The 114,619-nt window shown below is 71.2% G+C and carries 98 protein-coding genes and 5 pseudogenes (1 of these 103 cut by a window edge); 62 read left to right on the top strand and 41 right to left on the bottom strand.

What is annotated here, in order from left to right:
• The 7 genes and pseudogenes from ABZZ74_RS14220 to ABZZ74_RS14250 form a co-directional block, all read right to left on the bottom strand.
• Positions 1-122: pseudogene (locus ABZZ74_RS14220) on the bottom strand (sugar ABC transporter ATP-binding protein); the annotation flags it as partial.
• A 4-nt stretch (positions 123-126) separates the two neighbouring features.
• Positions 127-1,203, bottom strand: a complete 1,077-nt coding sequence (locus ABZZ74_RS14225; RefSeq protein WP_356764520.1) for an ABC transporter permease — start codon at positions 1,201-1,203, stop codon at positions 127-129.
• Positions 1,203-2,207: a sugar ABC transporter substrate-binding protein gene (locus tag ABZZ74_RS14230; RefSeq protein ID WP_356764522.1), complete on the bottom strand. Its 1,005-nt coding sequence runs from the start codon at positions 2,205-2,207 to the stop codon at positions 1,203-1,205. The genes ABZZ74_RS14225 and ABZZ74_RS14230 overlap by 1 nt, the downstream gene beginning before the upstream one ends.
• Before the next feature lie 347 nt (positions 2,208-2,554).
• A complete protein-coding gene (locus ABZZ74_RS14235; protein ID WP_356764524.1) occupies positions 2,555-4,789 on the bottom strand; it encodes a GH92 family glycosyl hydrolase in 2,235 nt (744 codons plus the stop codon).
• A 163-nt stretch (positions 4,790-4,952) separates the two neighbouring features.
• On the bottom strand, positions 4,953-5,633 hold the full coding sequence (locus tag ABZZ74_RS14240) for a polysaccharide deacetylase family protein (protein WP_356764526.1): 681 nt from the start codon (positions 5,631-5,633) through the stop codon (positions 4,953-4,955).
• Positions 5,630-6,304, bottom strand: a complete 675-nt coding sequence (locus ABZZ74_RS14245; protein ID WP_356764528.1) for a glycoside hydrolase family 11 protein — start codon at positions 6,302-6,304, stop codon at positions 5,630-5,632. The genes ABZZ74_RS14240 and ABZZ74_RS14245 overlap by 4 nt, the downstream gene beginning before the upstream one ends.
• Positions 6,305-6,817: 513 nt before the next feature.
• Complete coding sequence (locus tag ABZZ74_RS14250; protein ID WP_356764530.1) at positions 6,818-7,990, bottom strand: MFS transporter; 1,173 nt, start codon at positions 7,988-7,990, stop codon at positions 6,818-6,820.
• A 1,483-nt stretch (positions 7,991-9,473) separates the two neighbouring features.
• Between ABZZ74_RS14250 and ABZZ74_RS14255 the strand changes: the two genes are divergently transcribed.
• Both ABZZ74_RS14255 and ABZZ74_RS14260 read left to right on the top strand, forming a co-directional pair.
• Entirely contained in the window at positions 9,474-11,270 is a 1,797-nt protein-coding gene (locus ABZZ74_RS14255; protein ID WP_356764532.1) for a protein kinase, read from the top strand.
• Positions 11,271-11,352: 82 nt separating this feature from the next.
• Complete coding sequence (locus ABZZ74_RS14260) at positions 11,353-12,282, top strand: expansin EXLX1 family cellulose-binding protein (protein WP_356764534.1); 930 nt, start codon at positions 11,353-11,355, stop codon at positions 12,280-12,282.
• 6 nt (positions 12,283-12,288) lie between these two features.
• Here ABZZ74_RS14260 and ABZZ74_RS14265 read toward each other — a convergent pair whose 3' ends face one another.
• Positions 12,289-14,091 (bottom strand): helix-turn-helix domain-containing protein, encoded by a 1,803-nt coding sequence (locus ABZZ74_RS14265; RefSeq protein ID WP_356764536.1) that lies wholly within the window; start codon positions 14,089-14,091, stop codon positions 12,289-12,291.
• A gap of 105 nt (positions 14,092-14,196) precedes the next feature.
• Between ABZZ74_RS14265 and ABZZ74_RS14270 the strand changes: the two genes are divergently transcribed.
• The 9 genes from ABZZ74_RS14270 (at position 14,197) to ABZZ74_RS14310 (ending at position 23,622) form a co-directional block, all read left to right on the top strand.
• A complete protein-coding gene (locus ABZZ74_RS14270) occupies positions 14,197-15,954 on the top strand; it encodes an FAD-dependent monooxygenase (protein WP_356764538.1) in 1,758 nt (585 codons plus the stop codon).
• A 32-nt stretch (positions 15,955-15,986) separates the two neighbouring features.
• Positions 15,987-16,898 (top strand): YceI family protein, encoded by a 912-nt coding sequence (locus ABZZ74_RS14275; protein ID WP_356764540.1) that lies wholly within the window; start codon positions 15,987-15,989, stop codon positions 16,896-16,898.
• A gap of 63 nt (positions 16,899-16,961) precedes the next feature.
• Positions 16,962-17,720 (top strand): IclR family transcriptional regulator, encoded by a 759-nt coding sequence (locus ABZZ74_RS14280; protein WP_356764542.1) that lies wholly within the window; start codon positions 16,962-16,964, stop codon positions 17,718-17,720.
• 108 nt (positions 17,721-17,828) lie between these two features.
• Positions 17,829-18,908 carry a PP2C family protein-serine/threonine phosphatase gene (locus tag ABZZ74_RS14285; RefSeq protein WP_356764544.1) on the top strand — a complete coding sequence of 360 codons (1,080 nt, stop codon included), beginning with the start codon at positions 17,829-17,831 and terminating at the stop codon, positions 18,906-18,908.
• Positions 18,909-19,018: 110 nt separating this feature from the next.
• The gene (locus ABZZ74_RS14290; protein WP_356764546.1) at positions 19,019-20,104 is read left to right on the top strand and encodes an S-(hydroxymethyl)mycothiol dehydrogenase; all 1,086 of its coding nucleotides are present in this window, start codon (positions 19,019-19,021) and stop codon (positions 20,102-20,104) included.
• Positions 20,104-20,736: an MBL fold metallo-hydrolase gene (locus ABZZ74_RS14295; protein ID WP_356764548.1), complete on the top strand. Its 633-nt coding sequence runs from the start codon at positions 20,104-20,106 to the stop codon at positions 20,734-20,736. The genes ABZZ74_RS14290 and ABZZ74_RS14295 overlap by 1 nt, the downstream gene beginning before the upstream one ends.
• A 200-nt stretch (positions 20,737-20,936) precedes the next feature.
• Entirely contained in the window at positions 20,937-21,299 is a 363-nt protein-coding gene (locus tag ABZZ74_RS14300; RefSeq protein WP_133045065.1) for a bifunctional 3-phenylpropionate/cinnamic acid dioxygenase ferredoxin subunit, read from the top strand.
• Positions 21,296-22,450: an FAD-dependent oxidoreductase gene (locus tag ABZZ74_RS14305; protein WP_356764551.1), complete on the top strand. Its 1,155-nt coding sequence runs from the start codon at positions 21,296-21,298 to the stop codon at positions 22,448-22,450. The genes ABZZ74_RS14300 and ABZZ74_RS14305 overlap by 4 nt, the downstream gene beginning before the upstream one ends.
• Before the next feature lie 35 nt (positions 22,451-22,485).
• A complete protein-coding gene (locus ABZZ74_RS14310) occupies positions 22,486-23,622 on the top strand; it encodes an aromatic ring-hydroxylating dioxygenase subunit alpha (RefSeq protein WP_356764553.1) in 1,137 nt (378 codons plus the stop codon).
• On the opposite strand, the gene ABZZ74_RS14315 is transcribed toward ABZZ74_RS14310, so the two are convergent.
• The gene (locus ABZZ74_RS14315) at positions 23,610-24,356 is read right to left on the bottom strand and encodes an IclR family transcriptional regulator (RefSeq protein WP_208781884.1); all 747 of its coding nucleotides are present in this window, start codon (positions 24,354-24,356) and stop codon (positions 23,610-23,612) included. The genes ABZZ74_RS14310 and ABZZ74_RS14315 overlap by 13 nt on opposite strands.
• A gap of 422 nt (positions 24,357-24,778) precedes the next feature.
• Between ABZZ74_RS14315 and ABZZ74_RS14320 the strand changes: the two are divergent.
• From ABZZ74_RS14320 to ABZZ74_RS14330, 3 genes and pseudogenes are all read left to right on the top strand, one after another.
• A pseudogene (locus ABZZ74_RS14320) lies at positions 24,779-24,877 on the top strand (DNA-binding response regulator); the annotation flags it as partial.
• 119 nt (positions 24,878-24,996) lie between these two features.
• A complete protein-coding gene (betA, locus tag ABZZ74_RS14325; RefSeq protein ID WP_356764555.1) occupies positions 24,997-26,667 on the top strand; it encodes a choline dehydrogenase in 1,671 nt (556 codons plus the stop codon).
• 3 nt (positions 26,668-26,670) lie between these two features.
• Complete coding sequence (locus ABZZ74_RS14330) at positions 26,671-27,507, top strand: 5,10-methylenetetrahydrofolate reductase (protein WP_356764557.1); 837 nt, start codon at positions 26,671-26,673, stop codon at positions 27,505-27,507.
• A gap of 70 nt (positions 27,508-27,577) precedes the next feature.
• Here ABZZ74_RS14330 and purU read toward each other — a convergent pair whose 3' ends face one another.
• A complete protein-coding gene (purU, locus tag ABZZ74_RS14335; RefSeq protein WP_356764559.1) occupies positions 27,578-28,450 on the bottom strand; it encodes a formyltetrahydrofolate deformylase in 873 nt (290 codons plus the stop codon).
• A 217-nt stretch (positions 28,451-28,667) separates the two neighbouring features.
• Between purU and ABZZ74_RS14340 the strand changes: the two genes are divergently transcribed.
• The 11 genes from ABZZ74_RS14340 to ABZZ74_RS14390 all read left to right on the top strand — a co-directional run bounded on the left by ABZZ74_RS14340 (position 28,668) and on the right by ABZZ74_RS14390 (position 44,641).
• The gene (locus ABZZ74_RS14340; RefSeq protein ID WP_356764561.1) at positions 28,668-30,137 is read left to right on the top strand and encodes an aldehyde dehydrogenase family protein; all 1,470 of its coding nucleotides are present in this window, start codon (positions 28,668-28,670) and stop codon (positions 30,135-30,137) included.
• A gap of 20 nt (positions 30,138-30,157) precedes the next feature.
• Positions 30,158-31,246, top strand: coding sequence for a glycine betaine/L-proline ABC transporter ATP-binding protein (locus tag ABZZ74_RS14345; protein ID WP_356764563.1), 1,089 nt, complete (start codon positions 30,158-30,160; stop codon positions 31,244-31,246).
• Complete coding sequence (locus tag ABZZ74_RS14350; RefSeq protein WP_356764905.1) at positions 31,246-33,246, top strand: ABC transporter permease subunit; 2,001 nt, start codon at positions 31,246-31,248, stop codon at positions 33,244-33,246. Before ABZZ74_RS14345 ends, ABZZ74_RS14350 begins: the two co-directional genes overlap by 1 nt.
• A gap of 14 nt (positions 33,247-33,260) precedes the next feature.
• The gene (locus tag ABZZ74_RS14355; protein WP_208781873.1) at positions 33,261-34,232 is read left to right on the top strand and encodes an ABC transporter substrate-binding protein; all 972 of its coding nucleotides are present in this window, start codon (positions 33,261-33,263) and stop codon (positions 34,230-34,232) included.
• Positions 34,233-34,448: 216 nt separating this feature from the next.
• Positions 34,449-36,887 (top strand): FAD-dependent oxidoreductase, encoded by a 2,439-nt coding sequence (locus ABZZ74_RS14360; RefSeq protein ID WP_356764566.1) that lies wholly within the window; start codon positions 34,449-34,451, stop codon positions 36,885-36,887.
• A gap of 25 nt (positions 36,888-36,912) precedes the next feature.
• Positions 36,913-37,773, top strand: coding sequence for a bifunctional methylenetetrahydrofolate dehydrogenase/methenyltetrahydrofolate cyclohydrolase (locus ABZZ74_RS14365; RefSeq protein ID WP_356764568.1), 861 nt, complete (start codon positions 36,913-36,915; stop codon positions 37,771-37,773).
• A complete protein-coding gene (gene glyA, locus ABZZ74_RS14370) occupies positions 37,770-39,053 on the top strand; it encodes a serine hydroxymethyltransferase (protein ID WP_356764570.1) in 1,284 nt (427 codons plus the stop codon). Before ABZZ74_RS14365 ends, glyA begins: the two co-directional genes overlap by 4 nt.
• Entirely contained in the window at positions 39,050-40,282 is a 1,233-nt protein-coding gene (locus tag ABZZ74_RS14375; RefSeq protein WP_356764572.1) for a sarcosine oxidase subunit beta family protein, read from the top strand. Before glyA ends, ABZZ74_RS14375 begins: the two co-directional genes overlap by 4 nt.
• A gap of 24 nt (positions 40,283-40,306) precedes the next feature.
• Positions 40,307-43,483: a sarcosine oxidase subunit delta family protein gene (locus ABZZ74_RS14380; protein ID WP_356764574.1), complete on the top strand. Its 3,177-nt coding sequence runs from the start codon at positions 40,307-40,309 to the stop codon at positions 43,481-43,483.
• A complete protein-coding gene (locus tag ABZZ74_RS14385) occupies positions 43,476-44,096 on the top strand; it encodes a sarcosine oxidase subunit gamma family protein (protein ID WP_356764576.1) in 621 nt (206 codons plus the stop codon). The genes ABZZ74_RS14380 and ABZZ74_RS14385 overlap by 8 nt, the downstream gene beginning before the upstream one ends.
• 44 nt (positions 44,097-44,140) lie before the next feature.
• The gene (locus ABZZ74_RS14390) at positions 44,141-44,641 is read left to right on the top strand and encodes a cupin domain-containing protein (RefSeq protein ID WP_356764578.1); all 501 of its coding nucleotides are present in this window, start codon (positions 44,141-44,143) and stop codon (positions 44,639-44,641) included.
• A gap of 22 nt (positions 44,642-44,663) precedes the next feature.
• Here the strand turns inward: ABZZ74_RS14390 and ABZZ74_RS14395 are convergent, their stop codons facing one another.
• Both ABZZ74_RS14395 and ABZZ74_RS14400 read right to left on the bottom strand, forming a co-directional pair.
• On the bottom strand, positions 44,664-45,815 hold the full coding sequence (locus ABZZ74_RS14395; protein WP_356764580.1) for a S1 family peptidase: 1,152 nt from the start codon (positions 45,813-45,815) through the stop codon (positions 44,664-44,666).
• A gap of 150 nt (positions 45,816-45,965) precedes the next feature.
• On the bottom strand, positions 45,966-46,304 hold the full coding sequence (locus tag ABZZ74_RS14400) for a cupin domain-containing protein (RefSeq protein ID WP_356764582.1): 339 nt from the start codon (positions 46,302-46,304) through the stop codon (positions 45,966-45,968).
• Positions 46,305-46,416: 112 nt separating this feature from the next.
• Here ABZZ74_RS14400 and ABZZ74_RS14405 point away from each other — a divergent pair, with 112 nt between their 5' ends.
• On the top strand, positions 46,417-47,895 hold the full coding sequence (locus tag ABZZ74_RS14405) for a glutamate-cysteine ligase family protein (RefSeq protein WP_356764584.1): 1,479 nt from the start codon (positions 46,417-46,419) through the stop codon (positions 47,893-47,895).
• A 135-nt stretch (positions 47,896-48,030) separates the two neighbouring features.
• On the opposite strand, the pseudogene ABZZ74_RS14410 reads toward ABZZ74_RS14405, so the two are convergent.
• Positions 48,031-49,001 (bottom strand): annotated as a pseudogene (locus tag ABZZ74_RS14410) (aminoglycoside phosphotransferase family protein).
• Positions 49,002-49,133: 132 nt separating this feature from the next.
• On the opposite strand from ABZZ74_RS14410, the gene ABZZ74_RS14415 reads away from it, so the two are divergent.
• Complete coding sequence (locus ABZZ74_RS14415; protein WP_356764586.1) at positions 49,134-50,444, top strand: aminotransferase class V-fold PLP-dependent enzyme; 1,311 nt, start codon at positions 49,134-49,136, stop codon at positions 50,442-50,444.
• Here the strand turns inward: ABZZ74_RS14415 and ABZZ74_RS14420 are convergent.
• Positions 50,344-50,664, bottom strand: coding sequence for a DUF6191 domain-containing protein (locus ABZZ74_RS14420; protein WP_356764588.1), 321 nt, complete (start codon positions 50,662-50,664; stop codon positions 50,344-50,346). The two genes, ABZZ74_RS14415 and ABZZ74_RS14420, sit on opposite strands and share 101 nt — an antisense overlap.
• A 42-nt stretch (positions 50,665-50,706) precedes the next feature.
• Between ABZZ74_RS14420 and ABZZ74_RS14425 the strand changes: the two are divergent.
• From ABZZ74_RS14425 to ABZZ74_RS14450, 6 genes and pseudogenes are all read left to right on the top strand, one after another.
• Positions 50,707-51,072, top strand: a pseudogene (locus ABZZ74_RS14425) (hypothetical protein); the annotation flags it as partial.
• A 225-nt stretch (positions 51,073-51,297) separates the two neighbouring features.
• A complete protein-coding gene (locus ABZZ74_RS14430; protein WP_356764590.1) occupies positions 51,298-53,361 on the top strand; it encodes a discoidin domain-containing protein in 2,064 nt (687 codons plus the stop codon).
• A 15-nt stretch (positions 53,362-53,376) separates the two neighbouring features.
• Positions 53,377-53,973, top strand: a complete 597-nt coding sequence (locus ABZZ74_RS14435; protein WP_133045092.1) for a TetR/AcrR family transcriptional regulator — start codon at positions 53,377-53,379, stop codon at positions 53,971-53,973.
• A 71-nt stretch (positions 53,974-54,044) separates the two neighbouring features.
• Positions 54,045-54,407, top strand: coding sequence for a metalloregulator ArsR/SmtB family transcription factor (locus ABZZ74_RS14440; protein WP_356764592.1), 363 nt, complete (start codon positions 54,045-54,047; stop codon positions 54,405-54,407).
• Positions 54,391-54,912 (top strand): SRPBCC family protein, encoded by a 522-nt coding sequence (locus ABZZ74_RS14445; RefSeq protein WP_356764594.1) that lies wholly within the window; start codon positions 54,391-54,393, stop codon positions 54,910-54,912. Before ABZZ74_RS14440 ends, ABZZ74_RS14445 begins: the two co-directional genes overlap by 17 nt.
• A complete protein-coding gene (locus ABZZ74_RS14450; RefSeq protein WP_356764596.1) occupies positions 54,912-55,577 on the top strand; it encodes a dihydrofolate reductase family protein in 666 nt (221 codons plus the stop codon). The genes ABZZ74_RS14445 and ABZZ74_RS14450 overlap by 1 nt, the downstream gene beginning before the upstream one ends.
• Before the next feature lie 96 nt (positions 55,578-55,673).
• Here ABZZ74_RS14450 and ABZZ74_RS14455 read toward each other — a convergent pair whose 3' ends face one another.
• Positions 55,674-56,864: a sugar diacid recognition domain-containing protein gene (locus tag ABZZ74_RS14455; RefSeq protein WP_356764598.1), complete on the bottom strand. Its 1,191-nt coding sequence runs from the start codon at positions 56,862-56,864 to the stop codon at positions 55,674-55,676.
• Positions 56,865-57,064: 200 nt separating this feature from the next.
• On the opposite strand from ABZZ74_RS14455, the gene ABZZ74_RS14460 reads away from it, so the two are divergent.
• From ABZZ74_RS14460 to ABZZ74_RS14500, 9 genes are all read left to right on the top strand, one after another.
• Positions 57,065-57,997, top strand: a complete 933-nt coding sequence (locus tag ABZZ74_RS14460; RefSeq protein ID WP_356764600.1) for a transporter substrate-binding domain-containing protein — start codon at positions 57,065-57,067, stop codon at positions 57,995-57,997.
• Between the two features lie 10 nt (positions 57,998-58,007).
• Positions 58,008-58,775 carry an amino acid ABC transporter permease gene (locus tag ABZZ74_RS14465; protein WP_356764602.1) on the top strand — a complete coding sequence of 256 codons (768 nt, stop codon included), beginning with the start codon at positions 58,008-58,010 and terminating at the stop codon, positions 58,773-58,775.
• On the top strand, positions 58,772-59,566 hold the full coding sequence (locus tag ABZZ74_RS14470; protein ID WP_356764604.1) for an amino acid ABC transporter ATP-binding protein: 795 nt from the start codon (positions 58,772-58,774) through the stop codon (positions 59,564-59,566). Before ABZZ74_RS14465 ends, ABZZ74_RS14470 begins: the two co-directional genes overlap by 4 nt.
• Entirely contained in the window at positions 59,563-60,843 is a 1,281-nt protein-coding gene (locus ABZZ74_RS14475; protein WP_356764606.1) for an FAD-dependent oxidoreductase, read from the top strand. The genes ABZZ74_RS14470 and ABZZ74_RS14475 overlap by 4 nt, the downstream gene beginning before the upstream one ends.
• A 90-nt stretch (positions 60,844-60,933) precedes the next feature.
• Complete coding sequence (locus ABZZ74_RS14480) at positions 60,934-61,854, top strand: PmoA family protein (RefSeq protein ID WP_356764608.1); 921 nt, start codon at positions 60,934-60,936, stop codon at positions 61,852-61,854.
• Between the two features lie 150 nt (positions 61,855-62,004).
• On the top strand, positions 62,005-63,288 hold the full coding sequence (locus ABZZ74_RS14485) for an ABC transporter substrate-binding protein (protein ID WP_356764610.1): 1,284 nt from the start codon (positions 62,005-62,007) through the stop codon (positions 63,286-63,288).
• Entirely contained in the window at positions 63,285-64,229 is a 945-nt protein-coding gene (locus ABZZ74_RS14490) for a sugar ABC transporter permease (protein WP_356764612.1), read from the top strand. The genes ABZZ74_RS14485 and ABZZ74_RS14490 overlap by 4 nt, the downstream gene beginning before the upstream one ends.
• A complete protein-coding gene (locus ABZZ74_RS14495; RefSeq protein ID WP_356764614.1) occupies positions 64,226-65,092 on the top strand; it encodes a carbohydrate ABC transporter permease in 867 nt (288 codons plus the stop codon). The genes ABZZ74_RS14490 and ABZZ74_RS14495 overlap by 4 nt, the downstream gene beginning before the upstream one ends.
• Positions 65,089-65,721, top strand: coding sequence for a hypothetical protein (locus ABZZ74_RS14500; RefSeq protein ID WP_356764616.1), 633 nt, complete (start codon positions 65,089-65,091; stop codon positions 65,719-65,721). Before ABZZ74_RS14495 ends, ABZZ74_RS14500 begins: the two co-directional genes overlap by 4 nt.
• On the opposite strand, the gene ABZZ74_RS14505 is transcribed toward ABZZ74_RS14500, so the two are convergent.
• The 4 genes from ABZZ74_RS14505 to ABZZ74_RS14520 form a co-directional block, all read right to left on the bottom strand.
• Positions 65,687-67,969 (bottom strand): Tat pathway signal sequence domain protein, encoded by a 2,283-nt coding sequence (locus ABZZ74_RS14505; RefSeq protein ID WP_356764618.1) that lies wholly within the window; start codon positions 67,967-67,969, stop codon positions 65,687-65,689. The genes ABZZ74_RS14500 and ABZZ74_RS14505 overlap by 35 nt on opposite strands.
• 197 nt (positions 67,970-68,166) lie before the next feature.
• Positions 68,167-68,973: an SAM-dependent methyltransferase gene (locus tag ABZZ74_RS14510; protein ID WP_356764620.1), complete on the bottom strand. Its 807-nt coding sequence runs from the start codon at positions 68,971-68,973 to the stop codon at positions 68,167-68,169.
• Between the two features lie 33 nt (positions 68,974-69,006).
• A complete protein-coding gene (locus ABZZ74_RS14515; protein ID WP_356764622.1) occupies positions 69,007-69,267 on the bottom strand; it encodes a DUF397 domain-containing protein in 261 nt (86 codons plus the stop codon).
• Positions 69,264-70,142: a helix-turn-helix transcriptional regulator gene (locus tag ABZZ74_RS14520; protein ID WP_356764624.1), complete on the bottom strand. Its 879-nt coding sequence runs from the start codon at positions 70,140-70,142 to the stop codon at positions 69,264-69,266. Before ABZZ74_RS14520 ends, ABZZ74_RS14515 begins: the two co-directional genes overlap by 4 nt.
• 245 nt (positions 70,143-70,387) lie before the next feature.
• Here ABZZ74_RS14520 and ABZZ74_RS14525 point away from each other — a divergent pair, with 245 nt between their 5' ends.
• A complete protein-coding gene (locus tag ABZZ74_RS14525; protein ID WP_356764626.1) occupies positions 70,388-70,816 on the top strand; it encodes an ATP-binding protein in 429 nt (142 codons plus the stop codon).
• 66 nt (positions 70,817-70,882) lie between these two features.
• Here the strand turns inward: ABZZ74_RS14525 and ABZZ74_RS14530 are convergent, their stop codons facing one another.
• The gene (locus ABZZ74_RS14530; protein WP_356764628.1) at positions 70,883-72,169 is read right to left on the bottom strand and encodes a GAF domain-containing SpoIIE family protein phosphatase; all 1,287 of its coding nucleotides are present in this window, start codon (positions 72,167-72,169) and stop codon (positions 70,883-70,885) included.
• Between the two features lie 199 nt (positions 72,170-72,368).
• On the opposite strand from ABZZ74_RS14530, the gene ABZZ74_RS14535 reads away from it, so the two are divergent.
• Positions 72,369-73,181 (top strand): SAM-dependent methyltransferase, encoded by an 813-nt coding sequence (locus tag ABZZ74_RS14535; RefSeq protein WP_356764630.1) that lies wholly within the window; start codon positions 72,369-72,371, stop codon positions 73,179-73,181.
• Positions 73,182-73,193: 12 nt separating this feature from the next.
• Here the strand turns inward: ABZZ74_RS14535 and ABZZ74_RS14540 are convergent, their stop codons facing one another.
• On the bottom strand, positions 73,194-74,240 hold the full coding sequence (locus ABZZ74_RS14540; protein ID WP_356764632.1) for a LacI family DNA-binding transcriptional regulator: 1,047 nt from the start codon (positions 74,238-74,240) through the stop codon (positions 73,194-73,196).
• A gap of 193 nt (positions 74,241-74,433) precedes the next feature.
• Here ABZZ74_RS14540 and ABZZ74_RS14545 point away from each other — a divergent pair, with 193 nt between their 5' ends.
• On the top strand, positions 74,434-75,489 hold the full coding sequence (locus ABZZ74_RS14545) for a cellulase family glycosylhydrolase (protein ID WP_356764634.1): 1,056 nt from the start codon (positions 74,434-74,436) through the stop codon (positions 75,487-75,489).
• 138 nt (positions 75,490-75,627) lie between these two features.
• On the opposite strand, the gene ABZZ74_RS14550 is transcribed toward ABZZ74_RS14545, so the two are convergent.
• Complete coding sequence (locus ABZZ74_RS14550) at positions 75,628-76,299, bottom strand: response regulator transcription factor (protein WP_356764636.1); 672 nt, start codon at positions 76,297-76,299, stop codon at positions 75,628-75,630.
• A 104-nt stretch (positions 76,300-76,403) separates the two neighbouring features.
• Positions 76,404-78,227 carry a serine/threonine-protein kinase gene (locus ABZZ74_RS14555; RefSeq protein WP_356764638.1) on the bottom strand — a complete coding sequence of 608 codons (1,824 nt, stop codon included), beginning with the start codon at positions 78,225-78,227 and terminating at the stop codon, positions 76,404-76,406.
• A gap of 209 nt (positions 78,228-78,436) precedes the next feature.
• Here ABZZ74_RS14555 and ABZZ74_RS14560 point away from each other — a divergent pair, with 209 nt between their 5' ends.
• Positions 78,437-78,937, top strand: a complete 501-nt coding sequence (locus ABZZ74_RS14560) for a hypothetical protein (protein WP_356764640.1) — start codon at positions 78,437-78,439, stop codon at positions 78,935-78,937.
• 4 nt (positions 78,938-78,941) lie between these two features.
• Here ABZZ74_RS14560 and ABZZ74_RS14565 read toward each other — a convergent pair whose 3' ends face one another.
• The 6 genes from ABZZ74_RS14565 to ABZZ74_RS14590 are packed head-to-tail and all read right to left on the bottom strand — an operon-like array spanning position 78,942 to position 85,667.
• On the bottom strand, positions 78,942-79,979 hold the full coding sequence (locus tag ABZZ74_RS14565) for an oligopeptide/dipeptide ABC transporter ATP-binding protein (RefSeq protein WP_356764642.1): 1,038 nt from the start codon (positions 79,977-79,979) through the stop codon (positions 78,942-78,944).
• Positions 79,976-81,019: an ABC transporter ATP-binding protein gene (locus ABZZ74_RS14570; RefSeq protein ID WP_356764644.1), complete on the bottom strand. Its 1,044-nt coding sequence runs from the start codon at positions 81,017-81,019 to the stop codon at positions 79,976-79,978. The genes ABZZ74_RS14565 and ABZZ74_RS14570 overlap by 4 nt, the downstream gene beginning before the upstream one ends.
• Complete coding sequence (locus tag ABZZ74_RS14575; protein ID WP_356764646.1) at positions 81,012-81,989, bottom strand: ABC transporter permease; 978 nt, start codon at positions 81,987-81,989, stop codon at positions 81,012-81,014. Before ABZZ74_RS14575 ends, ABZZ74_RS14570 begins: the two co-directional genes overlap by 8 nt.
• The gene (locus tag ABZZ74_RS14580; protein ID WP_356764648.1) at positions 81,986-83,011 is read right to left on the bottom strand and encodes an ABC transporter permease; all 1,026 of its coding nucleotides are present in this window, start codon (positions 83,009-83,011) and stop codon (positions 81,986-81,988) included. The genes ABZZ74_RS14575 and ABZZ74_RS14580 overlap by 4 nt, the downstream gene beginning before the upstream one ends.
• Complete coding sequence (locus ABZZ74_RS14585) at positions 83,008-84,738, bottom strand: ABC transporter substrate-binding protein (protein ID WP_356764650.1); 1,731 nt, start codon at positions 84,736-84,738, stop codon at positions 83,008-83,010. The genes ABZZ74_RS14580 and ABZZ74_RS14585 overlap by 4 nt, the downstream gene beginning before the upstream one ends.
• Before the next feature lie 32 nt (positions 84,739-84,770).
• Complete coding sequence (locus ABZZ74_RS14590) at positions 84,771-85,667, bottom strand: proline iminopeptidase-family hydrolase (RefSeq protein WP_356764652.1); 897 nt, start codon at positions 85,665-85,667, stop codon at positions 84,771-84,773.
• Between the two features lie 308 nt (positions 85,668-85,975).
• Between ABZZ74_RS14590 and ABZZ74_RS14595 the strand changes: the two genes are divergently transcribed.
• The gene (locus ABZZ74_RS14595) at positions 85,976-86,674 is read left to right on the top strand and encodes an FCD domain-containing protein (RefSeq protein ID WP_356764654.1); all 699 of its coding nucleotides are present in this window, start codon (positions 85,976-85,978) and stop codon (positions 86,672-86,674) included.
• Positions 86,675-86,753: 79 nt separating this feature from the next.
• Positions 86,754-87,578 (top strand): SMP-30/gluconolactonase/LRE family protein, encoded by an 825-nt coding sequence (locus ABZZ74_RS14600; protein ID WP_356764656.1) that lies wholly within the window; start codon positions 86,754-86,756, stop codon positions 87,576-87,578.
• A gap of 3 nt (positions 87,579-87,581) precedes the next feature.
• On the opposite strand, the gene ABZZ74_RS14605 is transcribed toward ABZZ74_RS14600, so the two are convergent.
• On the bottom strand, positions 87,582-88,754 hold the full coding sequence (locus tag ABZZ74_RS14605; RefSeq protein WP_356764658.1) for an acyl-CoA dehydrogenase family protein: 1,173 nt from the start codon (positions 88,752-88,754) through the stop codon (positions 87,582-87,584).
• A gap of 368 nt (positions 88,755-89,122) precedes the next feature.
• Between ABZZ74_RS14605 and ABZZ74_RS14610 the strand changes: the two genes are divergently transcribed.
• The 4 genes from ABZZ74_RS14610 (at position 89,123) to ABZZ74_RS14625 (ending at position 93,017) form a co-directional block, all read left to right on the top strand.
• Positions 89,123-90,232: a GNAT family N-acetyltransferase gene (locus ABZZ74_RS14610; protein WP_356764660.1), complete on the top strand. Its 1,110-nt coding sequence runs from the start codon at positions 89,123-89,125 to the stop codon at positions 90,230-90,232.
• Between the two features lie 284 nt (positions 90,233-90,516).
• Positions 90,517-91,500, top strand: a complete 984-nt coding sequence (locus tag ABZZ74_RS14615; RefSeq protein WP_356764662.1) for a trypsin-like peptidase domain-containing protein — start codon at positions 90,517-90,519, stop codon at positions 91,498-91,500.
• Positions 91,501-91,628: 128 nt separating this feature from the next.
• Positions 91,629-92,615: an alpha/beta hydrolase gene (locus ABZZ74_RS14620; RefSeq protein WP_356764664.1), complete on the top strand. Its 987-nt coding sequence runs from the start codon at positions 91,629-91,631 to the stop codon at positions 92,613-92,615.
• Between the two features lie 105 nt (positions 92,616-92,720).
• Positions 92,721-93,017, top strand: a complete 297-nt coding sequence (locus ABZZ74_RS14625) for a hypothetical protein (protein ID WP_356764666.1) — start codon at positions 92,721-92,723, stop codon at positions 93,015-93,017.
• Between the two features lie 19 nt (positions 93,018-93,036).
• Here ABZZ74_RS14625 and ABZZ74_RS14630 read toward each other — a convergent pair whose 3' ends face one another.
• From ABZZ74_RS14630 to ABZZ74_RS14640, 3 genes and pseudogenes are all read right to left on the bottom strand, one after another.
• Positions 93,037-94,521: an amidohydrolase gene (locus ABZZ74_RS14630; protein WP_356764907.1), complete on the bottom strand. Its 1,485-nt coding sequence runs from the start codon at positions 94,519-94,521 to the stop codon at positions 93,037-93,039.
• Between the two features lie 41 nt (positions 94,522-94,562).
• Positions 94,563-96,401, bottom strand: a complete 1,839-nt coding sequence (locus ABZZ74_RS14635; RefSeq protein WP_356764668.1) for a glycoside hydrolase family 15 protein — start codon at positions 96,399-96,401, stop codon at positions 94,563-94,565.
• Positions 96,402-96,515: 114 nt separating this feature from the next.
• Positions 96,516-96,714: pseudogene (locus ABZZ74_RS14640) on the bottom strand (alkaline phosphatase); the annotation flags it as partial.
• A 124-nt stretch (positions 96,715-96,838) separates the two neighbouring features.
• Here ABZZ74_RS14640 and ABZZ74_RS14645 point away from each other — a divergent pair.
• Positions 96,839-97,720 carry an SIS domain-containing protein gene (locus ABZZ74_RS14645; protein ID WP_356764670.1) on the top strand — a complete coding sequence of 294 codons (882 nt, stop codon included), beginning with the start codon at positions 96,839-96,841 and terminating at the stop codon, positions 97,718-97,720.
• 56 nt (positions 97,721-97,776) lie between these two features.
• A complete protein-coding gene (locus ABZZ74_RS14650; RefSeq protein WP_356764672.1) occupies positions 97,777-98,625 on the top strand; it encodes a class II fructose-bisphosphate aldolase in 849 nt (282 codons plus the stop codon).
• Between the two features lie 17 nt (positions 98,626-98,642).
• Here the strand turns inward: ABZZ74_RS14650 and ABZZ74_RS14655 are convergent, their stop codons facing one another.
• A complete protein-coding gene (locus ABZZ74_RS14655; protein WP_356764674.1) occupies positions 98,643-99,776 on the bottom strand; it encodes a methyltransferase in 1,134 nt (377 codons plus the stop codon).
• 157 nt (positions 99,777-99,933) lie between these two features.
• Between ABZZ74_RS14655 and ABZZ74_RS14660 the strand changes: the two genes are divergently transcribed.
• The 3 genes from ABZZ74_RS14660 (at position 99,934) to ABZZ74_RS14670 (ending at position 102,281) form a co-directional block, all read left to right on the top strand.
• Entirely contained in the window at positions 99,934-101,175 is a 1,242-nt protein-coding gene (locus ABZZ74_RS14660; RefSeq protein ID WP_356764676.1) for an ROK family protein, read from the top strand.
• A gap of 20 nt (positions 101,176-101,195) precedes the next feature.
• Entirely contained in the window at positions 101,196-101,651 is a 456-nt protein-coding gene (locus tag ABZZ74_RS14665) for an RpiB/LacA/LacB family sugar-phosphate isomerase (protein ID WP_356764678.1), read from the top strand.
• A 102-nt stretch (positions 101,652-101,753) separates the two neighbouring features.
• Positions 101,754-102,281, top strand: coding sequence for an SMI1/KNR4 family protein (locus ABZZ74_RS14670; RefSeq protein ID WP_356764680.1), 528 nt, complete (start codon positions 101,754-101,756; stop codon positions 102,279-102,281).
• 16 nt (positions 102,282-102,297) lie between these two features.
• Here the strand turns inward: ABZZ74_RS14670 and ABZZ74_RS14675 are convergent, their stop codons facing one another.
• Genes ABZZ74_RS14675 through ABZZ74_RS14685 form a run of 3 tightly spaced genes read right to left on the bottom strand, consistent with a single transcriptional unit; the run spans position 102,298 to position 104,359 of the window.
• The gene (locus ABZZ74_RS14675; protein WP_356764682.1) at positions 102,298-103,206 is read right to left on the bottom strand and encodes a phosphotriesterase; all 909 of its coding nucleotides are present in this window, start codon (positions 103,204-103,206) and stop codon (positions 102,298-102,300) included.
• The gene (locus tag ABZZ74_RS14680) at positions 103,203-103,787 is read right to left on the bottom strand and encodes a DUF4865 family protein (protein WP_356764684.1); all 585 of its coding nucleotides are present in this window, start codon (positions 103,785-103,787) and stop codon (positions 103,203-103,205) included. The genes ABZZ74_RS14675 and ABZZ74_RS14680 overlap by 4 nt, the downstream gene beginning before the upstream one ends.
• An 11-nt stretch (positions 103,788-103,798) precedes the next feature.
• Positions 103,799-104,359 carry a TetR/AcrR family transcriptional regulator gene (locus ABZZ74_RS14685; protein ID WP_356764686.1) on the bottom strand — a complete coding sequence of 187 codons (561 nt, stop codon included), beginning with the start codon at positions 104,357-104,359 and terminating at the stop codon, positions 103,799-103,801.
• A gap of 178 nt (positions 104,360-104,537) precedes the next feature.
• Here ABZZ74_RS14685 and ABZZ74_RS14690 point away from each other — a divergent pair, with 178 nt between their 5' ends.
• The 3 genes from ABZZ74_RS14690 to ABZZ74_RS14700 are packed head-to-tail and all read left to right on the top strand — an operon-like array spanning position 104,538 to position 108,123.
• The gene (locus tag ABZZ74_RS14690; RefSeq protein WP_356764688.1) at positions 104,538-104,819 is read left to right on the top strand and encodes an SHOCT domain-containing protein; all 282 of its coding nucleotides are present in this window, start codon (positions 104,538-104,540) and stop codon (positions 104,817-104,819) included.
• Positions 104,816-105,565 (top strand): ABC transporter ATP-binding protein, encoded by a 750-nt coding sequence (locus ABZZ74_RS14695; RefSeq protein ID WP_356764690.1) that lies wholly within the window; start codon positions 104,816-104,818, stop codon positions 105,563-105,565. The genes ABZZ74_RS14690 and ABZZ74_RS14695 overlap by 4 nt, the downstream gene beginning before the upstream one ends.
• Entirely contained in the window at positions 105,562-108,123 is a 2,562-nt protein-coding gene (locus tag ABZZ74_RS14700; protein WP_356764692.1) for an FtsX-like permease family protein, read from the top strand. Before ABZZ74_RS14695 ends, ABZZ74_RS14700 begins: the two co-directional genes overlap by 4 nt.
• Positions 108,124-108,164: 41 nt before the next feature.
• Here ABZZ74_RS14700 and ABZZ74_RS14705 read toward each other — a convergent pair whose 3' ends face one another.
• Together ABZZ74_RS14705 and ABZZ74_RS14710 are read right to left on the bottom strand one after the other, a co-directional pair.
• On the bottom strand, positions 108,165-108,695 hold the full coding sequence (locus ABZZ74_RS14705; protein WP_356764694.1) for an ATP-binding protein: 531 nt from the start codon (positions 108,693-108,695) through the stop codon (positions 108,165-108,167).
• Positions 108,696-108,909: 214 nt separating this feature from the next.
• Entirely contained in the window at positions 108,910-109,233 is a 324-nt protein-coding gene (locus ABZZ74_RS14710) for a hypothetical protein (protein ID WP_133045141.1), read from the bottom strand.
• A 328-nt stretch (positions 109,234-109,561) separates the two neighbouring features.
• Here ABZZ74_RS14710 and ABZZ74_RS14715 point away from each other — a divergent pair, with 328 nt between their 5' ends.
• The gene (locus ABZZ74_RS14715) at positions 109,562-110,686 is read left to right on the top strand and encodes a PLP-dependent cysteine synthase family protein (RefSeq protein ID WP_356764696.1); all 1,125 of its coding nucleotides are present in this window, start codon (positions 109,562-109,564) and stop codon (positions 110,684-110,686) included.
• Between the two features lie 103 nt (positions 110,687-110,789).
• On the opposite strand, the gene ABZZ74_RS14720 is transcribed toward ABZZ74_RS14715, so the two are convergent.
• Both ABZZ74_RS14720 and ABZZ74_RS14725 read right to left on the bottom strand, forming a co-directional pair.
• Entirely contained in the window at positions 110,790-111,260 is a 471-nt protein-coding gene (locus tag ABZZ74_RS14720) for an SRPBCC family protein (RefSeq protein WP_356764698.1), read from the bottom strand.
• 92 nt (positions 111,261-111,352) lie between these two features.
• On the bottom strand, positions 111,353-112,171 hold the full coding sequence (locus ABZZ74_RS14725; protein ID WP_356764700.1) for a DeoR/GlpR family DNA-binding transcription regulator: 819 nt from the start codon (positions 112,169-112,171) through the stop codon (positions 111,353-111,355).
• Between the two features lie 397 nt (positions 112,172-112,568).
• Here ABZZ74_RS14725 and ABZZ74_RS14730 point away from each other — a divergent pair, with 397 nt between their 5' ends.
• Positions 112,569-114,619: the 5' portion of a hypothetical protein gene (locus ABZZ74_RS14730; RefSeq protein WP_356764909.1), read on the top strand. 628 nt of this gene lie beyond the right edge of the window; the window shows 2,051 of its 2,679 coding nt (coding positions 1-2,051); the start codon lies at positions 112,569-112,571; its stop codon lies off the right edge, out of view.

Here is a 114,619-nt window from a genome sequence, read left to right on the forward strand (position 1 = left end):
GCGCGGATGTTGCCGTAGGACTTGCCGGCGTTGCGGAGTTCGACGATCGGGGTGTCCCCGCCCTCCGGCGGGGTGTCCGCGAGGATCGCTCCGTGCGGGGCGGTTCCGTTGCTGGATGTCATGAGCTCACCTCCTGGTCGCCGACTGGCGGACCCACAGATTGATCATCACGGCGCCGAGCAGCATGACGCCGAGGAAGGCCTTGAACCAGTCGGGGTTCCAGCCGGCGAAGACGATGCCCTGGTTGACCATGCCGAACATGAACGCGCCGAAGACCGGGCCGATGGCGGAGCCGTAGCCGCCGGTCAGCAGACAGCCGCCGATCACCGCGGCCGCGATGTAGATGAGTTCCTGGCCGACGCCCTCGCCGGACTGGACGGTGTTGAAGGTGAAGAGCTGGTGCATGCCGACGAACCAGGCGCCGAAGCCGACCAGCATGAACAGGGAGATCTTGGTGAAGGTGACGGGCACACCGACGGCCCGTGCGGAGTCCTTGTTGCCGCCGACCGCGAAGATCCAGTTGCCGTACCTGGTCCGCAGCAGCACCCAGGTGGCCAGGGCGGCGAAGACCAGCCAGTACACGACCGTGATCTTGACCTGGACGCCTCCGACGTCGAAGGACGAGGCGAAGACCTTCCTGGCCTGGCCGAAGCCGTCCATGTCGCTGATGTCGTCGGTGGCGACGTTCCCGGTGATCAGCTTGGTGGCGGCGAGATTGACGCCCTGGAGGATCAGGAAGGTGCCCAGGGTGACCAGGAAGCTGGGCAGGCCCGTCTTCACGACCAGCCAGCCGTTGAGGAAGCCGATCGCCAGCGACACCAGAAGGGCGACGATCACACCGACCCACACGTTCATGGTCAGTTGGAAGCTGAGCATGCTCGCGGTGAGCGCGGAGGTGATCACCGCGACACCGGACGACAGGTCGAACTCGCCGCCGATCATCAGCAGGGCGACCGGCAGCGTCATGATGCCGATGGTCGACGACTGGTACAGGACGGTCGCCATGGAACCGCCGTCGCGCACCGGCGGGGCGGCGATCAGGAAGAAGACGTACACCGCGGCGGCACCGAGGAAGACACCGACCTCGGGCCGGGCCAACAGGCGTACGGCCAGGGGACGTTCGGCCGTGCGGCCGTCGGTCTCCCGGCGACCGGGGGCCGGCGGTGAGGTCACCGCCGGCTCGGCATGCTGGGTCATGCGCATCACCTGGTGCCCTTCGCGGCGAACTGGGCGACCTGGTCGATGTTGGTCTTGTCGATGAAGGCGGGGCCGGTCAGGACGGGGGCCGTGGAGCCGCCGCTGAAGTTGCCGTTGGTCTTGTACAGCCACAGGGCGTCGACGGCGAGGTAGCCCTGGAGGTAGGGCTGCTGGTCGACGGCGAACTCGACGCTGCCGTTCTGGACGGCCTTGACCAGGTCCTTGTTGAGGTCGAAGGTCGCGATCTTGGCCTTGGAGCCGGCGTCGGACAGGGACTGCACGGCGGTCAGAGCGATGGGGGCGCCGAGGGTGACAACCTGGTCGATGGAGGAGTCCTGCTTGAGCTTGGCGGTGATGGTCGACTTCACCGAGGGCATGTCGGTGCCGTTGACGTAGAGGACGTCGGTCTTGCCGGAGAAGCCCTTCTTCAGACCGGCGCAGCGGGCCTCGAGGGCGACCTGGCCCTGTTCCTGGATGACGCACAGGGCGTGCTTGGCGCCGAGTTGGTTGAGCCGCTGCCCGAAGGCCTGGCCGGCGATGTTCTCGTCCTGGCCGAAGTACTCGAGCATGCCGAGCTGCTTCCAGTCCGAGACGCCGGAGTTGAAGCCGACGACGGGGATGCCCGCGGCCTTCGCCTTGGCGACGACGTCCTTCATGGCGTCGGGCTTGGCGGCCGTCAACGCGATGCCGTCCACCTTCTGGTCGATCGCGTTCTGCACCAGGTTGGCCTGATTGCCGGCGTTGGGGTCGGAGGAGTAGACGAGCTTGATGTTGTCCTTGGCGGCGGCTGCCTGGGCGCCCTTGCGGATGAGGTCCCAGAAGGTGTCGCCGGGGGAGGCGTGGGTGACCATGGCGACGGTCATCCGCGGGGTGGTGGCCTTGCCCGCGGCGGCGGCGCCTCCTCCTTCCTCGGACTTCTTGCCGCCGGAGCTGCTGGAGCAGGCGGTGACGAGCAGGGTGGCGGCCAGGGCGGTCGCGGTCAGGGTGATGGCTCGGTGACGTGTGTGCATGTCCCTTGCACCTCGCTGTACTGATCAGGGGAAACGGGATATCGGCTCAAACGGGGCGCTCCACCCGTTCCGGCGGCGGGCGAGCGGCTTGGGAGCGCCTGGTGCGGCGGCGGGGCGTCGTGTGCGGCAGGCGTGGATGGTGCTCCGCTCATCGATGTGACTAGCGCGCGTTACTAGCGCGCGCTAGGTGCTCGTACTATGGAGCGCCCCCCAGGTGATGTCAATAGATTTGTCAGGACGTATCGACAAGGTGTCCTGTACAGACGTCGGCCCGCCCGCGTCGCGCGGGCGGGCCGGAGTGGTTCCTGCCGTCGCCGGGGGCGAGCCCGGCGCTTCTGTGATCGCGTTCAGTCCTTGGAGCCGGCCACGGACGGATCCTCCAGCTTGTAGCGGAGCACGCCACCCGTCGCAGCGAAGGTGTCCGGGAGGAAGGCGGTGCCGGCCGGGCGACCGTCGAGGGTCAGGGACCGTACACGCGAAGTTGTCGCGGACGCCCGCGGGGCCAGGACCGTGAAGGTGACCCCGTTGCCGCGGTGGACGGTGACGGCGGGGAACAGCGGGCTGGCGAGGGCGAGTTGGGGGCTTCCCGGGATGTGCGGGTACATGCCGAGGGCGGCCCACACGGCCCAGGACGACATGGCGCCGAGGTCGTCGTTTCCCATGAGGCCGTCGGGGCGGTCGGCGTACAGGCTGGTCAGCACCCGCCGGACGGTGTCCTGGGCCCGATCGGGACGGCCCGCCGAGTCGTAGGCCCACGGGGTGCCGAAGGACGGCTCGTTGCCCAGGTAGGCGTACGGCTCGTCGGGGCCGGCGTTGAGTCGAGTGAAGAAGGCGTCCAGGCGGGCGGTGACGGCGGCGTCGCCGCCCATCGCGGCGAACAGGGCGGGCAGGTCGTGCGGGACCATCCAGGTGTACTGCGCCGCGTTGCCCTCGACGTACTCCGCGCGCTGGGCCGGTGTGAAGGGCGGCCGGCTGCCGTCGGCGGCGCGGGGCTGGAGGTAGTCGCTCGCGGGGTTGAACAGCGAGCGCCAGGTGCCGGCGGCGCGCGTCAGGGCCGCCTCGGTGTCCGTCTCGCCGAGGCGACCCGCGAGACGGGCGAGGGCGCCGTCGGTGACGGCGTACTCGAGAGTGGTGGACGCGCTGCCCCAGACCCCCTTGGTCGCGGTGGGGACGTAACCCAGGCTGTCGTACTGCTGATGGCCCGGTCGCTGCCTGCTGTCGTGCCGGCCCGCCAGTGCGGTCCGCAGCAGGCCCTCGGCGTCGAAGTCGGTGGCGCCGAAGGCGTGGATCGAGGCGGCGATCGCGGGCAGCGGGTCGCCGACCATGACGCCGGTACCGCCGTTGGCCACGGTCCAGCGGTCGAAGTACCCCGCCTGGCGGCCCTGTTCGAGGATCGACTGGGCGATGTCGGAGGCCTCGTGCGGAGCGAGCAGCGCCAGCAACTGGACCTGGGAGCGGTAGACGTCCCAGCCGGAGAAGTCGGCGTACTGCGCATGTCCGGGGCGGGTGCGGTGGACGAGGCCGTCCATTCCCGGGTAGCGGCCGTCGGCGTCGCTGAGGACACTCGGGTGCAGCAGCGAGTGGTACAGCGCGGTGTAGAAGATCCGACGCTGTTCCTCGGTGCCGCCCTGCACGGCGATCCTGCCGAGCCACGTGTTCCACAGGTCGCGGGTCGACCGTCGTACGGCGTAGAAGGAGCGGTTCTCCTGCTCCACCAGGGCGTTGGCGCGCGCGGAGTCGACGCTCACGAAGGAGATGCCCACCCGGGCGGTCACCGTACGGGTACCGGGCGCGAAGGAGACGTACGCCCCGGAGCTCTTGCCGTCCAGTGGCTCGGCGGTGGCGAAGGGCTGGTCGAAGACCGCGTGGAAGTAGAGCCGGTAGCGGTTGGACTTGCCGCAGAAGCCGCCGCTGTCGGTGTGCCCCGACAGGCTGCGGGACCCGATGGCGATCTCTCCGGTGGCGCCGTTGAACGCCCGGGCCGCGTCCACCGTCAGCGCGGCCGGCTCGATGCCGTCGGCCGGGTAGGTGAAGCGGGCAACGCCGGAACGCCGGGTCACGGCGATCTCCGTGTGGATGCCGTTGTCGAGGCGGACCCCGTAACTGCCGGGCGATGCTTGCTCGTTGACGTGGGAGAAGGTGGCGAAGCGGGCGGCCGGGTCCGGATCGGGGCGGCCGGTGAGCGGCATGAAGGGGATGTTGCCGTAGTCGCTGCAGCCCGCGCCCGAGATGTGGGTGAGGCTGAAGCCCCGGATCCGGTTGTCGGGGTACGCGTAGCCGCCGTGCTGGTGCGTGACCGTGTCTGGGCTCCATTGGATCCCGCCCAGCGGCGCCGAGGCGCCGGGGAAGGTGTTGCCCCCGCCGCCGCCGTGACCGAAGTCGACGCCGCCCGGTGCCGTGCCGACGAAGGGGTTGACGTAGCCGGCCGGGTCGTCGGTGAGGCGCGTGGTGAGGGGCGCCGCGTGGACCGGTGGGGCCAGCAGGACGGCCGAGGCCAGGGCGGCCGCGAGGGGGTGCAGGCGCAAGAAGCTCTCCTGGAAGCGGTCGGGCGTCGTGGTGTCGTACGACGACGGTCCGCTCACGGTCGCCTCCGGGAGGCCCGATCGCGTGACGCCTGGCCGCGGCACGCCGATTAATCAGGCTCCCGGCGCAATGCCCAGCCGGGTCGACATGATGGGGGTGCGGCGCGGCAGCTCGTGGCAGCCGCGCCGCAAGTGCGGTGTCCGCGGGGGACGTTGCCGGGCGTCAGCCCGTGGGGGCGACGGCCCGGCCGGTCTGCGGCGAGATCATCCCGGCGCACAGGCCGCGGGCGGCGAGGCCCTGGGCGATGCGGGGGACGGCCGCGACCGTGTTGGCCGGCCAGTCGTGCATCAGGATGATCTGGCCGTTGGCCAGCCGGCCCGCGGCCTGCACGATCGCGTCCGTACTGGCGCCGTTCCAGTCCTGCGAGTCGACGTCCCAGATGATCTCCCGCAGCCCGTACTTGGCCTCGACCGTCCGCACCGTCGCGTTGGTCTCGCCGTACGGCGGCCGGAACAGCTTGGGCGTACCGCCACCGGCGCTCGCGACGGCCTGCTGGGTACGGGAGATCTCCGAGTCGATCTGCGACTGGGCGAGCTGGGTGAGGTGGGGGTGGGTGTAGCTGTGGTTGCCGACCCACATGCCCGCGCTCACCTCGGCGCGGACCTGGGCGGGGTACGCGGCGGCGTACTGGCCCTCGTTGAACATCGTGGCCCGCAGCCCGCTCTGCCGGAGCGCGTTCAGCAGATTCGGCGTGTTGCCGGAGGGGCCGTCGTCGAAGGTGAGTCCGACGTAGCCGTTGCAGGTGGCGGCCCACGCGGGAGCGGTGGCGAGGGTGAGGGAGCCGACGGCGAGGGCGACGGCGGCGGTGGCCGCCAGCAGGGGCCGTAAGGGCGCGGCCCTCATGACGCCACCGTGATGTTCGAACTGCCGCTGCTCTGGTAGCCCTCCGTCGCGAGGATCATGTAGTACTTGAAGCTGCCGAGGGGCATGCCCGCGCGGGCCCAGGCGTCGAAGTGGTTGCCCGTGGTGATGGAGCCGCCGGTCCGCTTGGACTGCCGTACGCTCCAGTACTGGTTGAAGGTCTTGTTGCCCTCGACGGACGGCGCGTTGTACCGGGTCGTCTGGTAGATGTCGTAGGTGCCGCCGTCGCTGGTGACCGTGCCCTTGTACGTGCCCGTGGGCCGGTAGGTGCCCCAGTTGTCGACGATGTAGTACTCCACGAGCGGGTTCGACGTCCAGCCGTACAGCGACAGGTAGCCGTTGCCCGAGGGACTGAAGCTGCCGGAGTACGACACAGTCCTGCGGGAGCCGTTGCTCCAGCCCTTGCCGGCGACGAAGTTGCCGGTGTTCCGCCAGCTGGTGCTGTAGTTGCCGCCGGAGCCCAGGGTCATCGAGACCGTGCCCTGGGCGTCGGTCCAGAAGGAGTAGTAGAAGCCGTTGTCGGTGCCGGTCTGGTTCGTGGTGATGACGGTGGCGGCCCGGGCGGTGCCGGGCAACGCCAGGGCGGCGGTGGCGCCCAGCAGCATCGCGCAGGCGGTCCGGCGGGTCGTCGTGGGTGCGGGTGCGACGTCCATGAGCGGTTTCCTCCGTGTCCTCCAAGGGGGCGGGGTCCGGTCGAACAGTGTTGGCCTGCACCCGTCAAGCGTCAACAGTTTCGGTAGTTATTTCGAAACATTCGTCACGCTGGATGCCTCCTGGATGAGAGAAGGAGCAGCTCGAAGCGGCTAGTGATGTAAATGAGCCGGATGGCTCATATTGTCGAGAAGGTGAGGCAGATTACGGGGCCCGCGATTCTCCGAATCTTTCGAAGCCTTTCCGGACGAAGTCACCCCCATCGGCCGGGTCGCCGCGGCGTACGCGGGCGGCCCGGTACCGGCGGTGTGGGAGTGGTACTGGCCCGCCCGCCTCTCCGTCGCCCTCGACGTCGCCGACGTCTACCGGGACACCGACCTGACGCGCTCGCTCGGGCTGCCCACACCCTCACACCGTTCCTCACCGGCCTCGGCTGACGGCCCAACGCAGGACGGGCGGTGTCGGCGGGGCGTCGCACGCTTCGCCGACACCGGGTCGGTGCACGGCGCTTGGCGCTACGGGACAGGGGAGAGGAGCAGCACGGCGACGGCGACCCCGACGGTCAGGAGGCCGCCGCCGGTGATCGTCCAGGTCGTACCGAAGGCGGCACCGGCCGTGCCGTGGGCGAGGTCGCCCAAGCGTGGTCCGCCCGCGGCGAGCACGGTGTCGATTCCCTGCAGTCGGCCCCGCATGTCGTCCGGCGCGGCGGTCTGCAGCACCGTCTGGCGGAAGACGCTCAGGGTGAGCAGCGCGCCGCCTGCCAGGACCAGCCAGATCGACGCGGTGAGCAGTGATCGGGAGAGCCCGAATCCCGCAACTGCCGTGCCCCATACGGCGATCGAGACGCCGATCGCGAGGCCGTGACGACCGACGCGGGTGAACAGGCCGGAGAACAGGGCCGCAAGCAGACCGCCGGCCGAGAGTGCGGCGTACAGCACGCCGATGTCGGACGGGTGGAAGGCCTCCCGTGTCAGCTGCGGGAAGAGGGCGGTGGGGAGGGCCAGGAAGAGGGCTGCGAAGTCGGACAGGCAGACCACCAGAAGGAGTTGATGCCGGGTCAGGAGGAGCAGACCCTCGGCGATTCGCTGGATTGCCGAGGCTGGACGAAGCGTGTGCGTGGTGATGACGGTCGGGGGGAGGGCGGCCAGTCGCCATACGGCCCAGAGCGTCGCGCAGACCGCCGTCGCGTCCGTGAGGTACAGCGTCTGGGGTCCCACGACCGGGATCAGGGCGCCGGCGAGCAGGGGGCCGGTGATTCCGGCGGAGAGAATCACCGTGGACTGGAGGGCGTTGGCGGCGGGCAATGCTTCGGGCGGCAGTAGGCGGGGCGTCACTGCCCTGCTCACGGCGGTGTTGGCGCCGAAGAGGGCTTGTTGGACGCCGGTCAGGAGGAGAAGGACGCCGGTCGACCGGAGGTCCGCCCACGCCTGCGCCCAGAGCAGGACCGAGGTCGCGCCGATGCCGGTGGTGGTCGCCAGCAGCACGCGCCGGCGGTCGTGCATGTCCGCGAGCGCGCCCGCCCACAGGGCCGCCAGAGCCATGGGGGCGAAGCCGATCAGGCCTGCGAGGCCGACGTACGCCGAGGAGCCGGTGAGGGCGTAGATCTGCAGGGGCACCGCCACGGCCGTCAACTGGGCGCCCAGGGCGGTCACGATGCCGGCCACCCACAGCCGCCGGAACTCGCTCACTCGCAGTGGCCTTGTGTCGACCAGCACCTTTGCCCTCTCGTCGTCCGGACGCCGTTCCTGGGCCGATGGTGCGGGCTCACCCAAGGGCAAGGTCAACTTGGTTCTGTACGTGGGGACTTGGGGCGAGGTTGGCGAGAGTTCGTGATTGACGGGTGGATGGCCGAGGCGAAGAATCCGGTTGTGCGCCGGGTTGGCGTGTCCTCGTCGAGGGGGTCGGGGGAGAGACGTGGAAGGGCGGGAATCGCCGACAGGTGATGTCGGGGCTGACGGCATCGTCGTCGAGACGGGCGCCGAACGCGATGCCGTACGGGACGGGGCGGTGCCGGGGGCTCGGAGCGGAGGGGACGTCGATCCGCGGGCGGTGATACGGCGGTTGACCGAGGCCGGTGACCATCGGCGGGCCGCCGAGGAGGCCGGGGCCCGGGAACAGGAAGCCGTGCGTGCGCACGGTGCCGCGAGCGCCGATGCCGCGGGGTGGGCCGAGATACGGGCCGATGTCGCGCGGGCGGGAGGTGAGTTGGGTGCGGCCACCCGGTGGTGGCTGACGGCGGCGCGAAGGCGTCTGGCCTCACGCCCCTCGGACGGACCGGGGGCGGTGGCGGCGGCACGCAGCGCGCACTGGTGCTGGGAGCGGGTGACCGACGGGGCGGAGGCACTGCGGCTCGGCTCGGAACTCGTCGCGCTGTTGCACCAGGTGCCTGGCCTTGACCCACGTCACATACCTGCTGCTGAGGGCAGGCTCGAGCGGCTGCGGGCGGGGGTTGAGGACGCGGGCGGGTCTACGGCGGGCGGCTCGGGCGCCGATGCCGTGGGGGACGCCGCTTCGGGTCCCGGTGCACTGCCGACGGGCAACTCGGGCAACTCGGGCGCCGGCGGCGGCGCCGCCGCTCGGCCGGGGGCCGGTACGCGGTCGCCTGCCGGGGCGGATGGCCCTGGCGGGGAGACGGTTCGGGTGGATTCTCGGGTTCCGTTGTCCGGCGGCTCGGATGAGCGCGGTGAGTCGGCTGCCGGTCACGGTTCCGGGGCGCGGTGGGCCGGCGGCTCGGGTGAGGGCGGTGAGTCGGCTGCCGGCCCCGATGTCGAGGTGCGGTCCGCTGGTGGCTCCGGTGATCTGGGCGGAACAAGGGCTCGGCAGGGTTTCGGCCCACAGTCGGGCAACGGCTCTGGTGGCGCCGGGTCTCCTGCCGGTCAGGGGTCCCGGCCGGGCTCGGGCGGCGGAGCGCGGTCAGGCGGTTCAGGCGCCGGTGTGCGGGCAATCACCGGCCGGAGTCGGGGCGCGCAGCCGGACTCCGGTTCCGGCATCGGCGCGTTACCGGCAGCGGCTCCTACAGCCGCTCCGGCATCCGCCGCTCCCGCACCCCCTGCCGTCTCCCCTCCCCGCACCCCCACTGTCGTCGACTCCCCGGTTGTCGAGCCCTTGCGCAAGGGAGACCCGGTGAGGGTCGGGGCGTTCAGGTTGGTCGGGCGGCTCGGGGCGGGTGGGATGGGGGAGGTGTTTCTCGCCGAGTCCGGAGGTGGGCGGCCCGTCGCGGTGAAGGTCGTACGGGCCGAGTTCGCCCAGGACCCGGCGTTCCGGCGGAGGTTCGCCGCCGAGGTCGCCACCGTGCGGCGCGTGCAGGGGCCGTACACCCCTGCCGTCGTCGACGCCGACGCGGAGGCGGAGCGGCCCTGGCTGGCCACGACCTATGTCGCCGGCCCCTCCCTCGCGGACGTCGTCCGGGCCTCCGGCCCGCTGCCCGCGCCGGCCGTACGGACGCTCGCCGCCGGTATCGCGGAGGCGCTCGCCGCGATCCACGGCGCGGGTGTCCTGCACCGCGACCTCAAGCCGTCGAACGTCCTGCTGGACCGGGACGGTCCCAGGGTGATCGACTTCGGTATCGCCCGCGCCGCCGACCGCACCCAACTCACCGGCACGGGCGTCGCGTTGGGCACCGTGCCGTACATGTCCCCGGAACAGGTCGAGGGCCGCCCCCTCGACCCGCCGAGCGACGTGTTCTCCCTCGGCGGGCTGCTGGCGTACGCGGCGACCGGCCTGACCCCGTTCGGGGAGGGAGGCGCCGGAGAGGTGGCGTTCCGGATCACCCGTGAGGAACCCGATCCGGACGCCCTCGCCGTAGGTGACGACGAACTGCGGGACCTGATCACACGATGCCTCCACAAGGGCCCCGCGCAACGGCCGACCCCGCGGCAGATCATCGCCGCCGGGACGGTCGGACCTCCCCGCTCCTCCGGTTGGCTCCCGCAGGTCGTCGCGGCCCGGGTCGCCCGCCGGGAGGCCGATCTGACCGACGCGCTGGAGCGGGCCGCGCGGAAACGCTCCGGTGTCCGGGTCAGGGTGGGGGCGGTGTCGCTGGCGGTTCTCCTGGTATGCGCCGTCGTGTTCGCTTTGACCCAGCACGGCGGCCGTTCCACGCAGGGCTCCGGCTCCTCCGCGTCGGCGTCCGAGGCCGCCGCCCAGGGGTATCGCACGGTCTTCCGTGACCGGCCCGTCTCTCTGAAGGACGACGACTTCGAGATCGACCTGATGACCGGGGACCGGGTGCCGGGCGGACGGCTGTGGACGTTGTCCACCGACGCGGGCGGTGACGGCAAGGGCGGTTTCTCGCTGCAGGACGCCACGGACGCCTATGTCGCGGGGTCGGGACCGATCACTCCGGCGCAGTGCGCGGCCGGGGTCGCCCGTCGGCCGGTGGAGGACGAGGTGCACTGGCCGCAGGTGCCGCCGGGCAGTTGGTTCTGTGTTCGGTGGCGGCTGACCGGCGACGTGGCCGTGCTGCGGGTCGTCAGTACCGACACCGGGGGCTGGGGCGCCGACGTCGGCCTGGACTTCTACCGGCACATCCCGGCCCTGTCCACGCCCGGTGCCGTACCGGGCCCGGCCGACGCGCACTACCGGCCGCTCTACAGCGGCCGGCCCCTCACCCTCCCCGACGACGCGCACTCCTTCGACCTGGCGCGGGGACGCGTCGCCACGAACGGCTCCTGGCTGCTGTCGACCGACGCGGGCGGCAACAGCAAGGGCGCCTTCGAACCGCAGAAGTCCAGCGAGGCGTACATCGGCGGACAGTCACCCCTCACCCCCGCCCGCTGCGCCCTCGGCATCGCCCAGCAGCCGGTCTCCGTCGTCCGCTTCCCGCAGGTCCCGGCCGGCACCTGGTTCTGTGTGCGCGACGACCTCACCCGCGACATCGCCGTCATCCAGGTCCTGGACAAGGACGACGGCGACTGGACCACCACCGTCGCCGTCACCGCGTACCGGCCCGTGAGCGGCGGCGGGTAGCGCGAGTCCCGGGGTTTTCCTCCCGCCGCGTTCGTCACCGTGGCAGGATCGTTACTCCTGTCACTCTGGCAACGGAGGTTCGGTGCACAGACGGTGGCTGTTCCTTTCGGCGGCCGTGGTGCTCATCGTCGCGTCCCTGACGGTGGTGTTCCTCTCCGGTCACAAGGCCGACGCCGGGCGGGTCTCGGCCGCGCCGACTCCCGCCACCGGCGCGGAGGTCACTCCCTCGCCGGCCTCACCGACTCCCTCCGCTCACGCGACCGAAGCATCGCCGAGTGCGTCCGCGAGACGCACCGCGGGCAAGAAGTCCCCCTCGGCGACCGCCTCTTCGGCGACCACCCCGTCGGCGAAGCCGTCCGCAGCGGCGGTCGCCCAACCGGCCTCCGGTACGGCCCCGTTGGCGGGACGCATCCGCCCCGGCGTCACCCACCAGGGCGTCGCCACCTTCTACCAGACCGACGGCACCGGGGCGTGTCTGTACGACGCGAGCAGTGACGTACTGACCGGGGCGATGAACACCGCCGACTACGAGGGATCGAAGGCGTGCGGGGCGTACGTGGTCGTGCGGGCCGCGAGCGGTGCCTCCGTCACGGTCCGCATCACCAACGAGTGCCCGGGCGACTGTGCCGTCGGTCAGATCGACCTCAGCGCACAGGCCTTCGCCAAGCTCGCCGCGCCCTCGGCCGGCCGTGTCCCGATCACCTGGGAGCTCGCGAGCCCCGGCGGCGTCGGCACCCTCTCGGTCCGCTACAAGACCGGGTCCTCGCGGTACTGGTGCGGCATCCAGGTCATCGGCCACCGAAACCCCCTCGCTCGGCTGGAGGTTCGCTCCGGCAGTGGCTGGCGGCAGCTGGCGCGCGCCGACTACAACTACTTCCTCGCCGAGGACGGGGGCGGCTGCGGGGGCCCGATCAGGATCACCGACATCTACGGCGAACAGCTCACTGTTGACGGCATCACGATCCGGCCGAACGTCGTGCAGCCGACCCGGGTCCAGTTCGCCCGGCACTGAGCGCCGTCAGCTCCGGTACCCGCGCAGCTTTCGGTACAGGGTGGCGCGGGCGATGCCCAGGGCGGCCGCCGTACGGGCCTTGTTGCCGCCGTGCAGGCGCAGCGCCTCCAGGATGGCGGCGCGCTCGGCGTGTTCCATCGGGGTGAGGGGGCGGGGCGAGGGCCCCTCGCGCACGGGATCCGGCAGTTCGGCGCGCCGGACGGGACCGGTCGCCCGGCGCTGTTCCGCCAACGCCCTTACCAGATGGGCGAGTTCGGTGACGTTGCCGGGCCAGGGGTGCTGCTCCAGGGCGCGCAGCGCCTCCAGTGTCCAGGTCACCGGCGGCCGGCCGGGCACGGGCCTTGGGGTGAGGGCGGACAGCAACTCCCGTACGTCCTCGGGGCGTTCGCGGAGGGCGGGGAGGGTCACGGAGCGTGCCGCGAGGGTGTCCAGGAGCCGTTGGAGGCAGGGTCCGGGCGGTGTGCCCGGGGTGTAGGTGAGCAGAAGAGGCGCGTCGGGGCGTGTGGCGAGCAGTGTGTTGAGGAGGGCCGTGTCGGGTTGGGTGAGACGTTCGGCGTGGCGGATGAGGACAGGGCGGTCCTCGTGCCGCAACGCCCGGACATCGCACGGCAGTTCGCCTTCGGCTGCGTCCACGACCAGGGGGTTCCCGACCAGCTCGCGGGCGAGCGAGGTCTTCCCGGTACCGCGCTCGCCGACGATCAGCAGTGGTTCCGGGGATCCGGCCAACTCCACCGCGCGGTCCACCGCATGGCACCAGGCCACCGAGCGCCCGGCCAGACCGACCGCGTGCCGCGGGGCGGCCGGCACCTTCGCGGGCCCCGCCTGCTCCACCACACCGACCGCCCCGGCCACCGAGCCCAGGTGAAGGACCGGAGCCAGGGTCGCCGTGCAGGCCGGGAGACGGATGCGGTACGAGGTCTCAAGTCCGGTGCCGGAGGCGGCCACCGCCGCGCCGGGCACCGTGCGCGCCCCGCCGCCCCAGTCCCGCAGCAGCGCGACCGCGTACCTCTCCAGCGTGTCCAGCTCCTCGGGTGACAGGAGCCGTGCCGCGGCCTCGCTGACGAGCCTGCTGCGGCCGTCGAGGGCCAGGACCGCGCGTCCCGATGCGCCGGCGGCTCGCAAGTAGGCGTCCAGCAGCGCCCGTTCGGCCGCCCGGGACCGGGACAGCAGCTCGGCCTCGACGGCGAGCGCGGCGGCCTCGGCGAGCGCGGCGCCGGGATGCGGTGCGCTCCCGGCGCACAGGTCGGAGGCCACCGTCACCGTGCCCAGCAGGTGTCCGGTCTCCGGGGCCCGTACCGGCACGCTGACCGCGGAGACGTTCTGCCAGGCGTCGAGGAAGTGCTCGGGGCCGTGCAACTCGGCACGGCCGTGCGTGTGCAGGGCGCGGGCCGCGCTGTTCGGGCCGACGGTCCGCTCGGAGAGGTCGGGGCAGGAACGGCCCGGGCCCAGTCCGCCGGACCACAGCACCCGCAGCCGCTCGTCGGTGAGCACCAGCGAGGTCCGGCCGGTGCCGAGAGTAGGGGCGATCCGGTCGAGGACGGGCCGGGCGGCGGTGAGCAGAGGGGGCTCCAGCGCTCGTACTGAAGGAGGAGGCGGCGCGAGGGCCTTGGTGCCGGGTCGTACGCCGAAGAACCGGGCGCGCTTCCAGGCGGCGACGACGTCCTCGGGCACGCCGTCCGGGACTTGCTCGCCCCGCAGGAACAACTCCCGGGCCCTGCGCAGCGTTGCGAGGGTCGGGCGGACGGTGGGGCGCTCTGCGGTGGTCACGGCGGGGTTCACCCTACCGGGAGCAGTTGAACGCGCAACCATCGGTCCCGGAGGCGCACTGTCTCTTATTGAGACACCCGCGCCGCCGCCCGGGCGTACACGATCTTGAAGAGTCTGCGCCTGTTCTCATTCCCTGGAGCGTTCCCCGTGCACACCGTCGAGCCCGATGTCGTCACCGACGTACTGATCGTCGGCAGTGGCCCCGCCGGCGCCTCCGCCGCGCTCGCCCTGAGCACCTACGGCGTGCCGAACATCGTCGTCACCCGCTACGCGAGCCTCGCCGACACGCCCCGGGCGCACATCACCAACCAGCGCACCATGGAGGTGCTGCGCGACCTCGGTGTCGAGGACGAGGTGATCGCCAAGGCGACCCCGCAGCAGCTGATGGGCAACACGACCTTCTGCACCAGCCTCGCCGGCGAGGAGCTGGGCCGGGTGCGCTCCTGGGGCAACGACCCGCTCGTCCAGGCCGCCCACGAGCTCGCCAGCCCCACCCGGATGTGCGACATGCCCCAGCACCTCATGGAACCGGTGCTCATGGACGCGGCGGTCGCGCGCGGCACGCGGCTGCGCTTCAGCACCGTCTACAAGTCCTTCGTGCAGGACGCCTTCGGCGTGACGGTCACCGTCGAGGACCGGCTGCGCGGCGACGAGTACACCATCCGCGCCAAGTACCTCATCGGCGCCGACGGTGGCCGCAGCAAGGTCGCCGAGGACGCCGGACTGCCGATGGGCGGCCAGATGGGCGTGGCCGGCAGCATCAACATCGTCTTCGACGCCGACCTGACCAAGTACACCGCCCACCGGCCGTCCACCCTGTACTGGGTGCTGGCGCCCGGCGCCACCGTCGGCGGCATCGGCGCGGGCCTGGTGCGCTGTGTGCGGCCGTGGAACGAGTGGCTGATCGTGTGGGGGTACGACGTGACGGCCGGCGCCCCCGACCTGACCACCGAGTACGCCGAGACGATCGTGCGCCAACTGGTCGGCGACGACGAGATCCCGGTGACCATCAAGTCGTCCTCCGCCTGGACCGTCAACGAGATGTACGCCGAGACCTACGCGAGCGGCCGGGTCTTCTGCGCCGGCGACGCCACGCACCGCCACCCGCCGTCCAACGGCCTCGGCTCCAACACCTCCATCCAGGACTCCTACAACCTGGCCTGGAAGCTCAAGCTCGTCCTCGACGGCACCGCGTCCCCGAGGCTCCTGGACACCTACACCGCCGAACGCGCCCCGATCGGCAAGCAGATCGTCACCCGCGCCAACAAGTCCATCGGCGAGACCGCGCCCATCTTCGAGGCACTCGACGGGCTCTCCCCGCAGACCCCCGAGCAGCTGTGGGCCAACATCGCGGCCCGCAAGGGCGACACCGAGGCGGCGCAGAAGCAGCGGGCACGGCTGCGCGAGGCGATCGCGTTCAAGGCGTACGAGTTCAACGCGCACGGTGTCGACCTCAACCAGCGCTACACCTCCACGGCGATCGTCCCGGACGGCACCCCCGACCCCGGCTTCGACCGCGACCCAGAGCTGTACCACCAGCCCACCTCCCGCCCCGGCGCCAAGCTCCCGCACGCCTGGATCACCTCCGGCACCCGCACCCTCTCCACCCTCGACACCGTCGGACGGGGCCGCTTCACGCTGCTCACCGGCATCGGCGGGACCGACTGGCTGCGCGCCGCCGAGGCCCAGGACCTGGAGATCGCCACCGTCGTCATCGGACCCGGTCAGCAGTGCGAGGACCCCTACGGCGACTGGGCGCGGCTGAGCGAGGTCGCCGACGCGGGAGCGCTGCTCGTACGGCCGGACGGTTACGTCGCCTTCCGGCACCCGACCGCGGCCGGCTCCGGCGCCGACGCCGAGCGGCTGCTCGGCGAGGCGGTGCGCCGGATCCTCGGCCACACCTGATTCCCCCCACCGCCGACTGAAAGGTGAACCCCATGCCCCTCGGACTGCTCCGGCGGCGACTGAGGAATGCCCCCGGAAGCGCCGCGGGCCTCACGCTTCCCGTTCCGGCCGGGGCCGGCGTCGTCGTACGCGAGGTCATGGACCCCGTGAACCAGCCGCTCGGCGGCGCCGACGTGACGGTGACGGAACTGCGCGGCCACCAGGTCGCCGCGCGCGGCACCACGGACCCGTACGGCCTGTTCATGGCCGTGCTGCCGCCCGGCAGCTACAGCCTGATGGTCGTCGCGGAGGGGCTGGAACCGCACCGCGAGACCATCGACGTCCTCGCCGACTCCGGCGCGGCCCCGCAGCGGGTATGGCTCCAGCCGGGCCGGCAGGCCGACCTTCCGGTCCCGGGGACCTGGCTCTTCGACCCGCCGCACACGGCGATCCGGTTCATCGCCAAGCATGTCGGCATGGCCCATGTGCACGGCCGCTTCGAACGCTTCGAGGGCGGCATCCAGGTCACCCAGGACATCGCCGACTCGCGCGTCCATGTGCGCATCGACGCCTCCAGCATCACCACGGGCAACAACACCCGGGACACACACCTGCGCTCGGCCGACTTCCTCGACGTCGAGCACTTCCCCTACATCGACTTCCGCAGCACCCGCTTCGCCTACCGGGGCGGCAGCAAGTGGTCCCTGCTCGGCACGCTGACCATGCACGGGGTCAGCCGGTCGGTGTCGCTGGACACCACCTACCTCGGCATGGTCAACGGCGGTTACGGCGAGGAACTGCGCTGCGCGGCCCTGGCCAGGACGGAGCTCCACCGCGAGGACTACACCTTGAACTGGCGGTCGATGCTGGCCCGCGGGATCGCGGTCGTCGGCCCGACGGTCCAGCTGGAACTGGACGTCCAGGCGATGTACCGCACCCACGACACACCGACCCCGCCCGAGTAGACGTCGCGGGCCGCCCGGGTGCTCCCCCTTGCCCCTGGAGGGCGCCCGGCGCACGCTGGTGCCATGGGTGCGCACGACGGCCCCACGCTGATCACGTCCGTCCAACGGGCCTTCCGGCTGCTGGAGGCGGTGAGCGCGCACGAGAACGGCGCGACCGCCAAGCAACTGGCCCGTGAGACCGGGCTGCCGTTGGCCACCGCCTATCACCTGCTGCGCACGTTGGTGCACGACGGGTACGCGCGGAAGGTGGAGGACGGCAGGTTCGTCCTCGGGGACAAGCTGCACACGCTGGGGACGACGGGGCGCGGGCAGGCGCTGCTCAGCCGGGTGCGGCCCACGCTTGCGGCACTGCGCGACGAACTCGCGACCGCTGCCTACCTCACCTTCTACGAGGACGGCGAGATCCGCGTCGCCGAGATCGTCGACGGCCCCCGGGCGCCCCGCGTCGATCTCTGGGTGGGCTTCGAGGACGCCGGACACGCCACCGCGCTGGGCAAGTCCGTCCTGCGGGAGCTGGACGACGAGGCCCGCAGGGACTACCTCTCCCGCCACCACCTCGCCGACCTCACCCCACGGACGATCACCAGTCAGCCGGAACTGCTGCGGCGCCTGGACTCCTCGCCCGTGGCCCCGGCGGTCACCGACCTCGAGGAGTACTGTCTGGGCACGGTGTGCGTCGCCGTGCCCGTCTACTGCGGGGACACGCTCGGCTCGCTCGGCGTCTCCATGCCGGCCGAGCGGCTGTCCCGGCTGCCGGAGGTGCGGGCCCGGCTGATCCCGACCGCGAGCCGTGTGACCAGGGGCCTCTCGCTCACTATCTGAAATTCCTCTCCTTGTGACGTCCGGGACCGATTTCGTTTCCTGAAGGAACAAGCGTTTGAGGCGTGGGCCCGGACCGTGCCCCCGACAGGTGAGGACTGCGGACAGAGCATGAGTCAGGCCCGAGAGCAGCTGGCCCACTGGGTCTCCGCCCTGCCCGTGCTGATCGTCTGCGCCGTCGTGCTCACCGACCTGGCCGGCGGGGCCGGCATGATCTGGCTGCCCCTGCTGGCCGCCGGTCCCGCCCTCGCCGCCACGACCAACGGGCCGCGCGGTGTGCTGTGCGCGGGGTTGCTCGCCGTGGTGCTGGGCGCGTCCCTGGGCACCCGGGACGGGGTTCCGGGCGGGGAACTGGCGGCCGTCCTGTCCGCCCTGGTGACGGTCACGCTGGCGAGCGGCCTGGCCAGCGTGCTGCGCGGTCGCCGGGAACGCGTGCTGGCGGCGGTCCGCTCGGTCGCCGAGACCGCCCAGCACGCGCTGCTCAAGCCGGTGCCGGCGACCGTCGGCCCCTTCCAGGTCGCCGTCCGCTACAGCGCCGCGGCGGCCGAGGCCCGCATCGGCGGCGATCTGTACGCCCTGATCCCGACTCCGTACGGGGTCCGGCTGATCGTCGGCGACGTGCGCGGAAAGGGACTGCCGGCGGTGGGGACCGCGGCGCTGGTGCTCGGGGTCTTCCGGGAGGCCGCCTGGGACGAGCCGGACCTTCTGGCCGTGGTCGAGCGCATCGAACGGAGCCTGGCGCGCAATCTCGGCGCCGACGACTTCGTCACCGCCGTGGTCGCCGGATACCCCGGAGCCGGGCGGCTGGAGATGGTGAACTGCGGGCACGCGCCGCCACTGCTGGCGCGCCGGTCGGGCGGCAGCCTGAGGGTGGAGCCGGTGGAACCCGCCCACCCGGCGCCGCCCCTCGGGCTGCGCGCGCTGACCGGACACGCTCCCGGCCTGCAGGTGCTGCCCTTCGCCGACGGGGACCAGCTGCTTCTCTACACCGACGGGGTCACCGAGGCCCGCGACCGGGGCCGGGCGTTCTATCCGCTGGGCGAGGGGCTGGCGCGCCACGCCTGCGAGGAGCCGTCCCGCACCCTCGACGCACTGCACGCGGAGCTGCTGGCGCATGTGGGCGGCCGGCTCCACGACGACGCGGCGCTGCTCCTGATCCGCAAACCGGCGGTGCCCGTCATCGCCGGGTGAACGCTTCTTGACCCCCAGTCGGGCCTCCATGATGCTGTGTTGCGACACATGCTGTGTGTGCCGCAATGAGCAACATTCGACTCAGGTCTCGTACCAGCCGAGGAGTGGCCATGACTCATCAGGTCCGTGCTGTCGTCGCCCGGAAGAAGGGCGCCCCCGTCAGCCTGGAGACGATCATCGTGCCCGATCCGGGGCCGGGTGAGGCGCTGGTGAAGGTCGAGGCCTGCGGGGTCTGCCACACCGACCTGCACTACCGCGAGGGCGGCATCAACGACGACTTCCCCTTCCTGCTGGGCCATGAGGCCGCGGGTGTGGTGGAGGCGGTGGGGGAGGGCGTCACCGACGTGGCGCCCGGCGACTTCGTGATCCTCAACTGGCGTGCCGTGTGCGGGCAGTGTCGGGCGTGTCTGCGCGGCCGGCCCTGGTACTGCTTCAACACCCACAACGCGAAGCAGAAGATGACCTTGCTGGACGGCACGGAACTGTCGCCTGCCCTGGGTATCGGCGCGTTCGCGGAGAAGACGCTGGTGGCGGCCGGGCAGTGCACCAAGGTGGACCGCGCCGCCTCGGCCGCGGCCGCGGGGTTGCTGGGCTGCGGGGTGATGGCCGGGATCGGTGCGGCGATCAACACCGGGAACGTCGGGCGCGGTGACAGCGTGGCGGTCATCGGCTGTGGCGGGGTCGGGGACGCGGCGATCGCCGGGTCCCGGCTGGCGGGTGCGGCGAAGATCATCGCCGTGGACATCGACGACCGCAAACTGGCCACCGCCCGGAAGCTGGGCGCCACCCACACCGTCAACTCCCGCGAGGGCGATCCCGTCGAGGCGATCCGCGAGCTGACCGGCGGCTTCGGCGCCGACGTCGTCATCGAGGCGGTGGGCCGCCCGGAGACCTACCGCCAGGCCTTCTACGCCCGCGACCTGGCCGGCACGGTGGTGCTGGTCGGCGTTCCCACCCCGGAGATGAAACTGGAGCTGCCGCTGCTGGACGTCTTCGGCCGCGGCGGCGCGCTGAAGTCCTCCTGGTACGGCGACTGCCTGCCCAGCCGCGACTTCCCGATGCTCATCGACCTCTACCTCCAGGGCCGCCTGGACCTGGACGCCTTCGTGACGGAGACGATCGCCCTGGACGAGGTGGAGAAGGCCTTCGAGCGGATGCACGGCGGCGACGTGTTGCGCTCGGTGGTGGTGCTGTGATGGCCGCTGCCCGCATCGAACACCTCGTCACCTCGGGCACCTTCTCCCTGGACGGCGGCACCTGGGAGGTGGACAACAACGTCTGGATCATCGGCGACGACCACGAGGTGATCGTCGTCGACGCCGCGCACGACGCCGACGCCATCGCCGACGCCGTCGGCGGCCGGACGCTGCGGGCGATCGTGTGCACGCACGCCCACAACGACCACATCGACGCAGCCCCCGCCCTCGCCGCCCGCACCGGCGCCCCCATCCTGCTGCACCCCGACGACCTGCCGCTGTGGAAGCAGACCCACCCCGACCAGGCGCCGGACGCGGAGCTGGCCGACGGGCAGGTGCTGTCCGTGGCGGGCGTCGAACTGACCGTGCTGCACACCCCCGGCCACGCCCCCGGCGCGGTCTGCCTGTACGCGCCGGCCCTGGGAGCGCTCTTCAGCGGAGACACCCTCTTCGCGGGCGGACCCGGAGCCACGGGGCGGTCGTACAGCGACTTCCCGACCATCGTCGAGTCGATCCGCGAGCGGCTGCTGACGCTGCCCGGCGCGACCGTCGTGCACACCGGTCACGGGGAGACGACCACCGTCGGTGCGGAGGCCCCGCATCTGCAGGAGTGGATCGCGCGCGGTCACTGACCGTCTGACCTGGCCGGACGTCCCGATCGACAGGTCGACCCCTGCCTTGAAGTTGTTGCCTATTGTGACATCTGTTGCATGAAGAGCAACAAACGGCGGGGGTCGACAAGGCCTCTGAACTCCTTGACAAGGGTTCTGGGGCGACCTCAGACTGATGTTGCGCTTACCGCAATCCGTTTCGCTATACGCACCGAGGTGTCATGATGATTCCCGCGTGCCGTCTCGCGGATCTTCCGCGAGGCGAGGCCTTCCGGCTCGACATCGATCCGCCGGTCTCGGTGTTCCACACCGACGACGGCGAGGTCTTCGCCATCGACGACACCTGCACCCACCAGGACGCCTCGCTCGCCGACGGCTGGCTGGAGGGCTGCGAGGTGGAATGCCCGCTGCACGCCTCGAAGTTCGACCTGCGCACCGGCGCCGTCGACGCCCCGCCGGCCAAGCTCCCGGTGCGTACGCACGAGGTCGTGGTCGAGGACGGGATGATCTACGTGCGGGTGTCCACGGACGCCCCCAACCTGCCGCCCTGCGTCGCCTCGCGGCTGGCCGGAGGTCCCGCGTGAGGACCGTGGCCGTGGTGGGCGCGTCGCTGGCGGGACTGTCGGCGGCGCGCTCGCTGCGGGGGCAGGGCTACGACGGGCGGCTCGTCATCGTCGGCGAGGAGTTCCACCGCCCGTACGACAGGCCCCCGTTGTCCAAGGAGTTCCTGGCCGGCACCCTCGGCGAGGCGGACCTGGTGCTGGAGACCGACGACGAGGACCTGGGGGCCGAATGGCTGCTCGGTGCCCGTGCCGTCGGCCTCGACGCCCGCGACCGTGCCGTGCGCCTCGCCGACGGACGGGAGGTGCGCGCCGACGGCGTCGTCATCGCGACCGGCGCCGCCGCCCGCACCCTGCCCGGCTCCGAGGGGCTGGCCGGGGTGCACACCCTGCGCACCCTGGACGACGCCCGCGCCCTGCGCGCCGAACTCGCCCGCGGCGGACGGCTGGTGGTGATCGGCGGCGGCTTCATCGGCGCCGAGGTCGCCTCCACCGCCCGCGCCCTCGGCCTGGAGGTGACGGTGGTCGAAGCGGCTCCGACACCGCTGGCCGGCCCCCTGGGCGAGACCATGGGCGCCCTCGTCTCCGCCCTCCACGCCGACCACGGTGTACGACTGCTGTGCGGGGTCGGTGTGAAGGGGCTGGGCGGCGAGAAGCGTGTCGACGCGGTCCTGCTGGAGGACGGCCGGACGATCCCCGCCGACATCGTGGTCGTCGGCGTGGGGGCACGCCCCTGCGTCGAGTGGCTGGCGGGATCCGGCGTCGACCTCGACAACGGCGTCAAGTGCGGTGCGGACGGCCGCACCAGCCTGGCCGGTGTGGTCGCGGTCGGGGACTGCGCCAACTGGTACGACCCGCGTGCGGGCCTGCACCGCCGCGTCGAGCACTGGACCGGCGCCCGGGAGCGGCCCGGCGCCGCCATTGCCACGCTGCTCGCGGGCGGCGCGGTGGAACCGGGGGTGCCCCGGCCGCCGTACTTCTGGTCCGACCAGTACGGCATAAAGATCCAGTTCGCCGGTCACGCGGCCGGCGCCGACAGCGTGACCATCGAGGAAGGCGCCGCCGAGGACCGCAACGTCCTCGCCGTCTACCGGCGTTCGGGCCTGCCCGTCGCCGTGCTCGGGATGAACCAGCCGCGCCTGTTCACCCGCCTGCGCAAACAGCTCGCCGCGTGAATGACCCCTCCACGACGTTTCCCGAGGAGTGCACCGTGACCTCGACCAGCCTGCCGGACAGCCTGATCGCCACCCTGCCCGGCTCCTCCTATACGGACCCCGGGATCTTCGCCCAGGAGCAGGAGCGCATCTTCGAGACCATGTGGTTCTGCGTGGCGCGCGCCTCCGAGCTGGCCAAGCCGGGCGCCTTTCGCACCGTCGACGTGGGCCGCGAGAGCATCCTCGTCACCCGCGCCCGGGACAACTCGATCCGCGCGTACTTCAACGTCTGCCGGCACCGCGGGGCCAGGCTCTGCACCGAGGAGACCGGCGAGGTCAAGCGGGCCTTCCAATGCCCGTACCACGCCTGGACGTACGACCTGAACGGCAAGCTCGTCGCCGCTCCCAACCTCACCAAGATGCCCGACGTGGGCCGCACCGAGTACGGCCTGGTGAGCGTCGCCGTGCGCGAATGGCTGGGCTATGTGTGGGTGTGCCTCGCGGAGAACCCGCCCTCCTTCGAGGAGGACGTCATGGGCGCCGTGGTCGAACGGCTCGGCGACGTCGAGTCCATCGACCACTACGACATCGACAACCTCTCGGTCGGCCGGCGCATCGTCTACGACGTGAAGGCGAACTGGAAGCTCATCATCGAGAACTTCATGGAGTGCTACCACTGCGCCACGATCCACCCCGAACTGACCGAGGTGCTGCCCGAGTTCGCCGACGGCTACGCCGCCCAGTACTACGTCGGGCACGGCGCCGAGTTCGGTGAGGAGATCCAGGGCTTCACCGTCGACGGCGGCGAGGGCCTGGAGCGCATACCGGGGGTCGCGGAGGAGCAGGACCGCCGCTACTACGCGATCACCGTCAAGCCGCAGGTCTTCATCAACCTCGTCCCCGACCACGTCATCTTCCACCGCATGTACCCGGTGGCCGTCGACCGCACGATCGTCGAGTGCGACTGGCTCTACCTCCCGCACGTCGTCGACAGCGGCAAGGACGTCAGCCGCTCCGTGGAACTCTTCGACCGGGTCAACCGGCAGGACTTCGAGGCGTGCGAGCGCACCCAGCCGGGCATGCACTCCCGGATGTACGCCAAGGGAGGCGTGCTGGTGCCCAGCGAGCACCACATCGGCGCCTTCCACGACTGGGTCAACGAGCGGCTGGGTACGGTGACTCAGCCCAGGTAGCCCATGCGGTGACTGATCTCCTCGGCGCCCTTGAGCAGCACCGGGGCCAGTTCGTGCAGCCGCTCCTCGGTGAAGCGGTACGACGGCCCCGAGGCGCTGAGTGCCGCGATGACCTCGCCGTCCTGGTTGCGGATCGGGGCGGCCATGGCGTGCAGGCCGATCTCCAACTCCTCCAGGGTGAAGGCGTAGCCGTGCTCCCGCGCGTCGGCGAGGTTCTTCTCCAGCTTCGCCTTCGCGGTGATGGTGTGCGGGGTGACCTTCTTCAGCCCGGCCTCGGCAAGCAGCGCCGCGCGCTCCTTGGTGGGCAGGTGGGCGAGGAGGATCTTGCCGCTGGAGGTGGCGTGCAGCGGGGTCAGCTCGCCGACCCAGTTGTGCGCGGCGACGGCCGCCGGGCCGCGCACCTGGTAGAGGTTGATCGCGAAGTGCTCCTGCATCACCGCGATGTTGATGGTCTCGCCGATCTCCTCGGCGAGACGCTCACAGACCGGGCGGCCCTGCTGGGTGATGTCGAGGCGTCCGGTGACCGCGCCGGCCAGCCGCACGATGCCGAAGCCGAGCCGGTACTTGCCGCGCTCGCCGGCCTGCTCCACCAGACCCCGCGCCTCCAGGGCACCGAGCAGCCGGAACGCGGTGGACTTGTGAACGTCGATCTCGGCGGCCACCTCACTGACGCCGGCCTCCCCACGGTGGGCCAGGATCTCGAGGACGCTGATGGCTCGATCGACCGACTGCACCCCGCCGGCCTGCGAATTTGACGTTTCGGTGTCTTGGCTGTGGTTGCTCACAGCGAAACTATACGCGCAGTACGGTACAGCGTGTCGGGCCTTACGACCCTGACCAGGCCTGATCCGGGCTGTCCGCGCGTACTGCCCTCCGCGGCGAGGCTGAAGGGGCAATCGCGAACGGATGTGGGGTTCCCTGACGTGGCTACAACCCACCTCACGGGCGGTCAGCAGGAACGGCTCGACGGCGTATACGATCGTCAGCTTCAAGGTGGCGTCCGACGAGGTCACCGACGCCAGCCGTACGGTGGTGGAGAAGGCGGCCGACCGGGCGCGCGAGGCGGGCCTGACCGTCGGGACCGGCGGCTCCGCGATGGACGGCGGCGGTGGTCCGGGCGGTGTCGCCGAGATCGCCGGTATCTCGGCGGCGGCCGTCCCTGACCAAGCTCGGCGCCCGCGACCGTGCTCAACTCGTCGTCATCGCCTACCAGACCGGTCTGGTCCGCCCGGAAACGTCGGCATTAAGAGGCTGACCGGGATCCGCGGCCGGTGTGAGCGTGGTCTCAAGTTGCGCGCCACGCAACCTAGTGCGTATAGCGCTACACGTATTAGCATGCCTCGCGTATCGACGGCGCGAGCGAGACGAGGCACCATGGCTCCCCTGCAGTACGACTTCGTCATCGTCGGCGGCGGTTCGGCAGGCAGCGCACTGGCGAACAGGCTCTCCGCGGACCCGGGCAACCGGGTGCTGGTGCTGGAGGCCGGCCGGTCCGACTACCCGTGGGACGTCTTCATCCACATGCCCGCGGCCCTGACCTACCCGATCGGCAGCCGGTTCTACGACTGGAAGTACGAGTCCGAGCCCGAGCCGCACATGGGCGGACGCCGCGTCTACCACGCCCGCGGCAAGGTACTCGGCGGCTCCAGCAGCATCAACGGCATGATCTTCCAGCGCGGCAACCCCATGGACTACGAGCGCTGGGCCGCCGACCCCGGGATGGAGACCTGGGACTACGCGCACTGTCTGCCCTACTTCAAGCGCATGGAGAACTGTCTTGCCGCCGACCCGGACGACGAGTTCCGCGGCCACGACGGTCCCCTCGTCCTGGAGCGCGGTCCCGCCACCAACCCGCTCTTCACCGCCTTCCAGAAGGCCACCGAGGAGGCCGGTTACGCCCCGACCGACGACGTCAACGGCTACCGGCAGGAAGGCTTCGCCAAGTTCGACCGCAACGTCCACCGCGGACGCCGGCTGTCGGCCTCGAAGGCGTACCTCAAACCCGTCCGGAAGCGCCCCAACCTCACCGTCAGGACCCGGACCCTCGTCACCCGCGTCCTGTTCGAGGGCAAGCGCGCCGTCGGCGTCGAGTACCAGCACGGCAGGGGCGCCCTGCAGCAGGTCCGCGCCAAGGAAGTGATCCTGTGCGGCGGCGCGATCAACTCGCCGCAGCTGCTCCAGCTCTCCGGTGTCGGCAACGCGGCGGAACTGAGCGCCCTCGGCATCGACGTCGTCCACGATCTGCCGGGCGTCGGCGAGAACATGCAGGACCACCTCGAGGTCTACGTCCAGTACGCCTGCAAGCAGCCCGTCTCCATGCAGCCGTACATGGCGAAGTGGCGCGCCCCCTTCATCGGGCTGCAGTGGCTGTTCAGGAAGGGACCGGCGGCGACCAACCACTTCGAGGCCGGCGGCTTCGCCCGCAGCAACGAGGACGTCGACTACCCCAACCTGATGTTCCACTTCCTGCCGATCGCCGTCCGCTACGACGGCTCCTCACCGGCCGGCGGTCACGGCTACCAGGTGCACGTCGGGCCCATGTACTCCGACGCCATCGGTTCGGTGAAGATCAAGAGCAGGGACCCGCGCGAGCATCCGGCCCTGCGCTTCAACTACCTCTCCACCGAGCAGGACCGCCGCGAATGGGTCGAGGCGATCCGGGTCGCCCGCCGGATCCTCAACCAGCCCGCGCTCGCCCCCTACAACGGCGGTGAGATCTCGCCGGGACCGAAGGTGGAGTCGGACGAGGAGATCCTCGCCTGGGTCGCCAAGGAGGGCGAGACCGCCCTGCACCCGTCCTGCACCTGCAAGATGGGCACGGACGACATGGCCGTCGTCGACCCGGCCAGCATGCGGGTGCACGGCGTCGAGGGGCTGCGCGTCGTCGACGCCTCCGTGATGCCGTACGTCACCAACGGCAACATCTACGCGCCGGTGATGATGGTCGCCGAGAAGGCCGCCGACCTGATCCTGGGCAAGGAACCGCTGGCTCCGTCGCAGGCCGCGTACTACCGCCACCGCGACGCCCAGAAGCAGGCGGGGTAGGCCTTGGCCGCCACGGGGCTCGGGGCGCTGCTCGGCAGCGTCCGCTACGAGGTGCTGCCCGCCCGGGCGACCGAGGAGAAGGTCCTGGCCCATGTCCCGCGTGACGTCGTCGTCACGGTGACGGCCTCGCCGGTCAAGGGCCTGGAGCCGACCCTCGCCCTCACGGAGAGGCTCGCCGGGCACGGCTACCGTGTCGTCCCGCACGTCCCGGCACGGCTGCTGCGGGACGAGGTGCACCTCAAGGAGGTCGCGGGCCGGCTGCGCGAGGCCGGCGTGGACGACGTGTTCGTGCCGGCCGGCGACGCGGATCCGCCGGCCGGGGTGTACGACGGCGCGCTGCCGGTGCTGCGGGCGCTGAGCGAGCTGGGCAGCCCCTTCGCGCACCGTGGGATCACCGGATACCCGGAGAGCCATCCCCTCATCCACGACGACGTCACCATCCAGTCCATGTGGGACAAGCGCGAGCACGCCACCTACATCGTGAGCAACCTCTGCTTCGACCCGCGGGTGCTGGGGGAGTGGATCGCGCGGGTGCGGCGCCGGGACGTCACCCTGCCCCTGTACGTCGGTGTCGCCGGTCCCGTGCAGCGCGCGAAGCTGCTCGCGATGGCCACGAAGATCGGTGTGGGGGAGTCGACCCGTTTCCTGACCAAGCACGCGTCGTGGTTCCTGCGCTTGGCCGCCCCCGGCGGCTACTCGCCGCAGAGACTGCTGGAGCGCTGCGAGCAGGCCCTGACCGCGCCGTCGGCGGGCGTGGCGGGCCTGCATGTGTTCACCTTCAACCAGATCGCCGAGACGGAGGCCTGGCGCCGGGCCCTGCTGGACCGCCTGGGCCGCTGATCGACGTATACGACGAAGGGGCGGGCCGGTGTCTCCGGCCCGCCCCTCGGCTGTGTCGTCCGTCTCCCGCTCAGCGGAAGACCACCGTGCGGTTGCCGTCGACCATCACGCGGCTCTCGCTGTGCCACTTCACGGCGTGCGCCAGGACCTGTGCCTCGACGTCACGGCCGACCGTGACCAGTTCGCCGGGGTCGAGGGAGTGGTCCACGCGGACCACGTCCTGCTCGATGATCTGGCCCTCGTCCAGGTCCGACGTGACGTAGTGTGCCGTCGCGCCGACCAGCTTCACACCCCGGTCGTAGGCCTGCTCGTAGGGGCGGGCGCCCTTGAAGCTGGGGAGGAAGGAGTGGTGGATGTTGATGGCGCGGCCTTCGAGTTGCTTGCACAGGTCGTCGGAGAGGATCTGCATGTAGCGGGCCAGGACCACGAGGTCCACGTCCAGCTCGCGCACCAGCTCAAGAAGCCGTGCCTCGGCCTCGGGCTTGGTGTCCCTGGTGACCGGGACGTGGTGGAAGGGGACGCCGTAGGTCTCCGCCAGGCTCTCGAAGTCGCGGTGGTTGGAGACGATCGCCGGGATCTCGATGTTCAGGGCGCCGGTGCGCTTGCGGAAGAGCAGGTCGTTCAGGCAGTGCCCGAACTTGGACACCATGATCAGCGTCCGGGTCGGGGTGGCGGCGTCCCGCAGCGTCCAGGAGATGTGGTGGGCCTCGGCGACGGGTCCGAACCGGTAACGCAGATGTTCCAGTCCGACGCTCGGATCGGAAACATCGAAGTGGACCCTCATGAAGAAACGGCCCTGGAGCCGGTCGTCGAACTGCTGGCTCTCCAGGATGTTGCCGGAGTTGCGGACGAGAAACCCGCTCACGGCATGGACCAGGCCCGCGCTGTCGGGACACGAGAGGGTGAGGACGTACTCACGGCCGGGCTGGGGACGAGGGGACATGGGCGGCCTCCGCTGGTGCGTAATGCACAACTTGGTGAGCGATACGCAACATGCTCCAAGCGGAAGGGGCCTTCGGTCAAGAGACAAGGGGCCGGTCGGGCCCGTGCTAAATCGTCATCGGCGAACCTCTTGACGTATGTCTGCACATTCGCCAGGGTGTTCCACCACAAGCAATTGGATGCACAATGCGCAACGATTTCGGTTGAAGGGCTGGCGCGTGGCAGACCTGTATCTGGACGGTGAATGGCGGGAGCCGGTGGCCGGCGGCCGCCGCGAGATCCGATGTCCCGCCGACGGCACGCTCGCCGCGACCGTATCGGAGGGCACCCGTGCCGACACCGAGGCGGCGATCGCCGCGGCCCGCCGCGCCTTCGACGAGGGCCCCTGGCCGCACACCCCCGAGCGCGACCGCGGCGCCCTGCTGCTGCGCACCGCAGACATCATCGAGCGCGACGCCAAGGAGTTCGCCCGCGCCGAGTCGCTGGACACCGGCAAACGCCTGGTGGAGAGCGAGTACGACATCGCCGACGTCGTCTCCTGCTTCCGCTACTACGGCGGCCTCGGCGGCACCGACGCCGGCCGCGTGATCGACACCGGCCGCGGCGACGCCGTGAGCCGCGTCGTCTATGAGCCGGTCGGCGTGTGCGGACTGATCACTCCCTGGAACTACCCGCTGCTGCAGGCCAGTTGGAAGGTCGCCCCGGCTCTGCTGGCCGGCAACACGATCATCCTCAAGCCCAGCGAGCTCACCCCCTCGACCTCCATCCTGCTGATGAAGGCGCTTCAGGAGGCGGGACTGCCCGCGGGCGTCGCCAATCTCGTGCTGGGCGCGGGCCCGGAGGTGGGCGCGCCCCTCTCCGAGCACCCGGCCGTCGACATGGTCTCCTTCACCGGCGGCCTGAACACCGGCCGGCACATCATGGCGACCGCCGCCGCGACCGTGAAGAAGGTCGCTCTCGAACTGGGCGGCAAGAACCCCAACGTCGTCTTCGCCGACGCCGACTTCGACACCGCCGTCGACTTCGCCCTGACCGCGGTCTTCCTGCACTCCGGGCAGGTCTGCTCGGCCGGCGCCCGGCTGATCGTCGAGGACTCGCTGCACGACCGCTTCGTCGACGAGGTCGTCCGCCGGGCCCGGCAGATCCGCCTCGGCGGCCCGTTCGACCCCGACGCCGAGACGGGCGCGCTGATCTCCGCGCAGCACCTGGCGAAGGTCGAGGCGTACGTCGCGGCGGGCCTGGCGGAGGGCGCCGTACTGCGCTGCGGCGGCGCCCGGCCCGACGACCCGGCCCTCGCGGGCGGCCACTACTACCCGCCGACCGTCCTCGACGAGTGCACGCAGGACATGCGGGTGGTGCACGAGGAGTCCTTCGGACCCGTGCTCACGGTGGAACGCTTCACCGACGAGGACGACGCCGTCCGTATCGCCAACGACACCGAGTACGGCCTCGCCGGCGCCGTCTGGACCCAGGACGCCGGCAAGGCCCAGCGCCTGGCCCGGCGGCTGCGCCACGGCACCGTGTGGATCAACGACTACCACCCCTATGTGCCGCAGGCGGAGTGGGGTGGTTTCGGGCATTCGGGCGTGGGCCGGGAGCTGGGACCGACCGGCCTGAACGAGTACCGAGAGCCCAAGCATGTCTGGCAGAACATCCAACCCCGGCCGCAGCACTGGTTCCGCGGCTGAACGCCGAAAAGAGGTCGATCGTGACCCCAACACAGACCGAGGTGCCGCAGCGGCGCGGCACGCCCCAGGACTCGGACGGCACTCCGGTCATATCCGTGCGCAGGCTGTGGAAGGTGTTCGGACCCAAGGCCGAGAAGGTGCCGGAGTCCGAGGAGCTGTGCGGTCTCTCCCGCCGGGAGCTGATGGACCGCACCGGATGCACCGCCGCCGTGCGCGACGTCAGCTTCGACGTGGCGCCCGGCGAGGTCTTCGTCGTCATGGGCCTGTCCGGCTCCGGCAAGTCCACCCTGGTGCGCTGTCTGACCCGGCTGATCGAACCCACCACAGGTGAGGTCGTCTTCGAGGGCCAGGACATCCGGGAGGCGGACGCGGCCCGGCTGCGGGACCTGCGGCGCCGCAAGTTCTCCATGGTCTTCCAGCACTTCGGGCTGCTGCCGCACCGCCGGGTCGTCGACAACGTGGCCTTCGGCCTGGAGATCCGCGGCATGAGCAGGGCAGAGCGCACCAAGCGCGCCCTGGAGGTCGTGGAACTGGTCGGTCTCGCGGGTTACGAGAGGTCGTACCCGGACCAGCTCTCCGGCGGTATGCAACAGCGCGTCGGTCTGGCGCGGGCGTTGGCGGGCGACCCGGACGTCCTCTTCTTCGACGAGCCCTTCTCCGCGCTGGACCCGCTGATCCGGCGCGACATGCAGAACGAGGTCATCCGGCTGCACCACGAGGTCGGCAAGACCATGGTGTTCATCACCCACGACCTCTCCGAGGCGCTCAAGCTGGGCGACCGCATCCTCATCATGCGGGACGGGAAGATGGTCCAGTGCGGCACCGGCGACGAGCTGGTGGGCGCCCCCGCCGACGACTACGTGCGCGAGTTCGTCAAGGACGTGCCGCGCGGAGACGTCCTCACCCTGCGCTGGATCATGCGCGCCCCGGAGGACGGCGACGAACTCGACGGCCCCGAGCTGGGCCCGGACGTCGTGGTCAAGGAGGCCACCCGGGCCGTCCTGGCTGCCGACAAGCCGGTCAAGGTCGTCGAGAACGGCAAGCTGCTCGGCATCGTCGGCGACGAGGAGATCCTGTCGGTCGTCGCCGGGCAGGAAGGCGGCGCGTGATGACCGTCGCCATGGAGAAACCGGAGACGACAGAGGCCGCGCCCCCGGCCGCGCCCGCCAGGAGCGTGCGCAAGGTCGGCCGGCCCGTGGTCATCGCAGCGATCCTCGTCGTCTGGCTGGTGCTCTTCGCCGTCCTGCGCGGCAAGCAGACCCTGTCCCTGGCGGTGGCCGATCTCACCGACCTGCACCGCTGGATCAACGACCTCAACGACTCCATCGGCGCCAACCGCAACTCCAACCCGCTCTTTCTGTACTTCTTCAACGAGATCCGGCTGGTCATCGACAACCTGGCGACCTTCGTCCAGCACCTGATCTCCCAGCCGTCCGGGGCCCGCCCGGTCCCGCAGATCGGCTGGCTCGGTGTCGTCGGCCTCGCCGGATTCGTCTCCTGGGCCCTGGGCAACTGGAAGGTCGCCCTGCTGGCCGTGGCCGGCTTCACCTTCCTCGGGCTGCAGGGCCTGTGGCAGGAGAGCATGGACACGCTGGCGCTCATCCTGTGCGCGGTGTTCGTGGCCCTGCTCTTCGCGATCCCCCTCGGGGTGTGGGCCGGACTCTCGGACCGGTTCAACCGGTTCATCACGCCGTTCCTGGACTTCATGCAGACGATGCCGACCTTCGTCTACCTGGCGCCGCTGACCCTGTTCTTCCTCATCGGCGGTGCGTCGGCCACCATCGCCACCGTTGTCTACGCGGCCCCGCCGACGATCCGCATCACGGCGCACGCCATCCGCAATGTGTCGAAGACGACCGTCGAGGCGGCCGACTCCCTCGGTGCCACGCGACGTCAGTCGCTGCTGAAGGTCCTGCTGCCGATGTCCAAGCGGACCGTGGTGATGGGCGTGAACCAGACCATCATGGCCGCCCTGGCCATGGTCACCATCGCGGCCCTGATCAACGCGCCGGGCCTCGGCGTCAACGTCCTGCAGGCGCTGCAGTCGCTCGACGTCGGCACGGCCTTCAACGCGGGCCTCGCCATCGTGATCCTGGCGATCGTGCTGGACCGGGTCACCACCGCGGCCGCCGGACGCGAGGAGAACGCGCGCAACGCCAGGCACGACTTCACCAAGTGGCGCCCCGCCCTGCTGGGCGCCGGTGCCGTGGTCACGGTGGTCCTGATCTACCTCTCGCACACCTACCTGTGGGCGGCCGACTTCCCCGGCGACGGCACCGTCGGCAGCCACATCGCGAGCGCGACGGACACCGCGGCCACCTGGGTGCAGGACAACCTGTCGGGCCTGACCAACGCCTTCCGTGACGGCATCAGCAACGGCCTGCTCAACCCGTTCCAGACCCTGCTCACCGACTCCCCGTGGTGGCTGGTCGGCGCGGTGCTGGTCGCCCTCGCCGTGGTGCTGGGAGGCTGGAAGTCCGGGATCACCACCGCCGTGTGCGTGGGCCTGCTGGTCGCCACCGGCGTGTGGTCGGACGCTATGACCACGCTCGCGTCGACGATCGTCGCGACGGTACTGGTGATGATCCTCGGCGTCGTCTTCGGCGTGTGGATGGGCCGCAGCACGCTGGTGGACCGGATGATCCGGCCCACCCTGGACGCGGCCCAGGTCATGCCGCCGTTCGTCTACCTGGTGCCGTTCCTCGCACTGTTCGGCGCCACCCGCTTCACGGCCATCGTCGCCGCGATCGTCTACGGCGCCCCGGTGGCCATGAAGATCATCGCGGACGGGATCCGGGCGGTGCCCGAGACCACCGTGGAGGCGGCCACCTCCGCCGGGTGCAACACCTGGCAGATCATCACCAAGGTCCAACTGCCGATGTCACGCAGTGCCCTGACGCTCGCGACCAACCAGGGCCTGATCTACGTGCTGTCGATGGTTGTTGTGGGCGGCCTGGTAGGAGCAGGAGCCCTCGGCTACGACGTTGTGGCCGGATTCTCGCAGGTAGAGCTGTACGGCAAGGGGCTGGCGGCAGGACTCGCCATCGTACTGCTCGGAGTCATGTTCGACCGGATCACTCAGGCCGCGGCGCGACGCGCAGGCGCTTAAAGGAGCAGGACACCATGGCAAGACACTGGCGAGCCGGCGCGGCCGGCCTGGCCGTCCTCGGCCTCACCCTCACCGCGTGCGGAGGTGCGAAGGTCGGCGACACCTCCTCGGGCTCCGGCAGCAGCTCGGGCAGCTCCGGCAAATGCGGCACCTTCAACCTCGCGGTCAACCCCTGGGTGGGTTACGAGGCCGACGCGGCGGTCGTCGCGTACGTCGCCCAGCACAACCTCGGCTGCACGGTGAACAAGAAGAACCTGAAGGAACAGATCGCCTGGCAGGGCTTCGGCACCGGCGAGGTGGACGCCGTGCTGGAGAACTGGGGCCACGCCGACCTGGTGAAGAAGTACATCGACCAGCAGAAGACCGCCGTGGACGCCGGCCAGACCGGCAACAAGGGCATCATCGGCTGGTACGTGCCACCGTGGCTGGCCAAGGCCCACCCCGACATCCTCGACTACAAGAACCTCAACAAGTACGCGGCGAAGTTCAAGACGTCCGAGTCGGGCGGCAAGGGCCAGCTCCTGGACGGCGACCCGTCCTACGTCACCAATGACGCGGCGCTGGTGAAGAACCTGAACCTGAACTTCAAGGTGGTCTACGCGGGCAGTGAGGCCGCCCTCATCACGGCCTTCCGCGACGCCGAGAAGAACAAGAAGTGGGTCATCGGCTACTTCTACGAGCCGCAGTGGTTCCTGTCCGAGGTGCCGCTGAAGAAGGTCAGTCTGCCCGCGTACAAGACGGGCTGTGACGCGGACGCGGCCAAGGTCGCCTGCGACTACCCCGTCTACAACCTCAACAAGATCGTCAGCGCCAAGTTCGCCAAGTCCGGCAGCCCCGCCTACAACCTGGTGAAGAACTTCAACTGGACGAACGACGACCAGAACGAGGTCGCCAAGTACATCGCCCAGGACAAGCTGTCCGACGACGCGGCCGCCAAGAAGTGGGTCGACGCCAACAAGGACAAGGTGGACGCCTGGCTCAAGTAGCCCACGGCACGAACCGGTCGGATCTGCCCGGCGGGCGGTGCGCGCAGCTGCGCGCACCGCCCGCCGGGCATTGCCGTGTTCCGGCCCCGTGACGGGCCGTTTTCCGGCGTCACGGACCCCTTGACACCCCCTCCCGGCGACAGGCACGCTGAGTTGCGCAACCTGAATCGTGTTGCGTAGGCAGCAACTGACCGGTTTGATTTCGGAGGTGCGGCGATGGCGGGACCCCGAGTGGTGATCATCGGAGCGGGCGTCGTGGGTGCGGCCCTCGCGGACGAGATCTCCGCACGAGGCTGGACCGAAGTGACCGTGGTCGACCAGGGCCCCCTCCCGGCCACCGGAGGATCCTCGTCGCACGCTCCCGGCCTGGTCTTCCAGACGAACTCGTCGAAGACCATGACCGAGCTGGCCCGCTACACCGTCGAGAAGTTCTGCTCCCTCGACGTCGACGGCAAGCCCTGTTTCCTGCAGGTCGGCGGCCTCGAAGTGGCCACCACCCCCGAGCGCCTCACGGAACTGCACCGCCGCCACGGCTGGATCACCGCCTGGGGCGTCGAGGCCCGCCTGCTGACCCCCGACGAGTGCGTCGAGCAGCACCCCCTGGTCGACCGTGACAAGGTCCTCGGCGGCCTCCTGGTCCCCACCGACGGCCTGGCCAAGGCCGTCCTCGCGGTCGAGGCCCAGATCCGCCGGGCCACCGAGCGCGGCGTACGCTTCCTCGCCCGCCACGAGGTCCTCGACGTCCTCCAGGCCGACGGCGAGGTCACCGGCGTCCGCACCGACCACGGCGATCTCGACGCCGACATCGTCGTGTGCTGCGCCGGCATCTGGGGCCCGAGGATCGCCCGCATGGCCGGCATGAACCTCCCGCTGACCCCGCTCGCCCACCAGCTCGCCTGGACCGGCCCCGTCCCCGCCCTCGCCGGTCAGACCGAGGAGGCGGTCCGCCCGATCCTGCGCCACCAGGACGCAGACCTCTACTACCGCGACCGCTTCGACGGCATCGGCATCGGCTACTACGGCCACCGCCCCATGCCGATCTCGGCGGACGACATCCTCTCCGTGGACGCGGCCGACCAGATGCCCTCGGTGCTGAAGTTCACCGAGGAGGACTTCGCGCCCGCCTGGACCGAGACCCAGTCCCTGCTCCCCGCGACTCAGGACGCCAAGATCGAGGAGGGCATCAACGGCCTCTTCTCCTTCACCACCGACAACTTCCCGCTGCTCGGCGAGTCCCCGGACGTCAAGGGCTTCTGGGTCGCCGAGGCCGTCTGGGTCACCCACTCCGCGGGCGTCGGCCGGGCGATGGCCGAGTGGCTGGTCGACGGCCACTGCTCGTCCTTCGACCTGCACGAGTGCGACGTCAACCGCTTCGAACCGCACCAGCTGACCCCCGAGTACGTCCTGGCCCGCGACTGCCAGAACTTCGTCGAGGTCTACGACATCCTCCACCCGCTGCAGCCGAGCGGGAAGCCGCGCCCGATCCGCAAGAGCCCCTTCCACACCCGCCAGCAGGAGCACGGAGCGTTCTTCCTGGAGGCGAACGGCTGGGAGCGGCCGCAGTGGTACGAGGCCAACGCCCGCCTGGTGGAAGGCCGTTCGATCCCCACGCCCAACGACTGGGCGGCGCGGTACTGGTCGCCGATCGTCGGCGCCGAGGCCCAGGCCACCCGTGAGACGGTCGCCCTGTACGACATGACCGCCCTCAAGCGCCTGGAGGTCACCGGCCCCGGCGCCGCCGACTTCCTGGAGCGGCTGGTCACCGGCAAGGTCGCCAAGTCGGTCGGCTCGGTGACGTACACGCTGCTCCTCGACCACGACGGCGGCATTCGCAGCGACATCACGGTGGCGAGGCTGGCCCGCGACCTGTTCCAGGTCGGCGCCAACGGCAACCTCGACCTCGACTGGTTCACCCGCCACCTGCCGGCCGACGGCACGGTCCAGGTCCGCGACATCACGCCCGGCACGTGCTGCATCGGCCTGTGGGGCCCGCTGGCCCGCAAGGTCCTGCAGCCGCTGACGGACGAGGACTTCTCCAATGACGGGCTGAAGTACTTCCGCGCCAAGCGCGCCCACATCGGCTCCGTCCCGGTCACCGCCATGCGCCTGTCGTACGTCGGTGAGCTCGGCTGGGAGCTGTACACCACCGCCGACCTGGGCGAGAAGCTCTGGGACACGCTGTGGGCGGCGGCCGAACCGCTGGGCGGCGTCATCGCCGGCCGCGGCGCCTTCAACAGCCTGCGTCTGGAGAAGGGCTACCGGTCCTTCGGCACCGACATGACCTACGAGCACGACTCGTACGAGGCGGGCGTCGACTTCGCCGTCAAGCTCGACAAGCCGGACTTCATCGGCAAGGCGGCGCTGCTGCTCCGCAAGGACAACGTGGGGCGCAGGCTGACCTGCCTCACCGTCGACGACCCGCGGTCGGTCGTCCTCGGCAAGGAGCCGGTGTACGACGGCGAGCGGGCCGTCGGTTACGTCACCAGCGCGGCCTACGGCTACACGATCGGCAAGGGGATCGCGTACGCCTGGCTCCCGACGGAGTTGGCCGCGCCGGGGACGGTGCTGCACATCGGGTATTTCGACCAGCGGGTTGAGGCCGTGGTCGCCGAGGAGCCGTTGTTCGACCCGACGATGTCCCGTCTCCGTGGTTAGCCGTCAAGGACAAGGAGCACCACCGGTGACCGCACAACTCCTCGACGGCAAGGCGACCGCGGCCGAGATCCGTCGTGAACTCGCCGAGCGGGTGGCGAAACTGACCGCCACCGGGAGCCGTCCCCCGGGCCTGGGCACCGTTCTCGTCGGTGACGACCCGGGCAGCCATGCCTACGTCGCCGGCAAGCACCGGGACTGCGCCCAGGTCGGCATCGCCTCCATCCGGCGGGACCTGCCCGCCGACGCCACCCAGCGGCAGGTCGAGGACGTCGTCGACGAGCTCAACGCCGACCCCGCCTGCACCGGCTACATCGTCCAGCTCCCGCTGCCCGCGCACCTGGACGCCAATGCGGTACTCGCCCGGATGGACCCGGCCAAGGACGCCGACGGGCTGCATCCCGTCAACCTGGGGCGGCTGGTGCTGGGGACCGAGGCGCCGTTGCCGTGCACGCCGCGCGGGATCGTCGAACTGCTGCGCCGCCACGACGTCCCGATCGCCGGGGCGCGGGTCTGCGTCATCGGGCGCGGCATCACCGTCGGACGGCCCATCGGCCTGCTCCTGACCCGCCGTTCCGAGAACGCCACCGTCACCCTCTGCCACACCGGAACCAAGGGTCTGGCCTGGCATGTCCGGGAAGCCGACATCGTCATCGCCGCAGCCGGCTCGCCCGGACTGATCACCAAGGACATGCTGCGCCCCGGCGCGGCCGTCCTGGACGTCGGCATCACCCGCACCGAGCACGGGCTGGTCGGCGACGTGCACCCGGAGACCGCCACGGTCGCCGGATGGCTCGCGCCGATGCCCGGGGGCGTGGGCCCCATGACCCGGGCGATGTTGCTCGCCAACGTCGTCGAGGCCGCCGAGAGGAACGCGAACGCCGTATGAACGCGCTGAACACCCCCCTGGCGGAGCTGGACCCCGAGGTCCACGCGGCCCTGAGGGCCGAGCTGCACCGCCAGCAGTCCACCCTCGAGATGATCGCCTCCGAGAACTTCGCACCCACCGCCGTGATGGAGGCCCAGGGCTCGGTCGCCACCAACAAGTACGCCGAGGGCTACCCCGGCCGCCGCTACTACGGCGGCTGCGAACACGTCGACGTCACCGAGCGGTTGGCGATCGAACGGATCAAGTCCCTCTTCGGCGCCGGGTTCGCCAACGTCCAGCCGCACTCCGGCGCCCAGGCCAACACCGCCGTGTTCTTCGCCCTGTTGCAGCCCGGCGACACCGTCCTCGGCCTCGACCTCGCGCACGGCGGCCATCTCACCCACGGCATGCGCATCAACTACAGCGGCAAGATGCTCAACGTCGTGCCCTACCACGTCTCCGAGGCCGACAACCTGATCGACCTGGACGAGGTCGAGCGCCTCGCCAAGGAACACCGCCCCAAGATGATCATCGCGGGCTGGTCGGCGTACCCCCGGCACCTGGACTTCGCGGCCTTCCGCCGGATCGCCGACGAGGTCGGCGCCCTGCTGATGGTCGACATGGCGCACTTCGCCGGCCTGGTCGCGGCGGGCCTGCACCCGAACCCCATACCGCACGCCCACGTCACCACGACCACCACCCACAAGACCCTCGGCGGCCCGCGCGGCGGAGTCATCCTCACCAACGACGCCGACCTCGCCAAGAAGATCAACTCGGCGGTGTTCCCCGGCATGCAGGGCGGCCCGCTGGAGCACGTCATCGCGGCGAAGGCGGTCTCCTTCAAGGTCGCCGCCTCACCGGAGTTCGCCGAGCGGCAGACGAGGACCCTCGCCGGAGCCCGCATCCTCGCCGAGCGTCTGACACGACCGGACGCGACGGCCGCGGGCGTGAAGGTGCTCACCGGCGGCACCGACGTCCACCTGGTCCTCGTCGACCTCCGCGAATCCCCGCTGGACGGCCGCCAGGCCGAGGACCTGCTCCACGAGATCGGCATCACCGTCAACCGCAACGCCGTCCCCTTCGACCCGCGACCGCCCATGGTCACCTCGGGCCTGCGCATCGGCACCCCCGCCCTCGCCACCCGGGGGTTCACCGAGGAGGACTTCGCCGAGGTGGCGGACGTCATCGCCCTCGCGCTCCAGCCGGAACCCGACGTGGCCGCCCTGCGCGCCCGCACCGAGGCGCTGGCCGCCAAACACCCGCTCTACCCGCACCTGTCCGACAACGGAGACGCCCGATGAGCCCCCGCACCCCCGGCGCCGAGCTCCCCGAACACCCCGACTGGCTGTGGCGCACGCCCGAGCCGAAGCGCTCGTACGACGTCGTCATCGTCGGCGGCGGCGGACACGGCCTGGCCACCGCCCACTACCTGGCGAAAAACCACGGCATCACCAACGTCGCCGTGCTGGAGAAGGGCTGGCTGGCCGGCGGCAACATGGCCCGCAACACCACGATCATCCGCTCCAACTATCTGTGGGACGAGAGCGCCGGCATCTACGAGCACGCCCTCAAGCTCTGGGAGGGCCTGGCCGAGGAGCTGGACTACCCGATCCTCTTCTCCCAGCGCGGCGTGCTCAACCTGGCCCACAGCCTCCAGGACGTCCGCGACAGCGTGCGCCGCGTGGAGGCCAACCGCCTCAACGGCGTCGACGCGGAGTGGCTGGACGCGGACGGCGTCAAGGACGTCTGCCCGATCGTCAACACCTCACCCGACGTGCGCTACCCGGTCCTCGGCGGCACGTACCAGCCGCGCGCGGGCATCGCCAAGCACGACCACGTGGCCTGGGGCCTGGCCCGCTCGGCGGACGCGGCCGGCATCGACATCATCCAGAACTGCGAGGTGACGGGCCTGGACGTGGTCGGCGGCCGGGTGGTGGGCGTGCGGACCAGCCTCGGCCCGATCGCCGCGGGCAAGGTGGCGCTCTGCTCGGCGGGGCACACCTCCGTCCTCGCCGCCATGGCCGGCATCGAACTCCCGCTCCAGAGCCACCCGTTGCAGGCGCTGGTGTCGGAACTGCTGGAGCCGGTCCACCCGACCGTCGTCATGTCCAACGCGGTCCACGTGTACGTCAGCCAGGCGCACAAGGGCGAGCTGGTGATGGGCGCGGGCATCGACGCGTACAACTCCTACACGCAGCGCGGCGCGTTCCACATCATCGAGGAGCAGATGTCCGCGGCGCTGGAGCTGTTCCCGGTCTTCGCCCGCGCCCACGTCCTGCGCACCTGGGGCGGCATCGTCGACGTCAGCCCCGACGCCTCACCGATCGTCGGCCTCACCCCGGTGGACAACCTCTACCTCAACTGCGGCTGGGGCACGGGCGGTTTCAAGGCCACCCCGGGCGTCGGCTGGGTGTACGCCCACACCATCGCCCACGACACGCCCCACCCCCTCAACGCCCCCTTCTCGCTCGACCGTTTCACCACCGGCGCGCTCGTCGACGAGCACGGCGCGGCCGCGGTGGCCCACTAGGGATCCTCAAGGGAGCCGAACGACATGCTGCTCATCCCCTGCCCGTGGTGCGGACCGCGCGACGAGGCCGAGTTCCACTACGGCGGCCAGGCCCATGTGCCGTACCCGGAGAACCCGGCGTCCCTCACCGACGAGGAGTGGGCCAGGTACCTCTTCTTCCGTGCCAACCCCAAGGGCCCCTTCGCGGAACGCTGGTCCCACGCGGCGGGCTGCCGCCGCTGGTTCAACGCGGTACGGGACACGTCGACGAACGAGATCCTGGCTGTCTACCGGGCAGGGGAGGAGCGACCGGCGACTTCGGAGGCACGCTCACTCAACCCAGCCCGTCTGGGGGTGCCCCCTCTGGGGGAGTTTGAGGACGAGGCCCCTTCCGCGCCGATCGAGGGTCTGGCGGCGGAGCCCCCGGCACGCACCCGCGCCCAAAAGCGAACCCTCACCTTCACCTTCGACGGCACCGAATACCAGGGCGTGGAAGGAGACACCCTCGCCTCCGCCCTCCTCGCCAACGGAGTCATCCAGGCCGGCACCAGCATCAAGCTCGGCCGCCCCCGAGGCATCTTCTCCGCCGGCCCCGAAGAACCCAACGCGGTCGTCCAGATCGAGGCCCCGTTCCCCGAGCCGATGCTCCCCGCCACGACGGTCGAGCTGTACGACGGCCTGGTGGCGACCAGCCTCCCCGGCCAGGGCCGCCTCGCCACCGAACCGGACCCGGCCCGCTACGACGCCGTACACGACCACTGCGATCTGCTGATCGTCGGCGCCGGCCCGGCCGGCCTCGCGGCAGCCGCGGCAGCCGCGGGTACCGGCGCCCGCGTCATCCTCGCCGACGACCGGCCCGAGCTCGGCGGCAGTCTCCTCGGCACGGGTGAACTCCCCGACTGGCTCGGCGAGACGGCCGCACTCCTCGACGCCGCCCCCGACATCCGTGTCCTGCGGCGCACCACCGTCTTCGGCCACTACGACGACAACCACCTCCTCGCCGTCGAGCGCCGCACCAACCACCTCGGGGCCGACGCCCCGGAGCACGTCTCCCGCGAGCGCGTCCACCGCATCCGCGCCCGTCGCGTCGTCCTCGCCACCGGCGCCCACGAGCGCTCCCTCGCCTTCGCCGACAACGACCGCCCCGGTGTGATGCTGGCCGCCTCCGCGCGCACGTACGTCAACCGTCATGGCGTCCTGCCCGGCCGGCATGCGGTCGTCCTCACCACCAACGACAGCGCGTACGCGGCGGCCCTGGACCTGCACCGGGCCGGTGTGACCGTCGCGGCGGTCGTCGACACGCGCCCGGAGCCGGGGGAGTGGGCGGAGCGTGCCCGCGCGGCCGGCATCGAGGTGCTGCCCGGGCACGCGGTCACCGGCACGGAGGGTGAGGCGCGGCTGACGGCGGTGACCGTCACCCCGTACGGACAGACCACGCAACAGCGGGAGTTCGCCGCCGATCTGCTGCTGGTCTCCGGCGGGTGGAATCCCGTGGCGCACCTGTTCAGCCAGGCGGGCGGCAAGCTCCGCCACGACGAGGCACTCGGGACGTTCGTCCCCGACACCTGCCGTCAGGCCGTCGAGGTCGCGGGCAGCGCGAGCGGTGTCTTCCAGCTGACCGGTGTCCTCGCGCAGGGCGCGGCCGCCGGAGCCCGCGCCGTCGAGGCCGAGGGCCACACGCCCGCGACTCCGCGCCTGCCGCAGGTGCCCGCCGAGCCGCGGCCGACCCCGCCCATGCAGGTCTTCACTGTCCCCGGCCGCGAGGGTGCCCCCCGCTTCGTCGACCTCCAACGGGACGTCACCGTCGACGACTTGGCGCGGGCGACAGGGGCCGGTATGCGCTCGGTCGAGCACACCAAGCGCTACACGACGGCAGGAACCGCGAACGACCAGGGCAAGACCTCCGGGGTCCTGGCCAGCGGCGTGGTCGCCGAACTGCTCGGCGTGGACGTCTCCGCCCTCGGCACGACCACCTTCCGTCCCCCCTACACCCCCGTCTCCTTCGCCGCCCTGGCCGGCCGCGACCGGGGCGCCCTGCACGACCCGATCCGCACAACCGCCTTGCATCAGTGGCATGTTGAGCACGGCGCCCTGTTCGAGAACGTCGGCCAGTGGAAGCGGCCCTGGTACTACCCGCAGGACGGTGAGGACATGGAGGCGGCGGTCTTGCGCGAGTGCGCGGCCGCCCGGGAGGGCGTCGCCTTCATGGACGCCTCCACCCTCGGCAAGATCGACGTCCAGGGCCCGGACGCGGCCGTCTTCCTCGACCGGCTCTACACCAACATGATGAGCACCCTGAAGGTCGGCATGATCCGCTACGGCGTGATGTGCCGCCTGGACGGCATGGTCTTCGACGACGGCACCGTCATCCGCCTCGCCCCGGACCGCTTCCTGGTCACCACGACCACCGGGAACGCGGCCGCCGTACTGGACTGGATGGAGGAGTGGCTGCAGACCGAGTGGCCGGAGCTGCGCGTCCACTGCACGTCCGTCACCGAGCAGTGGGCCACGGTCGCCCTGGTGGGCCCGGAGTCCCGCGCGGTGCTGGGCTCGCTCGCACCCGAACTCGCCGTCTCCAACGACGACTTCCCCTTCATGGCCTGGCGGGAGACGACCGTCGCCGGCATCGAGGCCAGGGTGTGCCGGATCAGCTTCTCCGGTGAACTCGCCTACGAGATCAACGTGTCCCCGTGGGCGGCGGTCGCCCTCTGGGAGGCGCTGTACGAGGCCGGTGCCCCCTACGGCATCACCCCGTACGGCACCGAGACCATGCACGTCCTGCGCGCCGAGAAGGGCTACCCGATCATCGGGCAGGACACCGACGGCACGGTCACCCCGCAGGACCTCGGCATGGGCTGGGCGGTGTCGAAGAAGAAGCCCGACTTCATCGGCAAACGCTCCTTCGCCCGCGCCGACAGCACCCGCCCGGACCGCAAACACCTGGTCGGCCTGCTCCCCGAGGACCCGGCAGCCTTCCTCCCCGAGGGCACCCACCTGGTCGCCGACAGTGTGCTGCCCGCCCCGCCCGTGCCCATGCTGGGCCACGTCACCTCCAGCTACCGCAGCGCCGCCCTGGGCCGCACCTTCGCCCTCGCCCTGATCAAGGGCGGGCGCGAACGCGTCGGCGAACGGCTCTACGCCCCCGTCGGCGACCGGCTGCTCCCGGTGACCGTCGCCGGCCCCGTCCTCTACGACCCCGAGGGAGCCCGTCGAGATGGCTGACACCGCACTCACCGCCCCGCCGCGCAGCCCCCTGTCGCACGCGGCCGACCGGCTGGCCGCCGCGACCCGTGCCTCCGGCGGCGCGGTCCGGCTGGCCGAACTCCCCTTCCTGGCCCAGCTCGACGTCCGGCTGGACGCCAAGGGAGCAGCGGCGGACGCGGTCGGTCTCGCCCTGGGCCTCCAGCTCCCCCTGGAGCCCAACACGGTCGTACGCGCCGGGGAGTCGACCGCGCTGTGGCTGGGGCCCGACGAATGGCTGCTGGTGGGGCCGCCCGGCACCCAACGGGACCTGGAGGCCCGCGTCCGCGAGGCCGCCGGTGACGAGCCGGTGTCCGTCACCGACGTCTCCGCCCAGCGCACGACCCTCCTCGTCGCCGGCCCCCGCGCCCGCGACCTGTTGTCCCACGGCTGCTCCCTCGACCTCCACCCGCGTGCCTTCACTCCGGGCCGCTGCGCCCAGACCACGCTGGCCCGCACCCAGGTCGTCCTGATCGCCCGCGACGAACCCGGAACCGGTTTCTGGGTGCTGGTCCGCTCCTCCTTCGCGGGCTATCTCACGGACTGGCTGCTGGACGCGGCGACGGAGTACGTCCACGGCCTGAGCCCGGAGTGAGCGGCACCCGGCCACAGCCGCCGGGATGCACTAGCGTCCTCGTCATGAGCGAGCCGCTGACAAACCCCGGCGAGGGCTTCCATCCGCACCTCGACGACGCCTCCGCGGCGGCGCCCCCGCGCACCCGTCTGCACCACGTCCGCGCCGACGCCCTCGACGGGGACACCGCGCAGAGCACCGGCATGCGCCGGTTCGCCGCGGTCAGCGGAAGGACCGTCGGCTCGGAGAAACTCTGGATGGGGCAGACCCACGTCGCCCCCGCCACCGCCTCCTCCGACCACCACCACGGGGAGTCCGAGACCGCGATCTACGTGGTCAGCGGCCACCCCGAGTTCGTCTTCCTGGACGACACCGGCGACCGCCCCGAAGAGGTACGGCTGCGTACCTCCCCGGGCGACTACGTCTTCGTACCCCCGTACGTCCCCCACCGCGAGGAGAACCCCGATCCCGCCGAGGAGGCGGTGGTGGTCATCGCCCGCAGCACCCAGGAGGCGATCGTCGTCAACCTCCCGGGGCTGTACGCGCTGCGGGACGAGCGGACCTGAGCGACGGGCCCGGCGTGCCGGGTCAGGCCGTGTGCAGGGTCAGCCCGTAGCGGTTGAGGATCTCGTTGACGGGCTGGTACCAGGTCTCGCCGCCGGAGGTGCAGTCGCCCCAGCCGCCCGAGGTGACGCCCTGCGCCTGGTCGCCGCTGATGAACGAGCCGCCGGAGTCACCGGGTTCGGCGCACACGCTCGTCTTCGTCATCTCGTGCACCGCGCCCTGGCTGTAGTTGACGGTCTCGTTCTTGGCCAGCACCGTGCCGCAGTGCCAGTGCGAGGTGGAGCCGGAACGGCAGATGGAGGCGCCGACCGGGGCCTCGGCCGAGCCGCGGACGAGCTGGTCGGAGACGGTGCCCCAGCCGAGCACCACCGGCACGGTCCACCAGCCGCTGCCGACGCTCACCCAGGCGTAGTCGTTGTCCGGGAACGAGGAGCCCTGGAAATTGCCGACGTACGAGCCGTCCCAGCCGTACACCGCGCCGGTGTGCTGGTCGCAGTGCCCGGCGGTGACGAAGCCGCCGTACACCGAGAAGCCGATGGAACAGCGGACGTTGCCGGTGTAGAAGGGGTCGCCGCCCACGGTTCCGGCGGCGAGAGTGCTCGGGGCGTGGGAGGTCTGCCGTACCGTGACGGGGCCCGCCTTGCGGGCGCGGGCCAGGAAGGTTCGGACATCGTTGTCATCGCGGTGTGCGGAGACGACGTCCACGACGACCGAGCCGGCCTTGGGATCGACGTACCAGTTACTGATCCCGGCGGGCGCGGACAGGGCGTCGATGCGGGTCTTCGCCGCGTCGAGCTGCCGGGCGCTGTACTTGACGAGGCGTACGTCCGCGCCGGTCGCACGGACCGCGTCGGCGTTCGCGCCGCGGGTGACTGCGACGGTGAGGCGGCCGCGGGCTGCGTCGAACCAGGAGCCGCCGTAGGCGGAGCCGGCGACCCGCTTCGCCTTGCGTTCCACGGCGGTTGCCGTCTTCTCCTGGGCCAGCCGCGTCTCGGCCTGACGCTTCGTCAGGCCGAGGTCGCGCTGCATCGCGGAGAGCAGGGCGGTGGAGGCGGGTGCCTGGGTGCGGTGTGCGGGGGAGCCGGCGGCGGAGGCGGGCAGGGTGCTCGCGCCGGCCAGACCGCCGAGGAGGAGAGCCGCGGACAGGGCGGCGCGCAGGGCTGTTGTGCGTCTCAAGGGAGTGCCCCTTCGTTGTTCCAGTGATGTGGGGGTGGAACAGCAGATCGGTGAGAGCGCTCTCAGTGCGTGCGCGGCCGAGCATAACCATGGATCATGAACAGGTCCATGCCAATCACAGATTCACGGCGAGCGGCTCCCCGGGCCGCCTCACCGGCTGCGGATCACCAGCATCACGACACCCTCGGCGCTCGTCCACGGCCCGTGCTCCATGCCCGGATGCCGGTACGCGTACATCCCCGCGGTGAAGGTCTCGCCCAGGCGCAGATCGGTGAGGGAGCCGTCGAGGATGTACACCTCCTCGAAGTAGTCGTGCCGGACGGCGCCCTGCGCGCTCGTGTCCGTACCCGGCTCGTACCGCTGGAGCACGGTGCCGTCACCGGTCCCGGGGTCCTCGGCCAGCACCTGCTCCCAGACGCCCTCGCTCGCCCCTGGCGGTCGCCGCCAAGGTGCCACGGGCCGGTGGAACTCGGACTGCGGTCTGCTCATCGGTGCCGCCCCTCATGGTGTCGACCCAGTTCAGCCCCCGTGCCCCGCCTTGTCCGAGGGCCGCCCGTGGTGGGACGCTGGGGGTATCCGCCGAGGCTACTGGGGAGGTCGCATGGGACGTGATGTGCCGGCCCTGGTGTTCACGCGGGAGGACCGGCGTCGGTACCGGGACAAGATGCACACCTGTCTCGACGTACTGGCGCAGATGCTGCGCGAGTCCGGCTTCGAGAGCGAGCGGCCCCAGGTGGGGCTGGAGATCGAGCTCAACCTGGTGGACTCGCACGGGCTGCCCGCGATGCGCAACACCGAGGTGCTGCAGGCGATCGCCGACCCCGCATGGTCGAGCGAGCTGGGCCGCTTCAACCTGGAGATCAACATCCCGCCCCGGCAGCTGACGACCGGCGGCCCCGGCGCCTGGGAGCAGGCGATCCGTGACGCGCTCAACCACGCCGAGGAACGCGCCGCGGCCGTCGGCGCGCATCTGATCATGATCGGCATCCTGCCGACGCTGGGCGAGACGGACGTCGGCGAGGCCGCCCTGTCCGGCGATCCCCGCTACCGGCTGCTCAACGAGCAGATCTTCGCGGCCCGCGGCGAGGACCTGCGGATCAACGTGGACGGCGTGGAGCGGCTGGCGATGTACGCCGACGCCATCACCCCCGAGGCCGCCTGCACCAGCACCCAGTTCCATCTCCAGGTCGACCCGAAGGAGTTCGCGGACTACTGGAACGCGGCCCAGGCCGTCGCCGGCGTGCAGACCGCGCTCGCCGCCAACTCGCCCTTCCTCTTCGGCAGGGAGCTGTGGCGCGAGACCCGCATCCCGCTGTTCGAACAGGCCACGGACACCCGCCCCGAGGAGATCAAGGCGCAGGGCGTACGGCCCCGGGTGTGGTTCGGCGAGCGCTGGATCACCAGCGTCTTCGACCTCTTCGAGGAGAACGTGCGCTACTACCCGGCCCTCCTGCCGATCTGCGACGAGGAGGACCCGCAGCGCACGTTCGACGCCGGCGGTGTTCCGCAACTGGGCGAACTGACCCTGCACAACGGCACGATCTACCGCTGGAACCGCCCTGTGTACGCCGTCACCGACAGCGGCCCGCATCTGCGCATCGAGAACCGTGTGCTGCCCGCGGGCCCCACCGTGGCGGACATCATCGCCAACGGCGCCTTCTACTACGGCCTCACCCGCGCCCTCGTCGACGACGACCGGCCGGTGTGGACGCGGATGTCCTTCGCGGTCGCCGAGGAGAACCTGCACACCGCGGCGCGCGACGGCATCGACGCCCGCCTCTACTGGCCCGGTGTGGGTGAAGTCCCGGTCACCGAACTGGTGTTGCGGCGCCTGCTGCCGCTGGCCCACCGGGGGCTGGAGCTGGCCGGCATGGACGCGGACTGGCGCGAGCCCCTGCTCGGCGTCATCGAGCAGCGCTGCGTCACCGGTCGCAACGGCGCCCTGTGGCAGGCGGAGATGGTCCACCACCTGGAGAAGAACAGAGGCTTCGACCGGCGCGAGGCACTGCGCCGGATGACCACGACGTACAAGGACTACATGCACCTCAACGCACCGGTTCACACGTGGCCGGTGGAGTGACGGGCCGTCAATCTCTCTGTCAGATGGCCGGAATGGCATGGGCGAGGCGAGGAGCACTGGTCAACCGCCGTTCCTCGTAGCTGGTCATTCGCCGTCCCCCTGGCCCGGGTGACATGCCGTGCGACAGGACGCCGGTCAATCGCCGTCCAGTACCGTCCGGATGACGTGGCGCGCGTTGCCCGCCATCGCGGGGTTCGTCTCGCGGTAGTACGGCAGCGCGATCACCGCCTGTGACAGCGTCCGTGCGCGCCCGCGCCGCCAGGTGGCCGCGTCCACGCCGAGTTCCTCGCGGAAGACCTCCCGGGCTCCGGCGGGCAGCAGATTCCACGCCGGGAACAGGTCGCAGGCCGGATCTCCCATGCCCATGCAGCCGAAATCGATCACAGCGGTCAGTCGGCCGGCGTCCACGAGCAGATTGCCCGGCATCAGATCCGCGTGCAGCCACACCGGCGGCCCGTCCCAGCCCGGGACCCCCAGCGCGTCCTCCCACACGGCGAGGACGGCGTCGCAGTCGACACCCTCGGCCCGTCCCAGCCCGGGACCCCCAGCGCGTCCTCCCACACGGCGAGGACGGCGTCGCAGTCGACACCCTCCTCCGGAATCCCGCGCAGTCGCTCGACCGCCGCCCGCGTCTCCGCGTCCAGTTCGGCGAGCGGCCCTCCACGATGGGCCCGCGGAGCGCCCGGCAACGTGACGCCGCGCATCGCCTGCACGAACGCGGCCAGATCCCCGGCCAGCGCCACGGGCTCCGCCAACGCCCCCGCCTCCGGGTTCCGTCCCGGCAGCCAGCGGTACACCGACCACGGCCACGGATACCCGTGACCCGGCTCCCCGGCCCCGAGCACCTCCGGCACGGCCGTGGGCAGCGAGGAAGCGAGCCGCGGCAGCCACTGCTGCTCCAGCGCGACGTCCTTGGCGCCGCCTTCCACCAGCGGAAGCCGTACGACCATGTCCTGCCCGAGCCGGAACATGGCGTTGACCGTCCCGCCGGAGGGAAACCGCTCGATCGGCAGCTCCGCCCACCGCGGGAACCGGTCGGTGATCAGCCGCCGTACGAGATCGTCGTCGACGGGGTGCAGGCGGGGGTGCATCTGCCCTGTGGTCATCGGTGGTCATACGACCGTGGGACCTCGGCCGGGGTCAACCGCATTTCCCTTGGGGCCGACCCGGGCGTCCTGCCCCGATCACCCCCATGTCAGGATGCCGAGTCACCGTCTGTTCCCCGGAGGCTGTCGTACGTGAGCAAGACTGAGCTGGTCACCGCGCCCGACCCCCTGCTGCTGGCCGACGGCAGGCTCGCCGTCGAGGCGTGGTCGCTGGACCCGGCGCTCAGACATCTGAACCACGGTTCGTTCGGCGCGGTTCCCCTGGTGGCCCAGCGGCGGCAGGAGGCGCTGCGCGCGGAGATGGAGCGCTCGCCGGTGGTGTGGTTCCCCGCGCTGCCCCAGCGCCTCGCCGCCACCCGGGCCGACCTCGCCGCATTCCTGCGTGTCGACGCCGCCGATCTCGCCCTGGTGCCGAACGCCAGCGCCGGTGCCAGCGTGGTGTACGCCGCGCTCGACCGGCGGGGCGGCGGGGAGATCGTCGTCACCGACCACGGCTACGGGGCGGTCACCATGGGTGCCGAGCGGCTGGCGCGCAGGTGGGGCGGACGGGTGCGGACCGCGCATGTGCCGCTCGACGCGGACGAGGACCAGGCGTACGAGGCGGTGGTCGCCGAGATCGGGGAGGCCACGGAGCTGGTGGTCGTCGACCAGATCACCTCGGCGACCGCGCGCCGGCTGCCCGTTGAGCGGATCGGCGCCGAGGCGCGGCGCCGGGGCGTGGCGATGCTGGTCGACGGCGCGCACGCGCCCGGGCTGCTCGCCGCGCCGCTCGCGGACGCCACGTACGACTTCTGGACCGGCAACCTGCACAAATGGGGCTGTGCCCCGCGCGGTACCGCAGTTCTGGTCGCCCGCGGGCCCCTGCGTGAGCGGCTGCACCCGCTCATCGACTCCTGGGGCGCCCCGGATCCGTACCCCGACCGCTTCGACCAGCAGGGCACGCTGGACGCCACCTCCTACCTCGCCGCGCCGACCGCCCTCGCCTTCGTCGAACGCAGCTGGGGCTGGTCCTCCGCCCGCCGCTACATGGACGAGCTCGCCGACTACGGCGCCCAGGTGATCGGCACCGCCATCACCCGGCTCACCGGCGAGGACAGCCACGTCGACGTCGGCATGCCCGTCCCCGGCATGCGCCTCGTACGGCTCCCCGACGGCCTCGGCACCACCCGGGTCGAGGCCGACGCGCTGCGCGACCGGGTCGCCCGCGAACTCGACGTGGAGGCCGCCTTCACCAGCTTCGACGGCATCGGGTATCTGCGCCTGTCCGCCCACGTCTACAACACCGCCGACGACTACGAGCACTTCGCCGAGGAGTGCGTTCCGGTGCTGGGCGACTGGGCCGCTACTGGTCGGCCTGCGGCACCCGGACGACAGCGACCCCTCCGTCCAGGTCCACCGTCGTCCGGTTCGGCGGCGCCCCGTCCTCCTCGTCGTCCCGCATGACCAGGGACGACTGACGCTCCTTCAGCTCGTTCTGCTTGCCGGGCGAGAAGCTCGCGTGGAGCTGCTCGAAACCGGTCGCCGAGATCTGGCCCTGCCGGACGCTGTTGCGCCAGGGCAACAGACCTGCCCGCCCGGCCCGCACAAGCAGCTGATCCACGAAGGCCACGGCGGTCAGCAGGATGACCAGCCCGGGCAAGGTCATGAAGACGGCGAATCCCATGGCCCGAGGATCTACGCCGCGGAGGCGACGGCGCAAGCCCTTCTCGGCGCGGGCAAGATGGTCGAGGCGAAGCAGTCCGGCACGCATCTGATGGTCAGTGACGTCCGCCTGGGCGGCGACTACTTCGGGGCCGTCCGCGTCAACACCGGGGCGGTCACCGGACATGTCTTCCAGACCTGGGGCACCGGCGTCTGGACGAAGACGGCGCCCTCCGTCAGCGCGGACCGTGTCTACGCCTTCCCGGACTCCACCACCATCCGCGTCGAGTGCCAGAAGCACGCGGAGGTCGTCACCTCCGACGGTTACACCAACGACGCCTGGGCCTACCTGCCCGACTACAAGGCGTGGATGACGAACATCTACATCAAGGGCCCGGCCTGGCTGGACGGCGTGCCCACCTGCTCCTGAGAACTCCCGCGCCGGGCTCCCTCACTCGCCGCGATCCGCCGGCGAGCGGGGGAGCCCGGCCGTGCGTGCGCCCGCCGGTCGGGCGCCACCCGCTATCAGGTCAAGCGTCCCGGACTCTTGACTCGGAACGCGGCCGTCGCGATCCTCGTCGCATATCTTGTGCCGATCATGACAAACCCAAGGGTTCGTCAACCGGGCCATCCCGCCGACCGAGGGACGTGGGCAGTGACGCCGACTCCACGCACGTACCGCCGCCGCAGGAACGTCACCCTGGTGTCGCTGCTCCTGCTGGTGCTCACCATCGCGCTCGGGCCGACGCCGAGTTCGGCCGCCGGCGACGAGTGGTGGATCCCCACCGCACGCCCGACGCCGGACTCCCGGATCAACGTCACCGGCGAGCCCTTCACGGGCAGCAACTCGGCGGGCGAGGTACGGGGGTTCATCGACGCGCACGACCACCTCTTCTCCAACGAGGCCTTCGGCGGACGGCTGATCTGCGGCAAGGTCTTCTCCGAGGCGGGCGTCGCCGACGCCCTCAAGGACTGCCCCGAGCACTACCCCGACGGCACGCTCGCGGTCTTCGACTACATCACCCACGGCGGCGACGGCCGGCACGACCCGGTCGGCTGGCCCACCTTCAAGGACTGGCCCGCCTACGACTCGATGACCCACCAGGCCAACTACTACGCCTGGGTCGAGCGGGCCTGGCGCGGCGGACAGCGGGTCCTCGTCAACGACCTCGTCACCAACGGCGTGATCTGCTCGGTGTACTTCTTCAAGGACCGCAGCTGCGACGAGATGACCTCGATCCGGCTCCAGGCGAAGCTGACCTACGAACTCCAGGCGTACGTCGACAAGATGTACGGCGGCCCGGGCAAGGGCTGGTTCCGGATCGTCACCGACAGCGCGCAGGCCCGGCAGGTCATCGAGCAGGGGAAGCTGGCGGTCGTCCTGGGGGTCGAGACATCGGAACCCTTCGGCTGCAAGCAGATCCTGGACATCCCGCAGTGCAGCAAGGCCGACATCGACAAGGGGCTCGACGAGCTGTACTCGCTGGGCGTGCGCTCGATGTTCCTGTGCCACAAGTTCGACAACGCGCTGTGCGGCGTCCGCTTCGACGAGGGAGGTCTCGGAACGGCCATCAACGTCGGGCAGTTCCTGTCGACCGGCACCTTCTGGAAGACCGAGAAGTGCACCGGCCCGCAGCACGACAACCCCATCAACGGCGCCTCCCCCTCGGCCGCAGAGGAGGACCTCCCGGCCGGAGTGAGCGTCCCGTCGTACAGCGGTGACGCCCAGTGCAACACCCGCGGGCTCACCGACCTGGGCGAGTACGCCGTACGCGGCATGATGAAACGCAAGATGATGCTGGAGATCGACCACATGAGCGTCAAGGCCGTCGGCCGCGCGCTCGACATCTTCGAGGCCGACTCCTACCCCGGAGTGCTCTCCTCGCACAGCTGGATGGACCTGAACTGGACCGAACGCGTCTACAGGCTCGGGGGTTTCGCCGCCCAGTACATGCACGGATCGCAGGACTTCGTCGCGGAGGCCGCCCGCACCAAGGCGCTGCGCGACAAGTACGGGGTCGGCTACGGCTACGGCACCGACTTCAACGGCGTCGGCTCACATCCCGCCCCGCGCGGCGCCGACGCCCCGAACAAGGTGACCTACCCCTTCAGGAGCACCGACGGAGGCTCCGTCATCGACCGGCAGGTCACCGGCGAACGCACCTGGGACATCAACACCGACGGCGGCGCCCACGTCGGTCTGATCCCCGACTGGATCGAGGACATCCGCAAGGTCGGCGGCCAGGACGTCGTGAGCGACCTCTTCCGGGGCGCCGAGTCCTACCTCGACACCTGGGGCGCGACCGAGCGGCACGAGGCCTCGGTCAATCTCGCCGACGGAGCCTCCGCGACGGCCAGTTCGGCGGAGTGGAACCCCTTCACCAGCTACGCCCCGGACCGGGCCCTGGACGGCACCCGCGACACCCGCTGGGCCGGCGACTGGAGCGACGACCAGTGGCTGCGCATCGACCTGGGCTCCACCCACCGGGTGGGGCGGGTCACGCTCGACTGGGAGCGGGCCTACGGCAAGGCGTACCGCATCGACCTCTCCACCGACGGCACCAACTGGCAGACGGTGTGGTCCACTTCCTCCGGTGACGGCGGACTGGACACCGCCGTGTTCGCCGGGACACCGGCCCGCTACGTTCGCGTCCAGGGCCTCCAGCGGGGCACCGACTGGGGATACTCACTGTACGAGGTCGGTGTTCACAGCGCCTGAGGCGGGAGTTCACGCATGGCACGGATGCCGTCGGCCGAGCGGCGCCGGCAGCTGACGGAGGCGGCGATCAGGGCGATGGCCCGGGACGGAGTCGCGAAGACGACGACCCGGTCCATCGCCGCCGAGGCCGGCGTGTCGCTGAGCGTCTTCCACTACTGCTTCGACTCCAAGCAGGCCCTGGTGGAGTCCGTCATCACCACGCTCACCGACCACTCGGTGAGCGTGGTGACGCAGGCGCTGCGCCCCCGGGCCACCCTCGAGGACACCGTCCGGGCCGGCTTCCAGGCGTACTGGGACCACGTCCGTGCCCACCCCGACGAGCACATGCTCACCTACGAGCTCACCCAGTACGCCCTGCGCGAGCCGGGGTTCGAGCACCTGGCCCGCCGCCAGTACGAGCTCTACGGCATCGCCTACACCGACCTGATCCAGCGCCTGAGCCAGGGCAGGGACCTCCGGCTCCGCGTCCCCGCCACCGCCCTGGCCCGCTACCTCGCCGCCATGACCGACGGCCTGACCCTCAACTACCTGGTCCTCGGTGACGAGTCGGCCTGGGCGGACATCCTCGACACGGTGATCACCCATGTCGCGGGACTGGTGCGAGCCGACTAGGGACACCCTGCGGGGGCACGGTGCGGCGGTCGCTGCGTTGACGCATGCCGATATAGGCATATGATGGCCTCATGGCACGAGCGGCGACGACCTCGGACGCGTTCAACGCGATCGCCGAACCGCAGCGGCGGGAGATCCTGGTACTGCTGCGGGGCGGCGAGCGGCCCGTGACCGACCTGGCAAGGGACCTGGGCATGACCCAGCCGCAGGCGTCCAAGCACCTGCGGGTCCTCCGGGAGGTCGGGCTCGTACGGGTCCGCGGGATGGGCAAGCAGCGCCTGTACGGGCTGGACGCCCGCGGGCTGCGGCCGGTCCACGAGTGGGTGGGCGGATTCGAGCGGTTCTGGAGCGAGAGCTTCGACCGGCTGGACGAGTACGTGCAGGAGTTGAAGCAGACAAGGCAGGAGGAACCCCACGATGACGACGACCAGTAGCGGCGGCGAGCCCCCGCCCACGACGGCGGACCGCGAGATCGTGATCTCCCGGGTGATCGACGCACCCCGGGAGCTGGTGTTCAAGGCGTTCACGCTGGTACGGCACCTGTCGCGATGGTGGGGGCCGGAGGGCTTCACCACCACGACGCGGAGCTTCGAGTTCCGCGTCGGCGGAGTCTGGGACTTCGTGATGCACGGGCCGGACGGAACCGACTACCAGGAGTGGATCACCTGGCGGGAGATCGCCGCGCCGGAGCGGATCGCGCTGCTGCACGGTGAGTCGCGCGACGATCCGAACGCCTTCGAGTCGGTCCTGACCTTCGCGCCGGCCGGTGAGCGGACCCGGATCGTGATGCGCACGGTCTTCCCCACCAGGGAACTGCGCGACGAGGCCGTGGAGAAGTACCACGCGATCGAGGGCGGCGAGCAGACGCTGAGCAACCTGGCGGCCTACGTCGCCGAACTCACCGGGAACGAGACGGCGCCGAAGGGAGCGGAGGGCTGATGGCCGGGAAGGTGTTCTTCAGTGTGACGATGTCACTGGACGGCTTCATGGCGCCGGAGGCGGTGCCCGTCCAGTACGTGTTCTCGCCCGAGGGCCAGAACGACCCGAGGACCCGGCGCTGGATGGCGAAGTGGTCGGAGCTGCAGGCGTGGCTGTTCCCGCAGCGGTGGTTCAGGGAGAGCCTGAAACTCGGCGAGGGCGGCGAGGAGGGTGTCGACAACGACATCGCCCGGGCGACGTACGAGCGCACCGGCGCGAGCGTCATGGGCAAGCGCATGTTCGACGGCGGCGAGCTGGCATGGCCGGAGGAGGCGCCGTTCCACACTCCGGTGTTCGTCGTCACCCACACCGAGCGTGACCCCTGGGAGCGGCCGGGAGGTACGACCTTCCACTTCGTCAACGACGGTATCGACAGCGCCCTGCGCCAGGCCCGCGAGGCCGCGGGCGACCGGGACGTGCGCATCGCGGGGGGCGCCGAGACGATCCAGCAGTACCTGGACAGCGGCCTGATCGACGAGTTCTCGATCACGCTGGCCCCCGTCCTGTTCGGCACCGGCATCCGCCTGTTCGACCACGTGGACCCCGACCACCTCGGCCTGCGTCAGACCCGCACGGACGCCTCGTCCCGGGTGACCCACCTGACCTACACCGTCGAGAAGCGGTAGCCGGCCTCCCCACGGCGAAGGTGGGGCGGCACCCCCAGGCAGAGCGGCGGAGCGGTGACCGTCTCCACCCGTTGACGGGTCAGGGACGAGGCTCCCTCAGCGGGCCTCCTCGCCGCCCGCCAACTGGTCCGCGAGACAGGCAAGATACAGGGCCATGGTGGTGCGGTGCTCCCGCAGCGGGCGGCCGGTGACCTGCTCGATCTTGTTCATGCGGTAGACGACCGTGTTGCGGTGGATGTGCAGGGCCGCCGAGGCCCGTACGAGGTTGAAGCCGCTCTCGCACCACGCAGTGATCGTGTCCCGCAGCGCCGGCCAGTCCGGCTGGGCGCGCAGTTCGGCCGTGGTCAGGTCGAGCAGACGTCCGCGCGCGGGCTGGCCGACGGCGGCCAGGAGCTGGTGGACGCGCAGGTCGCCGATGGCGTGGACCCGGGAGCCGTCCGCGAGCCGGGAACCCAGGCGCAGCGCGTCACAGGCGTCCTGGTAGGAGTCGTGCAGTCCGCCGACGGAGGCCGCGGGCTCGCCGATGCCGGCGCGGGCGGTCAGCCCGTCCTGGGCGGCGATCACATCGGTGACCCGGCGGCAGGCGGCCAGCAGGTCAGCCGCCGGGTTGCGGTCGGTGAGCCGGTGCAGCACGCCGATCCATCCGGGAGTCGTGGAGGCCACGACGTCCTGCGGGTCGGCGAAGACCTCGCGGACCGTGCGCAGCAGTTCCGAGCGGATCAGCGCCATGTCCTGGGTCGGCGTACGGTGCCGACGGGCCGTCGTGCTGGGCACGCCCACCTCGATGGCCACCGCGACCCGTGGCAGGCGCAGGTCGAAGCCGAGTTCGGCGGCGCGGAACATCAGGAACTCGCCCTCGACGACCTGCGGATCGTACGAGGCGATGTCGGCCAGCAGCTTCTCCGCGGCCCGCTCGGCCAGCAGACGGGAGCGGAGCATCACCGACTCGCGCAGCAGGATCTCCGTCTGGCGCTTGACCAGCAGACCGAAACGGCGCACCTGGGCAGGGGTCCCGGTGATGCCGACCGTGCCCACCGCCCGACCACCGGTGACCAGGGGCAGAGTGCAGCCGGGCCGCACCCCGCGCAGCCGCTGGGCCTCGGCCGCGGTGTGGGTGGCGGGTTCCTGGGTGCGTACGACCTCGACGGACGCCTCGTGGAAGGTGCCCACCCGGCTGGTGTCACCGCTGCCGATGACCATGCCGTCCGAGTCGGTGATCAGCACGTTGAAGCCGATGACGGCGGAGGTGTCCGCGGCGATCTCCTGCGCGAGTGACGGGCTCAGCACGGTGTTCCTCCCGCCGACGGGCCGGTTCCGGTTTGGCCGCACCGTACAGGGGAGGGGGCGATTTCGGCCACAACCTCGTACGGAGTGACCGATGACGCGTGCCTGCGCGATCCCTAGCGTATGGCCCCAATCAGAACCCCGCCGAGGGCACAGCGCGGTGAACGGCGGGTCCCTTCAGCCCAGACGGAAGGCCCGAAGCGATGATCCGTGCGCGTTCCCTCATATCCGCCCTCCTGACCGGGGCGTTGCTCTCGACGGTGGCCGCATGCGGCTCCGGCGGTGGCGACGACCCCAAGAACGTCTCGGCGAAGACCGCCGCCCTCGGCACCCTCACGCCCGGGGTCATCAAGGTCGCCGTCGAGCCCTACGCCCCGTACACCACGGTCCGGGGCGGCAAGATCGTCGGCCTGGACGGCGACATCCTCACGGCCGTCGCCAAGAAGCTGGGTCTGCGGATCAAGCCGCAGGTCACCGACTTCGCCGGGATGCTGGCCGGGGTGCAGTCCCGCCGGGTGGACATCACCGTCGGCGGTGTCGCCTGGTCCGCCGAGCGGCAGAAACAGGGCCTGTTCACCGACCCGCCCTACTACTCGCCCCCGGCGATGGCGGTGCGCGACGGCAAGACGTACAAGACGGTCGACGACCTCAAGGGCCTGAACCTGGGCACCGTCGAGGGCTACGTCTGGGTCAAGTCCATCCAGTCCGTGCCCGGCGCCAAGCTGCACGCCTACCCGGACGCCAACGGTGTCTTCGACGACCTCGGCGCAGGCCGCATCGACGTCGGCTTCCTCGACCCGCTGCTCATCATCGCGGCGCAGAAGCAGCGCCCCGACCTGAAGATCAGCACCGAGTACCTGACCCCGCCGACCGCCGCCGAGGTCAAGGCCAAGCCCGCCTACCAGTACTTCCAGCCCTACCAGACCGGCTTCTACCTCCCCAAGCAGGCGGGGAAGCTGGAGAAGGCGATCTCCGCGCAGATCGACGCGATGTACACCGACGGGGAGATGGCCAAGCTCGTGCAGAAGTACGGCGGTGACCCCGAGCAGTTCCTCAAGCCCGCCGCCGATGTCGCCACCGCACGCCGTGGCGTGGACCGGCCCGCGAACTGGACGCCGCCGTCCATCGGTAAGTGAGGGGATGACCATGTCCGGTCTCTTCCAGGTCCCCTGGTCCGACTACCGTCCCGACCTGCTCGACGCCCTCGGACGGACCGTCTCCTACACGGTGGTCAGCTTCGCCGGCGCGGTGGTGCTCGGCCTGGTGGTGGCACTGCTGCGGCTCAGCAAGGTCTGGCCCGCCCGGGCCGTCGCCGCCGTCTACACCGAGGTGTTCAAGAACGTCCCCCTGCTGGCCATCATCTTCCTCACCTACTTCGGGCTCGCCTCGGCCGGGATCCGGCTGGACGTGTTCACGGCCGGCTGTCTCAGCCTGATCGTCTTCTACGCCGCGTACCTGTCCGAGATCTTCCGGTCCGCCATCAGCGGCGTGCACGAGGGGCAGACGGAGGCCGGCGAGGCGCTGGGTCTCGGCAGGGCGGGCATCTTCGCCCACATCGTCCTGCCGCAGGCGGTACGGCAGGCGCTGCCCGGCACCAACACCATGCTGGTCGACCTGCTGAAGTCCACGTCGCTGCTCGTCACCGTCTCCGCCGCCGAGCTGATGTCGGAGGGGCGGCTGATCACCTCGGAGACCTTCCGCGCGCTGGAGGTCTACCTGGTCATCTCCGCCGTCTACTTCGCCCTGTGCTATCCGCTGTCGCAGCTCCTCCTGCTGCTGGAGCGCAAGGTCCGGGCGGGCGTCCCGCTCTCCCCGCGGCGCCGGCGCCGGGTGCGCGCCGCGCGAGCGCTGCTCGCCGCCGACCTCGACAACGTCAACGACCGCGTCAATGACCGGAAGGAGGCCGTCGTATGACCGAGCCCGTCGCCACGGCGAAGACCGTGGCCGCAGCCCGCGCCGGGGCGGTGGTCCGGATCGAGGGGCTGAGCAAGTCCTTCGACGGGCGTCTCGTCCTCGACGACGTGAGCCTGGAGGTCGACCGCGGACGTATCGTCAGCGTCATCGGGCAGAGCGGCGGCGGCAAGACGACGCTGATGCGCTGCGTCAACCTGTTGGAACGGCCCGACCGGGGCACGGTCGAGGTGGCCGGCGAGGTGGTGCACAGCGGCGGGCGGACCGTCTGCCGGGATCTGCCCGCGCTGCGCCGTACCGTCGGCATGGTCTTCCAGAAGTTCAACCTCTTCCCGCATCTGACGGCCGTGGAGAACATCGTGCTGGCCCAGCGCAAGGCGGGCATCGCCGAGGCGGAGGCCCTGGAGCGGGCCGTCACCCTGCTGCGCCGGGTCGGTGTCGCCCACCGCGGACTCGCCCGGCCCGACCAGCTCTCCGGCGGCGAACAGCAGCGCGTCGCCATCGCCCGGGCACTCGCGCTCCGCCCCGAAGTGCTGCTCTTCGACGAACCGACGTCGTCCCTGGACCCGGAGTCCACCCGCGAGGTTCTCACCGTGATGCGTGAACTGGCGGCGGACGGGATGACGATGCTGCTGGTGACGCATGAACTGCCCTTCGCCCGTGAGGTGTCCGACCATGTCGTCTTCGTCGACGGCGGCCGGATCGTGGAGGAGGGCCGGCCCCAGGACGTCCTCGACCGTCCGGTCGAGCGCCGGACCCGGGAGTTCCTCGCCGCGTACGGGTCCGCGTCATGAGCGCTCCCCTGGTGGTGGTGGGCGGCGGGGTCGTGGGGCTGTGCGCCGCGTACTACCTGGCCCGGGAGGGCATGCCGGTCGAGGTCGTCGAGCGACGCGCCATCGGTTCCGGTGCCTCGCGCGGCAACGCCGGCTGGGTCTGCCTGAGTCACTCGACACCGGTACCCGCTCCGGGCGTTGTGCGGTACGCCCTGCGCTCCCTGGGCCGCCCGGACTCGCCCCTGTATCTGCGGCCGCTGCCCGACCCGGCGTTCGCGCGCTGGCTGTGGCGGTTCTGGCGCAGCAGCACACCGGCCGCCTTCCGGCGCGGTTACGCGGCGATCGCCGAGCTGAACCGCGACACCTTCGATCTCTTCGACGGCCTGCGCGCGGCGGGTGTCGGGACCACCCTGACCCGCCCGGGCATGGTGCACGCGTTCCTCTCAGCGACCGAGGCCCGTCATCACCTCGCGCTCCAGCGGGAGATGGCCGACGGGCGCTATCCGCTGCCGGACGACGTCGTCACCGGCGAGGAGGCCCGGCTGCTGGACGACGCGCTGTCCCCGCAGGTGCGCGCGGCCTACCTGGTGGAGGGGGAGGGCGTGGTCGACCCCGAGGCCTTCGCGCGCGGGCTCGCCGAGGCGCTCGCCGCGCTGGGGGTCAAGGTGCACGAGAACACCGGGGTCACCGGATTCCGTACGGCGGCGGGGCGGGTCACCGCGGTGTCGACCACCACGGGCGAACTTCCCTGCTCCGGCGTCGTCATCGCGGCCGGCATGCGCTCGGCCGGTCTGCTCCGCGCCCTTGGCCGGCCCCTGCCGTTGCAGGCCGGCAAGGGCTACAGCTTCTCGGTCGACCTCGATCCGGCCCCCCGGCACACCCTCTACTTCGGCGAGCGCCGGGCCGTCGCCTCGCCCATCGGCTCGACCACGCGCATCGGCGGCACGATGGAGCTGAGTGGCAACAACAACCGGCTGGACTGGCGCCGTGTGGTCGCCGTCGCCCTCGCCAGCCGGCACTACCTGGGGAAGTGGTTCGAGGACCCCGACGACCTGGTCGGCCAGATCCGCGATCCCTGGGTCGGCGGACGGCCCTTCCTGCCCGACGGGCTGCCCGTCGTCGACCGGCTGCCCGGCTACGACAACGCCTTCGCCGCCACCGGCCACGGCATGCTCGGCATCACCCTGGGCCCGGTCACCGGCCACCGGCTGACCGAGTACATCCGCACCGGCCACCGCCCGGAGGTCCTCGCGCCGTTCCGCTTCGACCGGTCGATCACTGCACAGGGGTTGTCCTGACATTCGCCGCGCGCCTAGGGTCGCCCAGGACACAAGCGCTTTCTGTGCTGCTGCGGAGGCATGCACGGAGACCACCCCACTGGAGCGCGCATGGGCATCCGAGTCAGTCACGCGTACGGCGAGCATCTCGCGGTCGCGGCGGTGGACGGCACCGAGATCCTCCGGTACGTCCACCGCCCCGACCCAGACCCCTTCGAATCCCCCAAACCGTACGCGCACCCCGTGCGCACCCTCGCCGGGCGGACGGTGACCCGCTACCGGCCCAGTGACCACCGCTGGCACAAGGGCCTGCAGATGACGGCCAGTCATCTCTCGGGCCAGAACTTCTGGGGCGGCAACTCCTATGTGCACGGCCGGGGTTACCTGCCGCTACCCGAACGCGTCGGCTCGATGCGCCACGACGGCTTCGCCGAGCTGACGGTCGACGACGACCGCCTCGCCTTCACCGAGGAGCTCACCTGGAGCACGCGCGGCGGTGCGCGGTGGGCGCGCGAGCGGCGCGGGATCGCCGTCCACTCCGTCGACGAGGAAGCCGGCGCCTGGGCGCTGGACTGGTCGATCCATCTGACCAACACCCGTGACGAACCCCTCGTCTTCGGCTCCCCGACCACCGCGGGCCGGGAGTCGGCCGGATATACCGGCCTAGGCTGGCGCGGCCCCCGTGACTTCACCGGCGGCACGGTCTTCGGCCCCGACCTCGACGGCGAGAAGCTGAACGGCTCGCAGGGCCCCTGGCTCGCCTGCACCGCCGAGCACGACGAGGCCGACGCGCACTCCACCCTCGTCTTCGCGCACGCGCCCGAGAACCTGGACCAGAAGTCGGCGATCCACGAGTCGCACTGGTTCACACACATGGAGCCGTTCGCCATGGTCGCCGTCTCCTGGGCGTACTTCGAGGAGTTCACGCTGCCGCCCGGCGAGTCCTTCGCCTACCGCTATCGCGTCCTGGTCGCCGACGGCGCCTGGGACCGCGACCGCGTTGGCGCCCACCTGGCGAGTCTGCCCTGGTGACCGCGCCGATCCTGACCGGCGCGTTGTCGACCGAGCCATCTCCGAACTGAGCATCCGAACTGACTCATCCGAACCGACCCACCCGAACCGACCCACCCGAACCGACCCACCCGAACCGACCCGTCCGAGGAGAGGAGAGGTGATCTCGGCATGCCCGGACACAGGACGAAGGGGTTCTGCGCGTCGGCCGCCGCGCTCGCGTTGTGCGCGGTACTGGCCGGCTGCGGGGGATCCGGAGAGTCGACCGGCGGCGGCAAGGTCGTGCTGCGCTACACCTGGTGGGGCAACCCCGACCGCGCGGCACGCACCGAGCAGGCCGTCGCCCTGTTCGAGAAACAGCATCCGAACGTGCGGGTGCAGACGTCGTTCTCGGGCTACGACGCCTACAAGCAGAAGCTCGCCATCCAGGCCACGGGCGGTGACGCCCCCGACGTGATGCAGTTGGACTACCGGCAGATCGACCAGTACGCCTCCGGACACGTCCTGCTCGACCTGGGCAAGGTCAAGGACACTCTGCGCACCGACGAGATCGACGCGGGTCTGCTCGCCACCGGCCGGGTGAACGGCCGGCAGTACGCCGTCCCGCAGGGCCGTGGCACCGAGACCGTCGTCTACGACGTCAAGGCATGGAAGGCAGCCGGGGTGCCACTCCCGACCAAGGGCTGGACCTGGAGCCAATGGGCCGACGGCATGCGGGAGTTGGCCAAGAAGACGGGCAAGCCCGGCGCCACCGACCCCGGACAGAGCGAGGACGCCTTCGAGGTGTGGCTGCGAGGCCGGGGCAAGGCGCTCTACACCAAGGACAGACAACTCGGCTTCACCGCAGATGATCTGACGGCGTGGTGGACGTTCACCGACAGGCTGCGCCGCGAGGGGGCGGTTTCCCCCGCCGAGCAGACCACCCAGCTCGACGGCTCCGTGGAGAACACGCCACTGGGCCGCGGCAAGGCCACCGCGGACTTCAACTGGGACGCCCCGTCCAGCGGTTACCTCGCCCTCGTGCCCACCGGGGTCGCCCTGGCGCCGATGCCGTCCGGTGAGGACGGCACACCGGGCCAGTACTTCAAGCCGTCGATGTTCCTCGGCATCGGCGCCGACACCGGCCACCCCGAGGAGGCCGCCGCCCTCGTCGACTTCCTGCTCAACGACGGCGGAGCGGCGAAGATCCTCGGCGCGACCCGCGGCATCCCGGTCAACGAGAAGATCCGTACCGAGACCGCCTCGCAGCTCAAGGACTTCGACAGGACCGTCTCCGACTTCCAGACATCCCTGCAGGGCTCGCTGAAGGATCCTCCACAGGCGCCGCCCTCGGGCGACAACGCGCTGCAGACCACCTTCCAGCGCGACTACGACCAGGTGTCGTACCAGCGCATGTCGCCCCGTGAGGCGGCCCGGAACTACGTCACCGAGGCGAAGGCGGAGCTGAGGTCATGACCACCACCGACATCCCCGCACCCGCCCCGGGAAGGGCCCGGCCCGTCGCCACGGCCAAGCGCCGCGCCCAGCGCGAACGGCAGGGCGCCGCCTGGGTGTTCCTCTCCCCGTGGGTGCTCGGCGCCATCGTCCTCACCCTGCTGCCGATGGTCGTCTCGCTGTACCTGTCGTTCACCGACTACGACCTGTTCACCGCGCCGCACTGGGTGGGCCTGCGCAACTACGTCCAGATGTTCACCGAGGACCCGCGGTACTGGCGCTCGGTCCTGACGACCCTGACGTACGTCGTGATCGCCGTACCGCTGCAACTCGCCCTGGCGCTGGTCGTCGCGCTCGCCCTGAAGAACATGCGGCGCGGCAAGGGCTTCTACCGTTCCGCCTTCTACGCCCCCTCGTTGCTCGGCGCCTCGATGTCGGTCGCCCTGGTGTGGCGGGCCCTGTTCAACGACGGCGGCACGGTCGACCATCTCCTCGGCAACGGCGGCTGGATCAACAGGCCCGGCTGGTCGCTGCTGGCCGTCGCCCTGCTGACGGTGTGGCAGTTCGGGGCGCCCATGGTCATCTTCCTCGCCGGACTGCAGCAGATTCCGGGCGAGCTGTACGAGGCCGCCGCCGTCGACGGGGCCGGAAAGTGGCGGCAGTTCGTGTCCGTCACCGTGCCGATGCTGTCCCCAGTGCTCTTCTTCAACCTGGTCCTGCAGACCATCCAGGCCTTCCAGGTGTTCACGCCCGCCTTCGCGGTCAGCGCGGGCAAGGGCGGGCCCGCCGACTCGACCCTCGTCTACACCCTCTACCTCTACGACCGCGGCTTCGTCGCCTCCCACATGGGCTACGCCTCCGCCATGGCCTGGGTGCTGCTGGTGGTGATCGGCGCCGTCACGGCGGTGCTGTTCCGCACCTCGCGCTCCTGGGTCTTCTACGCCTCCGAGGGGGACCGATGACCACCCTGCCAACCACCGCCGCCCGCAAGCCCGTTCGTTGGGGGCGGCTCGCCGTGCACCTCGGCTGCCTGGCCGCGCTGCTGGTCATGCTCTACCCGCTGGCCTGGCTGCTGGCCACCTCACTCAAGCCGGCGAACGAGGTCATCGCGAGCCTCGACCTGCTGCCGGGCCACCTGGAGTGGTCCAACTACAAGACCGCCTTCGAGGGCGTCAACGACGTCTCCATCTGGCGGCTGCTCGGCAACTCCCTGCTGATCGCGGGCGGCGCGGTCGTCGGCAACGTCATCAGCTGCTCGCTCGCCGCCTACGCCTTCGCACGTCTGCGGTTCCGGATGCGCGGGCCGCTGTTCGCCTTCATGATCGCGACGATCATGCTACCGCACCACGCCGTGCTGATCCCGCAGTACATCATCTTCAACAAGCTGGGCCTGGTGAACACCTACTGGCCGCTGATCCTGCCCAAGTTCCTCGCCACGGAGGCGTTCTTCGTCTTCCTCATCGTGCAGTTCATGCGCGGCCTGCCCCGCGAACTGGAGGAGGCGGCCCGTATCGACGGCTGCGGCCCCTTCCGCAGCTTCTACCAGGTGATCCTGCCGCTCACCCGTCCGGCGCTGATCACCACCGCCATCTTCACGTTCATCTGGACGTGGAACGACTTCTTCACCCAGCTCATCTACCTCTTCGACCCGGAGAAGTTCACCCTCACCCTCGCCCTGCGCTCCTTCGTGGACGCCTCCAGCCAGTCGGCGTTCGGCCCGATGTTCGCCATGTCGGTGATCGCGCTGCTGCCGATCGTGCTGTTCTTCCTCGCCTTCCAGCGGTTCCTGGTGGAGGGCATGGCCAGCTCGGGACTGAAGGGATGAGCGGGATGCGGACCCGGGAGGCGGGCGAGGTCTTCGGCCCGCGCATGACCCTGTTCGCCGACGTCCTCAGCGTCGGCCTCGCCACCACGGCCGCCTGTCTGCCCCTGCTGACCGCACCGGCCGCGCTGTCGACGGCGTGCGCGGTGCTGCGGGGCGCGGGGGAGGACCGACCGGCCACGGCAGGACGGTACTTCGCGCTGCTGCGGCGCCGGCTGCGCGCCGGCGATCCGGCGGCCGGCGCGATCGCCCTCGCCGGCGCGCTGCTGTTCGCGGCCGACCTCGCGCTGGCCGGGGCGGGACTGCCGGGAGCGGCGCTCTTCGCGACCGTGGCCGCCGCGATCGGGGCGACGGCCCTGGTGGTGGGGCTGAGGACCTGCGGGCGTCCCGAGTCGCTCACCGACTGGCCGGCCGCCGCGCGCGAGGCCGCCCGGGACGCCGTGCGCGACCCGGGCGGCAGCGCCCTGGTGCTCCTCGCCGTGGCGACCGCCGCCCTGTGCGCCTGGATGCTGGTACCGCTCGCGTTCCTGGCACCGGGACCACTCGCGCTGGCGCTCACGGCGGTGGACGTACGGCTCGCGGGCAGGACGGACGGGGCTACGGCAGCCCCCACGCGGCCCCCGGCTCGGTGACGGCCACCGGGGCGATGGTGAGGTCGGGGCGGGGGCCGGTGTGCAGCAGGACCTCGCGGCCTTTGGGCAGGTCGACGGAGACCGTGCCGGGTGACACGGCAGTGACCCGGGCGGCCCGCCCGTCGTCCAGCACGGCGGTCAGCCGCCCGTCCCCCAGACCGTGCCGTATCACCAGCGGCTCGCCTGCCAGGCTGCGCACCCGCACGAACCGGGTGACCCCGCCCTTGCGCACCGCGCTGACCAGGAACGCCCCCTGGGTGCGGAAGTCGTGCAGGGTGACGTCGGCCCAGGCGGACGGCACGGCCGGGAAGACCCGGATGACACCGCCCCAGCTCTGGCAGAGCATGTCGTGCAGGGACTGCGAGGCGGACAGCGGTGTCTCGATGACCGGACCGGCCTCCGTGTAGTGGGTGTTGGCCCGGCACGGGTAGCGCGTGGTCGGGTCGAAGAACTTCTTCAGGTACGACAGCGCGGTGTCGCCGTTCTCCATCATCGCGTACATCGACGCGGCGCCGGTGTAGCTGTAGCCGCGGTGGGCGCCGGTGAGGGCGTGCCAGCGCACCACGGACTTCTCGATCAGCTCCCGCTGCTCCGGCTGGTCCCAGTTGACGAGGTAGAGCGGGTAGACCATCAGCAGGTGGGAGTAGTGGCGGTGGGACTGCGCGTACGGGGTCTCCGCGCCGATCATGAAGCCGTTGTCGTCGACCGGGTGGGGCGTGAGCTTGGTGAGGATCTCCTGCCAGCGCGCCCGGAGCGGGTCGTCGACGCGCAGTCGGTCGGTGATCTCCAGCAGGGCGGTGCAGCCCCAACGGATCAGCGAGAGGTCGTAGTTGGTGTCCCTGGGCGGGACCACCGGGTACTCAGGTGAGAGCGTGGAGGGCAGGTGCAGCCTGCCGTCGTCGCCGGGCTGGAGGAAGTGCCAGTAGTAGTTGACGGCTCTGCTGAGCAGGGGATAGACGGTGTCGCGCAGCAGCCCCTCGTCCATGGTGTGCCGGTAGCTCAGCCAGGCGTTGTGCAACGCCCAGGTCAGGTCGCCGACTTCGGCGCCCGTTCCCGGCTGCCCCACCGCGCGTTCGGCGAACATGTCGGAGCTGCGCCCGATCCCGGCGCTGTCGGAGCGGTACGGGGCAGGCACGTTGGCGGCCAGCTGCTCCTGGTTCTGGCGCAACGTGCTGACGAGCGAGTCGAGTTCCAGGTGGTTGGAGCCGTGGATGAGCCAGTACTCCAACTGGACGTTGAGGTTCCACCACACGGCCGGCCAGGGCGTGGGCTCCAGCCACGGGCCGGAGGTGGCCATCACCGGGCCGCCCGAGCGGCTGGCGGAGGCGACCTTGTAGAGCTGGATCCAGTGGAAGCTCTGCAGTCGCTGGTCGGGGAACGACACGAAGCTCTTGCGGTGGAAGGCGTGCCACCAGCTGGTGTGCCGGGACCGCAACGCCGTGTACGAGGGGGCCCGTTGGATCTTCCTCAGTGACAGCTCACCGGCGCGGGTGTCCGAGGGATGGCTGTGGGCGACGGTGAGCAGGAGGGTGTCGCCGGTGCGGCGGTGGGCCGTCGCGGTCTGACCGCCGCCCACGAGAGCTTGGAGGACCTGTTCGACGTCGCCGGTGGTCCGCGTGGTCCAGGCCGGGTTGGGGACGTATCCGGCCGGGGGTGCCTCCTGGATCTTCCGGGGGCTGACGGCCTCCTCGGGGTGGAAGGTCCAGCGGACCTCCTCGTCGCCGGTCGCCTTGACGCGGGTGGCCAGGACGCCGTCGTGGATCAGGGCAGCGAGCGTGAGCGTGCCCTTGTCCGTGGTGATCGTGCCGGTCAGTTCGGCGTCCCACAGGCTCAGCCGCCAGTCGACGGCCGTGATCGTGCCCACCGGGTCCAGGGTCAGATGCCCCACGGGCAGCCTCGCCGTGCCCCATCCGCTGCCGAACTCCGGCCGGTGGTCCTGGACTTCACCGTGCTGCACGGTGAAGCGGACGCCGCCCGTGTCCGGGTCCCGGTACACCATGCTGCCCAGCCGGCCGTCCCCGAGGAACGGGCCCTCGTACCAGAGTGTGGGCAGCCTGTGCCACACCAGGTCCTGACCGCGCAGGAAGCCGGCCCACGCTCCGTCCGAGTCCATCCGGTTGCGCAGTCTCCAACGCTCTGCCTTGCCGGAAGCCGCGTCCGGGGTCGCTGCCTCGGCCGCTCCGGGTAAGGCGACGGCAGCCGCCGTGCCGCCCAGGACGGAGCCGAGGACGGCTCTTCTCGAGGTCATTACGGAGTGCCTCCTGGCGGGAGCAGGCCAAGCAATCATCGGACCTATCGCTCGATGGAGCGTAGGCAGAGGCGTAGGAGGCGTCAATGAGTTCAGCATGCTGAAGAGAGATCCGATGTAAGGTCCTGCGGACACAGCGAGGCCCTCCCGTCGGTGTCGTGCGGCCGATGGGAGGGCCTCGTTGCGGCGGTGCGGTGCTACGGCTTGATGCCCACTCCGGTCCACAGGCTGACCTCGGCGTCGGTGGCCGTCGGCTCGCTGTCCGGACGCCAGCGGTGGCCCACGGTGACACCGGGGTCGAGCAGTTCGAGCCCGTCGAAGAAACGCGTGACCTCGTCCTTCGAGCGGAACTGCACCGGCGTGCCGGCGCCGTTGTAGATGTCCGTGACCTTCTGCCAGGTCTCCGGGTCGAAGTCGGGCGTGCAGTGGCTCAGAGCCAGGGCGCTGCCCGAGGGAAGCACCGCCAGCAGACGGTCCACGATGCCGTACGGGTTCTGGGCGTCCGGCACGAAGTGCATCAGCGCGTTGAGTGACAGGGCCACCGGCTGCCCCAGGTCCAGTATCTCGGCCAGCTCCGGGGCCTCGAGCAGCGCGTCCGGGTCGTTGACATCGGCCTCGATGTACGTGGTGCGGCCCTCGGCCGTGCTGCGCATCAGACGCTCGGCGTACTTCAGCACCAGCGGGTCGTTGTCGGCGTACACCACCCGGGCGTCGGGGACCACGGACTGGGCGACCTGGTGCAGGTTCGGCTCGGTGGGGACGCCGGTGCCGATGTCCAGCCACTGGCGGATGCCGTGCTCCCGGGCCAGCACGCGCGTGGCGCGGTGCATGAAGGCACGGTTCTCGCGGGCGCAGACGAAGATGCCGGGGTAGGCCGCCGCGACGGTCTCGGCCGCCTGCTTGTCGATGTCGAAGTGGTCCTTGCCACCCAGGTAGTAGTCGTACATGCGGGCGGAGTGGGGCCGGCTGGTGTCGATGTCCCGCGCCGCGGGCGAGTTGGTCATCCTGAACCTTTCAGAGGGGGGTGCGAGGGGGAGTCAGCCAGTGGTCAGATGGTCGGCGAGGCCCCGTTTGACGCCCGCGACGAACGCGGCGATCTCCTCCGGGGTGTAGATCAGCGCGGGACCGGCCGGATCGGTCGACTGCCGTAGCGCCACGCGGCCGTCGGCGAGCTGCTTGGTCTCCACGCACTGGCCCCCGTTGGGGCCGCTCCAGGGGGACTCCCAGCCGTGCTCGCCGAGGTCGGCGGCGGACATGCCGTTGTAGACGTCGCAGGCACGGTCGTCGATCGTGGTCATGAGTACTCCTTGCGCATGCGGTTCAGGAGTGCCCTGCTGTGCGCGTCGGACGTCAGCAGGGACATGCGGCTGTGCGCCTCGAGATGGGCGACGACGTCGGAGCGCTGGTCCAGGTACATGGCACCGGAGAGGACCTCGGTGTAGACGATGTCCGGAAGCTCGCGCTCCTCGAAACGGAAATACGTGAAGGGGGCGCACGCGCCGACATGGGCGCCCGCGGTGAACGGGACGACGTCGACACTGACGTGCTCCAGCTCCGAGACCTCCAGGAGCCGGTCGATCTGCTCCCGCATCACCTCGGGGCCGCCGACCACCCGGTGCAGCACGGCCTCCTCCATCACGACCCACAGCGTGGGCGCGTCGGGTCTCTCCAGCAGGCTCTGGCGGCGCAGCCTCAGATCCACGCGCCGGTCGAGCTCCTCGTCCCTTTCGTTGGGGAAGCCGCCGCTCAGCACCTCGCGCGCGTACCGACGGGTCTGCAGCAGGCCCGTCACATAGTGCGGCTCGTAGGTGCGCAGCGTCTTCGCGCCGGTCTCCAGGCTCACGTAGGCGCTGAACCAGGTGGGCAGGACGTCACGGTACGTGTGCCACCAGCCGGGCTCGTTGGCCCGCTCGGCGTACTCCACGAACTCGTCGATCTCCTGCCGGTCCGCCCCGTAGGTCTCCAGCAGCTTCTCGACGTAGAGCGGTTTGAGGGCGACCTCCGCCTTCTCCAGACGGCGGATGGTCAGGGACGTGACCCGCAGGGCCCGCGCCGCGTCGTCCAGCGACACCCCCGCGTCCTGGCGCCGTTCCTGCAGCCGCCGGCCCAGGATCATGCGCAGAACGGTGGGCGCACTGTTGGTGCCCGCCGCGCTCGAACGGCCTTCGCTCACGCCCTACCTCCTGAAGGACAGTCACCGGTGCGAGTCTGACAGCCACTTGTTGAAGCGACCAGACGGATACCGGCTTGTTGAAATTATCAGGCAGCCGGTTGCACGTTGAACTTGGATGCGAGCATAGTGACTTGTGTGATTCGTTTCGACGATCACGCGGAATCCCCCGTCCCCGTCGGCCTGTTGCTCGTCTCGGCTCGCCCGAACGCGCCCGCCCCAGGAAGGCCACCACCGTGTCCCCCCACGTGACGTCCTCCCCCCAGCTGTTAGACGTAGCCGACCCCGAGCGCGCGCACTGGATCGAGCTGCCCTCGCACCGCTCCAGCGTCAGAGTCGCCCGCCGCTCCCTGAACACCCGGATGACCGGCTGGCTGCTGCCGGGCGAGCTGTGCGCGGACGCCGTGTTGCTGGTGTCCGAACTCGTCACCAACGCCATCCGGCACACGCTCAGCGCGCGGATCCTGTGCGGCATCGGAATGGTCTCCGAGGGCTGCGTGCGCCTCGAGGTGCACGACCACGACTACTCGGGCCGCGGCCTGCCACGGCGCGAGCCGTGCCCCGACGACGAGGGCGGCCGCGGGCTGCTCCTGGTCGAGGAGCTGTCCGACACCTGGGGGGTCGACCGTTCCCGGCTCACCGGCGGCAACGCCGTGTGGGCGACCCTGAGGGTCTGAGGGCGCCCGGCACGGGGGTCCGGGCGTCCTCGGACGGGGGGTCGGGGACGTCGTCGGACCGGGGGGTCAGTCCGAGACGGGGGTCAGCTCGGCGAGCAGCAGGGTGCGGTCGTCCGCGCCCGTCGGGTCGGAAGGGGAGTGCAGGAGGTGCCGGCACAGCGCGGGCAGCTCGTCGTCGGCACCGCCGCTGTCCGCCCGGGCCTCGGTGGCCGAATCCAGTGTGCGCGCGAGGCGGACTATCTGGTGGTCGATGTCGCTGTCGCGGGACTCCACCAGTCCGTCGCTGTAGAGCACCAGCAGCGCCGGCTCCGGCACTTTGAGCACGGTCGCCTCGTAATGCCCGGTGCCGAGCCCGAGGGGCAGGCCCGCGCCGACCAGTGGGACCGGGACAGTGCGCCCGTCGGGTCCGCGCAGCAGCGGGGGAGGGTGACCGGCGCCCACCAGGGTGCACAGGCCCCGGTGGGCGTCCCACTCGGCGTAGATGCAGGTCGCGAACGAGGCGCCCGGAGTCGCGCAGGCGAGCGCGTCGAGCCGTCGTACGAGCTCGTCCGCCGGCAGGTCCAACGCCGCCAACGTCCGCACCGCGGTGCGCAGTTGAAGCATCGCCACGGCCGACTCCGGGCCGTGCCCCATCGCGTCCCCGACGATCAGGCTGACCCGCCCGTCCGGCCGCTCCAGCACGTCGTACCAGTCACCGCCGATCACCGTGTCCGGCCCGGCGGACAGCGAGCCGTGGGCGACCCGGCAGCCCTCGAACTCCTGCAGCGGGCCGGGCGGCAGGCTGTTGCGGATCGCCAGCGTGGTGCGCCGCTCGTGCTCGTAGCGGCGCGCGTTGTCCAGCGCCACGGACGCCCGGGCGGCCAGCGCCTCCACGGCCGTCACCTCCGCCGGCAGGAACGCCTCCCGCGCCGGACCCCGGGTGCAGACCACGAACCCCACCGTGACGTCCCGCAGCCGCAGCGGGACCACCAGGAAGGACGCCACCGACAGCAGATCCCGGATCCGCGCCTCGCCGTCGCCGGAGGCGATCAGCCGGCGCGCGGTCTGGGCGTCGACGGCGTCGAGCAACTGCGTCTGCCCGGAGACCAGCGCGCGGGCGTGCGGCGTCCCGCGCGGGAAGACGATCACCTCGTCGACCGGCAGGGCGGCCTCCCAGTCCTCGTGCGTGTCCGTTCCCACCCGCAGCGCCAGTCGGCGCGCCTCGATCCGGGGCGGGTCCGCGGTGAGGGACGCGCTCTCCCCTCGGCGCCAGCGTTCCAGCAGATACACCGAGGCCGCGTCGCAGAAGCCGGGCGTCAGCGCGTGCGTCAACTGACTTCCGGTCAGCCGGAGATCGAGCTCCGTGCCGATCACGTCTGCGGCGGGCGAGAAGACCGACCGGCGGAGCGAAGGCTGGGCGGGTATGTCGTCGGTGCGGCTGCGCGGTTCGTTCCGCAGGGTCGTGCCTTTCCGGGTGGGGGGCTCCGGCCGCGCGGCAGGTCAACGAGGCGCCGCGCGTCGCAGGCAACTATATGATGGTGCGTCAAGATCCATTACGGGGAAGGATGTTGTGGTGTCCGACAGCACAGATCAAGAGCCCGGAACCGATCCCGACAAGGCCAGCGTCGCCCGGATGTACGACGCGATGCTGGGCGGCCGGCACAACTTCGCCATCGACCGCGAGGCGGTGGCCGCCTTCTCCGCCATCGACCCCCAGGTGCGCACGCTGGCCCGCGCCAACCGGGCCTTCCTCGGCCGCGCCGTGCGCTTCCTTGTCGACTCCGGGGTACGGCAGTTCATCGACCTCGGCTCCGGCATCCCCACCCAGGGAAACGTCCACGAGGTCGCCCAGGCGGCGAGCCCCGGTGCCCGCGTCGTCTACGTGGACAACGACCCCGTGGCGGTCGCCCACAGCGCCTCCCTGCTGGCCGACAACCCCGACGCGGAGATCGTCGACGCCGACATCCGCCGGCCGGCCGACGTCCTCGGCTCCCCGCAGGTGCGCAAGCTGATCGACTTCGACCAGCCCGTCGCCGTCCTCATGGTGACGATCCTGCACTTCATCACGGCCGAGGAGAACCCGGCCGGGATCACCGCCGCCTTCCGGGACGCGCTGCCCGAGGGCAGCTGGCTGGCGCTGTCCCACGCGACGAACCAGGACCGTCCGGACACGGCCGCCGCGGTGGGCCAGTTGTACCGCTCGCGGGCCACCTCACCGGTCACCGCCCGCTCCCACGACGAGATCCTCGGTCTGTTCACCGGCTTCGATCTGGTGGAACCGGGTCTGGTCCACGTCCCCCTGTGGCGCCCGGACCCCGCCGACGAACTCCCGGACAACCCGTCGGAGTACTGGGTGTACGCGGGAGTGGGCCGCAAGCGGCCGTAGCCATGGAGGTGCTCAGCCGGGAGGCGGTGCCGTGCTCCGTCTGACCACCAGGCTCGTGGGGACCAGGTCCGTGCCCGGTCGGGCGCCGCCCCGGGCCCGGATCTGGTCCAGCGCCCCCTGCACACAGCGTCGGCCCACCTCCGCGAAGTCCTGGTGGACCGTGGTCAGGGGCGGGACGAAGAACGCGGCGTCCGGGATGTCGTCGAAGCCCACGACGCTGATGTCCTCGGGGACACGCACCCCGAGTTCATGGAAGGCGCGCAGCAGGCCCAGGGCCATCTGGTCGTTGGAGGCGAACACGGCCGTGCAGTCCGGGAGTCGGGCGAGTTCCTGTCCGGCGGCGTAGCCCGACTCCGACGACCAGTCGCCGTGCAGCGGCGGCGGGACGGGACGCCCTGCCTCTTCAAGCACCGCGCGCCAGGCCTGAGTTCGCCGCTGCCCGGCGAAGGACGTCTCGGGCCCGGTGACATGCCACACGGTGCGATGGCCGAGATCCAGCAGATGGCGTACGGCCTTGCGGGCGCCGTCTGCCTGGTCGGTGTCGACCACGCTGTAGCGGTCGCCGGCGTCGGAGTCCACGACCACCACATGGACCCCGGGCGGGAGTTGGACCGTGCCGGTGTCCAGCAGATGGATCTCCATGATGACGATGACGGCGTCGACGGCCAGCTCGCCCATCCGTGTGAAGGCGCCCAGCACGTTGTCCTGGGTCGGCACGTCGATGGGGATCAGGGTGATCGCGTACCCCTCGGCCGCGGCCTGTGTGGCGATCGCCTCCACCGTACGGCTGTTGCCCGTCGAGGACAGGCTGAACAGGATCACGCCGATGGTGTTGAACTGGCCGTACCGCAGGGCACGGGCCGCGCTGTTGGGCCGGTAACCGAGCTCCCGCATCGCGGCCAGAACCTGCTCGCGGGTCGAACTGATCACCCCGGGGTGACCGTTGGACACCCGGGAGACCGTCTGCGAGGAGACGCCCGCCAGCTTGGCGACGTCGGCCATCGAGACACGCTGTTTGCGGCGCCCGCCGGGCACGCCGGAGCCGCCCCGTTCCACCATGGTGTGCCTCCCTCGACCCGATTCCCTGACCCGATGCGCGGTGCACCGGATGTTACGCGTGGGAAACCTTGACGGCCGCTGAGGCGGATGTCACGATTCCGGCGCCGCCGAGTTTACGTAAACATCCGACACAGGGACCAGATGTTTACGTAAACATGCGGAGCGCCGAGCCACCTCTCGAAAGGGCAAGTCGATGCGCAAGACCCCCACCGGAAACCGCCTCGCCTTCCGTCTGCGCGCCACCGGCGCGGCCGTCGCGATCGCCGCGGTCAGCGGCGCGATGCTGGCCGGCAGCCCCGCCTCCGCCGCGGCGCCGACCGGTACGAGCCAGTTCCGGGGCGTCAACTGGGCCGACCCCCGCGACAACTTCGCCGACGACTACCTGCAGCTCTCGGGCCTGTCGACCTCGGACAACTACGCGCAGACGTACGCCAAGTCGAGCCGGATCATCTCGGCATTCCGCGCCAACCTCGGCGCCAACACCGTCCGCCTGCCGATCAACCCGTACACGGTCAACGGCGCCTACTGGAAGTCGTACCGCGCGGTCATCGACGCCGCCTCCGACCGCGGCTTCAAGGTGATCGTGTCCTACTGGGAGGGCACGGGCGACAAGCGGGACGGCTTCATCGACGACGTGGCCACCTTCTGGCCCATGTGGGACACCGTGGTCAAGGCCTACAAGCACGACCCGCGCGTCTACTTCGAGCCGATGAACGAGCCGCACGGCTACACCGACGCCCAGTGGGCCGACATCGCCGCGAAGTGGCTGGCGACCTACCCGTCCGTGCCGCGCAACCGCGTCTTCGTCAGCGGCGCCGGCTACAACGACCACGTCACCACGGTCTGCGCCGACCCGCGGCTGAAGGGCACCTACCTCTCCCTGCACCACTACGGCTTCTGGAAGAGCTACGCCACCTACGACCAGTGGGTGGCCGACCTCAAGGAGCGCCTCGGTGACTGCGCGAACCGCACGGTCGCGGACGAGTTCGGCGCCGAGATGACGACGGGCCTGAACTACAACGTGCCGACGCCGTCGAGCAACCCGATCAACTTCATCCAGGCCGACACCGACACCTTCCGCAAGCTCGGCATGGGCTCGGTGTACTGGCCCGGTCTGCGCACCGACGACATCTACTCGATGCAGAAGCTGACCGGCACCACCGACCGGCCCTGGCTGGAGACCACCAACCAGTCCGGCGCCGACCGGCTGGCCTGGGGCTGGGGCCGCGGCAAGCCCGTCAAGTCCTGAACGACTCCTCGCCACGACAGCCACCTGCGCCGGCTGTCGTGGCGAGGTCGCTCGGGGTGGGTGCTGGAGTGGGGGTGGACTGTGCGGATGGGGCCGCCCCGGTGCCTCGACCCGCTGGGTGAGGACCGTCGGCGTTCCTCAGGCCGCCGGCTGTACCAGCCCGGACTCGTAGGCGAAGACGACCGCCTGCACCCGGGCGCGGGCGCCGATCTTGGCGAGGATGTGACTGACGTGCGACTTGACGGTGGTCGGCGCGATGCACAGCCGCTCGCCGATCTCGGCGTTGGACCAGCCGGAGGCCACCGCGGTGAGGATGTCGCGCTCGCGCTCGGTCAGTGCGTGCAGCTCCGTCTCCCGGGTGAGCCGGCGGACGGGCTGCTGCTGCCGGACCGTGTCGATGAGGGCCCGGGTCAGGCCGGGGGTGATGACGGCGTCGCCGGCGGCGACCACCCGTACGGCGGCGGCCAGTTCCTCGGGCGTCGCGTCCTGCAGGAGGAAGCCCCCCGCCCCGGCACGCAGGGCGGCGTAGGGATGCGGCTCGCAGCCGGCCGGGATGAGGACCAGGACGCGGGGCCGGCGTTCGCCGGGCGGGGTCTGCCGGGTGATGTGGCGGATGGCGTCGAGACCGTCCGCGTCGTCGGCCCGGCTGCCCATGACCACGACGTCCGGCTGGAGTTCGGTGCTCATACGGGCCGCGTCGAGAGGGTTCGCCGTCTCGCCGACGACGGTGAGATCGGGCTCGGCCGCGAGGAGCATCCGGAGGCCGAGGCGCTGCAGGGTCTGGTCATGGACGACGAGTACGGAGGTCATGGCGTGCTTCTCCTCTGAACGAAACGGTTTCGTTCACGTGGGAGTCAGCATAGTCCCGTCCTTATCGAAACGGCTACGTCTCGATTGTGGTTTGGATCACGTAGTCAGTCGGTTTCGCGCAGAGCGTTCCACGTGTCGTGGGCCACCACGCCGTCGACGGACAGTCCCTTGTCGCTCTGGAAGCGCTCGACGGCGGCCTCGGTGTCGGCGCCGAACTCGCCGTCCACGCCGGAACTCCCGATGTCGTAACCGCGCTTGGTCAGCATGCACTGCACCTGCAGGACCTTCTTCCCACTGTCGCCCTCGCTGGTGCGGCCGTTGCCGTTGTAGTACGTGCAGTCGGAGTTCCAGGGCGCGCTCGCCGGCTCGGAGGTGCCGCCGATCGCGGGCTCGGAGGTGGCGCCGCCCGCCGTCGGTGCAGGGGCGGAGGCGGAGGCGGAGGGCGTCGAGGAAGAGCCGCCCGGATGGGCGCCGGCCGTGGGGGAGGCGCCGGACGGGGTGGGGGATTCGGCGGTCCTGTCCGCCCCGCCGTCCACGCTCTTGCCCGACGCGGCCCGCGCGTCCGCCGCTCTGGACGCCGAGGCGACGGCACCGCCGGGCAGGGTGCCGTCCAGCGTCGTACCGGACCCGGGTGGGGCCGCGGACGCGGAGTGGTTCGTATCGCGGTCGAGGGCGAGGACGCCTGCGACCGCCACGCACAGCACGACACCGGCGGCGACGGCCAGCAGCGGCTTGCGCACGGCCCTGGAGCGGGCCTTGCGCGGAGCGGCCGTCTCCGGAGGCCCGGGCGGAGGAGGGGCGGTCTGTTCCGTCATGCGACCGGGCGGGGAAGGGGCTGTCTGCTCCGCGACGGACACGGGCGCGTGCGCGGGCGGGGCTGGCTGCCCCGCGACGGGCCCGGGCGTGGGAAGAGCGGGTTCGTCCGCCGGCGGGCGGTCGTCCGACGTGCGTAAACGGGACGCCCAGTCGACGGGGAGGCGGCCCAGCACCTCGTACGCCCGCTGCCGGGCGAGCACCCTGCCGGCCAACGGCTCGGGCCAGCCGGTCACTTCGGCGTGGGGCACGGCCGCGTCGCTCAGCTCGCGTGGAGTGGGCCGCCGCTCCGGCTCCTTGGCCAGACAGGCCGACAGCAGCGCGGCCAGTTCCGGGTCCGCCGTCGCGACCTCCCCGAGCAGCTCGGCGCTCGGCTCCTCGAAGGCGACCCGGTGCATGACGTCGACGCCGGTGCCGTCACCGAACGGGGCATGCCCGGTGGCCGCGTACACCAGCGTCCCGGCGAGGGAGAACACGTCCGAGGCGGTGTCGCAGGTGCCCGTGCGCAGATGCTCGGGCGACATGTAGGCCGGAGTGCCCACCCGGTTGCCGGTGCCGGTGAGGGCGCTCGCGTCGACGGCCTTCGACAGACCGAAGTCGATCACGTGGGCGCCCCGGACGGACAGCAGTACATTGGACGGCTTCAGGTCCCGGTGCACGATGCCGGCCGCGCAGAGGTCGGCGAGCGCGTGCCCCAGCTCCGCCGCCAGCCGCCACACCGCGCCGGGCGCCAGGGCGCCGTCCTCGCGCACCGCGTCCGCGAGGTCCAGGCCCGGCAGGTACTCGGTGGCCATCCACAGCAGTTCGTCCTCGAAACCCGTGCCGCACAGCCGCGGGGTGCGCGGTGTGCGGACCAGGTCGTGCACCGAGGCCTCGCGCTCGAAGCGGCGCCGGAAGCCCGGATCGTCCGCGTACTCCGGCCTGATCACCTTCGCCGCGACCAGCTCGGGCCCGCCCTCTTCGGCGCGGGCGAGATAGACCCGCCCCATGCCGCCGCTGCCGAGCAACGCCAGCGGAACGTACGGGCCGATGCGGCGCGGGTCGCCCCGGTGCAAGGGCGCGGCGCCGGTCTGCCGCAGCACGGTCGCCTCGTCCGGTGTCGAGTCCGGTGGCACCGGCCGGTGTTCTGACACGAGTCCCCCGAAGTGATGTTCGCCGTATGCCAGTTCGGCTGTGAAGGGAAGACGAGGCTAACGCAGTGACGGCGTGAAGACCGAGTTTCGATCACTTCTGTCACACGAGTCGCTGCGCATGGTGAACAACCGCAGGTCTTGATCCGTACCCCCGGGCGGAACAGCCCGGGTACGCGGATACGGAGAACCACGTGGTACTGCAGTCACCGCAACGACGAACAGGACGCATCCCGCCCGCTGCCCGTCTGGTGCGCGGTGCCACCCTGGCCGGCAGCCTGGCCCTGCTGCCCCTGGCCGCGGCCTGCACCGGCGCGGGGGACGACAGCGCGGAGCGAAGCAGGACCGCGGTGACGGCCGCCCCCGAGGCCGGGGTCGTGGCGCCGGCGAAGGTGGAGGTGATCGCCGGGCTGATCGGCTGCGCCAAGCCCAGGATCCGGGTCGACGCGGAGGAACTGCGGCAGGGCGTGTGCCACACGAAACAGGCCGACCGTGTCATCACCACCTTCCCCGAAGAGAAGTACAAGCTGGCCTGGCTGGACGCCGCCGGCGGCTACGGCGGCAAGCACCTGGTCGGCACCCGGTGGGTGGTCAGCGCCAAACCGGAGCTGCTGGAGGGCTTCCGCAGCAGGCTCGGGGGCGAGATCCAGGAGCTCCCCGGCTTCGGCCCGCGGGCGGAACCCACCGCCAAGTGACTCCTCAGCCGGCCAGGGGGTAGTGACAGGCGACAAGGCGGCCGGAAGCGGTGCCGGTGAGCGAGGGGCGTTCCCGGGCGCAGAGCTCGCGGGCGTGGGCGCAGCGCGTGCGGAACGGGCAACCGGTCGGTTTGTTCACGGGGTTGGGGACCTCACCGCTGAGGACGACGCGTTCCCGCCGTGACACCTCCGCCGTGCCGGTGCCGTCGTCGATGTCCGGGACCGCCGACAGCAGCGCCTCGGTGTACGGGTGGGCGGGGGCGCCGAAGAGCGCCTCGGTTCCGCCGAGTTCGACGATCTCGCCGAGGTACATCACGGCGATGCGGTCGGAGACGTGCCGGACCACACCGAGGTCGTGGGCGATGAACACGTACGTGAGACCGAACCGCTCCTGCAGGTCGGCGAAGAGGTTGAGCACCTGGGCCTGGATCGACACGTCCAGAGCGGAAACGGGCTCGTCGGCCACGATCAGCTTCGGTTCGGTGGCGAGTGCCCGCGCGATACCGATGCGTTGGCGCTGGCCGCCGGAGAACTCGTGCGGATAGCGGTCCCGGTGCGCCGACGACAGTCCCACGACGTCGAAGAGCTCCGCGACCCGGCGGCGGACCGCGGCGGCGTCGCCGTACCGGTGCACGAGCAGCGGCTCCGCCACGATGTCCCCGGCGCGGCGGCGGGGGTTGAGCGAGGCCTGGGGGTCCTGGAAGACCAGCTGCATGCCGGGACGGAGCGGACGCAGCCGCCGCGAGGAGAGGCCGGTGATGTCCTTTCCGTCGAACTCCACTCGCCCGCCGGTCAGTTCGGTGAGCCGCACCAGGCAGCGGCCCAGGGTCGACTTGCCGCAGCCCGACTCGCCGACCACACCGAGTGTTTCCCCGGTGCGGACCTCGAGGGACACGCCGTCCACGGCCCGCAGGACCCGCCGGCGCCGGGCGAAGCCGTCCGGGCGCAGGGTGTAGTGCTTGCTGACGTCCGTGGCACGCAGCAGGACCTCACCGCCCGACGAGGGCGCCTGTCCCACCGTCACCACCTCCTGTGCCGTCACGATGCCGCCTCCGTCTCCGTGTCCTTCTCCCTCGCCGTCCTCGTCGTCAGGCGCAGCGCCGCCCGGCCGCCGGACGGCAACCAGCAGGCGTCCCGGTGCGCCGCGTCGCCGTCGCCCACGGACAGCGGCGGCCGCTCCTCGCACCGTTCGTGCCGCAGCCGGCAGCGCGGCGCGAACGCGCAGCCCTCCGGCAGGCTGCCCGGCGTGACCGGCACGCCCGCGATGGTGGGCAGCCGCCGCAGCCGTGGCCCGTCGACGCGGGGCACCGAGTCCAGCAGCCCCCAGGTGTAGGGGTGCCGGGGTCCGTGGAACACCGCCCTGCGCGGGCCCTCCTCGGCGGCCCGCCCGCCGTACATCACCAGGACCCGGTCGGCGATCTGCGAGATCACCCCCATGTCGTGGGTGATCAGGACGACGGCGGAGCCACCTTCGTTCAACTGCCGCATCAGGTCGAGGATCTGGGCCTGCACCGTGACATCGAGAGCCGTCGTCGGTTCGTCGGCGATCAGCAGGGACGGGCCGCAGGACAGCGCCATCGCGATGACCGCCCGCTGGCGCATGCCGCCGGAGAACTCGTGCGGGTAGGCGTTCACGCGCGAGGCGGCATCGGGAATGCCGACGTCGGACAACAGCTGGACGGCCCGGGCGTGCGCCTCCCGGCGGGAGACCGGTTCGTGCGCCCGGATCTGCTCGGCTATCTGCCAGCCCACGGTGTACACGGGGGTCAGCGCGGTCATCGGGTCCTGGAAGACCATGGCGATCTCCCGGCCCCGTACCGCCCGCATCTCCCTGTCGGGCAGGGTCAGCAAGTCCCGTCCCCGGAAGAGCACTTCGCCCGACACGGTCACGTTCGGGTTGGTCAGCAGCCGCAGGACGGCCAGCATCGACACGCTCTTGCCGGAGCCCGACTCGCCCACCACGCCCAGGATCTCTCCGGGCGCGACCGAGAAGGACAGGCCGTCCACGGCCGTCACCGCGCCCTGGCGGGTGCGGAAGGAGACCCGCAGGTCGCGTACGTCCAGCAGGGGTTGGTCAGGCATGGCGGGCCCTCGGGTCGAGTCGGGCGTAGAGGATGTCCACGAGCGCGTTGGCGAGGACCACGAAGAACGCCGCGTACAGGACGGTCCCCATGATCACCGGCAGGTCCAGGTTCTGCAGGGCGTCGTAGGTGAGCTTGCCGATCCCGGGCAGGCCGAAGACGACCTCGGTCAGCAGCGCGGCGCCGCCCACGAGCGCGCCGAAGTCCAGGCCGAACAGCGACACGATCGGGATCAGGGAGCAGCGCAGGGCGTGCCGCAGCAGGATGCGCCGCTCGGACAGGCCCTTGGCGCGGGCGGTGCGCACATAGTCCTCGTTCAGCGCGGTGACGACCTCGCCGCGCAGCAGACGGGCGTAGATCCCGGCGTACAGCAGCGCCAGGGTCAGCCACGGGAAGAGCATGTGCAGCGCCCACTGGCCGGGGTCGCGGCCGATGCCGACGTATCCGGGTGGCGGCACCCAGGAGAAGACCGAGGAGTGCAACTGCTTCTGGGTGACGAGGTTGACGACCTCGCCGAGCCAGTAGGCCGGCAGGGAGACGCCGACCACGCCGACGAGCATGATCAGCGGGTCGGCGGCCCTTCCGCGCAGGGTGGCCGCGGCCGTGCCCATGACGACACCGGCCACCATCCAGATCAGGGCGGCGCCGACGACCAGCGACAGGGTCACTGGCGTGGCCTGCAGGATCTGCGGGATCACCCGGGAGCCGCGGTTGACGAAGGACTCCAGGTCCCGGTCGATCAGCAGATGACGCATCATCAGCAGATAGCGCACGGGCATCGGCCGGTCGAGGCCGAAGGAGTGCCGCACCTGGGCGAGGGTGGCGGGGTCGGCGTTGCGGCCCGCGATGCGGGCGGCCGGATCGACCCCCGGGGTGGCGAAGAAGATCAGGAACACCAGCACACTGATGGCGAACATCACCAGCAGCGCCGAGGCGAACCGTTTGAGGGCGAAGGACAGCACGGTCGTCACACCCCTCCGCGCAGTCGCGCGCCCGGGTCGAGCGCGTCGCGGACCCCGTCGCCCAGGACGTTGAGGGCCGCCGTGGTCAGGGCGATGAGCAGCCCCGGTGCGATGGTCACCGCGGGCCGCGTGTACAGCAGGCCGAGGCCGTCCTCGATGATCGTGCCCCAGCTGGCGTCGGGCGGCTGGACACCGACCGACAGGAACGACAGGGCCGACTCGGTGAGCATGGCCAGCGCGGTCATCAGCGGGACGAAGACGATCGTCGTCGGCAGGACGTTCGGCAGCACTTCCCGGCGCAGGATGCGCGGGGTCGGGGCGCCGGAACCGACGGCGGCGTGGATGAACTCCTTGTTCCGCAGCACCAGCACCTGGCCGCGCAACGGCCGGGCGATGTACGGCACATAGATCGCCGCGATGATCGTCACCGGCAGCCAGAGGCTTCCCGCGTCCACGGTGAGCGGGCCGAGGTGCAGTCCGTTGGTGAGCAGTACCACCGACAGGCAGATGGCCAGCAGGTAGACGGGGAAGGCCCAGACGACGTCCAGGACGCGGGAGATGACGGAGTCCACCACGCCGCCCGCGTAGCCGGCGACGACCCCGACGGCCGTACCCACCAGGCAGGTCAGCACGGCCGCGGTGAACCCGATGAACAGGCTGGTGCGTCCGCCGTACAGCAGGCGCGCCATGACGTCGCGGCCCTGGTTGTCGGCGCCCAGGAAGTAGTGTGCGGGGTCCCAGGTCGGCCCGATGGGCGTGACACCGAGGCCGAGGCCGGTGCTGCTGGGGGTGAGCACCGGCACCGTCTTCCCGTCGACGACGGTCGTGCCGGAGACATGGGACTGGAAGGGGTCGGTGTGCGCGATGTGCGCCGCGTACAGCGGCGCGCACAGGCTGGCCGTGACGACGATCAGCAGGACGACGGCCGCGGCCAGCGCCGACCTGTTGTGCGACAGGTCGGCGGCGGCCGTCCGCCAGGGGCCCGGCGAGCGCCGGGCCTCGGCGGTGGACGAGGGCTGGGCGGCGGTCACTTGACCCACGTCTGCCCGACGAGCATGTAGAACTGCTTGCTGAACCGGTAGTCGCCGAGCCGCTTCGACGTGAAGTCGATGATCTTCGGGTTGATCAGCGGGACGACCGGCGACTGGGCCATGACGTCCTGGTCGATCGTGCCCCACTGCTGGTTCGCGCTCTTCTCGTCGGTCTGCGCGGTCCTGATCGCGGTCTGCATCTTCGCGTCGACGCCCTTGTCGCAGAAACCGGAGATGTTGATGCTGGAGTCGCTGCCGGGGTGGAACGAGGCGCAGGAGAACAGCACGTTGAGGAAGTCCGAGGCCGCCGGATAGTCCTGGTACCAGGAGGTCAGCGCCAGCTGCACCTTGTTCTTGGTGTTCTGGATGTAGGTGAACTGGATGTTCGCCGACAGCGGTTTGAGGGTGGCCTTGTAGCCGAGCTGCGTCAGCAGGCTCTGCAGGTACTGTCCGATCGACTTGTTGACGTCGTCGTCCTGGACGACGATGCCGACCTGCTGTCCCGCGGTGCCGGACTGCTTCACCAGCGCCTTGGCCTTGGCCAGGTCCGGCGCTTTCCAGGTCGTACCGCCGCCCTTGGTGTAGTCGCAGGAGTCGACGTGGCCGGGGAAGCCCGGCGGCAGGATCGTGCACGCGGGAGAGGCGAGGTTGGTGCCGCCGTACAGCCGCACCACGGCCGACCGGTCGACGGCCCAGTTGATCGCCTGGCGGGCCAGTTTGTTGTTGAACGGCGCCGAGTTCACGTTCAGGGTGGCGTACCAGAACGCCGTCAGCGGGTTCACGTGTGCCTGGGAGGCGTACTTGGTGCCGATCTCGTTGAGCCGGTCGGCGGGAGGTGCGTCGAACATCCAGTCCGCCTGGCCGTTCTCCACGGCCGTGACCTCCGACTCCACGGTCTGCCCGAAGGTGTAGTCGATGACGTCCGGGTAGCCCTGCGGCTCGGCCTCGCGCGACCACTCCGTGAAGTGCGGGTTGCGCACCAGCTTCAGCTCGCGGTTGGGGTCGTACGAGGCCGCCGTGTACGGGCCGGTCGACGGCAGCGGCTTGGTACCGGCGTCCTTCGCGGGGGAGTCCTCGGGCAGGATGCTGGCGTGCGGGACGGCCAGCTTGTACGGGAACTCCGGGTCCGCGGCGGTGAGGTTGATGGTGACCGTGTTCGCGTTCGCGTCGCCGATCACGCCCCGGGGCAGCGTGCAGCCGGCCGGCTTCTTCAGACAGGCGTCGGCGCCGACGATGCCGTTGTAGAAGGTGCCGGCGGTGGGACTGGAGACCTTGAAGATGCGCTCGAAGGAGGCCACCACGTCGTCTGTGGTCAGCGCCTTGCCGTTGGAGAAGGTGACGCCCTTGCGCAGCGTGAAGGTGTAGGTCTTGCCCCCGTTGGTGACCTTCGGCATCGCCGTGGCGAGATCCGGGACGACCGTGAAGGACTCCTGGCCGCCGACCTTCTTGAAGGCCAGCAGCCCGTCGTACATCGACTGGTACAACTGCCAGTACTGAAGGGTGTAGTTGACCTGCGGATCGAAGCTGCCCGCGGCGGCGTGGGCGACCAGCTTCAGGGTGCCGCCCTTGTGCTGCGGCTGGAAGGCGGCGGAGCCGGTACCGGAGCCTGAGGACGAGGCGGTCGGGCCGGTGGACGAGCCGCCGCCGGAGGAGGAACAGGCGGCTGCGGTCAGGGCGAGGGCGACGGCGGCTGCGGCGAGCGCGCCCCGTCTGGTGCTGCGGGACATCGCGGGGAACTCCCCTCGGGGAAGGTGGGGGATCAGTCGGTGGAGTCGAGAAAGGCGCCCACGACCCGGAGGTAGAGCTCCTCCTCCTCGACGTGCGGCATGTGGCTGGAGTGCTCGAACATGTGCCAGCGCACGTCGGGGATGCGCTCGGCGAAGGGGTGGAGGGTCTCGGGGGTCGCCTCGTCGTGACGGCCGGACACCAGCAAGGTCGGCACCTCGACGAGATGCAGGCGGTCGACGACGGTCCAGTCCTTGAGCGTGCCGACGACGTGGAACTCGTTCGGCCCGTTCATCGTGTGGTACACCGTCGGATCGGCCGCGATGTTGTCCCAGGTGGCCTGTACTTCGGGAGGGTTGGGGGTCAGGCGGCACACATGGCGCTCGTTGAAGACCTGTTCGGCCGCGCGGTAGTCGGGGTGGTCGGTGGTCCCTGCCGTCTCGTGGGCGTACAGGGTGAGCTGGACCTCCGGCGGCAGTTCGGCCCGGAGCTCGGCGGCCGCCGCCAGCCACAGCTCCATGGAGGCCGGGGAGTTGGCGATGACCAGACCGCGCAGTCCGGGCGGGCGGCGTACGGCGTGTTCGGCGGCGAGCATGCCGCCCCAGGACTGGCCCAGGAGGTGGTAGGCGTCGGCGATGCCCAACTCCGTGAGCAGGTTGTCGAGTTCATCGAGGAAGAGCTGGACGGTCCAGAAGTCGGCGCCCTTGTGGGGCAGATGGGTGGACAGGCCGGTGCCCAGTTGGTCGTAGTGCACGACGGGACGGCCCTGCCGGGAGATGCCCGCGATGCTCAGGGTGTAGTTGTGACCGGCACCGGGTCCGCCGTGCAGAACCACCAGGGGTGTCCTGCCCGGCTCGCCCGTGATCCGGTACCAGGTGGACCAGCCGTTGAAGTCGACGGTTCCGGTGCGGTTCGGTTCGGGGATCGCCACGGGGAAGCCTCCCAGACCGGCCGTAGAGAACCGGCCGCTGGCTGAAACAAGATGGGTGTGACGGATGGATGAGATACTGATTGGGTAAATGGTCAGCGCACAAGACCTTTTAGTCGGGCCAGGCCAAGACGTAACAGCGGATTAACGTGGCCCGCCCGCGTTAACAGGAGCGGCGAACAAGGGGGTACCAGCTGACATCCGTACCTGAGCCGTCCGAACCCGGCGGCGAGTTCTCCCGCGTACTGGACCGTGTCCTGCTCGGCGGTGCCCCCTCACCTGAGCTGCGCCCCGTCCGGGTGGCCTCCGCCGTGGACGAGGTCTGCGACCGGCTGCTGACAGCGATCGCCGTCGGCGACTTCCTGCCCGGTGAACGGCTCCCCGTGGAACGCGAGTTGATCCGGCTGTTGCGGGTCAGCCGGCCCACCGTGCGCGAGGCGGTCGCCCGTCTGCAGGCCGTCGGCGTGGTGGAGATCCGCCGCGGCCGCAACGGTGGGGCCTACGTGCGCGACAGCTGGACCGAGTCGACCGCCGCGGCCGTCCGGCACACCCTGGTACCGCGCTGGGAGGAGTTCGAGCAACTCTTCGACCTGCGGGGTCTGGTGGAGGGCATGGTGGCCGCGACCGCTGCCCGGCGTCGGCGCCCCGAGGACCTCGAGCCGATGCGGGACGCCCTGACCGCCTACCTGTCCGCCCGCACCCCCCGCGACGAGCAGACCGCGGACAGCGCCTTCCACCAGGCGGTGCGCACCGCCACCGGCAACCCGCAGATCGTCATGCTCAGCCGTGACCTGCTCGCCCGGATCAGCCTCGGCTTCCCGGTCGAACCCTGGGGCAAGGGCGAGCGCACCCGCTTCCACCAGGGCGGCGAGGACCACAAGGCGCTGTACGAGGCCATCGCGGCGGGCGAGCCCGAGCGCGCGGAGCAGATCGCGCGACGCCACTTCATGATCAGTGCCGAGATGATCCGGGACGTCCTGACCCGGGTGAAGGCCGTGGATCCGTCCTGACCCCGGATGTGTCGATCCGGCGGACGGCTCTTCGTCCGAAAAGTGAGGGGGCCGGCTCGATCGAAGGGATGTGACCACCATGACCGAGGTGTCCAGGCTGCTCACCGGCAGGGGCCTGCCGGAGTCCCCGCGCATCCACGGCGGACGGCTGTACTTCTCGGACTGGTCCGCGGGCGAGGTCGTCGCCGTGGACCTGTCCGGCCGCAGCGAGGTGGTCGCCCGGGTGGCGTCGCTGCCCCTGTGCACCGAATGGCTCCCGGACGGCCGGCTGCTGATCGTCTCGTCCGCCGAGGGGCGATTGCTGAGCCGCGAGCCCGACGGAAGCCTGGTGACGTACGCCGATCTCGGCGCTCCCGGCTGGAACGACATCGTGGTCGACGACCGCGGCAACGCGTACGTCAACCGGATCGGCTTCGACCCGATGGCCGGGGAGGACGTCAGACCCGGCTTCGTCCATCTGGTCACCCCCGACGGCGCGGTCCGCGAGGTCGCGGACGACCTCGCCTTCCCCAACGGCATGACCATGACGGTCGACGGCTCCACGCTGATCGTCGCGGACTCCTACCGGCATCAACTGGTCGGCTTCACCGTGGACCCCGACGGCTCACTGTCCGGCCGGCGCGTCTGGGCCGACCTCGGCGAGGGCACCCCGGACGGCATCTGCGTCGACGCGGAGAACGCCGTCTGGTACGCCGACGTACCGAACCGGCGCTGTGTGCGCGTCGCCGAGGGCGGCGGCGTCCTGCGGACGGTCTCCCTGGACCGGGGCGCGTTCGCCTGCGCGCTCTCGGGTCGGACGCTGTTCGTCACCGCGGCACGGTGGCAGGGCATGACCGGCGGCGAACTGGTGGCGCCCGGCAGCGGCCAGGTGCTCACGGTCCCGGTCGAGGTACCGGCGCCGTAGGACTCACAGGAACGGCGTCCCCGCGTCCAGCCCTGACAGGACCCGTCCGTACAGCTCCAGGTTGGTGGCGGGATTGACGAAGGAGTGCAGATTCAGGGCCTGCACATCGCGCACCGCCCGCTGGATCGGCACCTCCCGGCGCAGCGACGACGCGCCGGACGCGGAGGCGACGATGTCCACGGCCTCCTTGCACAGCCGGGCCACATAGCCGCTCTGCGCCCGGATCCTGGCCCGCTCCGCCACGCCGAACGGCTCGCCCGCCTCGATACGTGCGAGGAAGTCGCCCGTCAGCGACTCGGCGCAGGAGAGCTTCATCGCCGCCTCGGCCGCCTGCAGATGCGTGACCGCCGCCTCGCTCTGCCGCTGGTGGAAGGTGTACGTGATGCCCCGCCGGTGGATCCGCTCGGTGAACCCCTCCAGCGCCGCCCGCGCCAGACCGAGCGCGGCCGGCGCCGTCCAGGCGCAGAACATCAGCAGCACCGGAGTCCGGTAGAAGGGGTCGTCGGCGTTGGTCTTGGAAGGGAACTCGCCCGCCAGCATCGGCCCGACGGGCAGCACCCGGTGGGCCGGGACGAACACGTCGCGGGCGACGACGCTGTCGCTGCCACTGCCCGCCAGCCCCGAGACGAACCAGTCGTCGAGGATCTCCAGCTCGGCCATGGGCACGGCGGTCCACAGCACCTCGGGCGGTCCGTCGGCGTTCTCCACCCGCGCCGTCAGCAGATGCCAGTCGGCGTGCCGACAGCCGGTCGCGAACCCCGAGGTCCCGTTGACGACATAGCCGCCGTCCGTGGCGACCGCCACCGCGTCCGGGACGAGGGTGCCGCCGACCCGTACGTCGGGACCGGTGAAGATCTCGTCCTGCGCCTCGTCGGGGAAGAGCGCCGCGATGAACGCGCAGCCCGCCTGGATCAGCGCCGCGAACGCGGTGGACCCGCAGGCCGCGGCGATTTCGGCCAAAGTGTCGACCTGGACGCGCGGCCGGGTCTGGTAACCGCCGTAGCGCCGGGGAACGTTCATCCGGAAGACCCCGGCGTCCGTCAGCGCGGCGACGACCTCGTCGGGCACCCTGCGCTCCTGCTCCGTGCGCAGTGCCTGCTCACCGATGAAGGGGCGGAGCGCGCGGACGCGCTCGACGATGCCGGTGTCGGTGCGGGGTGCTGACGAGGGAGCCATGGCGGACCTCCGGGCACGACGGGCCCTCACCGTGACGCGGGACCCACCACGTGTCAACGGCACCCGCCCGCGGGCACCTGTGAAACGGCCACCGGCATCTTCCGTAGCGGTGGACGGTCTTGACAACATGCGTACTGTTTCGCGACGTTTGATCCTCGCCGGGTGGTCCGGAACGTGGCGGTCAATCACGGAACGACCGTGTACACGGCGTGGAATCGGCTGATACTCAAAGAAGTACGACGCGGACAGCGCGTCACGGGGGGAGCGGTCGCCGATGCGATCCAGCAACAGCAGTCCACACGCCCTACCGGCCTGCGCCACGGCCGGCACGTTCCGCACGGAACCCGTGGAAGGGCGGTTGATCTGACGTGGATGTCACGGTCCACAGAGTCGACGAGCTGAACGCATCGCTCCGCGAGGCGTGGCACCGCGCGATGGACGAGTCACCCGAGTACTCCAACCCCTTCCTGGCCCCGGAGTTCACCTTGGGCATCGGCGGACACCGCTCCGGCACCCGTGTCGCCGTCCTGCGCGAGAACGGCTCACCGGTCGGCTTCTTCCCCTACGAGCGCAACGCCCTCGGCGTGGGCAGGGCCATCGGCCTGGGCCTCTCCGACTGCCAGGCCCTCGTGCACCGTCCCGGCGTCACCTGGAACGCCCAGGAACTGCTGAAGGCCTGCGGACTGTCCATCTTCGAGTTCGACCATCTCGTCGCCGAGCAGAAACCCTTCGCCAGACATGTCACGGGGACCTTCGCCTCCCCGGTGGTCGACCTCAAGCCCGACCCCAGCGGCTATGCGCAGTGGCTGCGGGGCGCCTACCCGGGGCACGCCAAGACGACCCTGAAGAAGGAGCGCCGGCTGGGCCGCGACGTGGGCGAGGTGCGGTTCGAGTTCGACGAGCGGGACCCGCGGATGCTGCGCCGGCTCATGCAGTGGAAGTCCGCCCAGTACCGCAGAACGGGGCGGATGGACCGGTTCGCCCGGCCGTGGATCGTCGATCTGGTCAACCACCTGTTCGAGGTCCGCGAGGAGCACTTCACCGGCGTCCTGTCCGTCCTCTACGCCGGCGACCGGCCGGTGGCCGCGCACTTCGGGCCGAGATCCCGCACGGTCCTCGCCGCGTGGTTCACCGCCTACGACCCCGAACTGCACCGGTACTCGCCGGGCCTGATGATGCACCTGCGCACCGCCGAGGCCGCCGCCCGCAACGGCGTGACGCTGATGGACCTGGGGCGCGGCGACAAGGAGTACAAGGACTGGCTCAAGACCCGCGAGCTGCGGGTGGCGGAAGGGTTCGTCAGCCGCCCCCACCCCGTCGCGGCGGCCCACCGCCTGTGGCGCCGGCCCGTGCGCGGCCTGCGCAACACGGTCAACGCCCACCCCGAACTGCGCGCCCCCGCCGACCGACTCCTGCGGACGGCCGGCACCCTGCGCAGCCGTGCGGAGGCGGGCGTCAAGGGCCGCGGCACGGGCTGAACGGCTGAACCGAGAAGACGGGGCGGTGTCGGCGCGCAGGGAGCCCGGGGCGCTCTCGGTGCGGTTGAGCCGGGGGCGCGGTGCGGTGTCAGCCGGCAGTGAATCCGGGGGCCGCGGTGTCAGCCCGCTGTGAAGCCGAGGGCGGTGTCAGCCCGCCATGAATCCGGGGGCCCGGTGTCAGCCCGCAGCGAAGTGCGTACCGTGCGCGGATGCAGGGGTGTAAGCATGTAATCCGGGCCCCTGGGCGCATGGAGAAGCCCCGGGGCAGGCGGAAAGGTCGACTCGTGGCCGAGACACTCTCCGGGCCCGGCCGCTCCCCTGCGGAGCAGGCCGCGCTCGACTCCTACTCCCGGATCGTCACCTCGGTCGCCGCCGAGCTCACCCCGAAGGTGGCGTCCCTCAACGTCGCGCACCGCCGCGCCCGAGGCCGCTTCGTGGTCGGCACCGGCTCCGCGGTGGTCTTCACCGACGACGGCTTCCTGCTCACGAACGCCCACGTCGTCGGGCACTCCGACGCCGGTACGGCATCCTTCGCCGACGGCACCACCACTCCCTTCCACGTCATCGGCGCCGACCCGCTGTCCGACCTCGCCGTGGTCCGCGCCGACGGCCCCACCCCGGCCCCGGTCCGCCTCGGCGAGGCCGACGCGCTGCGGGTCGGCCAATTGGTCGTGGCGGTCGGCAACCCGCTCGGCCTGGCGGGCAGCGTCACCGCCGGCGTGGTCAGCGCCCTGGGCCGCTCGCTGCCGACCAGCGTCGGCACGGCGACGCGGGTCGTCGACAATGTCGTCCAGACCGACGCCACCCTCCACCCCGGCAGCTCGGGCGGGGCCCTGGCCACGGCGGACGGCAGTGTCGTCGGCATCAACACCGCCATCGCAGACGTCGGACTGGGCCTCGCCATCCCCGTGAACGACGCCAGCCGCAAGATCATCGCGGCGCTGCTCTCCACCGGCCGGGTCCGCCGCGCCTACCTCGGTGTCGCCGGCATCCCCGCACCGCTCCCGCCCACGCTCCGGGCCCGCACGGGCGTGACCACCGGCCTGCGCGTCGTCGAGGTCGTCCCCGTCTCCCCGGCCGCCCGCGCCGGCCTGCGCACCGGTGACCTGCTGGTCACCGCCCAGGGCGAACCCGTCAGCAGCGCCCAGTCCCTGCAGCGCCTGATGCTGGAGGACGCCATAGAGCGCCCGCTGGCCCTGACCGCCCTGCGCGGCGAGGCCCTGGTGGACGTCATCGCCACGCCTGTCGAACTCGTCGCGGACGACTGAGACCGCTTCTCCTGCCCGGGGTTGCCGAAGCGGCGGTGTTGCCGAAACGGCAACAAGTGTCGTGTGGGCCGCGTCGGCCGCAGCATGATCGGCAGTGGCCACCGCAGGCACCCACCCCGGGAGGACCCGTGGCGTATCCCGACGCCGTCACCGACCGTATCCACCGCCTGGTGTCCTCACCGGCGGGCCGCACCCACCTCGTGGAGCAGGGCAGCGGACCCCTGGTCCTGCTCGTGCACGGCTTCCCGGAGTCCTGGTACTCCTGGCGCCACCAACTGCCCGCCCTGGCCGCCGCCGGGTACCGTGCCGCGGCGATCGACGTCCGTGGCTACGGCCGCTCCTCGAGGCCGGACGCGGTGACCTCGTACCGGATGCTCGACCTGGTCGCGGACAACGTGGCCGTGGTCGAGGCCCTGGGGGAGCGGTCCGCGGTGATCGTCGGGCACGACTGGGGCGCCACGATCGCCGCCATGTCCGCGCTGCTCAGGCCCGACGTCTTCCGCGCGGTGGGCCTGCTGAGCGTGCCGTACACGCCGCCCGGCGGCCCCCGGCCGAGCGAGGTCTTCGCCGGGATGGGCGGCGAGGAGGAGTTCTACGTCTCGTACTTCCAGGAGCCCGGCCGCGCCGAGGCCGAGATCGAGCCGGACGTCCGCGGCTGGCTCGCCGGGTTCTACGCCGCCCTGTCCGCCGACACCATGCCGGCGCCCGGTGCTCCCGACCCGCACTTCGTCACCCGGGGCGGGACGCTGCGCGAGCGCTTCCCCGCCGGGCCCCTCCCGGCCTGGCTCGCCGAGGACGAACTCGACGTCTACGCCGGGGAGTTCGAGCGGACCGGACTGACCGGGGCACTCAACCGCTACCGGAACATGGACCGCGACTGGAAGGACCTGGCCGCCCACCACGGCGCCCCGCTCAAGCAGCCCGCCCTCTTCGCCGGCGGCGCGCTCGACGCCTCCACGACGTGGCTGGCGGACGCGATCGAGGCGTACCCCACCACCCTTCCCGGCCTCACCTCGTGCCACGTCCTCGACGGCTGCGGCCACTTCATCCAGCAGGAACGCCCCGAGGAGACCAACCACCTCCTGACCGACTGGCTCACCACCCTCCGGGTCTGAGAATGAGCGCGACCGTGCCCTGATCGGCTCAGGTCCGCGCGCGGGCGGCCGCTCCGGCTGGTCGACTGGCCGGAGTTCTCCCACCTCCGAGGAAGGGAAGTCAGCATGGCGATCGTCGCGGTTTTCGATGTTCCGGGGATGACCCGCGAGCAGTACGAGGGAAGCGCGGAGAAGGTGGCCGGCCGGCCCGGCCCGGTCAAGTCCCCCGGTGACTGGCCGGTGGCCGGGCTCATCTCGCACACCGCCGCCCCCACGGACGACGGCTGGCTCGTCGTGGACGTCTGGGAGTCCGAGGAGGCGTTCCGGGAGTTCGGCGAAACCATCCTGCCGATCCTGAGGGACCTTGGCGTCCCGGACGTGCAGCCGAAGGTCTATCCGGCACACACCGTGGTGACGCCGTAGAGGGCTCCGCGCCCGGGCGTCACCAACGGCCGTACGTCCAGCGGCCGCCCAGCATCGTGGCGTGCACCGGCATCTCGCGCAGGGTGTGCGCGTCGGCGTCCAGTGGGTCGACGTCCACGATCACCAGGTCGGCCGTGTCGCCGGGCCGCAGCGCGGAGCGGCCGCCTGCCGACGCCGTGAACGCGGCCCGTACCGGGATGCGTTGCTCGGGGTGCCAGGCGGGGCGTCCGTCGTTCGTGCGGTGGACGGCGGCGGCGATGCCCAGCCAGGGATCCAGCGGCGAGACGGGAGCGTCGGAGCCGAACTCCAGCCGGGCGCCCGCCGCCAGCAGATCCGCGTAGGCGAAGGCCCGCCCGGTACGCCCGGCCCAGTGCCGGTCGGCCACGTCACGGTCGTCGGTGGCGTGCGCGGGCTGCACACTCGCCGTCACCCCCAACTCCGCGAACCGCGGCACGTCGGCGGTCGTCAGCAACTGGGCGTGCTCGATCCGTCCACGGCAGCCGACGGCCGCGAACGCGTCCAGGGCAAGGGAGTTGGCCCGGTCGCCGATCGCGTGCACGGCGGGCTCGATGCCCTGGGCGGCCGCGCGCCGCATCAGACGGACCAGTTCGTCGTACGACGTCTCCTGGCTGCCGTACTCCTCGCGCGTGCCCTCCAACCCGGAGTACGGGTCGCAGCACAGCGCCGTCCGCGTGTTGAGCGAACCGTCCGTGAACAGCTTGAGCGGGCCCACCTGGACACGGCCTCCGGTACCGGGCAGCACGTCCCCCGTCCGGTAACCGCACTCGATCACCGTTTCCAGGTGCCGCGGATAGACGGCCGCCCGGACGCGTACCGCGGGCGGCTGGTGCACCGAACGTCGGCTCCAATCGGCGATGTTGTCGGAGAAGTGGAAGTCGACGACCCCGGTGACACCCCGCGCGGCCGCGTCCCGGCAGGCCTCGGCCACCCAGCGGTCCTGCACCTCCGCGGGCACCTCGGGCAGCGCGCGCATCGCCGCGAAGCACTCGTGCTCACGCAGCAGTCCCGTGGCGTGGTCCCCCCGGCCGACCAGCGCCAGACCGGCCGAGTTCAGCCACACGGCGTGCAGATCGGCGCTGATCAGCACGACCGGCCGGTCCGGGCACACCGCGTCCAGCAGCGCCTTGTGCGGCACGTCGGGCCACAGCCCGTCCCGGAAACCCTGCCCCGTCACCGTCTCGCCGGCCGGCAGACCGGCCGTGTGCGCCCGTACGGCCTCGGCCACCGCCCGCGCCGAGGCATGCCCGGACAGGTCCACCCGATGGCGGTTTCCGGCCCACTGCGCGACATGCGCGTGCGCGTCCCACAAGCCGGGCAGCACGGTCCGCCCGTCCAAGTCCAGCTCGCCGCCGTCCAGTTCGCCCTCCACGACGGCGACGACGCGTCCCTCGGCGACGCGCACGCTGCCCAGCGGGCCGCCCGGGCCGAGCCGCACCCGGGTGAGGGTCAGCGCGTCGAGGCCGTCCGCCGGGCGGCCGGGCATGCTGTCGAGGGTCGTCACCGGAGGCTCTCCCACAGGGGTCGTCAGCCGAGGGCCTTGTCCAGGTTGAACGCGGCGCTGATCAGGGCGAGATGGGTGAACGCCTGCGGGAAGTTGCCCTGTTGCTCACCGGTGTTGCTGATCTCCTCGGCGTACAGGCCCAGATGGTTGGCGTACGTCAGCATCTTCTCGAAGGCAAGGCGGGCTTCGTCGATGCGGCCGGCGTGGACCATGGCCTCGACGTACCAGAACGAGCAGATGGAGAAGGTGCCCTCGTCGCCGCGTAGTCCGTCGGGGCTGGCCATCGGGTCGTAGCGGTAGACGAGGGAGTCGGACACCAGCTCCTTGGTCAGCGCGTCCAGTGTGGACAGCCACTTGGGGTCGGTCGGGGCGATGAACTTCGTCAGCGGCATCATCAGGACGGCCGCGTCCAGGACGTCGTCGTCCTCGTGCTGGACGAAGGCCTGGCGGGCCTCGGACCAGCCGTGGGTCATGATCCGCCGGTAGATCGTGTCCCGGGCCTCGCGCCAGCGCGGCAGATCGGCGGGCAGCCCGCGCCGGTTGGCCATGCGGATGGCCCGCTCGATCGCCACCCAGCACATCAGCCGCGAGTACAGGAAGTTCTTGCGGCCGCCGCGGGTCTCCCAGATCCCCTCGTCGGGCTGGTTCCAGTGCTCGCACACCCACTCCACCAGCGCGCACACGTCGTCCCACTGGTCGCTGGAGATCGGCTTGGCCCATTTGTCGTAGAGGTAGATCGAGTCGATGAGGGCGCCGTGGATGTCGAGCTGGAGCTGGTCGGCCGCCGCGTTGCCGACCCGTACCGGAGCCGAGCCGTGGTGGCCCTCGAAGTGCTCGAGTTCGCGTTCGGTGAGGTCGGTGCGGCCGTCGATGCCGTACATGATCTGCAGCGGGGCGGAGTGCCCGTCGGTCGACGGACTGACGTGCTGGGTCAGGAACTTCATGAACGCCTCGGCCTCGTCGGTGAACCCGAGGCGCAGCAGCGCGTACACGCAGAAGGCGGCGTCGCGCACCCACACGTACCGGTAGTCCCAGTTGCGTTCGCCGCCCAGCTGCTCGGGCAGGCTCGTCGTCGGCGCGGCGACGATCGCGCCGGTGGGCGCGTAGGTGAGCAGCTTCAGGGTGAGGGCGGAGCGGTGCACCATCTCCCGCCAGCGGCCCCGGTACTTGGAGGCGGACAGCCAGCGACGCCAGTACGCCACGGTCGTGCCGAACTGCTCCTCCGCCTCCAGCTTCGCGCACCGGCGCGGTTGGAGGTCACCGCCGAGCTGGTCCAGCGCGAACACCGCCGTCTCGCCCTCCGAGAGCTTGAAGTCGGCCCGCGCGTCCAGCCCCTCGGCCGCGAGCGGCACCGTCGCGGTCAGGGCGAGGGAGAGTCCGTCGGAGGCGAAGACCGCGGCCGCGCCGGCCATGTGCACGGTGTGCGGCCGGGTGCCGTAGTCGAAGCGCGGGGCGACCCGGGTGCGGAACGGTATGGAGCCGCGCACGCACACCACACGCCGGATCAGTCGATGCCGCTCGGCCTCCACCTTCCCGCCGTTCACGGGCATGAAGTCCTGCACCTCGCCGACACCGTCCTCGGTGAAGAACCGGGTGATCAGCACGTTGGTGTCGGGGAAGTAGAACTGCTTCGTCTTGGCCGGCACGGTCGCGGCGAGCTCGAAGCACCCGCCGCGTTCGGCGTCCAGGATCGAGGCGAAGACGCTGGGCGCGTCGAAGGCCGGGCAGCAGTACCAGTCGATGGTGCCGTCGGTCCCGACGAGGGCCACGGTGCGCAGGTCGCCGATCAGACCGTGCTCGGCGATCGGCAGATAGCGCGGGCCGGCCCCGGGGACCTCCTGATCGCTCACTCGTGCGCCCATCGTGGCCTCCCTGCCCCGGACACGCATCCCGCCCTCAGCCTAGGCGGAATCGACGCCGTGAGCGCGCGGATCTCGGGGAGAGAACACACCGCGCCAGCCGGTCACGCCCCGGAGAAGGTCGGCTCGGACGGCGAGGCCGCGGGCCACCGCCGGGGTGGTCGGGCCGCCTGTGAGGCCCACCGCCTCACCGGGCATGATCAGATCGGCGGCCTCCTTCGAGATCCCCCTGCTCCTCGGAAGCGTCCGCGACGTCGAGCCCGCCGCGGTCCACGAGCAGCTCTCGCAGCGCCTTCCAGCGGGGCCCCCGCGACATCAGCGCCCTCCGTTCCTCGATCTCCGGCGATCCCGGCGTGCACGACCTCGTCCTGACTGCTTGATTATGCTCGAAAGTCGGCTATATCTTGCAAGAACAATCACGAGCAGGGGAGGGCTCCGGCATGACCCATGTCGAGGACGAGCTGACCAGTCAGCCCGAGTGCTGGACGCGCGCCGCCGCCGAAGCGGAACGGCACGGCGGGGCGCTCCCGGCGCCCGGGGAGCGGGTCGCGATCGTCGGCTGCGGCACCTCGTACTTCATGGCGCAGTCGGTCGCGGCACTGCGCGAGGGCGCGGGGCAGGGCGAGACGGACGCCTTCGCCGCCTCGGAGTTCCCGCACGGACGCGCCTACGATCGTGTCCTGGCCCTGACCCGCTCCGGCACCACCACCGAAGTCCTGCACCTGCTGGCCGAGTTGAAGGGCAGCACGCGGACGACGGCCATCACCGCAGACCCCGGCACCCCGGTCATGACGGCCGCCGACGAGGTCGTCGTGCTCGACTTCGCCGACGAACGCTCGGTCGTACAGACCCGGTTCGCCACCACCGCCCTCACCCTCCTCCGTGCCCACCTCGGGCTGCACACGGACGCCGTGGTCGCCGACGCCCGCACCGCGTTGGCGACCCCGCTGCCCGAAGGGCTCGTCGAGTGCACGCAGTTCACCTTCCTCGGCCGGGGCTGGACGGTGGGACTGGCGAACGAGGCGGGACTGAAGATGCGCGAGGCATCCCTCGCCTGGACCGAGGCGTACCCGGCGATGGAGTACCGCCACGGACCGATCAGCATCACCACCCGTGGCACCGCGACCTGGATGCTGGGCGAGGCCCCCGACGGGCTCGCCGAACAGGTGCGGCGTACGGGCGGGTTGTGGGTGGCGGGCGACCTCGACCCGCTGGCCGAACTGGTCCGGGCCCAGCGCCTCGCCGTCGCCGTCGCCGCCGCGCGCGGCCTCGACCCGGACCGGCCCCGCCATCTCACCCGCTCGGTGATCCTCGCGCCCTGACGCCCAGATGCGTCCTGACGGTCAGATTCGCCCTGACGCCCAGAAAGGCAGCAATCGTGCCCCTCGCCACCACCGGTGAACTCGTCACCCGGGCCGCAGCGGCACAGTCCGCCGTCCCCTCCTTCAACATCATCACGCTGGAACACGTCGAGGCCGTGATCGCAGGTGCCGAAGCCGCCGGAGCTCCGGTCGTCCTCCAAGTCAGCGAGAACGCCGTCAAGTTCCGCTATGGCAGCCTGCTGCCGCTGGCCCGGGCCGCCGCCGTCGCCGCCGAACGCGCCGCCGTCCCCGTCGCGTTGCACCTCGACCACGTCCAGAGCGACGACCTGCTGCGCCAGGCGCCCGGCGCCGGTTTCAGCTCGGTCATGTACGACGCGGCCCGGCTGCCCTACGAGGAGAACCTCGCGGCGACCCGCGCCGCCGCCGACTGGGCGCACGGCCAAGGCCTGTGGATCGAGGCGGAGTTGGGTGAGATCGGTGGCAAGAGCGGGCGGCCCGCGCTGGACGCCCATGCCCCGGGCGCCCGTACCGACCCCGACCAGGCCCGCGCCTTCGTGGCCGACTCAGGGGTCGACGCGCTCGCCGTCGCCATCGGCAGCACCCACGCCATGACCACCCGCACCGCCGCCCTCGACCACGCCCTGCTCAAACGCCTGACCGCCGTGCTCGACGTCCCGCTCGTCCTGCACGGCTCCTCCGGCGTGCCCGACGACGAACTCGCCCGTGCGGTCGCGGGCGGCATCGCCAAGGTCAACGTCGGCACCGCGCTCAACATCGCCATGACGGCCGCCATCCGGGAGTTCCTCGCCGCGCACCCCGACGCGGTCGACTCGCGCCAGTACCTGAGCGTGGGCCGTGAGGCGATGGTGCGCACGGTCACGGACATCGTCCGCACCCTCGCCTGACTACCGCTTGACCGCCACTACCGCTTGACCGCCTTGAGCACCACGAACTTCGGGTCACCGGCGATCAGTTGACTGTTGCCGAACAGCCGGCGCAGCTTGAGGTGGTACCCCAGGTGCCGGTTGCCGACCACCCACAGCTCACCACCGGGCCGCAACACTCGCTTCGCCCCGGTGAACATCCGCCAGGCCGTCGCGTCGGTCGTCGCCTGGTGCGAGTGGAACGGCGGATTGTTCAGCACCAGGTCCGCGCTCCCGGCCGGGACCCCGGCCAGCCCGTCCCCGACCCGGAACTCGGCGCGTCCTGCCACCCCGCTCGCCCGGTATGTCGCCTCCGCCGAGGCCACCGCCTGGAACGACTCGTCCACGAACAGCACCTCGGCGTCCGGGTCGGCGACCGCCATCGCCGTCCCCACGACCCCGTTCCCGCAGCCCAGGTCCACCACCCGGCGGCCGCCCCGGGCGCTGGGCAGATGCCCCAGGAAGAACCGCGTCCCGATGTCCAGCCGGTCAGCGCAGAACACCCCGCCGTGATTGACGACCGTCCGCCCAGAGACCGGACCGATGCCGTCCGGCAGCGCATAGCTGTACGGCCACGGATTGCCGGGCCGCTCCAGCGTCGGATCCGGCGTGCAGAAGATCAGCCGCGCCTTCTTCTCCGCCAGTGAGGTGCGGGTCGGTCCGAGGATCCGCTCGAACAGCTGCAGCGTCGAGGTGTGGATCTCCTTCACCATCCCCGTACCGACGACCACGGTCCCCTCGTGCACGGCGGGCGCCAGCCGCAGCAGCTGGTCCTCCAGCAGCGCGAGACTCTTCGGCACCCGCACCAGCAGCACGTCGATCCGCTCGGGTGGGTCGTCCTGCGTGGTCAGCAGCTCTACGGCACCCGCTTCGACGCCGTTGCGGGCGAGGTTGGCCCTGGTGGCCTCCTGCGCGAGGAAGGAGTCCGTGATCTGCACGGGCCGGTGCTCCGCCAGCGAGGTCACCAACGCGCCCCACCGGTCCCCGACGACCACGACCGTGCCGTCCAGGCGTACCTTCTCCTGCGCGAGATGCCTCAGCAGATACTCGTCGGAGGCGTCCCAGGCACGCAGCCGGTCGCGCGGATCCTCGGGAAACCGGGCCAGCGCGAGCTCGCCCCACGGCGTCGTCATACGGTCGTTCATCGTCCGACCAGGCTAGCGGAGCCCCAGCTCAGGGCTGATCGGGGAGGATGGGTGGGCTGCTGTCCCGGACCCGCACCTGCATCGTGTACGGCAGGGTCGGCCGCCTGTGGCCCCGGCGCCTGCGGATCATGGGAGACTCGCCCTCATGAGCGGCAAGGCGGACCCCCGGCCGGCGGGGGAAGGAACCACCTCGAGGACGCGGTTGGACCGGGGGCGCGGTGCGCTCGGGCCCGCGTTGGAGCTCGTGCACACCGGGCGTGCGCCGACCCGGGCCGTGCTCACCGCCGAGCTCGGGGTGACCCGGGCGACGGCCGGTGCCGTCGCCGCCGAGCTGGAGGCACTCGGGCTGATCAGGGTCGACGCCCGGCCCGGCGCGGCGGCCGGATCGCAGGGCAGGCCCTCGCACCGGCTGGCGGTGGCCGACGAGGGGCCGGTCGTGCTCGCCGCCCAGGTGCATGCCGACGGGTTCCGGGCGGCGCTGGTGGGCCTCGGCGGACGGATCGTCGCCACCGCGCCCGGCTGCGAGACCGTCGACGCCGACCCGGCCAAGGTGCTCGGCTCGGTCGTCGATGCGGGCGCGGAACTGCTGCGGGAGACGGGACGGCGCTGTGTCGGCGCCGGTCTCGCCGTACCGTCCGCCGTCGCCGAACCCGACGGTCTCGCCCTCAACCCCCTCCACCTGGCCTGGCCTGTCGGCGCCCCCGTCCGGCGGATCTTCGCGGAGCGGGTGCGCGCGGCCGGGATCACCGGACCGGCCTTCGCGGCCAACGACGTCAACCTCGCCGCCCTCGCCGAACACCGGCACGGCGCCGGCCGCGGCGCCCGGGACCTGCTGTGCGTGGCCACCGGACACCGCGGCGTGGGCGGCGCGCTGGTCCTCGACGGCCGTCTGCACACGGGAAGTTCGGGCCTCGCCCTGGAGGTCGGCCACCTCACCGTCAACCCAGCGGGCCGCCCCTGCCACTGCGGCAGCCGCGGCTGCCTGGACGTCGAGGCCGACCCGCTGGCCCTGCTGACGGCCGCCGGGCGTGATCCGGGCCCGGCGGACTCCCTGCTCAAACAGGCCGACGACCTGGTCCGCGACCACTACGCCGACCCGACCGTGCGCAGGGCCGCCGAGACCCTCATCGACCGCCTGGGCCTGGGCCTCGCAGGCCTCGTCAACATCCTCAACCCCGACCGCATCATCCTCGGCGGCCTGCACCGCACCCTCCTCGACGCCGATCCCGACCGGCTACGCGCCGTCGTGGCCGACCGCAGCCTGTGGGGGCAGAGCGGCAGCGTGCCGATCCTGCCCTGCACCCTGGATCACAACAGCCTGGTCGGAGCGGCGGAGTTGGCGTGGCAGCCGGTGCTGGACGATCCCCTGGCCGCGCTCGGAGCCTGAGTGCGACGTACTCTCGGGGCATGCGGATCTCCGTCTCCTCCGACATGGACGAACCTGTGGCGCGCTCGCTCCTCGCGCAGCTGACCGAGCGGGGCCACGAGGTCGTGACGCACGGCGCGCTGAGCCCCGGCGACGACCCCCAGTGGGCCGCCTGCTCGGAGGCGGCCGCCCGGGACGTCGCCTCCGGCGCCTCGGACCAGGCGGTCGTGTGCTGCTGGACCGGCACCGGCGCCTCCATCGCCGCGAACAAGGTGCCGGGCGTACGGGCCGCCCTGTGCACCGACGCCTACACCGCGGACGGCGCCCGCCGCTGGAACGACGCCAATGTGCTCGCCCTCAGTCTGCGGCTGACGTCGGAGCCGCTGCTGAAGGAGATCCTCGACGCCTGGTTCGCCGGCGAGGCCAGCGCGGACGCCGAGGACCGGCAGAACGTGGAACGCGTCGAGCGTCTCGACGGCGACAGGGCGACCGCCTGAGTCACTGACACGAGGCCCTGGCGGCGGCGGCGAAACTGCGCCCCTCGGTGGACATCTCCGTGGCCTAGGCCGAGTGTCAGTGGCCACGGATAGCCTGCGCGCATGACCGAGAGAACAGACGGCGACCGCCGCTTTCCGCCCGCTCTGGCCGCAGTGGCCCAGGTGGAGTTCGACTACGACGACGGCGAGGGCGTCGACTTCGAGCCGTACGACGCCTTCGACTCCGCCGTGGAGACCACCGACTGGCTGCGCAACTGGACCGGCAACCGGGACGTCGACGGTGACGCCTACCGGGTCTTCGGGCAGGACGGCACCGGCGGCCTGGCCGCCCTCTGGTGTGTGCGACCCGGGCGACCGCTCCCTGAACAGCCCGTGGTGTTCCTCGGTTCGGAGGGGGAGCGGGGCGTGGTCGCCGGCAGCCTCTCCGACTTCCTGTGGCTGCTGGCCGACGGCCTCGGACCGATGGAGGTCGTCGAGTTCGGCCGACGCGATGCCCGGCCGAGTGCGGAGCTGACGAAACTCGCCGAGGAGCACGCCACGTCTCCGCGCCGCCCGGCCGAGGAGATCATCGCCGAGGCCCAGGCGGAGTTCCCGACCTTCTCCGACGACCTCGACGAACTCTGCCGCTGAGGCCGGTCCCGGACGGTCAGCGCCACTCCACCCCGAACGCGCGGCCCGGGTTCCGCGTGAAGATCCGGTCCACGAGGTCGTCGCCCAGCGCCAGGGCGAGCCGCGGCCGGACCCTTCGCAGCAGATACGGCATCCCCGGGCCGCCGTTGACCGAGCGGGCGCTGTCCGTCACGGTGTCCCCACCGAGCAGGAGTCGGTCACCGAAGCCCGCCTCGGCGAGGGCCGCCACGGCGTCGGGCATGCGCCAGTCGGTGGCGTGATGGGTACGTGACGGACCGTCGAAGGCCAGATACGCACCCGTCTCCGCGGCCTGGCGTTGCACCACGAAGTCGGGGGAGCGGTTCACGTGGCCGAGGATCACCCGGTGCGGCGGAACCCCCAACTCGCCGCAGAGCAGGTCCAGTACGTCCAGCGCGCCCGTCCCCAGCTCCAGGTGCACGGCGATCGGGGCGCCCGTCGCCCGGTGCGCCTCGGCCGCCGCGGTCATCGTCCAGCGGGCGTGCGCGTCGAGGGCGTGGAACCCGTCGGCGACCTTGATGAGCCCCGCCCGCACCCCTGACGTGCCGATACCGTCGGTGAGTTCGGAGACGAACACCTCGGCCAGCTTTCCGCGCAGCCCGGCGAGCATGTCCTCGGTGTAGTGGGCGGCCTGGTGCAGCCCGGTCGCCGCCACCACGTGCACCCCGGTCTCCCGGGACAGCGACGGCAGATCGGCTGCCCGCCGCCCCAGGCCATACGGCGTCCACTGCACCACCGCGCCACCCCCTTGAGCCCGGAACGCGGCCAGTTCCTCCCGCGCCGCGCCCAGGGACCGCAACTCCTGACCCGGCAGCAGCGGAGTGCCGAAGAACAGATGGTCGTGCGCGTCGCACACACCCAGCTCCTGCGGCCGTACGTCCCCCAGTACCGTGCGGACCGCACTCACCACTGTCGCCCCCGCGGCAACCGCTCCCGACCCGGCGCCGACGTGTGCAGCACCTGGAACACATCCCCCTCGGCCTTGGGCGCGTCGTGCCCCCAGAGCGAGAAGTGGACCAGCTCCCAACGGCTCGTGTCCACGGCGGCAGCCGCGAGCACCGCCCCGTCCTCCCCGGCCAGCCGCTCGGTCTCCCGTGCCGCGTCGCCCATGACCTGGGCCAACTCCGCTCCCTCCGGTACGAGTCGGCGCCCGCGCACCGCGAACCGGGCGAGTGAACCGGCGGCGCTCCCCTCCTCGTACGCCACTCCCGACCACTGCCGCACCGACGGCCGCCCGAAGTCATCGCTGAGGCCCTGGAAGGCGCCGCCCCAGAGGAAGGAGTTCATGCCCTCCATGGTGTTCCAGAGATAGAAGGGCGCGTACTGGTTGACCGGAGACCCGAACTGCCCGCGCTCGCGCAGGAGATACGTCTTGACGCCCAGCCCCTCCCAGTCGTCCAGCAGATGCCCGATCCGTGCGACGCGGGCACGGATGATGCCCGTGTCGTAGTCGGCGGGCAGGGTCAGCTCGTACTGCATGGCGTGCATCCGGTGCCTCCTCAGGCCGGGGGTGCGAGCAGGGAGAGCAGTCCGCGGACGCCGGCGTCGAAGGCGGCGGGGGAGCCGGAGGCGCGGGCCAGGACGTAACCGCCCTGCACGGTCGCGAGAACCGTCGCTGCGATCTCCTCGCCGTCCAGCGCGGGCCCGAACAGGCCCTGTTCCTTGCCCTCCTCGACGATTCCGGCGATCAGCTCGCGGATGGCGTCGAGCGTCTCGTCGACCGGGGCGCGCAGTTCGTCGCTCGCGATGACGTCCGGGTCCATGGTCAGACGGCCGATCGGGCAGCCGCGCAACACGTCGCGCTCGCGCAGCAGATACGCCTCGATGCGCTCGTACGGCGTCCCCGGCCCGCCGAGTACTCCCTCGGCGGTGGCCCGCATCTCCTCGGCCGTCCGCCGGATCGCCGCGAGCGCGAGATCCGGCTTGCCCTTGAAGTGGTGGTACATGCTGCCCTGTCCGGCGCCCGCCCGCTCCAGGATCGCCTTGGGGCTGGTGCCCACGTAGCCGCGCTCCCACAGCAGCTCACGGGTGGATTCGACGAGTCGGTCCGCAGTGCTCATGAAGCAACTGTACATACTAGTAGTTACAGACGTCGAGGGCGGAGGAAGCAGCGGCGGAAGGCGCTCGTACTCCCCGGGAGGTAGGCGCACTGCCGCTGGCCGTACGACGACCCGGACCCCCTTCCGGCGCGAGTCTCGAGGCATCACCCACAGGACCCTGATGAGGAGATGACCCGAGATGCAGACCCTTGCCGACTGGCACGGCGGCCCCGGCCCCTGGATCCTCTTCTTCCCGCTGATCTGGGCGGCCGTCGTGATCGGCGTCGCCACCTTCCTGCGCCGTACCGTCCGGCGCGGCCGCCGCGGACCCTGGCACCCGATGGACGACCGGCCCACCGGCGACTCGCCCCTCGCCGTACTCGGCCGGCGCTTCGCCTCCGGTGAGATCGACGAGGACGAGTACTGGCGTCGGCTGTCCGTCCTGGACGAGCAGTTCGGCCGCAAGGGCGGTGCCGCATGACGACCGCGACCACCGTGCGGACGGCCGCCCGGGTCGTCGACGCCGTGAAGGTGTACGGCCGCGGCGACACCGAGGTCAGGGCCCTGGACGGGGTGAGCGTCGACTTCCCCGCCGGCCGCTTCACCGCGATCATGGGCCCCTCGGGCTCCGGGAAGTCCACGTTGATGCACTGCGCGGCCGGCCTCGACACGCTCACCTCCGGCACCGCCCACATCGGTGACACCGACCTCGGCGCCCTCGACGACCGCCGGCTCACCCTCCTGCGCCGCGACCGCGTCGGCTTCGTCTTCCAGGCGTTCAACCTGGTGCCCACACTGACCGTCGCCGAGAACATCACCCTTCCCCTGGACCTCGCGGGCGGCAGGGGCGACCTGGAGTGGATCGACGCGCTGATCGACGTCGTCGGTCTGCGCGACCGCCTGCACCACCGGCCCGCCGAACTCTCCGGCGGCCAGCAGCAACGCGTCGCCGTGGCACGGGCGTTCGCGGGCCGTCCGGACGTCGTCTTCGCCGACGAGCCGACCGGCAACCTCGACTCCCGGGCCGGCGGGGAGGTCCTCGGTCTGCTCGGCCGCACCGCGCGCGAGACCGCCCGCACGGTGGTCATGGTCACCCACGACCCGGTGGCCGCCGCCCACGCCGACGAGGTCGTCTTCCTCGCCGACGGACGCCTCGTCGACCGCATGGAAGCCCCCACTGCCGACAGGGTCCTGGACCGGATGAAAGCCTTCGAGGTGCCGTCATGAACGCCGCCGTCCGTCTGAGCGCCACCTCCCTGCGCGCCCACAAGCGCCGCTTCGCCGGCACCTTCCTCGCCGTCTTCCTCGGCGTGGCCTTCCTGGCCGGCACCCTCGTCATGGGCGACACGCTCCGTGCCGGCTTCGACACCATGTTCGGCGACGCGACCAGCGGCACGGACGCCGTCGTCCGCAGTACGGACACCATCACCACGCCCGGCGAGAGTCAGGGCGTACGGCAGCCGGTTCCCACCTCCCTGGTCACCACCCTCGCCAGGGTGCCGGGCGTCGCGGCCGCCGAGCCCGACATCGAAGGCGCCGGCCAGCTCGTCGGCAGCAACGGCAAGGCCATCGGCGGCCAGGGCCCGCCCACCCTCGCCGGGAACTGGATCACCGACCCGAAGCTGAACCCGTACCGACTCGCCCAGGGCCGCACCCCGCGGCGGACGGGCGAGGTCGTCGTCAACCGGGGCGCCGCGAAGAAGGGCGATCTGCGGATCGGCGACACCACGACCCTGCGCACCCCGGACCCGGTCAAGGTGACGATCGTGGGCCTCGCGACCTTCGGGGGCGAGGACGGCATGGCCCAGGTGACCTTCACCGGCATGACCCGCGCCGACGCCGAGAAGTACCTCTCGGCCAGGCCCGGACAGGCGGCGAGCATCAAGGTGCGGGCCGGCCCCGGCATCGGCGAGAAACAGCTCGTCGACCGCCTGACTCCGGTCCTTCCCAAGGGTGTTGAGGCGATCACCGGTCAGGAGTCGGCGCAGGAGAACTTCGACATGATCTCCAGCCAGTTCCTGACGATCTTCACCACCTTCCTCCTCGTCTTCTCCGGCGTCGCCCTGCTGGTCGCGACCTTCTCCATCCATAACACCTTCGCCATCGTCGTCGCCCAACGCACCCGCGAGAACGCCCTGTTGCGGGCTCTTGGCGCCTCACGCCGACAGGTCACCGCGACCTCCCTGGTCGAGGCAACCGCCGTCGCCGTGGCCGCGTCGGCAGCGGGTCTCGCGGGCGGCATCGGCATCGCCGCCGGCCTGCAAGCCCTCTTCCCGGCCATAGGATTCCCCTTCCCCGACGGCGACTTGGTGATCAGCGCGCTGTCCATGGCACTGCCGCTCGCGGTCGGCATCGTGGTCTGCCTCGGCTCGGCGCTCCTGCCCGCCGTACGCGCCGGCCGCACCGCCCCGCTGGCGGCCCTGCGGGAGACGGCCGTCGACACCTCCGGCGCCTCGCGCACCCGCGCGGTCGCCGGTCTGGGCCTGGCCGCCCTCGCCGTCGCGGCGACGCTCAGCGGAGTGCTGGTCTCACCGTCCGTGTGGACGGCGGGACTCGGCGCCGTACTAGCCCTGGTCGCCTTCGTGGTCCTGGGGCCGGTCGCCGCCACCACCGCCCTGCGGGTTCTCGGCGCGCCGCTGGGCGGACTCCGGGGCGTCACCGGCGCTCTGGCGCGCCGCAACGCGCTGCGCAGCCCCAGGCGGACGGCCGCCACGGCCAGTGCGCTGATGATCGGCGTGGCGGTCGTGTCCCTGTTCACGGTCTTCGGCGCCTCGCTCAAGGCCACCATGGACCAGACCGTCTCCCGCTCCTTCGCCGGCGACGTGGCGGTCAGCACCCCGTCCTTCGGCGCGGGCGGCAGCGGACTGAGCCCGCGCCTGGCCGGAGCGATCCAGCGGCTGCCGCAGGTCGACACGGCCGTGGGCCTCGGCCGCGGAGTGGCGAAAGTGGACGGAGCGGGACGGGCCCTGACGGTCACCGACCCCGTCGCCCTGCAACGCACCTTCGACCTCGGCACCGTCCAGGGCTCCCTGCGCGACCTGGGCACCGACGGCATCGCCATCACCCGCAAGGAGGCGGCCGAACAGCATCTCGCCACCGGCGACAGGGCCCAACTCACCTTCACCGACGGCAAGAAGGAGACCTTCACGGTCCGCGCCCTGTACGGCCGGTCCGAACTCGCCGGTGACTACGTCATCACACGGGCGGCCTGGGCCCCGCACCGCACCCAGGACTCCGACACCCTGGTCGCCGTCACGTTCAAGAAGGGTGTGAGCGCGGACGCGGGCAAGGCGGCGGTCGGGAAAGTGGCCGCGCGGTACGGCAATCCCAGCGTCCAGACCCGCCACGAGTACGCCCAGTCCTCGGCCGGTGGCATCGACATGATGCTCACGCTCGTCTACGCCCTGCTCGCCCTCGCGGTCCTCATCGCACTGCTCGGCATCGCCAACACACTCACCCTGGCGATCCATGAACGCACGCGCGAACTGGGCCTGTTGCGTGCGGTGGGCCAGACCCGCGCGCAACTTCGGGCCATGGTCCGCTGGGAGTCGGTCCTGGTCGCCGCCTTCGGCACCGCCGGCGGGCTCGGCCTGGGCGCCTTCCTCGGCTGGGTCCTGGTCAAGGCGTCGGACGGCGCGAGCGACAGCAGCTTCGCCTTCGCGATCCCGCCCGCCCAACTGCTCGTCGTGGCCCTGGTGGGCCTCGCCGCGGGCGCCCTCGCGGGCCTCCGCCCGGCCCGGCGTGCGGCACGTCTGGACGTGCTGCACGCGATAGCCGCCGAATAGGCGCGCCGACGGGCCGACCCGCTCAGACGATCACCGCCCGGTCAACCGCCAACGGCTGACCGGGCGGGAGCAACTCCGGCCCGGTGGCCCTCGGCCACGGGCTCGACCTCGACGAACCGGCGCACCGGTTTCTCGGCCACGCGGCGCGGTGGACGGGCCGGTGCCGTGAGCGCGGCCGGCGCGGCGGGCAGGGTGAACCAGACGACCTTGCCCGACTCGCCGTCCGGGCGCACCCCCCAGCTCTCGCTGACGGCCGCCACCATGGCCAGCCCGCGCCCGCTCGTGGCGGAGGACTCCACGTCCCGCACCTCGGGCAGCCGGGGGTCGTGGTCGCGCACGGAGACGGTGAGCCGGTCCAGCAGCAGCTCGATCTCCACGGTGCACACCTTGTCCGGCTGGGCATGCCGGTGCACATTGCTCAGCAGCTCGGTCAGACCGAGCGCCGCACGGTCTATGAGGGCGTCCATGTGCCAGTAGCGCAACTGCGCTGAAAGGATTCTGCGGACCTGGCCGATCCGCGACGGCAGGGCTTGGAGCTCCACCGTGCAGTGCCTGCTTGGGTGACTGATCACGGCTGCGACTCCCCGACTTGAGGTCCGGAAGAACACGGGATTCGGATCCAGCAACGGGCCGGTGAGAAACGGACGGCTGCTGTCGTGCCCGGCGGCTGGTTCGCAGCGTTATCGCCGGTAAACCCAGAGTGACGTGAGACAAGCGTGACGCAGGGGGTGCCAGAGCGCAACTCATCGTGAAGAAGCAGTCGCCCTCCGTCGTCGGACCACGCCGTCAGCCGCCACGCCCTGCGGCCCGCCGCACGGCCTCGATGAACCGGCGCGCCGCCGGCGGCCCCGGCTCGCCCGGCGCCGGATCGTGCTCGCCCAGGGTCAGCGTGTACCGCTTGCCGTTGAGGTCCGCGAGCGCCCGGTCCTCCGCCGCGAACCAGGGCTTCGAGGCCCGTACGGCCTGCACCGGCGCGCTGTCGATCTCGCTGCCGTAGCTGGTGAGCAACTCGAGCCTGCCGTCGCTGATCCGGACCTGCCCGGCCCGGGTGAGTGAACGCAGCCGCTTCCCGATCCGCACGCCCGTCGCCGTGAACTCCGGCTCCGCCATGCCGCCCGCCCCCTCGTACGCGTTCGGTCGCGCCGGCCCGTGCGCCCACGTGGGCCCTGGCTCAGCGCGTTCGTGATCCAGTGTGCGTCCCCGTTCGGTGCAGTCTGCCCGCACCCGGCGTCGAGCACCAGTGCGCACGGCCCGTCCGGCCGGGGCGCTCGGAGCACTCGCGCGAATGCGCCCCCACGCCCCCCGCGCCGCTGCCCCAGGCCCTGCTTTGGGTTGCTCAAAGCGGTGTTTATGCAGGTGAGAAGCGTGTGGAAGGTGCATATGATCGGTGCGTCGGCAGCGCGATGTGCCGTCGGCGCGCAGCGTAAGGAGCCCCGCCGTGACCACCCCCCAGCAGACCCGGACCGGCGCGACCCTCGACGTCGACCACAGCGACGCCGACTATCGCGACTGGCTCAAAGAAGCCGTCCGGAAAGTGCAGGCCGACGCGAACCGCTCGGCGGACACGCACCTTCTCCGCTTCCCGCTCCCCGAGAGGTGGGGCATCGACCTGTACCTGAAGGACGAGTCCACCCACCCCACCGGCAGTCTCAAGCACCGCCTCGCCCGCTCGCTCTTCCTCTACGGCCTGTGCAATGGCTGGATCCGTCCGGACCGCCCGGTGATCGAGGCGTCCAGCGGCTCGACGGCCGTCTCCGAGGCGTACTTCGCGAAGCTGATCGGCGTGCCGTTCATCGCGGTCATGCCCGCCACGACGAGCGCCGAGAAGATCCGCCTCATCGAGTTCCACGGTGGGCGGTGCCACTTCGTGGACGACTCGCGCCGGATGTACGAGGAGTCGGCCCGTCTGGCGGTGGAGACGGGCGGCCACTACATGGACCAGTTCACCTACGCGGAACGGGCCACGGACTGGCGCGGCAACAACAACATCGCCGAATCCATCTTCCGGCAGCTGGAGTTGGAGCGTTTCCCGGAGCCCGCGTGGATCGTCGCCACGGCCGGCACCGGAGGCACCTCCGCGACCCTCGCCCGCTACGTCCACTACACCCAGCGCGACACCCGCATCTGTGTCGCCGACCCCGAGAACTCCTGTTTCTTCGAGGGCTGGACCACCGGCGATCCGGACGTCACCTGCGACTGCGGCTCGCGCATCGAGGGCATCGGCCGGCCCCGGATGGAACCGAGCTTCGTGCCCGGCGCGATCGACCGGATGATGAAGGTGCCGGACGCGGCCAGCGTGGCCGCCGTACGGGCGCTGGAACGGGCCATCGGCCGCAAGGCGGGCGGCTCGACCGGCACCGGGGTGTGGTGCGCGCTGAAGATCGTCGCCGAGATGGTGGCCCAGGGCCGGCGGGGGAGCGTGGTGACCCTGCTGTGCGACCCGGGCGACCGCTACCTCGACAAGTACTACTCGGACACGTGGCTCACCGCGCAGGGCCTGGACATCCAGCCGTACACCACGGCGATCGACTCCCTGCTGGAAACGGGCGTGTGGCCCTGCTGAGCGGACCTGGTGAAGTCCGCTGCGGTTCGGCAGCGTCCCCGAAGGGGCGCGGGGAGCTGCGTGACCGGCCACGACGGCGCATCCGGCACTTCCAGCGGAGCGCTCAGCCCTGCAGGCGCCGGTCCAGTGACACGACCGCGTCGCGGAAGGCCCGGCCGAGTCCCGCGCGGGCCGTCCTCAGGGCGAAGCGGAAGAGGGCCGTCCCGTCCGCGCCGAACGTCCACTGCACCCGGGTGCCGGTCCCGGCCGGCACCAGCCGCCACTCCTCGGCGAGGGCGCGGGCCCCGGGCGCGTTGGTCACGTCCACCCGGTAGGCGTACACCTCCGCCTCCTTCGCCGCGATCACCGTCTCGCGGAAGCGTCCGCCGCCCCTGAGCCGGATGTCACGCCCGGCACCGCCGTCGATCGCGCGGGCGTGCGTCACCGCCGCGAACCACTCCGCCCACCCCGGCACGTCGTCGTTGAGGGCGTGGAAGACCGCCTTGGGTGACGCGGAGATCTCCCGCGCGAACACCAGCCGTACGGGTGCCGTGTCGACGAAGTCGAGTCCGACGGGACGCAGACGATGGACCATGGACGTGAACCCCCTTGACGGAAAGGGTGGTTGACCGGGGCAACGTCACGATAACTGGCGGTCCGTCAGATGTCAGTACCGCCTGACCGGGATCAGTCCTCGTCCTCGCCCGCCACCACCAGCCGCCGCAGATGCTCGGCGATCTCCTCGCGCGCCTCGCCCGCCAGCCCGGCGTCCGTCACCAGCGTGTCGACCTGCTCCAGCGCGGCGAACGAACTCAGGCCCACCACACCCCACTTGGTGTGGTCGGCGACCACCACGACCCGCCGCGCCGACTGCACCAGACGACGGTTGGTCTCCGCCTCCGCGAGGTTCGGCGTGGACAGGCCGGCCTCGACCGATATCCCGTGCACACCGAGGAAGAGCACGTCGAAGTGGAGCGCCGCGATCGCCTGGTCGGCCACCGGCCCCACCAGCGAGTCGGACGGCGTGCGCACCCCGCCGGTCAGCACCACCGTGGCCGCGCCCTGCCGGGGGCCCGTGGTGCGCTGCGCCGCGTGGAAGACGTCAGCCACCCGCACCGAGTTGGTCACCACCGTCAGATCGGGCACGTCGACCAGCTGATGCGCCAGCGCGTACGTCGTCGTACCGCCCGACAGCGCGATCGCCGTACCCGGCGTGACCAGCTCGGCCGCCGAGCGCGCGATGTCCTCCTTGGCCGTCAGCTCCAGACCCGACTTCGCCTCGAAGCCCGGCTCGTGCGTGCTCGCCTCGACCACCGGCACCGCGCCGCCATGCACCTTCTCCAGCACGCCCTGCCGGGCCAGTGCGTCCAGATCACGGCGCACAGTCATGTCCGACACGCCGAGCTTGCGCGTCAGCTCGTTCACACGAACCCCGCCCCGGCGCCGTACCTCGTCCAGGATCAGGGAGCGCCGCTGCTCCGCGAGGAGGTTCTGATTCTCACTCACGTACGCTCCGGTCCTTTCGCCTCAATCAGCCCGCCACGCCCCCTCCGACGAGGGCATTCTTTCCCGCATGCGGTGCACGGGAGGTCCCATCCTCGCACGTGCCCCCGCCGATGACGCCACCGACCGGCACGCCGATCCCACGCCACCCGCGGCACACGCCTTCCTCCTACGGCACACGTATCGGGGAAATTCCGTGAGAAGAGGTGTACGCCGCGGCCCCAGCGGCAACCCTTGTGCCCGCACGGACACAAGCCGACGGCGCGTCACGGGGGAAGTGCGAACAGTGGAACGTGCGCAGGAACGTGTCTCGAACGCCGACCCCGCCGAGGGCTCCGGGGGATCCGGGATCGCCCTGGAACTGCTGGTCCACGGCGTGGGCGGGACGACACCGCAGGAGATGCTCGACGATCCGCGCACGGTGCGGATCACCGGGGACGACACGGCGGCCCTCTTCCGGCGGGCCGAGGACGTCGACGCGGAACTCAGACCCGACGACCACCGGGGCGGACCGGTCCCGGAGGCGTACGTCTGGTGCAATCTCACCTCCGGGAACAGCGCCCGCGCCCTGTGGCTGTTGCTGCTGCCCTTCATGGTGGCCAACCTCGCCCACTGGATGCGACCCACCGCACGGGGCCGGTCGCGCACGGTGCGCTTCTACGGACTGCTGGTCCGGCTGGTCGGTCTGACACTGACGGTGCTGCTGGTCGCGGCCGCCTGCGAGGTGGCCCTCGACCTCGCCGCCTGGCAGTGCGCGGGCACACGCGCCTGCGCCGAGCGGCACTCCTGGCTGGGCTTCCTGTCGCCCGACCTCTCGCACGACGGCTGGTGGAGCAGCCCCGGGCGCCGCCTCGCGCTGGCCGCCGTCGTGCCCGCCGCGCTCACCGGACTCCTGTGGTACCTCTCCCGCCGCACCTGGAGCGCGTACGAGTCGGTGCGGCCGGTCCCCCACCTCGACGAGCCCGACGAGGACGGCGACCACACCTCCCTGGGCCGCCCCGGATTCTGGTACGGCCGCCGCCTGGTCGCCCGGCTGCGCGCCGCCCACACCGCCGCCGGACTGCTGACGGTCGCCGCGGCCGTCGCCTCGTCCGCCGCGCGCTTCGACCGCGGACCAGAAGGTCCCGCCGTACTCGAGACCCTGGGCGTCCTGCTGTACACGGCGCTCGCCGCCACCGCTCTCGTCGTGCTGTGGGTGGTCTGCCGCCGGGGGCGCACCGAGAACCGCCTCGACCGGGCACTCGACACGCGTCTGGTACGACGCCTGCCGCTCGCCGCCCTCCTTCTGCTGCTCCTCGCCGCCGGATACGCGGGCTGGGAGCGCCCAAGGTGGGAGTCGGCCGGCCGGCTGCCCGGTGGCGGCACCACCTTCGGCGGGCTCGCCCTGATCCAGGGCGCCCTGGTCGTCGCCCTCGCCGTGATCGCCCGCGCGCTGTACCGAACCGCCCCCGACCGGCGTGCGGTCCTGCGCGGCCTGGGTGGACCCGCCGTCGCGATGCTGGCCTGCGCCCTCGGCGGAGTGATGTCCGGCGGTGTCTCCCAGCGGGTGTCCGACTGGCTGGACGGCACCGGCACCTTCCTGACCGACCCCCCGGTCCTGCTGACCTGGCAGGCATCCGTGATCCCCGTCCTCCTTCTCGTCCTGCTGGTGCTGTGCGCCGGCCTCGGACGGCGGGCCTGGCTGCTGCGCCGCACCGAGCTGACAGAGGTGGAGCTCGACCACCCGGGGGAATCCGTCGACCCCGCCCGCACCCGCGCCATCGCCACCACGCGCGCGATGGCCACGCTCACCGACCGCGCCCCCCTCGTCGTCGCCGTCGCCTCCACAGCGACCCTGCTCCTGGGCGCCGGCGCCCTCGTCGGCGCGCGCCTCACCGACCGGGCCCCCGGACCGGCCGCCCGGCACGCCCACGCCTTCGTGCACGGCGCCGCCCAGACCGCGCAGGGACTGGGCTCCTGGCTGATAGGGCTCGGCTTCGTCCTGTTCGTCACCTGGGGCAGGCGCGCCTACAAGGACGCCTCTGCCCGCCGCACCATCGGCATTCTGTGGGACGTCGGCACCTTCTGGCCGCGCGCCGCCCACCCCTTCGCCCCGCCCTGCTACGCCGAGCGCGCGGTGCCCGACCTCAGCTGGCGGATGGCCGGCTGGACCCGCGCCACCGGCGGCCGCCTCGTCATCTCCGGCCACTCCCAGGGCAGCGTGCTGGCCGCCGCGGCGGCCTGGCAGCTGAGGCCGTCCGTCCGCAAACGGGTCGCCCTGCTCACCTACGGCTCACCGCTGGAACGCCTCTACGGCCGCTGGTTCCCGGCCCACTTCGGCCCGGCCGCACTCAGCTCGCTGCACCGCGAGGTCGACTGCTGGCGCAATCTCTACCGGCTGACCGACCCCATCGGCGGCCCGGTCCGGCTGGCCGGCGACAGCGGCCCCGAAGTGGACCGTCCCCCGCTGAA

It is taken from the genome of Streptomyces sp. NPDC006476 (assembly GCF_040612015.1).
Lineage (GTDB): Bacteria > Actinomycetota > Actinomycetes > Streptomycetales > Streptomycetaceae > Streptomyces > Streptomyces griseorubiginosus_B.

Coding starts and splice junctions, on each gene's coding strand:
- ABZZ74_RS14225 (WP_356764520.1), bottom strand. CDS start 1,203: ATGCGCATGACCCAGCATGCCGAGCCGGCGGTGACCTCACCGCCGGCC.
- ABZZ74_RS14230 (WP_356764522.1), bottom strand. CDS start 2,207: ATGCACACACGTCACCGAGCCATCACCCTGACCGCGACCGCCCTGGCC.
- ABZZ74_RS14240 (WP_356764526.1), bottom strand. CDS start 5,633: ATGAGGGCCGCGCCCTTACGGCCCCTGCTGGCGGCCACCGCCGCCGTC.
- ABZZ74_RS14245 (WP_356764528.1), bottom strand. CDS start 6,304: ATGGACGTCGCACCCGCACCCACGACGACCCGCCGGACCGCCTGCGCG.
- ABZZ74_RS14255 (WP_356764532.1), top strand. CDS start 9,474: ATGGGGGAGGTGTTTCTCGCCGAGTCCGGAGGTGGGCGGCCCGTCGCG.
- ABZZ74_RS14265 (WP_356764536.1), bottom strand. CDS start 14,091: ATGGTTGCGCGTTCAACTGCTCCCGGTAGGGTGAACCCCGCCGTGACC.
- ABZZ74_RS14275 (WP_356764540.1), top strand. CDS start 15,987: ATGCCCCTCGGACTGCTCCGGCGGCGACTGAGGAATGCCCCCGGAAGC.
- ABZZ74_RS14280 (WP_356764542.1), top strand. CDS start 16,962: ATGGGTGCGCACGACGGCCCCACGCTGATCACGTCCGTCCAACGGGCC.
- ABZZ74_RS14285 (WP_356764544.1), top strand. CDS start 17,829: ATGAGTCAGGCCCGAGAGCAGCTGGCCCACTGGGTCTCCGCCCTGCCC.
- ABZZ74_RS14290 (WP_356764546.1), top strand. CDS start 19,019: ATGACTCATCAGGTCCGTGCTGTCGTCGCCCGGAAGAAGGGCGCCCCC.
- ABZZ74_RS14295 (WP_356764548.1), top strand. CDS start 20,104: ATGGCCGCTGCCCGCATCGAACACCTCGTCACCTCGGGCACCTTCTCC.
- ABZZ74_RS14300 (WP_133045065.1), top strand. CDS start 20,937: ATGATGATTCCCGCGTGCCGTCTCGCGGATCTTCCGCGAGGCGAGGCC.
- betA (WP_356764555.1), top strand. CDS start 24,997: ATGGCTCCCCTGCAGTACGACTTCGTCATCGTCGGCGGCGGTTCGGCA.
- purU (WP_356764559.1), bottom strand. CDS start 28,450: ATGTCCCCTCGTCCCCAGCCCGGCCGTGAGTACGTCCTCACCCTCTCG.
- ABZZ74_RS14350 (WP_356764905.1), top strand. CDS start 31,246: ATGACCGTCGCCATGGAGAAACCGGAGACGACAGAGGCCGCGCCCCCG.
- ABZZ74_RS14355 (WP_208781873.1), top strand. CDS start 33,261: ATGGCAAGACACTGGCGAGCCGGCGCGGCCGGCCTGGCCGTCCTCGGC.
- ABZZ74_RS14360 (WP_356764566.1), top strand. CDS start 34,449: ATGGCGGGACCCCGAGTGGTGATCATCGGAGCGGGCGTCGTGGGTGCG.
- glyA (WP_356764570.1), top strand. CDS start 37,770: ATGAACGCGCTGAACACCCCCCTGGCGGAGCTGGACCCCGAGGTCCAC.
- ABZZ74_RS14375 (WP_356764572.1), top strand. CDS start 39,050: ATGAGCCCCCGCACCCCCGGCGCCGAGCTCCCCGAACACCCCGACTGG.
- ABZZ74_RS14380 (WP_356764574.1), top strand. CDS start 40,307: ATGCTGCTCATCCCCTGCCCGTGGTGCGGACCGCGCGACGAGGCCGAG.
- ABZZ74_RS14385 (WP_356764576.1), top strand. CDS start 43,476: ATGGCTGACACCGCACTCACCGCCCCGCCGCGCAGCCCCCTGTCGCAC.
- ABZZ74_RS14390 (WP_356764578.1), top strand. CDS start 44,141: ATGAGCGAGCCGCTGACAAACCCCGGCGAGGGCTTCCATCCGCACCTC.
- ABZZ74_RS14400 (WP_356764582.1), bottom strand. CDS start 46,304: ATGAGCAGACCGCAGTCCGAGTTCCACCGGCCCGTGGCACCTTGGCGG.
- ABZZ74_RS14405 (WP_356764584.1), top strand. CDS start 46,417: ATGGGACGTGATGTGCCGGCCCTGGTGTTCACGCGGGAGGACCGGCGT.
- ABZZ74_RS14420 (WP_356764588.1), bottom strand. CDS start 50,664: ATGGGATTCGCCGTCTTCATGACCTTGCCCGGGCTGGTCATCCTGCTG.
- ABZZ74_RS14435 (WP_133045092.1), top strand. CDS start 53,377: ATGGCACGGATGCCGTCGGCCGAGCGGCGCCGGCAGCTGACGGAGGCG.
- ABZZ74_RS14440 (WP_356764592.1), top strand. CDS start 54,045: ATGGCACGAGCGGCGACGACCTCGGACGCGTTCAACGCGATCGCCGAA.
- ABZZ74_RS14445 (WP_356764594.1), top strand. CDS start 54,391: ATGACGACGACCAGTAGCGGCGGCGAGCCCCCGCCCACGACGGCGGAC.
- ABZZ74_RS14450 (WP_356764596.1), top strand. CDS start 54,912: ATGGCCGGGAAGGTGTTCTTCAGTGTGACGATGTCACTGGACGGCTTC.
- ABZZ74_RS14460 (WP_356764600.1), top strand. CDS start 57,065: ATGATCCGTGCGCGTTCCCTCATATCCGCCCTCCTGACCGGGGCGTTG.
- ABZZ74_RS14465 (WP_356764602.1), top strand. CDS start 58,008: ATGTCCGGTCTCTTCCAGGTCCCCTGGTCCGACTACCGTCCCGACCTG.
- ABZZ74_RS14470 (WP_356764604.1), top strand. CDS start 58,772: ATGACCGAGCCCGTCGCCACGGCGAAGACCGTGGCCGCAGCCCGCGCC.
- ABZZ74_RS14475 (WP_356764606.1), top strand. CDS start 59,563: ATGAGCGCTCCCCTGGTGGTGGTGGGCGGCGGGGTCGTGGGGCTGTGC.
- ABZZ74_RS14480 (WP_356764608.1), top strand. CDS start 60,934: ATGGGCATCCGAGTCAGTCACGCGTACGGCGAGCATCTCGCGGTCGCG.
- ABZZ74_RS14485 (WP_356764610.1), top strand. CDS start 62,005: ATGCCCGGACACAGGACGAAGGGGTTCTGCGCGTCGGCCGCCGCGCTC.
- ABZZ74_RS14490 (WP_356764612.1), top strand. CDS start 63,285: ATGACCACCACCGACATCCCCGCACCCGCCCCGGGAAGGGCCCGGCCC.
- ABZZ74_RS14495 (WP_356764614.1), top strand. CDS start 64,226: ATGACCACCCTGCCAACCACCGCCGCCCGCAAGCCCGTTCGTTGGGGG.
- ABZZ74_RS14500 (WP_356764616.1), top strand. CDS start 65,089: ATGAGCGGGATGCGGACCCGGGAGGCGGGCGAGGTCTTCGGCCCGCGC.
- ABZZ74_RS14505 (WP_356764618.1), bottom strand. CDS start 67,969: ATGACCTCGAGAAGAGCCGTCCTCGGCTCCGTCCTGGGCGGCACGGCG.
- ABZZ74_RS14510 (WP_356764620.1), bottom strand. CDS start 68,973: ATGACCAACTCGCCCGCGGCGCGGGACATCGACACCAGCCGGCCCCAC.
- ABZZ74_RS14515 (WP_356764622.1), bottom strand. CDS start 69,267: ATGACCACGATCGACGACCGTGCCTGCGACGTCTACAACGGCATGTCC.
- ABZZ74_RS14540 (WP_356764632.1), bottom strand. CDS start 74,240: ATGGTGGAACGGGGCGGCTCCGGCGTGCCCGGCGGGCGCCGCAAACAG.
- ABZZ74_RS14545 (WP_356764634.1), top strand. CDS start 74,434: ATGCGCAAGACCCCCACCGGAAACCGCCTCGCCTTCCGTCTGCGCGCC.
- ABZZ74_RS14550 (WP_356764636.1), bottom strand. CDS start 76,299: ATGACCTCCGTACTCGTCGTCCATGACCAGACCCTGCAGCGCCTCGGC.
- ABZZ74_RS14570 (WP_356764644.1), bottom strand. CDS start 81,019: ATGCCTGACCAACCCCTGCTGGACGTACGCGACCTGCGGGTCTCCTTC.
- ABZZ74_RS14585 (WP_356764650.1), bottom strand. CDS start 84,738: ATGTCCCGCAGCACCAGACGGGGCGCGCTCGCCGCAGCCGCCGTCGCC.
- ABZZ74_RS14600 (WP_356764656.1), top strand. CDS start 86,754: ATGACCGAGGTGTCCAGGCTGCTCACCGGCAGGGGCCTGCCGGAGTCC.
- ABZZ74_RS14605 (WP_356764658.1), bottom strand. CDS start 88,754: ATGGCTCCCTCGTCAGCACCCCGCACCGACACCGGCATCGTCGAGCGC.
- ABZZ74_RS14625 (WP_356764666.1), top strand. CDS start 92,721: ATGGCGATCGTCGCGGTTTTCGATGTTCCGGGGATGACCCGCGAGCAG.
- ABZZ74_RS14630 (WP_356764907.1), bottom strand. CDS start 94,521: ATGCCCGGCCGCCCGGCGGACGGCCTCGACGCGCTGACCCTCACCCGG.
- ABZZ74_RS14635 (WP_356764668.1), bottom strand. CDS start 96,401: ATGGGCGCACGAGTGAGCGATCAGGAGGTCCCCGGGGCCGGCCCGCGC.
- ABZZ74_RS14645 (WP_356764670.1), top strand. CDS start 96,839: ATGACCCATGTCGAGGACGAGCTGACCAGTCAGCCCGAGTGCTGGACG.
- ABZZ74_RS14655 (WP_356764674.1), bottom strand. CDS start 99,776: ATGACGACGCCGTGGGGCGAGCTCGCGCTGGCCCGGTTTCCCGAGGAT.
- ABZZ74_RS14660 (WP_356764676.1), top strand. CDS start 99,934: ATGAGCGGCAAGGCGGACCCCCGGCCGGCGGGGGAAGGAACCACCTCG.
- ABZZ74_RS14665 (WP_356764678.1), top strand. CDS start 101,196: ATGCGGATCTCCGTCTCCTCCGACATGGACGAACCTGTGGCGCGCTCG.
- ABZZ74_RS14670 (WP_356764680.1), top strand. CDS start 101,754: ATGACCGAGAGAACAGACGGCGACCGCCGCTTTCCGCCCGCTCTGGCC.
- ABZZ74_RS14680 (WP_356764684.1), bottom strand. CDS start 103,787: ATGCACGCCATGCAGTACGAGCTGACCCTGCCCGCCGACTACGACACG.
- ABZZ74_RS14685 (WP_356764686.1), bottom strand. CDS start 104,359: ATGAGCACTGCGGACCGACTCGTCGAATCCACCCGTGAGCTGCTGTGG.
- ABZZ74_RS14690 (WP_356764688.1), top strand. CDS start 104,538: ATGCAGACCCTTGCCGACTGGCACGGCGGCCCCGGCCCCTGGATCCTC.
- ABZZ74_RS14695 (WP_356764690.1), top strand. CDS start 104,816: ATGACGACCGCGACCACCGTGCGGACGGCCGCCCGGGTCGTCGACGCC.
- ABZZ74_RS14700 (WP_356764692.1), top strand. CDS start 105,562: ATGAACGCCGCCGTCCGTCTGAGCGCCACCTCCCTGCGCGCCCACAAG.
- ABZZ74_RS14710 (WP_133045141.1), bottom strand. CDS start 109,233: ATGGCGGAGCCGGAGTTCACGGCGACGGGCGTGCGGATCGGGAAGCGG.
- ABZZ74_RS14720 (WP_356764698.1), bottom strand. CDS start 111,260: ATGGTCCATCGTCTGCGTCCCGTCGGACTCGACTTCGTCGACACGGCA.